Genomic DNA, 111581 nt, shown 5'->3' with positions numbered 1-111581 from the left:
CGGCAGTATACCCGCGGCCCGGCCGGCGGCCGCATCGGCTGCGCCCGTGCCGCCGGGGGCGGTGCGGCTATAATGTTGAGCCCTTTTCGGCACCCGCCCGACAGGGGCGAACGCCCGGGCGGCCACGCGCCGGGCGCCGCATCGCGGCTCAAGAAGGATTGCCTTGGAAACCCAGAACACTCTTCGCAAACCGATGGACGGCACCGGCACCTCGCCGGTCACGGTCCTCAAGCGCCTGTGGCCGTACATCCGGCCGCTCATCGGCATCGTGGTGCTCGCCGTGATGACGATGGGCGTCGTCGCGGCCACCGAAGCCGGTATCCCGGCGCTGCTCAAGCCGCTGCTCGACCACGGCTTCGGCTCGCACGGCAGCGACCGTGCGAAATGGTACGTGCCGATCGCGGTGATCGGCCTCGCGCTCGTGCGCGGCGTATCGCAGTACACGTCGAATTACCTGCTCAACTACGTATCGAACCGCATCCTGCTGCAACTGCGGCTCGAGATGTTCCAGCGGATGCTCCACACCGGCGCGTCGTTCTTTCAGCGCGAAACCGCGAGCACGGTGATCAATGCGATCGTGTTCGAGGTCAACCAGATCCTGTCGGTGCTGACCGGCGTGATGGTGACCCTCGTGCGCGATTCGCTGACGGTGATCTTCCTGCTCGGCTACCTGTTCTACCTGAACTGGCGGCTCACGCTGATCGTCGCGGTGATCCTGCCGGGCATCGGCTGGCTCGTCAGCAAGATCAACCGTCGCCTGCGCCGCCTGAACCGCGAGCACCAGACGCTGACCAACGAGCTGTCGTACATCGTCGAGGAGACGGTTGCCGGCTACAAGGTCGTCAAGGTGCACAACGGCGAAGCGTACGAGATGGACCGCTTCACGACGATGAGCAAGCGTCTGCGCGGCTACGCGATGCGCATGACGATCTCGGGCGGCCTCGCGCAGCCGCTCACGCAGTTCCTGGCATCGATCGCGCTCGCGGTCGTGATCACGATCGCGGTCATGCAGTCGTCGAACGACCAGACGACGGTCGGCGGCTTCGTCGCGTTCGTCACGTCGATGCTGCTCGTGATCTCGCCGCTCAAGCACCTGATCGACGTCAACCAGCCGCTGCAGCGCGGGATGACGGCCGCCGAGCTGATTTTCGGGCTGATCGACGAGCCGGCCGAGCCGCAGGGCGGCGGCCGGCCGCTCGAGCATGCGCGGGGCGAGATCGAATTCCGCAACGTGTCGTTCGACTACGGCGCGGCCGAGCGGCCGACGCTCGACCGCATCTCGTTCAAGGTCGCGCCGGGTGAAATGATCGCGCTGGCCGGCCCGTCCGGCAGCGGCAAGACGACGCTCGTGAACCTGCTGCCGCGTTTCTTCGACCAGACGGACGGCGCGATCCTGGTCGACGGCGTGCCGGTTTCCGACTACGACCTCCACGCGCTGCGCAGCCAGATGGCGATGGTCAGCCAGGACGTCGTGCTGTTCAACGACACGATCGCCGCAAACGTCGCGTACGGGCAGACGCCCGACCGCGCCCGCGTGCAGGCCGCGCTCGAGGCCGCGAACCTCGCCGATGCGGTCGCCGCGATGCCCGACGGGCTCGACACGCTGGTCGGCGGCAACGGGATGCGGCTGTCCGGCGGCCAGCGCCAGCGGCTCGCGATCGCGCGCGCGATCTACAAGGACGCGCCGATCCTGATCCTCGACGAAGCGACGTCGGCGCTCGACTCGGAATCGGAGCGCCACGTGCAGGCGGCGCTCGAGCGGCTGATGGAAGGCCGCACGACGCTCGTGATCGCGCACCGGCTGTCGACGATCGAGCGTGCGGACCGCATCCTCGTGCTCGAGGCCGGCAAGATTGTCGAAGAGGGCAGCCACGACGAATTGCTGCGCCACGGCGGACTCTACGCGCACCTGCACCGGATCCAGTACCAGCAGCAGGCGGCGTAACGGGTGGTCATGCGGCCGTGCGATGCCGTGTGCTAGTCTTCATTGGGCAGGCCCGGTCGTTTCTTGTTCGACGTGACAACACGGAGGGAAGGACAATGAAGAAGATGCACGGCATGATGCTGGCCGCCCTGATCGCAACCGGTTGCGCCGCGACCGCGGCGATGGCGCAGGATCACGGCAACTACGACAATCACGACAATCACGGCATGCAGCGTGGCCACGGCCCGCAGCGCACGCCGCCCGGCCAGATGCACCACGAGGACAACGTGCCGCCGCGCTGGGCCGACCAGCCGCACCGCGACTGGCACAAGGGCGATCGGCTGCCCGACGAGTTCCGCGATCGCCAGTACGTGGTCGACGACTGGCGCGGCTACCACCTGAGCGCGCCGCCGCGCGGCTATCACTGGGTCGGCATCGGCGGCGATTACCTGCTCGTGCAGATCGGCTCGGGCGTCGTGCTGCGGGTCGGTCCGTAACCGTCTCGCTGCTTTCCGGTCGTTCTTCCGGCTGCCGGGCGCGTTGCCCGGCGCCGCGTCACTTTGCTTCCGCGTGGCGGAACCAGCGCCGCTCGATTCTCGACATCACCCAGCACACCCCCAGCGCACATACGGTGCCGAGCGTCACTTCGCCGAGCCGTATCAGCGGAACGTCCCACAGCGGGCCATTGCCCGGAAACAGCAGCACGATCGTCGCGGTCACGCCGCCGAGCCGTGCCGCGCTGCCGATGTTCAGGCACCAGCAGCAGACGATCACGACCGCGACCGTGATCGCATACGCGACGAGACGGTCGCCGCCCAGCGCCGCACCGGCGAAGCCGAGTATGCCGCCGACCATCGCGCCGATGAACTGGTCGCGCGACAGCGACATCGTGTCCGAGTAGTTGTGCTGCGTGACGGCGATCGCGGTGATCGCCGCCCACACGGCCTGCTCGGTATGCATCGCGCGGCCGATCGCGTACGCGAGGCACGCGCCGCAGACGGCCTGGAGCGCCATCAGCCCGCCTTGCACAAGCCGTTCGCTGAATGACAGCCCCTTGAACAGATCGAAGATCGACTGCTGGATCTGCTGGCGGGCTTCGTTGAGTGTCCTGATCGTATCCATCGTGAGTCGGCCAAGAAGCGGGTCGCGGCGGCGCGCCGCCGTCAGTGCGCCTGTTCGGGCGAGGCGGCCGCCGGCTCGTCGGCCGCCGCATCGCCGTTGTCGACGCGGGTTTCGGGCATCACGAGCCAGACCAGCAGCACCGCGAGCGCACCTGCGGCCGCGAGCCCGAAGAAGCTGACCGCGTTGCCGAAGTGATCGGCGACGTAGCCGGCCACGGCCGTGCTGAGCGTCGCGCCGATTCCGGCCGCGAGCCCGAACAGCCCGATACACAGGTTGTAGCGGCCCTTGCCGCCCGCGACGTCGGCCGCGATCAGCGGCAGCATCACGCCGAACACGGCCGCGCTGATGCCGTCGAGCATCTGCACGGGCACGAGCAGGTACGGGCTGCTGACGCCGGCGAACAGCAGCGCGCGCACCGGCAGCGCGGAGAAGCCGAGCAGCAGGATCGGCCGCCGCCCCCAGCGCTGCGCGGAGCGGCCGACCCACGGCGACAGCATCGCGACGATCGCCTGCGGCACGATGATGCACGCGGCGATCACGAGCTGAACGTTCTCGCCCATCCCGGCCGTGACTTCGCCGGCCGCGAGGTTCAGCATGGCCGCGTTCGACAGGTGGAACAGCACGACGCATGCCGCGAAGATCAGCATCCGGCGGTCGCGCAGCAGTTCGAGCAGCGTTTCGCGCTCGCCGGCTTCGTCGTGGTGATCGTCGGGTTTCGACGACTGCGGAATCACTTCGTGCGTCGGCTGGATCATCGCGAGCGCGAACAGCGCGGGCAGCGCCAGCACGGCGGTCAGCCAGAACACCGCGCGCGCGGAGAAGTATTCGCCGGTGAGCCCCATCAGGCCCGCCGCGACCGCGCTGCCGATCGACGCCCAGCGCGCGTTGCGGCCGAGCCGGTCGCCCAGATCGGCCCGGCCGACGAGCGAGAACGAGATCGCGGCCATCGCCGGCACGAGCATGCAGCTGGCGAAACCGTGGAACACCTCGGCGGCGATCACCGGCACGATCGTCGGGCTCGACGCGAGCAGCACCGCGGACAGGATGATGGCCGCGATCGCCCACGCGGCCGCGCCTTTCTTGTTCTTCAGCGCATCGACGGCCGCGCCGCCCGGCACCTGGCTGACCATCGCGCTGATCGTGCCGATCGACAGCACCATGCCGATCTCGCCCTGCGTCCACTTGTGCGACGCGAGATAGGACGCGATGAACGGACCGAACCCGGTTTGAACGTTTGCAACGAAAAAGTTGAGCCAGTCGAGGGACCGCAGACTGCGTGCGGTGACGGAATGCTTGATCGTCATCGGGCGGCACTCGCAGACGAAGCCGGGGCCGGGGCAACGGGCGGGTAGACCGCGATGATCGGCTTGTCGGTCGCGTAGGGCGGCGCCGCCTTGATCTGTGCGTCGTTCAGGTCGAGCTGCGGGTGCAGCGCCTTGTCACGTGTGACGAAGCGCAGCGCGCCCCAGCTCGCGGCGATCGAGCGGCGGTCGGTATTGACGAGGCCGCCGAGGTCGAGCACGACAGCCTGCGGCTGCGCGGCGCGGTCGATCAGCACGTCGACGACGCGGCCGATCTTCGTGCCGTTCGGGCGCTCGACGTCGCTGTCGAGCAGCGGCAGCCGCGTCGCGGGCGAGGCCGCGGCCGAACCCGACAGCGGCACGGCCTTCGGCCGCGCGGCCGGCGGCAGGTCGCCCGACGGCACGTCGAGCACGATCGGCTCCTGTTTGCCGCCCGGCGTGAAGCGGAACACGCTCCACGGGAAGATGACCTTGCGGTCGCCGATGCCCATGAAGCCCTGCAGGTTGACGATCATCTCGCGCGGCTTGCCGCTCGCGTCGGTCACCATGTCGACCGCGCGGCCGATCACCTTGCCGTTGCGGCGCGCGACTTCGCTGTCGAGCAGCGCATGGATCTGGGTGCGGTCGAGCGGGCGCGTCGCGACGATCGGCGCGGGCGGCGGTGGCGGCGGCGTCGGTGTTTCGGGGCGCTGCACGGGTTTCGGCCGCGTCACTTCGCGGTGCGGCTTCTTCGGCGCTTCCGGCTCCTCCGGGTGCGTCGGCGCCGGCACGGGCGGCATCGTCAGCGGCTCGCCGGCGGTTTCCTCGATCGGTTCGACGAGCGCCTCGCTGATCGGCGCGGGCGGATTCTGGACCGGCAGCAGCCCGCAGCCGGACAGCAGTGTGGCGGCGGCGAGAATCAGGAAGACCGTCGACGACGGTAACGACTTGCGGGATGCGGGAAACGGAAGTCCGCCGCTCATTGACACTCACTCCATGGGTCGGGGGCGGCCCGAGGGCGCGCGGCTGGCGATGGATGGCGGGTGCGGGCGGCGCACCACGCGAGGTGGGATTTTAACGTGTCTTGCTTTCAGGACCGATTTCGATGGCCCGTTGCAGGCGGACTGTGGGGAAAAGGTAGGGATCGGGACGCGGGGCGCACTACGCGGGCGCCCGCCTGGCCCGCCGTCATGGCGGGCAGGCGCGGGCGCTTGAAACCGGGCAATCAGGCGTCCGGGTACCACGCGTCGGCGAATTCGCTGACCTCGACGTCCTTCAGTTCCGGACGGGCGGCCAGCCACCCGCGCACGAGCTCGCGATCGGCGTCGGTCGTCGTGCCGCGCGGTGCGCCGGAGATGACGTAGGCGCCGATGCCTTCGTCCGCGGACGCGACGGTCAGCAGCCCGTTCGCTTCGACGAAGTCGATGAACGCGTCGATCAGCTCGCCGCGCTCGAGGTCGGTCATTTCGTTGCGGTAATGCGCGGTGGCGTTGAACGAGAGTTCCTGGAACTCGCCGATGTGGAGTTTCTTGCGCTGGCGGCGGTTGTGGCCTTGGCTCATGGTGTGTGGTGAATGAATGAGAGGTGAGAAAGGATAGCGCGGCGGCTGGCGCGGACATCGTGTCGACGTGCCGCATGGCCGAGGCTGGCGGCGAAAGGGTAGCGCGTCGAGCCGTCGCGAAGTGTCGTTGTCGCGGGACTGGCCCGGAAACTGTTCCTAAACAATGGTTCGGTGCGCCTTTCACCGTGTGGCCTGGTCAAGCGGACCATTGCACGCATGACCGAATGATACAGGGGTGGCGCGCGCGTTCGGCTTTGCTACGGTCTGCGGCTATTCGAACAACGACGAGGGCCGTATGTCGGACGAGTCGCTATTCGTATGAGGGGCGTGTCGATCTCACGCCAGGGGATCTGTTCCGGAAGACAGGGTGCTCCGACATGACGGACACGACATGGGATCGGCTCGAAGCATTCGCCCGGGAGGAATCGGGGCGTCCGCTCTTGGGTGGTCCGCTGAAGCTGTCACGTGCAAGCCGGATGGAAGAAGACCTTCGCATCACGGGAATCGACGCGATCGAATTTATCGACAAGTGGGGCGAGACCTTCGGGATCGACGTCGAGCATATCCCGTATAAGCGTTACATCGGCCCGGAGACGCTGGATAGGGTCCGAGCGATCCTCGGTTTGTTCTCGTCGAAGTATCGTGACCAGGAACGCGTGCCGCTTACGCTCGGCATGCTGGAAGAAGCGATGCGCATTGGCCGATGGGATAGCGACACGATCGAGCGCTTCGCACCGGAAGCCGCCGGCGAGGAATAGCCGGTCGCGGATGCAAGCGCGTTGCGCGAAATCCGTGCCGCGCCGGGCAGGATTCGCGCAACCACAGAAGAACGCAGCGTTACATCAGCACGATGTCGTACTGCTCCTGGCTCAGATTCGACTCGACCTGCAGCGACACCGGCTTGCCGATGAAGTCGATCAGCATCGCGAGATGCTGCGACTCTTCGTCGAGGAACAGGTCGATCACCTGCTGCGCGGCGATCACGCGGAACTCGCGCGGGTTGAACTGACGCGACTCGCGCAGGATCTCCCGCAGGACGTCGTAGCACACGGTGCGCGACGTCTTCACCTGGCCCTTGCCCTGGCAGGTCGGGCACGGCTCGCACAGCACGTGCGCGAGCGATTCGCGCGTGCGCTTGCGCGTCATCTCGACGAGCCCGAGCTGCGAGAAGCCGTTGACCGTCACGCGCGTGCGGTCGCGCGACAGCGCCTTCTTCAGCTCCGACAGCACCGCGTCGCGATGCTCGGCGTTCTCCATGTCGATGAAGTCGATGATGATGATCCCGCCGAGGTTGCGCAGCCGCAGCTGCCGCGCGATCGTGTGCGCGGCCTCGAGGTTGGTCTTGAAGATCGTGTCGTCGAAGTTGCGCGCGCCGACGTAGCCGCCGGTGTTCACGTCGATCGTCGTCATCGCCTCGGTCTGGTCGATCATCAGGTAACCGCCCGACTTCAGGTCGACGCGACGCGACAGCGCGCGCTGGATCTCCGTCTCGATGTTGTACAGGTCGAACAGCGGCCGCTCGCCGGTGTAGTGGTGCAGCTTCGGGCTCACGGCCGGCGTGAACTCGCCCGCGAATTCCGAGAGGCGCTGGTACGTCTCGCGCGAATCGACCTGGATGCGCGTCGTGTCGTCGTTCGCGAAATCGCGCAGCACGCGCTGGGCGAGATCGAGGTCCTGGTACAGCAGGCTCGTCGCCGGCAGCCGCTGCGCCTGAGCGACGATCGTCGCCCACGTCTTGCGCAGGTACGTGACATCGCCGGCCAGCTCGTCGGAGGTCGCATCCTCGGCGATCGTACGCACGATGTAGCCGCCTTTCTCGTCCGGCGGGATCACGGCCGTCAGGCGTGCGCGCACGGCCTCGCGCTCGGCCTCGCTCTCGATCTTCTGCGAGATGCCGATATGCGGCTCCTGCGGCAGGTAGACGAGCGTGCGGCCCGCGATGCTGACCTGCGTCGACAGCCGCGCGCCTTTCGTGCCGATCGGATCCTTGATCACCTGGACCATCAGCGTCTGGCCCTCGAACACGATCTTCTCGATCGGCTGGTGCGGCGTGCCCGACTGCGGCTCGCCTGCGAGGCGCGGATGCCAGATGTCGGCGACGTGCAGGAACGCCGCGCGCTCGAGACCGATGTCGATGAATGCCGACTGCATGCCGGGCAGCACGCGTACGACCTTGCCGAGATAGATGTTGCCGACCCGCCCGCGCGACAGCGTGCGCTCGACGTGAAGCTCCTGCACCGCGCCTTGCTGGACGAGTGCGACCCGCGTTTCCTGCGGCGTGAGGTTGATCAGGATTTCTTCGTTCATGGTGGGATTCAGAAGGCGACGCGTGCGGTACGCAGCAGCGCGGCAGTCTCAAAAAGGGGCAGACCCATGATACCTGAATGGGAACCGTCGATTCGCTCGATGAATTCGGCCGCGCGCCCCTGGATCGCATAGGCACCGGCCTTGCCGAACGGCTCGCCGGTTTCGACGTAGCGCACGTAGGCGTCGCGCGACGCAGCCGCGAAGCGCACCGACGAGCGCGACAGCGCGGGCGGCAGCAGCTCGCCGCCGGCATCGATCACGGCGACGGCGGTCAGCACCGCGTGTTCGCGGCCCGCGAGGCGCGTGAGCATCGCGAGCGCGTCCTCGGCGTCGGCCGGCTTGCCGAGGATCGCGCCGTCGATCGTCACGGTGGTGTCGGCGACCAGCACCGGCGCGGCCGGCTTGCCGCTCGCGACGAGGCGTGCACGAGCGGCCTCGGCCTTCGCGACGGTCACGCGCCGAACGTACGCATCGGCGGCTTCGCCGGGGCGTTCGGCCTCGAGCGCCTCGGCGTCCTCGTCGGGGCGCGGCAGCAACAGTTCGAAGCGTACGCCGATCTGCTGCAGCAGCTCCTGGCGGCGCGGGCTTTGCGAAGCGAGGTAAAGGGTCGGGAAAAGCGCGGAGGGCGTGCTGGACGGCATGGTGTCGTTATCTCGTTGAGCGCGCGCGGCGCGCGTCCCGAGGACGACACGTCATGCGCGGTGGTAGGGGTGATTCTGCGTGATGCTCCACGCCCGGTAAAGCTGTTCGGCAAGCAGCACGCGCACCATCCCGTGCGGCAGCGTCATGCTCGAGATGCGCAGCAGCACGTCGGCGCGCGCTTTCAGGTCCGGATCGAGCCCGTCGGCGCCGCCGATCACGAACGCGACGTCGCGGCCGTCCTGCTGCCAGCCGGGCAGCGCCTGTGCGAGCTGCATCGTGGTCCAGTCGCGGCCGCGCTCGTCGAGCGCGACGAGGCGCGCGCCCTTCGGCAGCGCGGCCTCGATCTTCTGCCGCTCGGCCGCCATCACGCTTTCGGCGCTGCGGCCGCCGGAACGCAGTTCAGGCTTGATTTCGCGCAGCTCGATGCGCAGCTCGGGCGGCATCCGCTTCGTGTATTCGTCGAAGCCGGATGCGATCCAGCCCGGCATCTTGTGGCCGACGGCGAGGATGAAAAGCTTCATCGGGAGACGCGCGACGACTCAGCGGCGGCGGGCGGCCGTCTTGCGCGCCGGGCGTGCGGGCGCTTCCTCCTCTTCCTCGTCGCCTTCGCTGGCCGTGGCAAAGCCGTTGCCCTTGCCGCCGCCGAGCTTCATTCGCACGGGCTTGTCGCCCCAGATTTCCTCGAGGTTGTAGTACTGGCGCAGGGCCGGCTGGAGGATATGCACGACCGCGTCGCCGCAGTCGACCAGCACCCATTCGCCGGTGTCTTCGCCTTCGGAGCTGACGACGTCGCCGCCGGCTTCCTTGACCTTGTCGCGCACGTTCGACGCGAGGGCCTTGGTCTGGCGGTTGGAGGTGCCCGATGCGACGACCACGCGGTCGAACAGTTCGGTCAGGTGGCTGGTGTTGAACACCTTGATGTCTTGCGCCTTGACGTCTTCGAGGGCGTCGACGATCACGCGCTGCAGTTTGCGAATATCCATGGATTCAGGAATGGTAGAGGCGATGTTGAAGAATATAGGCCCATACGGCGGCCGGCACATGCTCGGCCGACGCATCGGGCATTTGCGCATGGCGCGCGATGCATTCGCGCAGGTGCGCGCGGATGTCGGTCGCGGCGATGTCGAACGATAGGGTCGTATCGATCAGCAGGCGGCCGGCCGGCGTGGCCTTCAGCACGTCGGCGCCGGCCTGCCGCGCGGCGATTTCCTGCGCCACGTCCGGCGGCGCCGCGCCCAGGTCGAAACCCGGGCGCGTCGACACGCAGATGTGTGCGCAGTCGAACAGCTTGCGCCAGTCGCGCCACGTATCGAGGCGCACGAGCTGGTCGGCACCGATCAGCAGCGACAGCGACGCATCCGGGCCGATCCGCTCGCGCCAGCGCGCGAGCGTCTCGACCGTGTAGGTCGGGCCGGTGTGCTCGATCTCGTCGGTGGCGACGGTCACGGTCACGCCAGGCACGGACAGCGAGCCGGCGGCCGCGCGCGTCATCGCGAGCCGGTGCTCGGCGGCCGACACGTCGCGCTTCTGGTACGGCTGCCCCGCGGGCAGCAGCACGAGTTCGGTCAGGTCGAGCAGCTCGGCGAACCGGCGCGCGAGCGCGAGATGGCCGTCGTGGATCGGGTCGAAAGTACCGCCCAGCAGGCCGATACGACGCGGCAGCGGGGCGGGGCGGGCGATGGTGTCCAGAAACGCGTCCTTTCCTTGGGGCAGCGGGGCGCGCGGGCTCAGACCCAGTCGCGCGGCACGATGAAGTCGCTGTACAGGCGCGCTTCCGGCGAACCCGGCTCGGGTTGCCAGTTGTAGCGCCAGTTCGCGACCGGCGGCATCGACATCAGGATCGACTCGGTCCGGCCGCCGCTTTGCAGGCCGAACAGCGTGCCGCGGTCGAACACGAGGTTGAATTCGACATAGCGGCCGCGGCGGTATGCCTGGAAGTCGCGTTCGCGCTCGCCGTACGGCAGCTCGGCGCGACGCTCGACGATCGGCAGGTACGCCTGCAGGAACGCATCGCCGACGCTTTGCATCATGTCAAACGAGCGTTCGAAACCGGGTTCGGAGAAATCGTCGAAGAAAATTCCGCCGATGCCGCGCATCTCGTTGCGGTGCTTCAGGAAGAAATACTCGTCGCACCACTTCTTGAAGCGCGGATAGAGCTCGATGCCGAACGGGTCGAGCGCATCCTTGCAGGTCTGGTGGAAATGCCGCGCGTCGTCCTCGAAACCGTAAACCGGTGTCAGATCCATGCCGCCGCCGAACCAGAACACGGGCTCCTCGCCCGGTTTCGTCGCGATCAGCATCCGCACGTTCATGTGCACGGTCGGGCAGTACGGATTGCGCGGGTGCAGCACGAGCGACACGCCGAGCGCCTCGAAGCCGCGGCCCGCGAGCTGCGGGCGCGCCGCGCTCGCCGACGGCGGCAGCGCGTCGCCCGCGACGTCGGAAAAGCCGATCCCCGCACGTTCGAACACGCGGCCGCCTTCGAGAATCCGCGTGCAGCCGCCGCCGCGCAGGCGTTCGGCCGGCCCGCGCTGCCACGTGTCGGTCGCGAGCGGCGTGCCGTCGAGCGCGCCAAGCGCGTCGGCGATGCGTGTCTGCAGGCCCTGGAGGTACGTGCGCACGCGCGCCACGTCGTAGGTCGAATCGGTCATGTCTGGACTGGGTGCCCCCGCCTGACGCGAGGGCCGTAAAAAAAGCATCTGCCGGGCATTCTATCGAACCCCGGCAGAGGAGCCGCCGCCGTGTGAGGGCGGAACGGCGATTGCGACGTTACGTGCTCTTGCGGTTGAGCGCGCGGAAGCCGATGTCGCGGCGGTACTGCATGCCTTCGAAATTGATCTGGTTGATCGTGTCGTACGCATGCTGCTGCGCTTCGCGGACCGAATCGGCGAGGCCGACCACGCACAGCACGCGGCCGCCGGATGTCACGAGCTTGTCGCCGTCGGCGAGCGTCGTGCCCGCATGGAACGTCACCGTCTGTTCGGTTTCGGCCGGGATCCCGTTGATGCGGTCGCCCTTGCGCGGCGCGTCCGGATAGCCGTGCGCGGCCAGCACGACGCCGAGCGCGGTGCGGCGGTCCCAGTCGAGCTCGACCGTGTCGAGCGTGCCCGCGATCGCCTGCTCGACGACCTTCGAGAAATCGCTCTTCAGGCGCGCCATGATCGGCTGCGTTTCCGGGTCGCCCATCCGGCAGTTGAACTCGAGCGTGCGCGGATTGCCGTCCTTGTCGATCATCAGGCCCGCATACAGGAAGCCCGTGAAGCGGATGCCGTCCTTCTCCATCCCGCGCACGGTCGGCATGATGATTTCGCGCATCACGCGTGCGTGCATCTGCGGCGTGACGATCGGCGCGGGTGAATAGGCGCCCATGCCGCCGGTGTTCGGGCCGCGGTCTTCGTCGAGCAGGCGCTTGTGGTCCTGGCTGGAAGCCAGTGCCAGCGCGTGCTTGCCGTCGACCATCACGATGAAGCTCGCTTCCTCGCCGTCGAGGAATTCCTCGATCACGACGCGCGCGCCGGCATCGCCGAGCTTGTTGCCCGACAGCATCATGTCGACGGCCGCATGCGCCTCTTCGAGCGTCATCGCGACGACGACACCCTTGCCGGCCGCGAGGCCGTCGGCCTTCACGACGATCGGCGCACCCTTCGCGTCGATGTACGCGTGGGCGGCGGCGACGTCGGAGAACGTTTCGTACTCGGCCGTCGGGATGCCGTGGCGCTTCATGAACGCCTTCGCGAAATCCTTCGAGCTTTCGAGCTGCGCGGCTTCGCGGGTCGGGCCGAACACTTTCAGGCCGCGCGCGCGGAACAGGTTGACGATGCCGGCCGCGAGCGGGGCTTCCGGCCCGACGAGCGTGAACGCGACGCCTTCGCTTTCCGCGAAATCGGCGAGTTCGTCGAGCGACGTGATATCGACGTTCTTCAGACGCTCGTCCTGCGCCGTGCCGCCATTGCCGGGCGCGACGTAGACCATCTGGACGCGCGGCGACTGCGCGAGCTTCCACGCCAGCGCATGTTCGCGGCCGCCGGAACCGACGACGAGTAGTTTCATGGGATTCCCCGCAGACTAGAAAACAGGGCGGCCGGCACGCTCAGGCGCGCCGGCCGCGGAATCGGTCGGGCCGCCGCCGCGACGGGCGCGCGGCGGCCGGCAGCTCATTCCTCGACGATGACGGCGTTCGTATACACGTCCTGCACGTCGTCGAGGTTCTCGAGCGCGTCCAGGAGTTTCTGCATCTTCGCCGCGTCGTCGCCGGTGAATTCGACTTCGTTCTGCGGCTTCATCGTCACTTCGGCGAGTTCGGCCTTGAAGCCGCCGGCTTCGAGCGCGTCCTTCACCTTCGAGAATTCCTGCCAGTCGCACAGCACTTCGATCGAGCCGTCGTCGTTCGTGTTCACGTCGTTCGCGCCGGCTTCGAGCGCGGCTTCCATCAGCGCGTCTTCCGACGTGCCGGGCGCGAACAGGAACTGGCCGACGTGATCGAACATGAACGCGACCGAGCCATCGGTGCCCATGTTGCCGCCGAACTTCGAGAACGCGTGGCGCACTTCCGCGACCGTACGCGTGCGGTTGTCGGTCAGCGTGTCGACGATGATCGCCGCGCCGCTGATGCCGTAGCCTTCGTAACGGATCTCTTCGTAGTTCGCGCCATCGGCACCGCCGACGCCGCGATCGATCGCGCGCTTGACGTTGTCCTTCGGCATGTTCGCGTCGGCTGCCTTGTCGACCGCGAGACGCAGGCGCGGGTTCGACGTGACGTCACCGCCGCCGAGGCGCGCCGCAACCTGGATTTCCTTGATCAGGCGGGTCCAGATCTTGCCGCGCTTCGCGTCGGCCGCTGCCTTCTTGTGCTTGATGTTGGCCCATTTCGAATGACCAGCCATACCTTTCTCCGTGCCCGGGCGCGCAGCGCGGGCGATTGTTTCAATGTGTCGTTGAATCGGCGGCCGTTTCGGCGGGCATGAAGCCGCGGGGCCGCGCGTGTCGAGTAGAACGTGATTTTATCACGCGGCGACCGCCGGTTCGGGGCCGCCGCACCTGGCCGAACGGCCGGGCAGGCCGCCGCGGACCGGGTTACGCGCCGCGCGACCGCGCCGGTGCTCAGTTCTTGGTGCCGAACAGGCGGTCGCCCGCGTCGCCGAGGCCCGGCACGATGTACGCATGCTCGTTCAGGTGCGAATCGAGCGACGCGACGAACAGCTTCACGTCGGGGTGCGCGTCCTGGAACACCTGCACGCCTTCCGGCGCGGCGACCAGCGCGACGAACATGATGTTCGCGGCCGGCACGTTGCGGCGCTTGAGCACGTCGACCGCGTGCACGGCCGAGTAGCCGGTCGCGACCATCGGGTCGCACAGGATGAAGATGCGGTCTTCCAGGTCCGGCAGGCGCACCAGGTATTCGACCGGGCGGTGGTCGTCGGCGCGGTATACGCCGATGTGGCCGACGCGCGCGGACGGCACCAGGTCGAGCAGGCCGTCCGACATCCCGATGCCCGCGCGCAGCACGGGCACGATCGCGAGCTTCTTGCCCGCGATCACGGGCGCGTCGACCGACACCAGCGGGGTTTCGACCCGCTTGGTCGTGATCGGCAGGTTGCGGGTGATCTCGTAGCCCATCAGCAGCGTGATCTCGCGCAGCAGCTCGCGGAACGTGCGCGTCGACGTGTCCTTGTCGCGCATGTGCGTGAGCTTGTGCTGGATCAGCGGGTGATCGGTGATGAAGAGGTTCGGGAAACGGCTGTCCTGTTTCATGACGGGGGCGCCTTGGCGGCAAAAGGGGATCGGGGCGGGGGCGGGCGCAAGCCGGCCGCCGCTTATGGCCGCAATTTTACCAAGGCGCGCCGCATGATCCGGATATTATCGACGTCTCACGACAATCCGCGTGCCGCGCACGCCCGTTCGCCCGCCCACCGGCGCGGCCGCGCGGGGCCGCGTCGGCGCGCGCGCCACCAGGGAATCGACGATGGATCTCGGCATTGAAGGAAGGACCGCGCTCGTGTGCGCGGCAAGCAAGGGCCTCGGGCGCGGCTGCGCGGAAGCGCTGGCCGCCGAGGGCGTGAACCTCGTGATCGTCGCGCGCACGCGCGACACGCTGGAGGAAACCGCGGAGGAGATCCGGGCCGGCGCGAACGTGTCGGTCACGGCGGTCGCCTGCGACATCACGACGCCGGACGGGCGCGCGGCCGCGCTCGCCGCCTGCCCGCAGCCGGACATTCTCGTGACGAATGCCGGCGGCCCGCCGCCCGGTGACTTCCGGGATTTCTCGCACGACGACTGGATCCGCGCGCTCGAGTCGAACATGCTGACGCCGATCGAGCTGATCCGCGCGACCGTCGACGGGATGATCGGGCGCGGCTTCGGCCGGATCGTCAACATCACCAGTTCGGCCGTGAAGGCGCCGATCGACGTGCTCGCGCTGTCGAACGGCGCGCGCTCGGGGCTGACCGGCTTCGTCGCGGGGCTGTCGCGCAAGGTCGCCGGCCAGGGCGTGACGATCAACAACCTGCTGCCGGGGCTGTTCGACACCGACCGGATCGCGACGACGCTCGCCGCGTCGGCGAAGGCGCAGGGCGTGACGGTCGACGAAATGCGCGCGCGGCGCGCGAAGGACATTCCGGCCGGCCGTCTCGGCACGCGCGCCGAATTCGGCGCCGCCTGCGCGTTCCTGTGCAGCGTGCATGCCGGCTACATCACCGGGCAGAACTGGCTGCTCGACGGCGGCGCGTACCCGGGCACGTTCTGACCCGCGCCTTTCGATTCACGACAACAACCGAACGACGAAGGAACTGGAGATGAGCAAACCCCGCATCGCACTGATTGCGCACGACGCGAAGAAGGACGAGATCGTCGCGCTCGCGGGCGAATACCGCGCGACGCTCGCGCAATGCCGGCTGGTCGGGACGGGCACGACGGGCGGGCGCATCGCGGACGCGCACGGGCTGGAGGTCGAGCGCAAGCTGTCCGGGCCGCTCGGCGGCGACCTGCAGATCGGCGCGGAACTGGCCGACGGGCGTGTCGACATCGTCGTGTTCCTGCGCGACCCGATGACCGCGCAGCCGCACGACCCCGACATCACCGCGCTCGTGCGCGCGTGCGACGTGCACGACGTGCCGGTCGCGACGAATGTCGCCACCGCGCGGATGCTGCTCGACGATCTGGCGCGCAACATGCAGGACGTTTGCTAGGCAACGGCCGCGCCGCCCGCTGCTCGAACGATCGCGACGGCGCTGTCGTCGGCGGTCGTTCGTGTGCTTTCAGGGTTGAATCGTCACAAGCGGATCAATTGGCCGTCTGGATCAGCAGGGTGGCCTGCCCGGTATTGTCGGAGCAGGCGTCGTCGGTGACGAAGCCCCACAGGGTGAGGGTGCTCGCGACCGGGGGTACGTCGACGACGATCGGCTGCTTCGTCACCGACACGCCCCATCGCGAAGTGCCCATGCCGCCCACCACATGCACGCTGTCGATCAGGCAACCGCTCCCGCCCGTGCAGCTCATGGCGTTCGTCGACAGCGACATGACGTAGCGGCCGGGGGCGAGCTGGAAGGCTGCCGAAGTGCCGTATGACGGGCCTGGCGTGATCGCGTTTTGAAGGCAGTTCTGCTTCGCGTCGATCATGACCGAAGTGGCGGCTTGCGCGGTGTAGGAGACCAGGGCAAGCAGGACAGATGCAACGACGGGAATGCGCATGACTCGGATCCTCGACTTGATTGTGATTGGAGTTGGACGGCACATCTGCACATCGGCGTGATCGGCCGATCTCTTTCTTTACGGCATACACGAACCTGTCTTTAGGCTTTCGCGTGGATTTGTCGAGCTGGCCTGTCTGATGGATCGCCGCCGGCCGCCTCGCCGCCTTCCCGAGGCGAGCAAGGAATTCGCCGACGCGCGACAATCATGCGTACCGTCGTCAGACGGCCGACTCTCCCTTGAATATCCAATCCAGGAGTACGACGCATGCCGAAAGCAATCCGATACGACCAGCCGGGCGGCCCGGACGTGATGAAGTGGGTCGATGTCGAGGTCGGCGAGCCGAAAGCCGGCGAGGTGCGCGTGAAGCAGCACGCGGTCGGGCTCAATTACATCGACGTGTATTTCCGCACGGGCCTCTATCCGCAGCCGCTGCCCGGCGGCCTCGGGATGGAGGCGGCGGGCGAGGTGACGGCCGTCGGCACCGGCGTGACGGCACTCAAGGCCGGCGACCGCGTCGCCTACGTCGGGCAGCCGCCCGGCGCGTATGCGCAGGAGCGCGTGATGCCGGCCGACCGGCTCGTGAAGCTGCCGGACGGCATCAGCTACGACGACGCGGCGTCGGTGATGCTGCAGGGCCTCACCGCGCACTACCTGCTGCGCCGCACGTACCCGGTGAAGGCCGGCGACACGATCCTGATCCACGCGGCGGCCGGCGGTGTCGGCCTGCTGGTGTGCCAGTGGGCGAAGGCGCTCGGTGCGACCGTGATCGGGACGGTCGGCTCCGACGAGAAGGCCGAGCTCGCGAAGGCGCACGGCTGCGATCACCCGATCGTCTACACGCGCGAGAACTTCACGCAGCGCGTGAAGGAGATCACGAACGGCGCGGGCGTGCCGGTCGTCTACGATTCGATCGGCAAGGACACCTACATCGGCTCGCTCGACTGCCTCGCGCCGCTCGGCTACTTCGTCAGCTTCGGCAATGCGTCGGGCCCGCTGCCGCCGATCGACTCGAAGGAGTTCTCGTCGCGCGGCTCGCTGTTCTTCACGCGGCCGACGCTGTTCTCGTACATCGCGAAGCGCGCCGATCTCGAGGCCGCGGCCGCCGAGCTGTTCGACGTGATCCTGTCGGGCAAGGTGAAGACCAGCATCAACCAGCGCTATCCGCTCGCGGAAGTCGGCCGCGCGCATGAAGAGCTCGAAGCGCGCAAGACCACGGGCTCGACGATCCTCGTTCCCTGATCCGCTTGACCACCGCCTGACCCTCCCACCGTGCCGGCGCCATGCCGGCACGCGCCTTCGCGGGCGGCGCTGCGGCGCCGTCCGTCCCGCCTCCCGGTTTGCTCCCGTCTGCGTGTTTACACGTTTTTTATATCCGCCCCGATACCTTTGACCCGTCCTTTACGTGCGTTCCCATAAGGTTCTACTCGTCTGATTTCGCTGACGGAGAACACAAAAATGGATGGGGTATTTATCGGCGCTCTGGTGCTCTTCACCGCGCTGATCCTCGGTTTGATTGCCGGTTGCGACAAGCTCGTGCAATACGGTCGCGGGGGGCGAGCATGACCTGGATGCTTTGGCTGGCGGGTGCCTCGACGGCCCTGCTGTTCGCGTATCTCGTCTTTGCGCTGCTGCGCGCGGAGGACATCGAATGAACGCGAACAATCTGTTCCAATCGCTGCTGTTCATCGTCGTGCTGCTGGCGGCGGCCGTTCCGGTCGCGCGCTACCTGTCGGCGGTGATGGACGGCAGCTCGCGCGTCGTGCGCGTGTTCGGGCCGCTCGAACGTGCGCTGTACCGTATCGCCGGCGTCGATGCCGGCAGCGAGATGAACTGGAAGCAGTACGCGATCGCGACGATCGCGTTCAACGCGCTCGGCGCGCTGTTCCTCTACGGCCTGCTGCGCCTGCAGGGTTTCCTGCCGGGCAACCCGCAGCAGTTCGGCGCGATGACGGTCGACGGTGCATTCAACACGGCCGTCAGCTTCGTCACCAACACGAACTGGCAGGACTACACGCCCGAGCAGACCGTCAGCTACCTGACGCAGATGCTCGGCCTGACCGTGCAGAACTTCCTGTCGGCAGCGACCGGCATCGTCGTCGTGATCGCGCTGATCCGCGGCTTTGCACGTCACACCGCGCAGACGATCGGCAACTTCTGGGTCGACCTCACGCGTGTGACGATGTACGTGCTCGTGCCGATGTCGGTGGTGATCGCCGGGCTGTTGATGAGCCAGGGCGTGATCCAGAACATGAAGGCGTACGAGGACGTGCCGGTGCTGCAGACGAGCACCTATGCGGCGCCGAAGCTCGACGCGCAGGGCAACCCGGTGAAGGACGACAAGGGCAACCCGGTCACGGTGCCGACCCCGCTCACGAAGCAGACGCTCGCGATGGGCCCGGTCGCGTCGCAGGAAGCGATCAAGATGCTCGGCACCAACGGTGGCGGCTTCTTCAACGCGAACTCCGCGCACCCGTACGAGAACCCGACGCCGTTCGCGAACTTCATCCAGATCTTTGCGATCCTGATCATTCCGGCCGCGCTGTGCCTCGTGTTCGGTCGCATGATCGGCGACCGCCGGCAGGGTATCGCGGTGCTCGCGGCAATGACGGTCGCGTTCGTGGTCGCGATCGGCATCGAGGTGAGTGCCGAGCAGGCCGGCAACCCGACGCTCACAGCGCTGCACGTCGACCAGTCGGCGAGCGCGCTGCAGCCGGGCGGCAACATGGAAGGCAAGGAAACGCGCTTCGGCATCGCGCAGACCGGCATCTTCACGGTCGCGACGACGGCAGCGTCGTGCGGCGCGGTCGACACGATGCACGATTCGCTGACGCCGCTGGGCGGCCTCGTACCGATGCTGCTGATGCAGCTGGGCGAAGTGATCTTCGGCGGGGTCGGTTCGGGCCTCTACGGGATGCTCGTGTTCGCGCTGCTCGCGGTGTTCGTCGCCGGCCTGATGATCGGCCGCACGCCGGAATACGTCGGCAAGAAGATCGAGTCGTACGAGATGAAGATGGTGTCGATCGTCGTGCTGCTCACGCCGCTGCTCGTGCTGGTCGGCACGTCGATCGCCGTGCTCGCCGATGCAGGCAAGGCCGGCATCGCGAACCCGGGCCCGCACGGCTTCTCGGAAATCCTCTACGCGTTCAGCTCGGCCGCGAACAACAACGGCAGCGCATTCGCGGGCCTGACGGTCGGCACGCCGTTCTACAACTGGATGACCGCGATCGCGATGTGGTTCGGCCGCTTCGGCACGATCGTGCCGGTGCTGGCGATCGCCGGTTCGCTTGCCGCGAAGAAGCGCATCGCGGTGACGAGCGGCACGCTGCCGACGCACGGTCCGCTGTTCGTCGTGCTGCTGCTCGGCACCGTGCTGCTGGTGGGCGCGCTGACCTACGTGCCGGCGCTTGCGCTCGGCCCGGGCGTCGAGCACCTGATGATGTGGCTGGGCGCGTAATGCGCGCCCGCATGGCGACACATTGAAAAGACTGAAGAGATTGAAGAGATCGCAATGACTCAACATTCCGCAACACGGTCCATGTTCGATCCGGCGCTACTGCGCCCGGCGATCGTGGACTCGTTCAAGAAACTCACGCCGCGCACGCAGTTCCGCAATCCGGTGATGTTCTGCGTGTACGTCGGCAGCATCCTGACCACGATCCTGTGGATCGCGGCGCTCGTCGGCCAGGCCGAGGCGCCCGCGGGCTTCATCCTCGCGATCGCGCTTTGGCTGTGGTTCACGGTGCTGTTCGCGAACTTCGCCGAAGCGCTCGCCGAAGGGCGCTCGAAGGCGCAGGCCGCATCGCTGCGCAGTGCGAAGAAGGACGTAACGGCGAAGAAGCTCAACGAGCCGCATCCGAAATCGCCGATCCGCATCACGACCGCGACCGAGCTGCGCCGTGGCGACGTCGTGCTCGTCGAGGCCGGCGACGTGATCCCGGCCGACGGCGAAGTCGTCGACGGCGTTGCATCGGTCGACGAATCGGCGATCACCGGCGAATCGGCGCCGGTGATCCGCGAATCCGGTGGTGACTTCTCGTCGGTGACGGGCGGCACGCGCGTGCTGTCCGACTGGATCGTCGTCAAGGTCACCGCGAACCCCGGCGAGGCGTTCCTCGACCGGATGATCGCGATGGTCGAAGGCGCGAAGCGCAAGAAGACGCCGAACGAGATCGCGCTGACGATCCTGCTCGTCGCGCTGACGATCGTGATGCTGCTGGCCACTGCCACACTGCTGCCGTTCTCGACGTTCGCGGTCGACGCGATGAAGGCCGGTCACGTGGTGACGATCACCGCGCTCGTCGCGCTGCTCGTGTGCCTGATCCCGACGACGATCGGCGGGCTGTTGTCCGCGATCGGCGTGGCCGGGATGAGCCGGATGATGCAGGCGAACGTGATCGCGACGTCGGGCCGCGCGGTGGAAGCGGCCGGCGACGTCGACGTGCTGCTGCTCGACAAGACCGGCACGATCACGCTCGGCAACCGCCAGGCATCGACGTTCGTGCCGGCGCCGGGCGTGACGGAGGAAGCGCTGGCCGATGCCGCGCAACTGTCGTCGCTCGCCGACGAGACGCCGGAAGGCCGCAGCATCGTCGTGCTCGCGAAGGAGCGCTTCAACATTCGCCAGCGCGACATGGCGCAACTGCAGGCGACGTTCATCGGCTTTTCCGCGCAGACGCGGATGAGCGGCGTCGACCTGCCGGGCCGTGAAATCCGCAAGGGCGCGGCCGACGCGATCCGCGGCTATGTCGAAGCGCACGGCAGCCGCTTCCCGGAAGAAGTACGCCGCGCGGTCGACGAGGTGGCGCGCCGCGGCAGCACACCGCTCGTCGTGGCCGACCTGCATGAAGGGGCGGCGCGCGTGCTCGGCGTGATCGAGCTGAAGGACATCGTGAAGGGCGGCATCAAGGAGCGCTTCGCGGAGCTGCGCAAGATGGGCATCAAGACCGTGATGGTGACGGGCGACAACCGGCTGACGGCCGCGGCGATTGCAGCGGAAGCGGGTGTCGACGATTTCCTCGCGGAAGCGACGCCGGAAACCAAGCTCGCGACGATCCGCGAACACCAGGCGGCCGGCCGTCTGGTCGCGATGACGGGCGACGGCACGAATGACGCGCCGGCGCTCGCGCAGGCCGACGTGGCCGTGGCGATGAACACGGGCACGCAGGCGGCGAAGGAAGCTGGCAACATGGTCGACCTCGACTCGAACCCGACGAAGCTGATCGAGATCGTCGAGATCGGCAAGCAGATGCTGATGACGCGCGGCTCGTTGACGACGTTCTCGATCGCGAACGACATCGCGAAGTACTTCGCGATCATCCCGGCCGCATTCGTGACGACGTACCCGCAACTGCGCGTGCTCGACATCATGCACCTGACGTCGCCGGCATCCGCGATCCTGTCGGCGGTGATCTTCAACGCGCTGATCATCGTCGCGCTGATCCCGCTCGCGCTGAAGGGCGTCACGTACCGGCCGCTCGGCGCCGCGTCGCTGCTGCGCCGCAACCTGCTGGTGTACGGCCTCGGCGGCGTGCTGCTGCCGTTCCCGTTCATCAAGCTGATCGACATGACGCTCGCCGCACTCGGCTGGGCCTGAGCCGGCCGCATTTGAAGGAAACATCATGAAAACGTTGATTCGCCCGCTCGTCGTGCTCTTTGTCGTCCTGACCGCCGTGACGGGCCTTGCTTACCCGGCCGTGATGACCGTGTTCGGCCAGGCCGTGTTCCCGTCGCAGGCGAACGGCAGCCTGATCGAGAAGGACGGCAAGGCGGTCGGCTCCGCGCTGATCGGCCAGCAGTTCGACGCGCCGAAGTACTTCTGGGGCCGGCTGTCGGCCACGTCGCCGATGCCGTACAACGCGACCGGCTCCGGCGGCTCGAACCTCGGCCCGCTGAACCCGTCGCTTGCGGACCAGGTGAAGGGGCGCATCGCCGCGCTGCACGATGCCGGCACCGACATGTCGAAGCCCGTGCCGGTCGACCTCGTGACGGCGTCGGCGAGCGGTCTCGATCCGGAGATCACGCCGGCCGCCGCGGCATACCAGGTCGAGCGCGTCGCGAAGGCGCGCAACCTGGCGCCGGACGCGGTCGCGCAGCTCGTCGCCGCGAATACGACGGGTCGCCAGTTCGGCGTGCTCGGCGAGCCGCGCGTGAACGTGCTGAAGCTGAACCTCGCGCTCGACGCCGCGCACTGAGCGCGCGTCCGGGCTTCCGGTGACAACCGGCGTCCGGTGCGGCACGATCCGCGCCGGACGCGCTTTTTTCCGACGGCGCATGCGCCGTCTTTGCCTTTTGCGGCGATTTGGAACAACAATGCTCGTACTCGCGCGCATCCGGGCGCTCCGCCTTCCTGACGCATGAACCGTCCCGATCCAGACCAACTCCTCGACAAGCTGCAGCGAGACGAAGAAAAGCAGCGCCGCGGCCAGCTCAAGATCTTCTTCGGCGCGTCGGCCGGCGTCGGCAAGACCTACGCGATGCTGCAGGCCGCGCGCCAGCGCCTGCAGGAAGGCGTCGACGTCGTCATCGGCATCGTCGAGACGCACGGCCGCAGCGAAACCGCCGCACTGCTCGACGGCCTCGACGTGCTGCCGCTCGCGCGCATCGACTATCGCGGCCGCACGCTCGCCGAATTCGACCTCGACGGCGCGCTCGCGCGGCAGCCGCAACTGATCCTCGTCGACGAGCTCGCGCATTCGAACGTGCAGGGCGCCCGGCACCTGAAGCGCTGGCAGGACGTCTACGAGCTGCTCGATGCGGGCATCGACGTGTATACGACCGTCAACGTCCAGCACCTCGAAAGCCTGAACGACGTGGTCGGCGCGATCACCGGCATCCGCGTGTGGGAGACCGTGCCCGACCGCGTGTTCGACGCGGCCGACGAAGTCACGCTCGTCGACCTGCCGGCCGAGGAGCTGCTCGAGCGGATGCGCGACGGCAAGGTCTATCTCGCGCAGCAGGCCGAGCGCGCGGTCCGCAACTTCTTCCGCAAGGGCAACCTGATCGCGCTGCGCGAGCTGGCGCTGCGGCGCACGGCCGACCGCGTCGATGCGCAGATGCGCGAATACCGTGCCGACCGTTCGATCCAGCGCATCTGGCAGGCGCGCGAGCGGCTGCTCGTGTGTGTCGGCCCGGGTGCCGAAGCGCCGACGCTCGTGCGCGCGGCCGCGCGGCTCGCCGCGAGCCTGAAGGCCGACTGGATCGCCGTGTATGTCGAGACGCCGCGCCTGCAGCGCTTGCCCGACGCGCAGCGACAGCGCACGCTCGACGCGCTGAAGCTCGCGGCCGAGCTCGGCGCGGAGACGGCCACGCTCGCCGGCGCCGACGCGGTGGCCGCGCTGATCGGCTATGCGAAGGTGCGCAACGTATCGAAGATCGTCGCGGGCGGCTCGCCGAAGGTCGGGCTCGTGCGCCGCTTCGCGCGGCCGTTCGGCGAGCAGCTCGCCGAACGCGCGGGCGACGTCGACCTGATGCTGATTCGCGCGTCCGCGAGCGACGAGGCGCGTACCGCGCCGCTCGATGCACGGGCACGCGACTGGCGCGATGCGTTCGCGCAGTTCGGCACGCACCGCTCGCCGCCGCGCCACTACGTGTATGCGGCCGCGATCTGCACGGCGATCACCGTCGTCGCGAGCCTCGTGTCCGAGCGGCTCGACCTGACGAACCTCGTGATGCTGTACCTGCTCGGCGTCGTGTTCTCGGCCGTGCGGCTCGGGCGCGGCCCGGGCGTGCTGCAGTCGTTCCTGTCGGTGGCCGCGTTCGATTACTTCTTCGTGCCGCCGCGCATGTCGTTCTCGGTCAGCGACACGCAATACCTGCTGACCTTCTTCGGGATGCTGCTGACGTCGCTCGTGATCAGCCACCTGACGTCGACGCTGACGCGCCAGGCGAGCGTCGCGCAGCGCCGCGAGCGCCGCACCGGCGCGATCTACGCGATGGCGCGCGAGCTCGGCGCGGCGCTGACGACCGAGCAGATCGTCGAGATCGGCAGCCGCCACGTCGGCGAGGTGTTCCGCGCGCGCGTCGCGTTCCTGCTGCCCGACAGCGTGGACAAGGTGCGGCAGAAGATCGAGGAGCCCGACGCGGCCGTCACGCTGACGGGCGCCGATCTCGACAGCGACGTCGGCCAGTGGGTGTACGACCAGCAGAAGCCGGCCGGCCGCGGCACCGACACGCTGCCCGCGACGGCCGCGCTGTACCTGCCGCTGAAGGCGCCGATGCGTACGCGCGGCGTGCTCGCGGTCGCGTCGCGCGAGCCGCGCGAACTCGAGGTGCCCGAGCAGCAGCGGATGCTCGACGCATTCGCCGCGCAGATCGCGCTCGCGCTCGAACGCGTGCACTACGTCGAGATCGCGCGCGACGCGCTCGTCAACATGGAATCCGAACGGCTGCGCAACTCGCTGCTGTCGGCGATCTCGCACGACCTGCGTACGCCGCTCACGACGATCGTCGGCTTTTCGTCGATGCTCGCGAACGGGCGTGCGGCCGCGCAGGGCGGCGACGCCGCGGCGGTCGAGCGGTTCGCGCAGCGCGAGGGCGAACTCGTCGATGCGATCCACGACGAAGCGCTGCGCATGACGGGCATCGTCACCAACCTGCTCGACATGGCGCGGCTGCAGGCCGGCAGCCTGCAGCTCAAGCGCCAGTGGTCGCTGCTCGAGGAAACCGTCGGCGCCGCGCTCGCCGCATGCAAGCGCGTGCTCGCGCGTCATCCGGCGCGCGTCGCGCTGCCGGCGGACCTGCCGCTGCTGCAGATGGACGCGGTGCTGATGGAGCGCCTGTTCACCAACCTGTTCGAGAACGCCGCGAAGTACACGCCGCCCGATACGCCGATCGACATCGGCGCGGAACGCGTGACCGACGACGGGCTGCCGTTCGTGCGCGTGCATGTCGACGATCACGGCCCCGGCCTGCCGGCCGGGATGGAAACGCGGATCTTCGACAAGTTCACGCGCGGCGAGAAGGAATCGGCGACGCCGGGCATCGGGCTCGGCCTCGCGATCTGCCGTGCGATCGTCGAGGCGCACGGCGGTAAAATCGGCGCGCTCAACCGCATTGCGCCCGACGGGCACGTGACGGGCGCGCGCTTCTGGTTCACGCTGCCGGTCGAGACGCCGCCGGCCGCGCCTGCCGTGCCCGACGACGAATCCGACCTGCCGGGCGCATCGTCCCCATCCGAGTCATTGCCAGACCATGAGTGAACCCAGCCTGACCGTCGTCCTGATCGAGGACGAAAAGCAGATCCGCCGTTTCGTGCGCGCCGCGCTCGAAGAGGAGGACATCGCGGTGTTCGAAGCCGAGACGGGCAAGCAGGGGCTGATCGACGCGGCGACGCGCAAGCCCGACCTCGTGATCGTCGACCTCGGCCTGCCCGACACCGACGGCCTCGACGTGATCCGCGAACTGCGCGGCTGGTCCGAGGTGCCGGTGATCGTGCTGTCCGCCCGCACGCAGGAGGAGGAGAAGGTCGCCGCGCTCGACGCGGGCGCCGACGACTACCTGACCAAGCCGTTCGGCGTGTCCGAACTGCGTGCGCGCATCCGTGCGCAACTGCGCCGGCGCAACCAGGGCGGCGCGAACGAGTCGCCGAAGGTGACCTTCGGCGCCGTGACCGTCGATCTCGCGCTGCGCCAGGTGTGGCGCGACAACGAGATCGTGCACCTGACGCCGCTCGAATACCGGCTGCTCGCGACGCTCGTGCGGCACGCGGGGCGCGTGCTCACGCACCGCCAGCTGCTGCGCGACGTGTGGGGGCCGTCGCACGTCGAGAGCCATCATTACCTGCGCATCTACATGGCGCACCTGCGCCAGAAGCTCGAACTCGACCCCGCGCAGCCCGAGTACATCGTCACCGAGACGGGCGTCGGCTACCGGCTCGTCGGCGCCGCGTGACACCGCGCGCCGGCAGGGTTGCGCCGGCGCGACAGTCTCGCAATGCGCGCCGGCCTTGCACACCGTTCGCTCATTCCCCGTTATCCTGACCATTCCGCGAACAAAAACGAGGAGCGTGCAATGTCCGTCCGTCTGGTCGTCATCTGTGCGCTGGCGCTGACTGCGCGCGGCGCGTTCGCCCAACCGCTGCCGCCGGGGCAGCAGCCGGCCGCCCAGGCGGCGCTGGCCAATCCCGCGTCGGTCAACTGCGAGAAGCTCGGCGGTCGCCACGTGATCCGCAGCCTGCCACGCGGGCAGGTCGGGATGTGCATGTTCAAGGATGGCCGCGTGTGCGAGGAATGGACGCTGTACCGCGACGACCGCTGCGTCGGCGGCGTCGCGCCGAAGCGCGTATCGAACTGATCGCGCAGCGCACGATCCCGCCCCCAGGCCGGCCACCGGCGTATCCGTAAGCAACTTGTTATACTCGGCGCCGCCCGGGGACGACCCCGGGTCATTCGCTTCAACGGGGACGGCCCCATCCGATACGGAGTACGTCGAGATGGCGTGGGTATGGTTGTTGATTGCCGGTTTGCTGGAAGTGGCCTGGGCGGCCGGCCTGAAATCGTCGGACGGCTTCACGAAGCTCGGTCCGTCGGTGTTTACGATCGTGACGGCGCTGGCCAGCTTCGGGCTGCTCGCCGTCGCGATGCGCCAGTTGCCGCTCGGCACCGCATACGCGGTGTGGACGGGCATCGGTGCGATCGGCGCGTTCGTGTTCGGCATCGTGATGCTGGGCGAGGCGCTGACCATCGCGCGCGTCGCGAGCGCCGCATTGATCGTCGCGGGGCTGATCGGCCTCAAGCTGTCGTCGGCCGCCTGACGCCGGCATCCGCGCGTCGGCACCCGGGCGCGCATGCGCCCGGGATGTCGCACTGCGGAATTGCGCCGGTCACCCGGATAGCCTGTCTATAATGGAACGCATTCGGGCCTGAATATCGTCGTGCTTCTCGCAGCACGCGATGCCGGTCGCCACGCGCCGCGCGGCCGGTTTGTCCGACCCGATCCGATCAATCGGCAAAACGCACGGAAAGTGCAAGGAGAGGGCGATGATCGAAGCCATTTCGCTCGGCGCGGGGCTCGCGTGGGCGAGCGGGCTGCGCCTGTACCTGACGGTGCTGATCGCCGGCGTGCTCGCGCGGGTCGGCTGGCTCCATCTGCCCGATACGCTGGCCGTCCTGATGTCGCCGTGGGTCATCGGCGCGGCGGCCGTGCTCACCCTCACCGAATTCCTGGCCGACAAGATCCCCGCGTTCGACTCGCTGTGGGATGCCGTGCATACCTTCATCCGCATCCCGGCCGGCGCCGTGCTGGCCGCCGGTGCGCTCGGCCATGCCGATCCGACCGTGCTCGCGGTCGCGGGGCTCGCCGGCGGCTCGCTCGCCGGCGCCGCGCACATCGCGAAGGCCGGCACGCGCGCGCTGATCAACCTGTCTCCCGAACCGATTTCGAACTGGGTCGCGTCGTCGACCGAGGACGGTCTCGTGGTCGGCGGGCTCGTCCTCGCCTTCTTCGTTCCGCTCGCGTTCCTCGTGCTGCTCGCCGCGTTCATCGCCGCGTCGGCGTGGGCGCTGCCGCGCCTGTGGCGCGGCGTGTCGGGCGGTTTTCGCGGGATGGCGAACCACATGGTGTCGCGGCTCAATTCGATCGGAGGGAAGCGCGATTGAAGGGGCCGCAACACGCGGCGCAGCCGCCGGCGGGGCAACCCGGCCCTGACGGGCATGCGCATGCGGGCCGCTTCGGCCTGCACGACCTGATTCGCCAGGCCGCCCGGATGACCGCACGCGACTGGCGCGCGGGCGAACTGACGCTGCTCGTCCTCGCGCTGGTGCTCGCGGTCGCGGCGCTGACGAGCGTCGGCTTTCTCGCCGACCGGTTGCGCCAGGGGCTCGAACGCGATGCCCGCCAGATGCTCGGCGCCGATTTCGTCGTGCGCGCCGATCGTCCCGTCGATCCGTCGTTCGACCGGCAGGCCCGTGCGCTCGGCCTGCGTACCGCGACGACCGCCATTTTCCCGAGCATGATCGCGGCCGCTGCGGGCGGGCAGGCCGCTGATGCCGCGCCGTCGCGTCTCGCGGCCGTGAAGGCCGTGTCGCCCGGGTATCCGCTGCGCGGCGCGGTGGACATCGTGCCGGCCGGCGCCTCCGCCGCGCAGAAGGCTGCCGCGATTCCCGCGCCCGGCACCGTGTGGGCCGATCCTGCGCTGCTCGATGCGCTGCACCTGAAGGCGGGCGATACGGTGCGCGTCGGGCTGCGCACGTTCATGGTTGCCGCATCGATCTCGCGCGAACTCGATCGCGGTTTTTCGTTCGTCAATTTTTCGCCGCGGCTGATGATGCGCGCGGACGACCTTGCCGCGACGGGGCTCACCGGTTACGGCAGCCGCGTCACTTACAGGCTGCTGGTCGCCGGCGACGCACCGGCCGTCGCACGCTTCGAGGCGTATGCGCACGAGCGCGTCGACGGCGGGAAACTGCGCGGCGTCGGGCTCGAGTCGTTGCAGGAAGGCCAGCCGCAGGTGCGGCAGACGCTGGATCGCGCGCGCCATTTCCTGACGCTCGTCGCTTTGCTGACCGCGCTGCTCGCGGCGGTCGCGATCGCGATGGCCGCGCAGCGCTACATGCGGCGCCATCTCGACGGTTGCGCGACGATGCGCTGCCTCGGCGTGAGCCGCCGCACGCTCGGCGCGCTGTTCGCGCTCGAATTCGCCGGTATCGGTATCGTGTCGGGCGCCGCGGGTGCGGTGCTCGGCTACGGCGGCCACTGGGCGTTGCTGGCCGCGCTCGGCAGCCTGATCGACGTCGTGCTGCCGCCGCCCACGCTGTGGCCGGCGCTGCTCGGCATGGGCGCCGCGCTCGTGCTGCTGCTCGGTTTCGCACTGCCGCCGCTCGTACCGCTCACGCGCGTGCCGCCGGTGCGCGTGCTGCGGCGCGAGTGGGGCGATGCGTCGCGTACCGCGTGGGCCGGCTATGCGATCGGCGTCGCGCTGTTCGCGGGGCTGCTGATCGTGGCTGCCGGCAACCTGAAGCTCGGCCTGATCGTCGCGGGCGGCTTTGCCGGCGCGCTGGTCGGGTTCACGCTGATCGCCCGGCTCGTGCTGTTCGCAGCCGCGCGTGCGGTGCGCAATGCGCGCGTGGCCGCAGGGGTCGGCTGGCGCTATGCGCTTGCGTCGCTGCACCGGCGCGGCACGGCCAGCGCGCTGCAGATCACGGCGCTCGCACTCGGCCTGATGTGCCTGCTGCTGATCGCGATCACGCGCAATGACCTCGTGGCGGGCTGGCGACAGTCGACGCCGCCCGATGCGCCGAACCAGTTCCTGATCGACATCCAGCCCGACCAGCGCGACGACGTCGCGGCCTATCTGGCCGCGCACGGCGTGCGCGACGCCGTGCCCGAGCCGATGGTGCGCGGCCGCCTCGTCGCGATCAACGGCAAGCCGGTGAATCCGGATGCCTACCCGTCCGAAGAGGCGCGCCGGCTCGTCGATCGTGAATTCAACCTGTCGTATACGACCGAGCTGCCGTCCGACAACCGGATCGTCGCCGGCAACTGGTTCGGCACCGCGGCCACGCCGCAGATCTCGATCGAAGCCGGCCTCGCGAAGACGCTGAACGTGAAGCCGGGCGACACGCTGCGCTTCGACGTGACGGGCCTGACGGTCGACGCGCCCGTCACGAGCGTGCGCAAGCTCGACTGGGGCTCGTTCCGTGTCAATTTCTTCGTGCTGATGCCGCCGCCGGTGCTGAAGGATTTCCCGGCCGTCTACCTGACGAGCTTCCATTTGCCTGCGTCGAACGCCGCGTTGCTCGATCCGCTGATCGCGCGCTATCCGAACCTGACCGCGATCGACGTCGCGCCGATCCTCGCGCAGTTGCAGCGGATGATGCTGCAGGTGGTCGGCGCGGTGCAGTTCCTGTTCCTGTTCACGCTCGCGGCAGGCGTGCTCGTGCTGTACACGGCGCTTGCCGGCTCGCGCGACGAGCGCGTACGCGAAGCCGCGCTGCTGCGTGCGCTCGGTGCGTCGCGTGCACAGGTCAACGCTGTGCAGCGCGCGGAATTCGTCGTGGTCGGCACGCTGGCCGGCGCGCTGGCGTCGGCGGGTGCGATCGCGGTCGGCTGGGTGCTCGCGTCGCGCGTGTTCGACTTCCAGCTCGCCGTCGATCCGTGGCTCGTGCCCGCCGGTATCGCGGCCGGCGTTGCTTGCGCCGGTGCGGCCGGCTGGCTGAGCCTGCATAATGTGTTGCGGCGCCCCGCGCTGCAGTCGCTGCGCGACGCATGAGCGTTGCCGGCGGCCCCGAAGATCCTGTTTTCCGACTATCCGTATGACCGATGTGAATGACGATGCGCCGTCGCAGCCGACGGCGTTCGAGCTTGTGGGCGGTGAAGCCCGCGTGCGCGAAATGGTGGACCGCTTCTACGACCTGATGGATCTCGAGCCCGAGTTCGCGGAGATTCGCGCGCTGCATCCGCAGTCGCTCGATGGTTCGCGCGACAAGCTGTTCTGGTTCCTGTGCGGCTGGCTCGGCGGCCCCGACCACTACATCAGCCGGTTCGGCCATCCGCGGCTGCGCGCGCGGCACCTGCCGTTCCCGATCGCGTCGGTCGAGCGCGACCAGTGGCTGCGCTGCATGGCGTGGGCGATGGAGGATGTCGGGTTGCCCGAGCCGCTGCGCGAGCGGCTGATGCATTCGTTCTACGACACGGCCGACTGGATGCGCAACCGGCCCGGTTGATCGACCGGTACACCGCTGCCCGCGCGCGGGACGATCTGCGTCTGGGCGCAAGTGCAGCCCGGCGCGACACTGGTCGCTTCCCCAATCGATACGAGGCTCGCCCGATGACGACACAAGCGCTGTTTCGCGAAGACGCGTACCTCACGCAATGCGACGCGGTCGTCGTGGCCGTCGGCGACGACGGCATCCGGCTCGATCGCACCGTGTTCTATCCGCTCGGCGGCGGCCAGGCCGGCGACACCGGCACGCTGACGCTGCCCGACGGCGGTACGATCGCGATCGCCGATACGCGCAAGGCGAAGTTCGACGGTGCGACGCCCGACGACGCCGTGCACGTGCCCGCCGCGGGCCAGGAGGCGAGCGTCGCGGCGCTCGCGCCCGGTACGCGCGTGGTCGCGGAGATCGACTGGCTGCGCCGCTACCGGCACATGCGCCTGCATACGGCCGCGCACCTGATGTGCGCGGTGCTCCCGTACGCGGTTGACGGCTGCAGCGTGACGGCCGACTACGTGCGGCTCGATTTCGCGACGTCCGATTCGATCGACCGCGACGACGTCGAGCGGCGCCTCGAAGGCCTGGTCGCCGGCGCGCATCCGGTCACGACCGAATGGATCACTGACGACGAGATGGCCGAGCGGCCGGAACTCGTGCGCACGATGAGCGTGAAGCCGCCGATGGGCCTCGGCCGCATACGGTTGTTGCGCATTGAACATGTCGACCTGCAGCCGTGTGGCGGCACGCATGTGCGCAACACGTCCGAAATCGGCGGGCTGCGGGTCGCGAAACTGGAAAAAAAGAGTGCGCGCACGCGACGCCTCGTACTGGAGTTTGCATGACGATCGACATCGGGAAGGCCGCAGCTGAGGCGCTGGATCCGCAAGCACGGGAAATTCTGGATTTCTGGTTCGGCGAGCCAGGCTCGGCCGAATTCGGGCAGGACCGCAAGGTCTGGTTCAACGGCGGCGCGGCGTTCGACGACGTGCTGCGCGCACGCTACGGCGCGCTGCTCGACGCGGCGTGCGATGGGGCCCGCGATCACTGGGCCGGGTCGCCGTCGGGTGCGCTGGCATTGATCGTCGTGCTCGACCAGTTCTCACGCAACATCCATCGCGGCACGCCGCGTGCGTTTGCCGCCGATCCGAAGGCGCTCGCGCTTGCACGCCGTGTCGTCGCGGCCGGCTGGGATGCACGGTTGCCGAGCGGGCATCACCGTGCGTTCGCGTATCTGCCGTTCGAGCACGACGAGGCGGTCGAGAGCCAGCGCGAGGCCGTGCGCCTGTGCGCGGGCATCCGCGACGAGGCCGGATGCGAGAGTTATCACCGCTTCGCGCTGCTGCATGCGGCCGTCGTCGAGCGCTTCGGCCGCTTTCCGCACCGGAACGCGATTCTCGGACGTGCGTCGACCGATGAGGAAACGGCGTTCCTGCGGGAGCCTGGCTCGTCGTTCTGACGATCAGGATGATTGCGTGACGAAAAAGGGCGGGGTGTTGGCCTGCTGATCCGGGCGGGCGTCGGGCCGGCCGGGGATCGCGCAAAGGCTGCGCACCGGTCAGGCGGGCACGCGCTGCCTTTGGCGAAGATGAAGGCAGGCGCGCCGACGCGCCGTGCCGTCCTGCGTTACTGCAGGTGCTGTTCGGGCGTGCGCACGTAGACGCGCAGCAGTTCCTCGTTGTCGCCCGGGCGGGCTCCCGTCCAGAACAGTTTCCATTCGTCGCCGGGCGCCGGATCGACGGCCCGCACGCCCTGGACGATCATCCACGTGCAGCGCGTTGCCTTCGCGTCGTCGATCGGCGTGTGCTGGATGCCGGAGAAGTAGTACAGCATCGGCGCTTCCGATTCGCCGAGCCCGTGCAGGCTCGCCATGCAATCGCCGTCGTTCCATTCGAGCGCGAGATGCGCGTTCAGGTCGTCGAACACCGAGCGGTAGCTCTTCGCGACGTCGAGCCACGGCAGCAGCAGGGTATAGATCAGCCCCCACGCGACGAGCGCACCGGCGCCCCACGACAGCGCGCCGCGCCACAGGCCCGTCGTACGCAGCTTCGGCAGCAGCGTCAGCCAGCCGACCGTCAGCACGAGCGCGCCGATCACGAGCGGGGCCTGGATCGGCATCGTCCAGTCGAGCGGCAGCCAGCGGCCGAGCAGCGCGAGATCCGTGCGCGACGCGGCCGGATCGGCCATGACCGCCCAGATTGCCCAGGCGAGTGCGACGACCGTGCCGAACAGGATGCGGCTCAGGTAATCCCATGCGAGATGGAGCCGGCGCGGCAGGCGTTCGATCGCCTGCGCGGCGACCAGCGCGAGCGGCGCGAAGAACGGCAGGATGTAGAGCTGGCGCGACGTCGCCGACACTTGCAGCACCACGAGCCCGATGCCGGCGAACAGTACGGGCAGCGCGATGCGCGGCGTGCGCCAGTCGCGCCATGCGCCGCGCGCGAGCGCGACGATCGCGAGCGGCGCGACCGGGAAGCCGACGAGCACGAACGCGCGCAGGATGAAGAACGGCTTGTCGTTTTCCGCGCCCAGCTCGGGGACGGAGAACCCGAAGAAGCGGCCGACGTTGTTGTCCCAGAACCACGTCATGAACAGCGGTTCCGAACGCAGGAACAGCGCGGTCGGCCAGATCAGCGCGAACGGCGCGAACACGAGCGCGGAGACGCCGAGTGCGCGTGCGAACGAGCGGGTGCGGCAGGCCGGGTAGAGCAGCAGGGTGCAGACGAGCGTGGCCGCGAACACCAGCGGCACGAACAGCCCCTTCGTCATCAGTGCGATACCGACGCCTGCGCCGAAGATCGGTGCGGCCCAGCGGCTCGACGGGCGAACCGGCAATCCGTGCCGCATCTGCTGCGCGCGCGCGACCTGCTGCATCACGAGTTCGAGCAGCCCGCAGAACCCCATCGCCGTGCCCGCGAACAACGCGACGTCCGTCATCATGTCGTGCACATGCTTGATGACGACGAGCGTGCCCGCGCTCAGCACGACCGGCCCGATCACGCGCAGGTCGAACCAGGTATCCGTGCGGCTGGCCACGCGCGCGGCGCGCGCGATGAAGCCGAATGCGAGCGCGGCGAACAACGCGCTCGCGAGACGCGCCGCATCGTGCAGCGGCATCACGCGCTGCAGCAGCCAGGCGAGACTGGTCGCGACCCACGCGTAAAGCGGCGGCTTTTCCATGAACGGCAGGCCGGCATTGGTCGGCACGACGAAGTCGCCGGTCTCGAGCATGTGCTGGATGATGCCGAACGTGTAGGTTTCGTCCTGTTTCCACGGGTCGTGGCCGAGCACGCCCGGCAGCGTGTACGCGCACACCAGGGCGGCGACGAACAGCCAGGCCCGCCAGCCGAGCAGGAGCGAGCGGTCGCGCGGGGTGCTGGTGGCGGTGGTCGACGCCACGACGGGCGTGCCGGCGGCGTCGAGCGTCGCGGTGACGTCTGCGTCAGCAGTCGAGCGGATGTGCGTCGCCGGAGCGGGCACAGACGTGCGTCGCCGGCTGGGCGCTGCGGTTCCAGGCATGGAAAAGATCTCGGGTCGAGTCGAGCGGGTCCGGCGACATGGGCAGGACCGATAGGGGCTACGTCAGAGGGCAATGCACAGGTGTTCACGACACCTGTCTGAATGCCCGCTAGTAGATCATGGAATTGTTACGGATGTTTACTGAATCTGTCACGGAATTGTGGAGATTTGTGGTTCCGTGGCGACGGATTGTTTACGGCGGTGGTTTTATTGCACCGCGCGTCAGGTTGGGGGCGGGTTAGCGGCCGCCGCCGACGTCGAGCAGGGCGCCCGTCGTGTAGGACGCCGCGTCGCCGAGCAGCCAGACGATTGCCTCGGCGATCTCCGGTGCCTCGCCGGCGCGGCCGAGCGGCGTCTGTGCGCCAAGGCGGGCTGCCCGGCCCGGCTGGCCGCCGCTCGCATGAATGTCGGTCTCGATCAGTCCGGGGCGCACCGCGTTGACGCGCACGCCGTGCGGGCCGAGCTCCTTCGCCAGCCCGATCGTCAGCGAGTCGACCGCGCCTTTCGAGCCCGCGTAGTCGACGTACTCGTTCGGCGAGCCGAGCCGGGACGCGATCGACGACACGTTGACGATCGCGCCGCCGTGGCCGCCGCGGTCGGTAGACAGCCGGCGTGCGGCTTCGCGTGCGCACAGGTACGCGCCGAGCACGTTGGTGTCGAACATCCGCCGCAGCCGGTCGACCGGCATCTCGGCGAGCGGCATCGACGGTGCGACGATGCCTGCGTTGTTGACGAGCGCGTCGAGGCGTCCGAACGCGGCCGCAACGGTATCGAACATCGCGACGACGTCCGCCTCGTTCGCGACATCGCCCGCGACGATGCATGCGCGTCCGCCCGCGTCGCGGACGGCCTGCGCGGTCAGTTCGGCCGCTGCCGCATCGCGTGCGTAGTTGATGCCGACGTCCCAGCCGCGTTCGGCCGCGAGCACGGCGGTTGCGCGACCGATGCCGCGGCTCGCGCCGGTGATGAGGACAGCCTTGCGGCCGGACGGTGCGGTCATCGAGGGCGGTTTCCGGTGAGGGTTACTTCGCTGCGTCGGGCGCCCACTTGTCGCGGGCAGGCGGCTGGTAGCGGCGCAGCCGCTCGATCAGTTCGACGGGTTCCGATTCGACGCACAGCGCGTCGAAATAGGCCGGTCGCATGAAGCCTTCGTCGACCGTATGGCGCAAGAGCGCGATCAGCGGATCGTAGAACGAATCGATGTTGTAGAGCGCGACCGGCTTGCGGTGATAGCCGAGCTGCGCCCACGTATAGACCTCGAACAGCTCTTCGAGCGTGCCGGCGCCGCCGGGCATCGCGACGAACGCGTCCGAGAGGTCGGCCATCATTTTCTTGCGATGGTGCATGTCGGGTACGACGTGCAGCTCCGACAGCCCCGTGTGACCGACTTCCTTGTCGACGAGCAACTCGGGGATCACGCCGACCGCACGGCCGCCGGCTGCCATCACTTCGTCGGCGATCACGCCCATCAGGCCGACGCGGCCGCCGCCGTAGACAAGCGTGAGGTCCGCGTCGACGAGCGCACGGCCGAATGCGCGTGCGGCGTCGGCATAGACGGGCCGCACGCCGGACGACGAGCCGCAGTAAACACAGACTGCCTTCATTGCTTGGAATCCTTGGCGGGGGCTTGCCCAGTGACGACCGGGCTGCCGGCCGGGCGCGGCGAACCGTCGCGCGGCGGCAGGTAGTCGGTGAACTGGCGCTTGGGCAGCTTGCCGGAGACCAGATCGTCGAACAGCTGGCGCGACCGGCCGCGCAGGTAGGGCGCCATCACGGAGATCACGTGCATGCTGACCTGGTGCAGTTCTTCGCGAATCGCGTCCTGGTCGTTGTATTTGCGCGGATGCATCACGTACTGATACGACAGCCAGTACGTCGAGATCACGGCCATGTTGGTGGCGATGACTTCGATCTCGGCAGGCGTCGCGACCATTTCGGCGTCGGACACGAGCAGTTCGCACATGTCGTGCGCGAAGCGCACCTTGTGGCTGATGATCTGCTTGAAGTGTGTTTCGAGCGTGCGGTTACGGGCGAGCAGGTCGTTGAGGTCGCGATACAGGAACCGGTAGGTCCACATGAAATCGGCCATGTACTGCAGGTATGACCAGGTTTCGTCGATCGTCGGACGATGATCTTCGGGAAAGCGCAACCGCCGTTCGATCTGTTGCTCGAACTGCGCGAAGATGCTGTTGATGATGTCGTCCTTGTTGCGGAAATGGTAGTACAGGTTGCCTGGACTGATTTCCATTTCCTCGGCGATCGTCGTGGTCGTGACGTTCGGCTCGCCGATCTCGTTGAAGAGTTTCAACGACAACTCGAGAATCCGTTCGCGGGTGCGGCGGGGAGGTTTCGCTTCCATGTCGTCCGGCCCTGTGTGTGCCGGACTGGCGGGCGCTGCAATCGATGCTGCGTGATTCGTCCGGCGCGGGTTGCTGTTCTATGTCTAGCGGACGATTATAAACCGGGGTTTCGCCACATCGGGGCATTTCGTGATCGCGGCCCCGCGCGGCGCATGGTGCAGCGCCGCACGCGGGTGACGCGAAAGGCGTTGCCGGAGCGTCGGCTAGAAGCCCAGCCAATGCGCGACGACCGGGCCGAGTACGAAGCCCCACGTCGTCACGCATGCGAACAGCGCGACCGTCACGGCCGCGCTGCCGAGGTCCTTCGCGCGTTTGGAGAGCTCGTGGCGCTCGAGCGAGATGCGGTCGATCGCGGCTTCGACGCTCGAGTTCAGCAACTCGACGATCAGCACGAGCAGTACGGAACCGATCAGCAGTGCGCGCGACGCGGCCGGCACCGGTGCGAATGCACCGATCGGGAGCATCAGCGCGGCGAGCGTGAGCTCCTGGCGAAATGCGCTTTCCTCCCGGATCGCGACACGAAAGCCGTTCATCGAATGCTTGAGGGCGAACCACGCGCGCGTGATGCCGCGGTGGCGCTTGTACGGGTTCGGCGGCAGCGGCGTCAGCCGGTCGTCGGGGCCGAGCGGCTCGTGCGGATGCACGTCCGCTTCGGCGTGCGGCTCTTCCTCGTCGAACGGGCGGTGCCGTTGCGGCGTGGCGTCGGGGGGCGGGTTCTTGTCGTTCAGGTCTCGTTTCAAACGGCGGCACCTTCTGCTGGCGAGTACGCGGTCTTCGGCAGCGGCTTCAGATGCGATGCGAACTGCTCGGATGCTGCGCGCCACGAGAAGCGTTCGGCCCACTCGCGCGCGGTCGTGCGTTCGATCTTCAGCGCCTCGAGGCAGGCTTCCTGCAGATCCTCGTGCATCGCGCCGGCATCGCCTCCGCCGAGCACGTCGATCGGGCCCGTGACCGGATATGCGGCCACCGGCGTGCCGCAGGCGAGTGCCTCGAGCAGCACGAGGCCGAACGTGTCGGTGCGACTCGGAAACACGAACACGTCGGCCGCAGCATACACCTTTGCAAGCTCGGCCTGTGACAGCACGCCGAGATAGTTTGCCTCCGGGTAGCGCGACTTCAGTTCCGCGAGTGCGGGGCCTTCGCCCGCGACCCACTTCGAGCCGGGCAGGTCGAGGCGCAGGAACGCCTCGACGTTCTTCTCGATCGCGACGCGGCCCACGTACAGGAAGATCGGCCGCGCGGTATTGAGCACCTTCGATTCGATCGGCCGGAAGACGTCGAGATCGACGCCGCGGGTCCACAGCACGACGTTCGTGAAGCCGAATTTTTCGAGGTCCTGCTTGACCACCGGCGTCGGTGCCATCACCGCGAGCGACGGGCCGTGGAACCAGTGCAGGAAGCGGTAGGTCGCGGCCAGCGGGATGCCGAAGCGCGCCTGCACGTATTCCGGGAAGCGCGTGTGGTACGCGGTCGTGTACGGCAGCTTGCGCGAGCGCGCGTAGCGCCGCGCGGCGAGGCCGAGCGGGCCTTCGGTCGCGATGTGCAGCGCGTCGGGGGCGAAGGCATCGATCCGCGCGCGCAGCTTGCGGTACGGCAGGATCGACAGGCGGATCTCGGGGTAGGTCGGGCACGGCACCGTGCGGAATTCCAGCGGCGTCAGCAGTTCGACGCGGTGGCCGAGCGCCGTGAGTTCGCGCGACGTGCTTTTCAGCGTGCGCACGACGCCGTTGACCTGCGGTTCCCACGCGTCGGTGACGATCATGATCTTCATCGCGGCTGTGTCCTGTAAGTAGGGTTGCGTCAGGCGGTGGCCTTGGCCTTGCGCGACGTGACTTCCGACGGTGCGGTGCGCATCACCGTCCAGTAGACGATCTTCAGTTCGCCTTCCATCGTTTCGACGAGCGCGGACAGGCTTTCGACCCAGTCGCCGTCGTTGCAGTACAGCACGCCGTCGATGTCGCGGATCTCCGCCTTGTGGATGTGGCCGCACACGACGCCGTCGCAGCCGCGGCGGCGCGCTTCGTCGGTCATCACGGTCTCGAACTGCGAGATGAAGTTGACCGCGTTCTTGACCTGGTGCTTCAGGTACTGCGACAGCGACCAGTACTGGAAGCCGAGCCGGCTGCGGATCCGGTTGAACCAGCGATTCAGTACGAGGATCAGCGTGTAGAGCGTGTCGCCGAGGTACGCGAGCCATTTCGCGTGCTGGATCACGCCGTCGAACAGGTCGCCGTGCACGATCCACAAACGTTTGCCCGCGAGCGTCGTGTGGAACGCCTCGCCGCGCACCTGGATGTCGCCGAACGCGAGATCGCAGAACTGCCGCGCGCCTTCGTCGTGGTTGCCGGGGATGTAGACGACCTGCGTGCCCTTGCGCGCCTTGCGCAGGATCTTCTGCACGACGTCGTTGTGCGCCTGCGGCCAGTACCAGCCCTTCTTCAGCTGCCAGCCGTCGATGATGTCGCCGACGAGATACAGGTATTCCGAATCGTTGTGGCGCAGGAAGTCGAGCAGGTACGGCGCCTGGCAGCCGCTCGAGCCGAGGTGGATGTCGGACAGCCAGATGGTGCGGTAGCGATGGGCGGGCGCGTCGGGGTCCTCGTGCTGCGTGGAGTGCGCGGCAGGCGGTTCTTGCGACGCCAGGCTATCGCTTGCAGCCGAGCCGGACAGGAAGGCAGTGGCGGCGCGGGCGCCGATGGGGTGACGGAACAGTGAGGTCGCGGACGTTTTCTGGCCCATGCATGACTCGCGCCGGTTGACATTACCGGCATTCCGCCATGCGGGCGTGACTGTGCCGTGACAGTCACGAGACGTTCTTATTACGACCGTTGCAGGGTGTTTAGCAGTGAATGGAAGGGCGTTGTGCGATCTGGCGCACGGAGCCGGAGAAGGTTGTCCGGTAAGGCTGTCGGGTCGGGCGGGCGGCTTTCGTCCGGTGAATGCGGTGCGTCAGCGCGGTATTGCGACGATGCGCGTGCGCGCGATTCGGTCGTGCGGGAACTGGCGGCCGGCGTGCAGCCGGGCGGCGCCGGCCCACGCGACGATCCAGGCGGCGGTGAGTGCGAGCGTGACGGGTACCGACAGGCCGAGGAGCGGATGCAGCGCCAGCGGCGGCAGGAACCACAGCCAGCCGAGCGCATAGCGGACGAGCGCATGGCCGGGGCCCAGCGGCCGGCCGCTCGACGATTCGAGCCGCAGCCGCCAGGTTTTCATCGGCAGCGTCTGGCCGCCGTGCGTCCAGAACCACATGAAATACGCACCGACGACGAGTGCGATCCATGCGGCAAGCAGGTTGTGATGGACGAGGCCGTTGCGTTGCTGCGTCGCGAGGCTGAAGGCGAGCCCGGCGAAGAACACGACGCCGAACAGCAGTACGCCTTCGTAGAGCAGTGCGGCGAGGCGCCGTCGCACGGACGGCGGAGGGGCCGGGGTCTCGGGTACGCGGGCGCTCGCCACGGCCGCTCAGGAACCCTTGAACAGCGACGGGGCGTCGGCGGGCGAGACCGGTGCGACGGCGGCCGGCGCGGACGCGGTGCCGGACGTCGACGACGCAGGCACCGGCTGCGCGGCGGCGCCGGCCGAGGCGGGCGCCGGGGCGGCGGCCGCGCCGCTTGCCGGGTGTTCGTGCGAATTGACGAGACGGCGGACGTCACGGTCGGCGACGGTCGGCGGTGCGCTGACGACGCTCGGCTTGCGGCGGCGCTCGGCGGCAGCGAGCCGTTCCTTCTGGTCCTCGGGGAGTTGCTGGTAGGCCTTCCACGCACGCTCGCGCGCCTGTGCGGACAGCTCCTTCGCGCTTTGGTAGTTCTCGCGGGCGACGCGGCGCTGCTCGGGCGTCATCTTCGCCCATTCGGCCATCCGCTCCTGCAGCCGTTTTTGATCATCGGTCGACAACTTCGCGAAACGCGATGCGATCTTCAGCCATTTTCGCTTGCGAGCGTCGCTGAAGCCGTCCCACTGGTCGGCGAACGGTGCGAGGGCCGCGTGCTGCGCGGGCGTGAGGCGCGCCCACGACAGCGGGCCGGTAGCGGCCGGCAGCGGCAGGGGCAGCGGGGGGAGTTCGGTGGTCAGCCCGGTCGCGGCCGAGGCGGGCGCGGCAGGGCTGCTGGCCGCGACGGTGGTCGTCGCGGGGGCCGGGTGGAATCGGGAATAGGTGGCGACGTAGGAAACGGCGATCGCGATCACGCATCCGAAAAATACGGCCAGGCCGCGCTTCTGACTCACCCGTGCGATCCCCTCGTTATTGTCTGTTAGTGAGCGCGCGACAGATACGCGTTGAACCCGTGGTCGAGGTACGCGTTGAGCGGCAGGTCGTCGCTGAGCATCGCCGCGTCGATATCGGCGAGTTCGGCGGTGCGCTGCATGTCTTCCCAGTAGGCGATGCCGACGAGCCCCGCGAGCAGCAACGCGAGCGGCCACGCGCGCAGCAGGCGGCGCGCGAGCGACCCCTGCGGACGGCTCACGGGCGCGCTGCCGTACGCACCGGCCGCGCCGGCGAAGGCCGGCACGAACACCGGCGCGGTCGCGGCTTCGGGCTTCTTGCGCGCGAGCGCAGCCCGGCGGGCGACGGCCAGACGGTCGGTGGTCGCGGCAGGCAGGGCGGTCGCGCGCTCGTCAAGCGCGCGGCGCACCTTCAGCGCGAATTCGTGTTCTCGGTTTGCGGGAGCGGAGCTCATAGCGTGATTCCTTTGGCCTTGAGCGCGTGTGCCAGGGTATGAGTGGCTCGTGAGCAGTGCGTCTTGACACTGCCTTCGGAGCACCCCATTGCGGCGGCAGTCTCGGCGACATCCATATCTTCCCAATAACGCATCAGGAACGCTTCCCGTTGACGCGCCGGAAGTTTCTGGATTTCTTCGTCGATCAGGGCCAGAACCTGCTCTCGTTCGAGGCGGTGCTCGCTGCTCTCGACGCCCGCGTTGTCGTCCGCGGATTCGAGCGTTTCGAGCGGGTCGAAGTCGTCGTCGTCGGTATTGTTCAGCGACGAGAAGAGCGTCACCCACGTGTTGCGGACTTTCTGCCGGCGGAACCAGTCGTGGATCGTGTTTTGCAGGATCCGCTGAAAAAGCAGCGGCAGCTCGGCCGCCGGCCGGTCGCCGTACTTCTCCGCAAGCTTGATCATCGCGTCCTGCACGATGTCGAGCGATGCATCGTCGTCACGGACGGCGTACGCAGCCTGCTTGAACGCGCGCCTTTCGACGCCCGCCAGAAAGTCGGCGAGTTCCTTGTCTGATGCCATTCCGTGAAGGTATGCGCTGCGGACCGCTGCGTGGTGTAAAAGGTCGAAAAATTTCGTAAAACCCGCGGATGCTATCAAATTTTCGTGCCGCTTGGCACCGGGTTCGGCACCGCACGTTGCGCGCGAGCCGCGGCGGCGGGCGCGGGGCGGCGCGCATGATGCGCTGCGGGATATTTTGCTTGACGGCCCAATCACGACCCGCTATCGTCAACGATTCGCAACATGAAGTGATGGTCTCATTTGAGGCTGGCCCAAGAAGCCCGCCCTTCAAACTGGACGCGCCGCTTGAACCCGAGCCACAAGCCCGGCAGAGAGCACCCGATCAATTTTTTGCCGAAAATTCGAAAGGTCAAAATGAACATGCCCAGCGCGGAATTCTCCACGTCGGAACCCCTTTCCCCTCCCGATAGCGACTCCATCGGCGGTACCGTGCTCATGAAGGCACTGGCCGACGAAAACGTCGAATTCATCTGGGGCTACCCCGGCGGCTCGGTTCTCTACATCTACGACGAGCTGTACAAGCAGGACAAGATTCAGCACGTGCTGGTGCGCCATGAACAGGCGGCCGTGCACGCAGCCGATGCGTATGCGCGTTCCACCGGCAATGTCGGCGTCTGTCTCGTGACGTCGGGCCCCGGTGTCACCAACGCGGTGACCGGCATCGCAACGGCCTACATGGATTCGATCCCGATGGTCGTGATCAGCGGCCAGGTGCCGACTGCCGCGATCGGCCAGGACGCTTTTCAGGAATGCGACACCGTCGGCATCACGCGTCCGTGCGTGAAGCACAACTTCCTCGTGAAGGACGTGCGCGACCTCGCGGAAACCGTCAAGAAGGCGTTCTACATCGCCCGCACCGGCCGTCCGGGCCCGGTGCTGATCGACATTCCGAAGGACATCTCGAAGACGCCGTGCCAGTACGAGCCGGTCAAGAGCGTGTCGCTGCGTTCGTACAACCCCGTCACGAAGGGCCATTCGGGCCAGATCCGCAAGGCCGTGTCGCTGCTGCTGACGGCGAAGCGCCCGTACATCTACACGGGTGGCGGCATCATCCTTGCCGACGCGTCGCGTGAACTGAACCAGTTCGCGGACCTGCTCGGCTACCCGGTCACGAACACGCTGATGGGCCTCGGCGGCTATCGCGCGTCGGACAAGAAATTCCTCGGCATGCTCGGCATGCACGGCACCTACGAAGCGAACATGGCGATGCAGCACTGCGACGTGCTGATCGCGATCGGTGCACGCTTCGACGACCGCGTGATCGGCGATCCGGCGCACTTCGCGTCGCGCCCGCGCAAGATCATCCACATCGACATCGACCCGTCGTCGATCTCGAAGCGGGTGAAGGTCGACATCCCGATCGTCGGCGACGTGAAGGAAGTGCTGAAGGAGCTGATCGAGCAGTTGCAGACGGCCGAGCATGGCCCCGACACCGAGGCGCTCGCGCAATGGTGGAAGGACATCGAGGGCTGGCGCTCGAAGGACTGCCTGAAGTTCGATCGCGAAAGCGAGATCATCAAGCCGCAGTACGTGGTCGAGAAGGCGTGGGAGCTGACGGACGGCAATGCGTTCGTGTGCTCGGACGTCGGCCAGCACCAGATGTGGGCTGCGCAGTTCTACCGATTCAACAAGCCGCGTCGCTGGATCAACTCCGGCGGCCTCGGCACGATGGGCTTCGGCCTGCCGGCAGCGATGGGCGTCAAGATGGCGCACCCGGACGACGACGTGCTGTGCATCACGGGCGAAGGCTCGATCCAGATGTGCATCCAGGAACTGTCGACCTGCCTGCAGTACGACACGCCCGTGAAGATCATTTCGCTGAACAACCGCTACCTCGGCATGGTCCGCCAGTGGCAGCAGATCGAATACAGCAAGCGCTATTCGCATTCGTACATGGATGCGCTGCCCGATTTCGTGAAGCTCGCCGAAGCGTACGGCCACGTCGGGATGCGGATCGAAAAGACCTCGGATGTGGAGCCGGCGCTGAAGGAAGCGCTGCGCCTGAAGGACCGCACCGTGTTTCTCGACTTCCAGACCGATCCGACCGAAAACGTCTGGCCGATGGTACAGGCCGGCAAGGGCATCACCGAGATGCTGCTCGGATCGGAAGATCTGTAACGGCGCGACGCGCGTCCGGCCGGATGCGGCCGCCTTCACGAAGGGCGGTGCGGCACGCGGCGGCGCGCGGCGCGAGTGAATCGACACGGACACATTCTGGAAGAAGCGAACATGAGACACATCATTTCCGTCCTGCTGGAGAACGAACCGGGCGCGCTGTCGCGCGTGGTCGGTCTGTTTTCCGCACGCGGCTACAACATCGAAACCTTGACGGTGGCGCCGACCGAAGACCAATCGCTGTCGCGGCTCACCATCGTTTCCATTGGCTCCGACGACGTGATCGAACAGATCACGAAGCATCTGAACCGCCTGATCGAGGTGGTGAAAGTGGTGGACCTGACCGACGGTGCACACATCGAACGCGAGCTGATGCTGATCAAGGTACGTGCAGTGGGCAAGGAGCGCGAAGAAATGAAGCGGATGTCGGACATTTTCCGCGGCCGCATCATCGACGTGACCGAAAAGACCTACACGATCGAATTGACGGGCGCGAGCGACAAGCTCGACGCATTCATCCAGGGGTTGGACGCGGGCGCGATCCTAGAGACCGTGCGCACCGGCAGCTCCGGCATCGGACGCGGCGAGCGCATCCTGAAGGTGTGATGCCCAAAGGCACGCCGGGTGCGCCGTCATGTCCCGGCCCGCAGTACTCCATCCGAACGAATTGTTGAATTTTTGAATTAGCGAAGGAACCATCATGAACGTTTTCTACGACAAAGACGCTGACCTCTCCCTCATCAAGGGCAAGCAAGTCACGATCATCGGCTACGGCTCGCAAGGCCATGCACACGCGCTGAACCTGAAGGAAAGCGGCGTGAACGTGACGGTCGGCCTGCGCAAGGGCGGCGCGTCGTGGAGCAAGGCCGAAAACGCAGGCCTGTCGGTCAAGGAAGTCGCGGAAGCGGTGAAGGGCGCGGACGTCGTCATGATGCTGCTGCCGGACGAGCAGATCGCCGACGTGTACGCGAAGGAAGTCCACGCGAACATCAAGCAGGGCGCAGCGCTGGCGTTCGCGCACGGCTTCAACGTCCACTACGGCGCGGTGATCCCGCGCGCCGACCTCGACGTGATCATGATCGCGCCGAAGGCACCGGGCCACACCGTGCGCGGCACGTACTCGCAAGGTGGCGGCGTGCCGCACCTGATCGCGGTTGCGCAGAACAAGTCGGGCGCGGCACGCGACATCGCGCTGTCGTACGCGGCAGCGAACGGCGGCGGCCGTGCCGGCATCATCGAGACGAACTTCCGTGAAGAGACCGAAACCGACCTGTTCGGCGAGCAGGCCGTGCTGTGCGGCGGTACCGTCGAGCTGATCAAGGCTGGCTTCGAAACGCTGGTCGAAGCAGGCTACGCGCCGGAAATGGCGTACTTCGAGTGCCTGCACGAACTGAAGCTGATCGTCGACCTGATCTACGAAGGCGGCATCGCGAACATGAACTACTCGATCTCGAACAACGCCGAGTACGGCGAGTACGTGACGGGCCCGCGCATCGTCACGGAAGAGACGAAGAAGGCGATGAAGCAGTGCCTGACCGACATCCAGACGGGCGAGTATGCGAAGAGCTTCATTCTCGAGAACAAGGCAGGCGCACCGACGCTGCAGTCGCGCCGTCGTCTGACGGCCGAGCACCAGATCGAACAGGTCGGTGCGAAGCTGCGTGCGATGATGCCGTGGATCGCGAAGAACAAGCTCGTCGACCAGACGAAGAACTAAGCTCCGCGTGCTGTTCCGGCCCTTCGAGTGGAGGGTCGGTATCAAAAAGCCGTCCGAAGGCAGCAGTGCCCCGGGCGGCTTTTGCTATCCTACGGGCTTTGCAATTCACCGAACACAGAACGAATCCATGAACTATCCTCATCCGATCATCGCGCGCGAAGGCTGGCCGTTCATCGCGATTGCTGCCGTCATCGCGCTGTTGATCCACGCCGTCGGGGGCTTCGGCTTCGCGTGGCCGTTCTGGCTGCTGCTCGCCTTCGTCGTCCAGTTCTTCCGCGACCCGCAGCGTCCGATCCCGGCGCAGCCGAACGCGGTGCTGTGCCCGGCCGACGGCCGCATCGTCGCGGTCGAGACCGCACAAGACCCGTACGCGAACCGCGAAGCGCTGAAGATCAGCGTGTTCATGAACGTATTCAACGTCCATTCGCAGCGTTCGCCGGTCGATGGCGCGATCAGCAAGGTCGAGTACTTCCCGGGCGCGTTCCTGAACGCGGCGATCGACAAGGCGTCGACCGAGAACGAGCGCAACGCGGTCGTGATCCAGACGGCGAGCGGCAAGACCGTCACCGCCGTGCAGATCGCGGGCCTCGTCGCCCGCCGGATCCTCTGCTACGTCCGTGCCGGCGAGCCGCTGTCGCGTGGCCAGCGCTACGGTTTCATCCGCTTCGGTTCGCGCGTCGACGTGTACCTGCCGCTCGGCAGCCGCGCGAAGGTGTCGATCGGCGAGAAGGTCTACGCGTCGTCGACGATCCTCGCCGAGCTCGAACAGTAAGCGGCGGGGCGCACGATGGCCGCATTCAAACCACGTCGGCCGCGCAACGGCTCCAACCAGACGCCGCGGCCGTTCCGCCGTAACAAGGTGATGGCGCCCGATCCGGCGCCGCTCGAGAGCCGCCGCGCCGCGCGCCAGCGGTTCCTGAAGACGCGCGGCATTTACCTGCTGCCGAACGCATTCACGACCGCCGCGCTGTTCTGCGGCTTCTTCGCGGTCGTGCAGGCGATGAACGTGCGCTTCGAGATCGCCGCGATCGCGATTTTCGTCGCGATGGTGCTCGACGGGATGGACGGGCGCGTCGCGCGCATGACGCATACGCAGAGCGCGTTCGGCGAGCAGTTCGACAGCCTGTCGGACATGGTGTCGTTCGGCGTTGCGCCCGCGCTCGTGATGTACGAGTGGGTGCTGAAGGATCTCGGCCGCTGGGGCTGGCTCGCCGCGTTCGTCTACTGCTCGGGCGCCGCGCTGCGCCTCGCGCGCTTCAACACGAATATCGGCGTGGTCGACAAGCGCTTCTTCCAGGGGCTGCCGAGCCCGGCCGCCGCGGCGCTGATCGCGGGCTTCGTGTGGCTCGCGACCGACAACCGCGTGCCGATGAAGCTCGGCTGGCTGCCGTGGGTCGCGTTCGTGCTGACGATCTACGCGGGTGTGACGATGGTGTCGAACGCACCGTTCTACAGCGGCAAGGCGCTCGACGTGCGGCACCGGGTGCCGTTCGCGGCGATCCTGCTGGTCGTTGTCGCGTTCGTGCTCGTGTCGTCCGACCCGCCGCTGATGCTGTTCTGCCTGTTCGTGCTGTACGGGCTGTCCGGCTACGTGTTCTGGGCCTACATGGCCATCCGCGGGCGCGCGAATCCGGCGCGCTCGTCGCAGCGCGATCACTGATCGCGCGATGGGTCCGGAAACGGCGGCCTCGGGGCCGCCGTTTTCATTTGTCCCTTTTGAAAGCCGGACGCCGGAATCACCGGGTGCCGTCCGATTGCGCACCCAACGGAATGCCGCTATAGTCTTCGGCATGACTGCATCGTCCCGCCTCTCCCTCCTTCTAGCCGGTGCGCCGCTACGCGCGCTAGCTTTGGCGCGCCTGCCGCGCTGACCGTTCTCGCCCCCCGTCTCAAGCCTCGTCTGTTGTTGAGCGTCGCCAGCGGTGGCGCGATCTCATTACGTTTGACTTCCGTATAAAGAGCCCTGGAGCCCCCCATGACAGACAAGCTGATCATTTTCGACACGACGTTGCGTGACGGCGAGCAATCGCCCGGTGCGTCGATGACGAAGGAAGAGAAAATCCGCATCGCGAAGCACCTCGAGCGGATGAAGGTCGACGTGATCGAGGCGGGCTTCGCGGCCAGCTCGAACGGCGATTTCGACGCGATCCACACGATCGCCGGTCTCGTGAAGGACAGCACGATCTGCTCGCTGGCGCGCGCCAACGACAAGGACATCCAGCGTGCGGCCGACGCGCTGAAGCCGGCCAACAGCTTCCGGATCCACACGTTCATCGCGACGTCGCCGCTGCACATGGAGAAGAAGCTGCGGATGACGCCCGACCAGGTGTTCGAGCAGGCGCGCCTCGCGGTGCGCTTCGCGCGCAAGTTCACCGACAACGTCGAATTCTCGCCGGAAGACGGCAGCCGCTCGGATCTCGACTTCCTGTGCCGCGTGCTGGAAGCCGTGATCGCCGAAGGCGCGACGACGATCAACATCGCCGACACGGTCGGCTACGGCGTGCCGGAACTCTACGGCAACCTCGTGAAGACGCTGCGCGAACGCATTCCGAACTCGGACAAGGCGATCTTCTCGGTGCACTGCCATAACGATCTCGGGATGGCGGTGGCGAACTCGCTCGCCGGCGTGAAGATCGGCGGTGCGCGTCAGATCGAGTGCACGATCAACGGTCTCGGCGAGCGCGCGGGCAACACGTCGCTCGAAGAAATCGTGATGGCCGTGAAGACGCGCAAGGACTACTTCGGTCTCGACGTCGGCATCGATACGTCGCAGATCGTGCCGACGTCGAAGCTCGTGTCGCAGATCACCGGTTTCGTCGTGCAGCCGAACAAGGCGGTGGTCGGCGCGAACGCATTCGCGCACGCATCGGGCATTCACCAGGACGGCGTGCTGAAGGCACGCGACACCTACGAGATCATGCGCGCGGAAGACGTGGGCTGGACCGCGAACAAGATCGTGCTCGGCAAGCTGTCGGGCCGCAACGCGTTCAAGCAGCGCCTGCAGGAGCTCGGCGTGTCGCTCGACAGCGAAGCCGAACTGAACGCCGCGTTCATGCGCTTCAAGGATCTGGCCGACCGCAAGGCCGAGATCTTCGACGAGGACATCATCGCGATCGTGTCCGAGGAATCGGCGCTCGCACACGAGCAGGAGCACTTCAAGTTCGTGTCGCTGTCGCAGCGTTCGGAAACGGGCGAGCAGCCGCAGGCGAAGGTCGTGTTCGCGGTCGAAGGCAAGGAAGTGACCGGCGAGGCGCGCGGCAACGGTCCGGTCGATGCGACGTTCAACGCGATCGAAGGCGAAGTCGGCAGCGGTTCCGAGCTGCTGCTGTACTCGGTGAACGCGATCACGACCGGCACGCAGGCGCAGGGTGAAGTGACCGTCCGGTTGTCGAAGAGCGGGCGGATCGTCAACGGCGTCGGCACCGATCCGGACATCGTCGCCGCTTCCGCGAAAGCGTACATCTCCGCGCTGAACAAGCTGCATTCGAAGGACGACAAGCTCAACCCGCAGCGCTCCTGAGCGCCGCGCGCTGCGCAGCACCACCGAAACGCCCCGTGCGGCCCAGCGCCGCCGGGGCGTTTTTTCATGCGTCGCTCATTCGGCGGCCGGGGCACGGAACAGCCAGCGGCGCGCAGCCGGGCGCGGCGCCGGGCTGCGCCGGCGGAACTCGACCGCGATCCCGCGCCGCGGCGCATCGGCGACGAACGCGTCGAGCAGTTCGAGTACGTCGTGATCGATGTAGTCGGCGCGCGTCGCGTCGATGATCACCGCTGCACGGTCCGGAATGTGTCGCAGGTGGTGCTTGACCTGCACCTTGCCGAGAAACGACACGTCCTTGCGGAACGACAGCAGGAAGTGATCGTCGTGCTGCGCGAGCGTGACGGGGCTCTTCAGGTTCGCGACGGCGACGGCCAGCACGCTGCACGCGAGGCCGAGCGCGATGCCGAACAGCAGGTCGACTGAAAGCACGCCGATGATGGTCGCGGCGAACGGCACGAATGCCGCAGGCCCTTGCTTCATCACCGAACGGAACAGCGCCGGTTTCGCCAGCTTGAAGCCCGTGTGGATCAGGATCGCGGCCAGGCTCGCGAGCGGGATCAGGTTGATCAGCCCGGTGAGCGCGAACACGCTCGCGAGCAGCAGCACCCCGTGCACGATAGCCGACATCCGGCTTTGTGCGCCTGCGTTGACGTTTACCGAGCTGCGCACGATCACCGACGTGATCGGCAGGCCGCCGACCGCACCCGCGACGAGGTTGCCCACGCCCTGGGCCTTCAACTCGCGGTCAGGTTGCACTGGCCGGCGCTTCGGATCGATCTGTTCGACCGCTTCGAGGCTCAGCAGTGTTTCGAGGCTCGCGACGACCGCGAGCGTGATCGCGACGCGCCATACGTCCGGATTGACGAGCTGCGCGAAATTCGGACCGAGCTCGGCATGCTTGAGCGATGCCGCGAGCGCGGCGAACGAGCCGAGTTCGGGCAGCGTGACGCGATGGGCGGCGCCCGGCGCGATTGCGGGCGCGACGAAGCCCAGCACGAGCGTCGCGCCGATGCCCAGCACGACGACCGCGAGCGGCGCGGGTACCGAGCGCACCAGCGCGAAGCGACGCAGCGCGGGCGTGTCCCAAGCGATCAGCAGCGCGAGCGAGGCGAGCGCGATGGCCGTGGCGGCCCATGCGACCGGCAGGCCCGGCCAATTCGCAAACGATTGCGCGGCCGGGCCGCCGATGCCGAATGCGAACGGAATCTGCTTCACGATCAGCAGCAGGCCGATCGCGGCAAGCATGCCCTTGATGACGGGCGACGGCACGTAGGCGGCGAAGCGGCCGGCGCGCAGCATGCCGAACCCGAACTGCAGCACGCCGGACAGCAGCACCGCGAGCAGGAAGGCGGAAAAGCTGCCGAGTTGCGCGATCCCTTCGACGACGATCACGACGAGGCCGGCGGCCGGCCCGCTGACCGACAGCGACGAGCCGCTCAACAGCGCGACGACGATGCCGCCGACGATGCCGGACACGAGCCCCGCGAACGGCTCGACACCGGATGCATTGGCGATGCCGAGACAGAGCGGCAGCGCGACAAGAAAAACGACGATGCCGGCGACGATGTCGCGCGGCAGGGTGGACAGGCGCTCGTTCAGTTTCATGGTTGGGGCGATTTCATTGGCGTTGGGGCGGGGGATGCATCAGCCGAGCGCGGCGGCGGTGGCGGTCAATTCGGGTTCGACGTCGGCGGCCGGTGCCGCATAACCGGAATCGAGTTCCAGCAGGCGGCCGTCGGCGAGCGAAAAGATCCAGCCGTGCACGAGCGGCGGCCGTTCTCGACCACGCACGATCGGCGACGCACGCAGCAGCCGCACCTGTTCGAGCACGTTCAGCTCGGCGAGGCGATCGGCGGCGGCTGTGTCGTCGAGCCCGTCGAGCGTGTCGCGATGTCGCCGCGCGAGCGCGCAGAGCGGTGCGATGCGGCGTGCGACATGCGGCAGGTCGGACGGCGGCGGCAACAGCGACGCGCGCACGCCGCCGCACCCGTAGTGTCCGCACACGATCACGTGATCGACCTTCAGCACCCGCACCGCGTATTCGAGCACGCTGGCGGAATTGTCGTCGTCGGGGTGGAACAGGTTCGCGATGTTGCGATGGACGAACAACTCGCCGGGCGCGCAGTGCGTGATGGTTTCTGCCGGCACGCGGCTGTCGGCGCAGCCGATCCACAGGACGCGCGGGTTCTGGCCGCGCGCGAGCGCGTCGAAGAAACCGGGCGTGTGTTCGCGCGTCTCGCGGGCCCAGGCAATGTTGGCAACCAGCATGCTCTTGGGGCGATTCATGAGGACTCCTTTATGACAAGGGCAAATAAATATCGACTGAAATGGCTCAATTGCATTCTTTCTAAATTGAAAGGTTGGATTTTGGTTGATATTAGGGGTATGCCCTAGCACGCTGGGGCGTTGAAACAAATTGTTTCAAATTGATTTGGCGTAGTGCATTGCGTGCACCAACCCGACGCATGACATGCATTGCGCATGCCTGATTCCGCGTAACGGCCGGCATGACGGGGCGTTCAGCGGGCTGCCATCGGCGTGTCATCAATTCGGAAAAGTTTTCCGGCTTGTTTCACGAGTTGAATAAATAAACGGAAAAAATGAAATGGCCATTCACGCAATGATTCGTGAATGGCCATCGTGAAAATTGCGCGTAAATACGCAATCGGTCAGAACAGGTTGCGGCGATCGGGATCGTGCAGCGGGTCGGGCGTCTTCTGCGTGATGCGCAGGATGCCCTGCGGATCGAAGTAGAAGCTGTACATCATGTACCAGACGTTGTCCTCGAGATACCGGTACGTCCACACCTCGCGCTTCATCAGCGGGAAGTAGGACGTCTCGACGGGGCGTCCGAAATTGACGAGTACGTCGGTCTTCGTCCACTTGCCGATCTCCGCGCGATAGAACTCGCTCGGCTGCAGCACCTGGCGCACGTTGACGATCTTGTGGGCCGCGTCGACGTCGGCTGCGACCGTGACCTCGCCCATCGGCTGGGTCGGCCACATCAGGCGCTTGCCGCCGCCGGGCAGGTCGTAGATCTCGCGCGGCGGGCCCATGCGCGCGACGATCGCCGACTCGTCCTGGCCGGCCTGGAATTGCTGCCACGGTTGCGCGCAACCGGCCAGCAGCGCGGCGGCGCAGGCGACCAGCACCGGCAGGCGCGCGGGAATGCGAATGCGCATGGGGATTCTCCAGAATACGGAAACAAGTCCCGTTTTATCACGGACGGCGCGCGACGGCGCATCGCGCGGAAAAAATCGGTGCGGATCGTCGGCGCGGCCAGGCTTGCGGGCGGTGGGCGCGCCGGCCTATGATCCGCGCTTCTCGGGCAGATTGAAGGGCAGGTGGCCGATGCAGGGGTGGAAGCGGTGCGCGCTCGCGTTGAGCGCTGGATGGATGCTGGTGTCGTCCGCGTTTGCCGGCGGCGAGCCGGTACGGATCGCGCTGATCGAAGGGATGTCGGGCCCGTTCGCGAATGCGGGCGCGGCCGTCGAGCGCAACCTGCGCTTCGGCGTCGAGCAGGTCAACGCGGCGGGCGGCGTGAAGTTGCGCGACGGTGCGCACCCCCTCGAACTCGTCGTGCTCGACAGCAAGGGGAGCCCGGAGGAGGCGCTCGTGCAACTGCGCGCGGCCGCGGACCGGCATATCGGCTTCGTCGCGCAGGGCAACAGCTCGGCCGTCGCGGCCGCGCTCGTCGCGGCGCTCGACAAGCTGAACGCGCGCGATCCCGACCACCGGATGCTGTTCCTGAACTATTCGGCCGACGATCCGGCACTGACCGGCGCACGCTGCAGTTTCTGGCATTTCCGTTTCGATGCGCACGCCGGCATGCGGATGGCCGCGCTCGCGGACGTGATGGCGCGCGACCGCGCGCTGCGCAAGGTCTATCTGCTGAACCAGGACTACAGCTTCGGGCATGACGTCAGCGCGCTCGCGCGTCAGGCGCTGGCCGCGCGGCGCCCGGACGTGACGATCGCCGGCGACGAATTCCACCCGATCGGCCGGATCAAGGATTTCTCGCCGTACATCGCGAAGATCCGCGCGAGCGGCGCGGACGCCGTCGTGACCGGCAACTGGGGCAACGACCTCACGCTGCTCGTGAAGGCGGCGCGCGAGCAGGGTTTGAACGCGAAGTTCTACACGTTCTACGGCAACAGCCTCGGCGCGCCGGCGGCCCTGGGCGATGCCGGTGTCGGGCGTGTCGTGGCCGTGGCCGACTGGCACCCGAACGCGGGCGGTGCAAAATCCGACGCGTTCTACCGCGCGTTCCGGACCCGTTTCCCGGCCGCGCAGGACGACTATCCGGTGCGACGGATGAGCCTGATGGTCGAGATGCTGGCCGCCGCGATGAACCGCGCGGGTTCGGCCGACCCCGTCGCGGTGGCGCGAGCGCTCGAGGGACTGTCGTTCGACGACGGCTTCCATGCATCGCGGATGCGTGCGCAGGATCATCAGTTGATCCAGCCCCTTTACGTGATGGAAATGGACAAGGTCGGCACGCCGGGCGTGCGCTTCGACAACGAAGGGTCGGGCTACGGCTTCCGGACGGTGCTGGCGGTGCCCGCGCAGCGTACGGAGATGCCGTCGACGTGTTCGATGACGCGCCCGTGACAGGGGGCGGTAAGAATGGTGTGGAGTTGTGCTACAATGCCCGCCGGTTGTAAGTCACGGCACGGCCATTCTTCCGTGTCCGCCTGTTCAGTTAGAAAGGAAATCACATGTCTGTTGCAGATATCAAGAAGTCGGAAGTCGTTGCTCAGTTCGCCCGCGCTACCAACGACACGGGGTCGCCCGAAGTCCAGGTCGCACTGCTGACCGCACGTATCGTCGAACTGACGGGTCACTTCAAGACCCACGCGAAGGATCACCACAGCCGCCGCGGCCTGCTGCGCATGGTGAGCCGTCGCCGCAAGCTGCTCGACTACCTCAAGGGCAAGGATGCCGACCGTTACCGCGCGCTGATCGAGAAGCTGGGTCTGCGTAAGTAATCGAGGCGATTGCCGCCAGCAAGATGCCTGTGTCAGTCCGCTGATACAGGCATTTTGTTTTTGCGCGGTGCGTAGCGTCACGCGCACCGCAGGCTGTCCGGCACGTTCGTGCGGGGCCGCCGCAACGACTGATACCGGGGCAGGATTTGTGTCATTCCAGCGCGTCGCTGCATGAGCGCCGCGCTGGAATGGCATAAAAAACACACCTTGCTCCGGGGGATTCGGTCGGGACGCCGCCGCGCGGGATGGCCGGCGCGGCGATTGAAATGCATGAATTCAAAGGAGCAACCATGTCCATGTTCAACAAGGTCGTGAAGGAATTCCAGTGGGGCCAGCACAAGGTGCGCCTCGAAACCGGTGAAGTCGCTCGCCAGGCGAGCGGTGCGGTGATCGTCGACGTCGAAGACACCGTCGTGCTGGCAACCGTCGTCGGTGCGAAGTCGGCGAAGCCGGGTCAGGACTTCTTCCCGCTGACCGTCGACTACCTCGAGAAGACCTACTCGGCCGGCAAGATCCCGGGTGGCTTCTTCCGCCGCGAAGGCCGTCCGTCGGAGCACGAGACGCTGACGTCGCGCCTGATCGACCGTCCGCTGCGCCCGCTGTTCCCGGAAGGTTTCTACAACGAAGTCCAGGTCGTGATTCACGTGCTGTCCGTGAACCCGGAAATCCCGGCGGACATCCCTGCGCTGATCGGCGCATCGGCTGCGCTCGCCGTGTCGGGCCTGCCGTTCAACGGCCCGGTCGGTGCCGCACGCGTGGCGTACATCGACAACGCATACGTGCTGAACCCGACGCGTGACCAGATCAAGGCATCGAGCCTCGACCTCGTCGTCGCGGGTACGGAGCGTGCCGTGCTGATGGTCGAATCGGAAGCGGACCAGCTGTCGGAAGACGTGATGCTGGGTGCCGTGGTGTTCGGTCACGAGCAGATGCAGATCGCGATCGACGCGATCCACGAACTCGTGCGCGAAGGCGGCAAGCCCGAGTGGGACTGGCAGCCGGCGCCGAAGAACGAGCCGCTGATCGCACGCGTGACCGAGCTGGCGCAGAACGACCTGCTCGCCGCTTACCAGCTGCGCGACAAGCAAGCCCGTTCGGCAAAGCTGAAGGAAGTCTATTCGGCAACCTCGGCGAAGCTCGAGGAAGACGCACAGGCGGCCGGTACGGTCGCGGCCGACAAGGCCAGCGTCGGCAACGTGCTGTTCGACATCGAGGCGAAGATCGTCCGTTCGCAGATCCTGAACGGCGAGCCGCGTATCGACGGCCGCGACACGCGCACCGTGCGCCCGATCGAAATCCGCACCGGCGTGCTGCCGCGTACCCACGGCTCGGCGCTGTTCACGCGCGGCGAGACGCAGGCGCTGGTCGTCGCGACGCTCGGTACGAAGGGTGACGAGCAGATCATCGACGCGCTCGAAGGCGAATACCGCGAGCGCTTCATGCTCCACTACAACATGCCCCCGTTCGCGACCGGCGAAACGGGCCGCGTCGGCTCGCCGAAGCGCCGCGAAATCGGCCACGGCCGCCTCGCGAAGCGCGCGCTGGTCAAGTGCCTGCCGAGCGCCGACGAATTCGGCTACTCGATCCGCGTCGTGTCGGAAATCACCGAATCGAACGGTTCGTCGTCGATGGCATCGGTGTGCGGCGGCTGCCTCGCGCTGATGGACGCCGGCGTGCCGATGAAGGCGCACGTCGCGGGTATCGCGATGGGCCTGATCCTCGAAGGCAACAAGTTCGCGGTGCTGACCGACATCCTCGGCGACGAAGATCACCTCGGCGACATGGACTTCAAGGTGGCCGGCACGGAGCAAGGCGTGACGGCGCTGCAGATGGACATCAAGATCCAGGGCATCACGAAGGAAATCATGCAGGTCGCGCTCGCGCAGGCGAAGGAAGGCCGCATGCACATCCTCGGCAAGATGACGTCGGCGGTCTCGGGTGCGAACACGCAGCTGTCGGAGTTCGCGCCGCGCATGATCACGATCAAGATCAACCCGGAAAAGATCCGCGACGTGATCGGCAAGGGCGGTTCGGTGATCCGCGCGCTGACGGAAGAAACGGGCACGACCATCGACATTTCCGATGACGGCGTCGTGACGATCGCCAGCACGAACAGCGACGGCATGGCCGAAGCGAAGAAGCGCATCGAGCAAATCACGGCCGAGATCGAAGTCGGTCAGGTGTATGAAGGCACGGTGCTCAAGCTGCTCGATTTCGGTGCGATCGTGAACCTGCTGCCGGGCAAGGACGGCCTGCTGCACATCTCGGAAATCGTCAACGAACGTGTGAAGGACATCAATGACTACCTGAAGGAAGGTCAGCAGGTTAAGGTCAAGGTCATTCAGACGGACGAGAAGGGCCGTGTGCGCCTGTCGGCCAAGGCGCTGCTGAACGAGGCAGCGCAGTCGGATACGCCGCCGCAGCAGTAAGCGGACAGGCGGATCAACGGCCGGCAGTGCGAAAGCGTGCCGGCCGTTTTTTCTGTAGCATCGTTGTGCGGCGCAGCAGCGCCGGCTACGCGCCTGTGCCGCGTGTACGGGCGTGCCATCCATCCGATTCCGATCCTGGAGCCTCCCTCACCATGAAAGCCATCGAAATCACCGAATTCGGCGCTCCTGACGTGCTGAAGCTTGCGGAGCGTCCGCGCCCCGATCCGAAGCGCGGCGAGGTGTTGATCAAGGTGGCGGCTTCCGGTGTGAACCGGCCCGACGTGTTCCAGCGCAAGGGCGCCTATGCGCCGCCGCCGGGGGCGTCGGATCTGCCGGGCCTCGAGGTGGCGGGCGAGATTGTCGGCGGCGATGTGTCCGATGCCGCGCTGAACCCGTTCGGCCTGAAGCTGGGCGATCGCGTGTGCGCGCTGCTCGCGGGCGGCGGCTACGCTGAATACGCCGTTGCGCCGCTGCTGCAGTGCCTGCCGGTGCCCGACGGACTCACCGATATCGAGGCCGCGTCGCTGCCCGAAACGTTTTTCACCGTGTGGAGCAACGTGTTCGACCGTGCGCAACTCGGCGCGGGCGAGGGTGGCGAGCAGGAGACGCTGCTTGTGCAGGGCGGCTCGAGCGGCATCGGCGTGACGGCGATCCAGATCGCGCATGCGCTCGGTTTCCGCGTGTTCGCGACGGCCGGCAACGCCGACAAGTGCCGTGCGTGCGAAGCGCTCGGCGCCGAGCGTGCGATCAACTACAAGACCGAGGATTTCGTCGAAGTCGTGAAGTCGCTGACGCACGATCGCGGCGTCGACGTGATTCTCGACATGGTGGCGGGCTCGTACGTGCCGCGCGAGTTGTCCGCGCTCGCGGACGGCGGCCGTCTCGTGCTGATCGCGCTGCTCGGCGGCGCGAAGGCCGACGTCAACCTGGGCGAGATCCTGCGCCGCCGGCTGACGATCACGGGCTCGACGCTGCGTCCGCGCCCGGTCGAGTTCAAGGCGCGCATCGCCGCGCAACTGAAGGCGCGTGTGTGGCCGCTGATCGCCGACGGCCGCATCAAGCCGGTGATCTATCGCGTGCTGCCGGCCGCGGACGCCGCACAGGCGCATGCGCTGATGGAAAGCAGCGAGCACACCGGCAAGATCGTCCTCGATTGGGGTACGAACGCCTGACGGCCCGTGGGGCCGGGCTTGACATGCGCGGTTTGACCGGTTCAAGCCGTGCGCAGTAAAATCGCGGGTTTGCTTCGCCAGATCAAACCTGACGGCCGGTTTCCGGCGCGTTATTGACCAAGCAACGACCAAGCGGTGACGAGACAGACACGATGTCGAAACAAAGAACTAAGCGGGTGATCGGCAACTGGAAGATGCACGGCCGGCTGGCCGGCAACCAGGCGTTGCTGAACGAAGTGGTGCAGGGCGCGGGCGCGGTGGCGGCCGAAACGTCGGTCGGCGTGTGCGTGCCGTTCCCGTATCTCGCGCAGGTTCGGGCGCAGCTCGACGGCGGCCGTGTCGCCTGGGGTGCGCAGGACGTATCCGCGCACGAGCAGGGCGCGTTCACCGGCGAAGTGGCGGCTGCGATGGTCGCGGAGTTCGGCGCACGCTATGCGATCGTCGGTCACTCGGAGCGTCGCGCGTATCACGGCGAAAGCAGCGACACGGTCGCGGCGAAGACGCAGCGCGCGCTCGCAGCCGGCCTCACGCCGGTCGTATGCGTCGGCGAAACGCTCGACGAGCGCGAGTCGGGTGCGACCGAGCAGGTCGTCGGTGCGCAGCTCGACACGGTGCTGGCCGTGCTGACGGCTGACGAGGCGGTGCGCATCGTCGTCGCGTACGAGCCGGTCTGGGCGATCGGCACGGGCAAGAGCGCGACGTCGGCGCAGGCACAGGACGTGCACGCGTTCCTGCGCACGCGTCTCGCGGCAAAGGGTGCGGCGGACGTATCCGTGCTGTACGGCGGCAGCGTGAAGCCGGACAACGCGGAAGAGCTGTTTGCGCAGTCGGACATCGATGGCGGCCTGATCGGCGGCGCGTCGCTGAAGGCGGAAGATTTCCTGGCGATCTGCCGGGCCGCGCGTTGAGCGGTCCGAGATCGAATTGAACCATGACGGCGGCCGGACGGTCCGGTCGCCCGATCCAATCGGGTGGGTGTGATGCTGTTATTCAAGACGCTGATTATTGTGGTGCAGGTGCTGTCTGCACTCGGTGTGATTGGTCTCGTGCTGCTGCAGCACGGCAAGGGTGCCGACATGGGCGCTGCGTTCGGCAGCGGCGCGTCGGGCAGCCTGTTCGGTGCGACGGGCTCGGCGAACTTCCTGTCGCGCACGACGGGCGTTCTCGCGACGATCTTCTTCGTCGCGACGCTCGCGCTGACGTACCTCGGTTCGTACAAGTCGGCGCCGTCGGCCGGCCTGCTCGGCGCGGCAGCGACCGCGCCGGCATCGGCGCCTGCAGCATCGGCGCCGGCCGTCGCGGCATCCGCGGCCGTTGCGGGTTCGGCTGCAAGCGCGCCGGGCCAGGACGTCCCGAAATAAAAAGTTAATTTTTTCGCGTTTGTGCGTTGAACAAATCTGGAACCCGGGTTACAATTTAATTCTTGAAGCGATTCGCGGGAAACAAGCAACACGACCCGAGTTGCATGCAGTGCCGACGTGGTGAAATTGGTAGACACGCTATCTTGAGGGGGTAGTGGCGAAAGCTGTGCGAGTTCGAGTCTCGCCGTCGGCACCAAAGTTACTCAATGCCAGCCGCTTCTAGTGGCTGGCATTTTTCATTTCTGGGGTGCGCTTGCGGTTGTCTTGCGATCGCATGCACTCCGAAATGATTCCTTCCGCCGGAAGTGGTATTCTCCGGACGCTCAGAACCAACCGATAGAGGATTGCCTTGAACCTCGCAGCCTATTACCCCGTCTTGTTGTTCCTCCTCGTGGGCACTGGTTTAGGTATAGCGCTGGTCAGCATCGGCAAGCTCCTTGGTCCCAACAAGCCGGACGTCGAGAAGAACGCACCGTACGAGTGCGGCTTCGAAGCCTTTGAAGACGCCCGGATGAAATTCGACGTACGGTATTACCTCGTCGCCATCCTGTTCATCATCTTCGATCTCGAAACCGCATTCCTGTTTCCGTGGGGCGTCGCGCTCCGGGACATCGGCTGGCCGGGTTTCATCGCAATGATGATTTTTCTGCTCGAATTCCTGCTGGGCTTTGCCTATATCTGGAAGAAAGGCGGGTTGGACTGGGAGTGATGGGTTAATCGCCGGTTTGCATGGGCGGCCACGCTCGGTCGCTCGTCTGGAGTGGAAAGCAAATGAGTATCGAAGGGGTCTTGAAGGAAGGGTTTGTCACCACGACGGCTGACAAGCTGATCAACTGGACGCGTACCGGCTCGCTGTGGCCGATGACGTTCGGGCTCGCGTGTTGCGCCGTCGAGATGATGCATGCGGGCGCGGCCCGTTACGATCTGGACCGGTTCGGCGTCGTGTTCCGTCCGAGCCCGCGTCAATCCGACGTGATGATCGTGGCCGGCACGCTGTGCAACAAGATGGCGCCTGCGCTGCGCCGTGTGTACGACCAGATGGCCGAGCCGCGCTGGGTGATCTCGATGGGATCGTGCGCGAACGGCGGTGGTTACTACCACTACTCGTACTCGGTGGTCCGCGGCTGCGACCGGATCGTGCCGGTCGACGTCTATGTGCCGGGCTGTCCGCCCACGGCCGAGGCGCTGGTCTACGGCGTGATCCAGCTTCAGGCGAAGATCCGCCGCACCAATACCATCGCCCGTCAATAAAGCCCCGAGCGTCCCCTCAATATGGCAAGCAAAATCGAGACCCTCAAGGCAAACCTCGAAGCCGCGCTCGGCGCGCGCGTGGTGAGCCTCACCGAAGCAGTCGGTGAACTGACGCTCGTCGTGAAGGCGAGCGATTACCTCGAAGTCGCAAAGACGCTGCGCGACGATCCGAAGCTCCGTTTCGAGCAGCTGCTCGACCTCTGCGGCGTCGACTACCAGACCTTCGGCGACGGCGCCTTCGACGGCCCGCGCTTCGCAGCCGTGTCGCACCTGCTGTCGGTCACGAACAACTGGCGTCTGCGCCTGCGTGCATTCGCGCCGGACGACGACCTGCCGATCGTGGCTTCGCTGGTCGACATCTGGACTTCCGCGAACTGGTACGAGCGCGAAGCGTTCGACCTGTACGGCATCGTGTTCGAAGGCCACCCCGACCTGCGCCGCATCCTCACCGACTACGGCTTCATCGGCCACCCGTTCCGCAAGGACTTCCCGGTGTCGGGCTACGTCGAAATGCGTTACGACCCGGAAGAGAAGCGGGTCGTGTACCAGCCGGTGACGATCGAGCCGCGCGAAATCACGCCGCGCGTGATCCGCGAGGATCGCTATGGCGGTCTGAAACATTAAGGGGGCGTCATGGCAGAAATCAAGAACTACACGCTCAACTTCGGCCCGCAGCACCCGGCAGCGCACGGCGTGCTGCGCCTCGTGCTCGAGCTCGACGGCGAAGTCATCCAGCGTGCCGATCCGCACATCGGCCTGCTGCATCGCGCGACGGAAAAGCTCGCGGAATCCAAGACCTTCATCCAGTCCGTGCCGTACATGGACCGTCTCGACTACGTGTCGATGATGGTCAACGAGCACGGCTACGTGCTCGCGATCGAGAAGCTGCTCGGCATCGAAGTGCCGGAGCGCGCGCAGTACATCCGCGTGCTGTTCGACGAGGTCACGCGCGTGCTGAACCACCTGATGTGGATCGGCGCACACGCACTCGACGTCGGCGCGATGGCGGTGTTCCTGTACGCATTCCGCGAACGCGAAGACCTGATGGACGTGTACGAAGCGGTGTCCGGCGCCCGGATGCACGCGGCGTACTACCGTCCGGGCGGCGTCTATCGCGATCTGCCTGACGCAATGCCGCAATACAAGGCGTCGAAGATTCGCAACGAGAAGGCGCTCGCGAAGATGAACGAAGCGCGCAGCGGCTCGGTGCTCGATTTCATCGACGACTTCTTCACGCGCTTCCCGAAGTGCATCGACGAATACGAAACGCTGCTGACCGACAACCGGATCTGGAAGCAGCGTCTGGTCGGGATCGGCGTGGTCAGCCCGGAACGTGCGCTGCAGATGGGCCTGACGGGCCCGATGCTGCGCGGTTCGGGCATCGCGTGGGATCTGCGCAAGAAGCAGCCGTACGAAGTGTACGATCGCATGGATTTCGACGTGCCGATTGGCGTGAACGGCGATTGCTACGACCGCTATCTGGTGCGCGTCGAAGAAATGCGCCAGTCGGTCCGCATCGCGAAACAGTGTATTGAGTGGCTCCGCAAGAATCAGGGCCCGGTGATGACGGACAATCACAAGGTTGCCCCGCCGTCGCGCGTCGGCATGAAGACCAACATGGAAGACTTGATTCACCATTTCAAGCTCTTCACCGAAGGTTTCCATGTGCCGGAAGGCGAAGCGTACGCGGCGGTCGAGCATCCGAAGGGTGAATTCGGCATCTACCTCGTGTCCGACGGTGCCAACAAGCCGTATCGCCTCAAGATCCGCGCACCGGGTTTCGCGCACCTGGCGTCGCTCGACGAAATGGCGCGCGGTCACATGATCGCCGACGCCGTTACGATCATCGGTACGCAGGACATCGTGTTCGGCGAAATCGACCGCTAATGGTTGCGCCGCCCGCGCGAGCGGACGGCGAGCAGCAAGTCACACGCGATGCGCGCTGAACCGGCGCGGCATCGCAAGCTGTCAACAGAGTGAGCGCCAGGTCTGCCGTCCATGCACCCCAGTGTGCGGCAGGTTGTTCGTTCGGTAGGAATTGAAAGAGTCGTGTCTGAAAATGATCTCAGCTGAAGGCCTGAAGGAAATCAATCGAGCGTTGACGAAGTATCCCGCCGATCAGAAACAGTCCGCCGTGATGTCGGCGTTGGCCGTTGCTCAGGAAGAGCACGGCTGGCTGTCGCCCGAACTGATGCAGTTCGTCGCGGACTATCTCGGCATGCCGGCCGTTGCCGTGCAGGAAGTCGCGACGTTCTACACGATGTACGAGCTCAACCCGGTCGGCAAGCACAAGATCACGCTCTGTACGAACCTGCCGTGCCAGCTCGGCCCGCACGGCGGCGCGGAAGCGACTGCCGACTACCTGAAACAGAAGCTCGGCATCGGCTTCGGCGAGACCACGCCTGACGGCAAGTTCACGCTGAAGGAAGGCGAATGCATGGGCTCGTGCGGCGATGCGCCGGTGCTGCTGGTGAACAATCACAGAATGTGCAGCTTCATGAGCCGCGAGAAGATCGACCAGCTGCTTGAGGAGCTCTCGAAATGACGTCCCTCCACGACCGTCACATCAAACCGCTGATCCTCGCTGGTCTGAACGGCGAGAACTGGCATCTCGAAGATTACGTTGCGCGCGGCGGCTACAAGCAGCTGCGCCGCATTCTCGAAGAAAAGATTCCGCCCGAGCAGGTGATCGCCGACGTGAAGGCGTCGGGCCTGCGTGGCCGTGGCGGTGCGGGCTTCCCGACCGGCCTGAAGTGGAGCTTCATGCCGCGCCAGTTCCCGGGGCAGAAGTACCTCGTCTGCAACTCGGACGAAGGCGAGCCGGGCACGTTCAAGGATCGCGACATCCTGCGCTGGAACCCGCATGCGCTGATCGAAGGCATGGCCATCGGCGCGTACGCGATGGGCATCACCGTCGGCTACAACTACATCCACGGCGAAATCTTCGAAGTGTATCGACGCTTCGAAGCCGCACTCGATGAAGCGCGTGCAGCCGGGTTCCTCGGCAACAACATCATGGGCTCGGAATTCTCGTTCGAGCTGCATGCGCACCACGGTTACGGCGCGTACATCTGCGGCGAGGAAACGGCGCTGCTCGAGTCGCTCGAAGGCAAGAAGGGCCAGCCGCGCTTCAAGCCGCCGTTCCCGGCGAGCTTCGGCGTGTACGGCAAGCCGACCACGATCAACAACACCGAGACGTTCGCCGCGGTGCCGTTCCTGCTGTCCATCGGGCCGCAGAATTACCTCGAGATCGGCAAGCCGAACAACGGCGGCACGAAGATTTTCTCGGTATCGGGCGACGTCGAGCGTCCGGGCAACTACGAAGTGCCGCTCGGCACGCCGTTCGCGACGCTGATGGAGCTCGCCGGCGGGATGCGCGGCGGCAGGAAGATCAAGGCCGTGATTCCGGGCGGTTCGTCGGCGCCGGTGATCCCGGGCGACGTCATGATGCAGACGGATCTCGACTACGATGCGATCGCGAAGGCGGGCTCGATGCTCGGTTCCGGCGCGGTGATCGTGATGGACGAGACGCGCTGCATGGTGCGCTCGCTGCTGCGCCTGTCGTACTTCTACTACGAGGAATCGTGCGGCCAGTGCACGCCGTGCCGTGAAGGCACCGGCTGGCTGTATCGCGTCGTGAATCGTATCGAGCACGGCGAAGGTCGCCAGGAAGATCTGGATCTGCTGAACTCGGTGGCCGAGAACATCATGGGTCGCACGATCTGTGCACTCGGCGATGCGGCGGCGATGCCGGTACGCGGGATGCTCAAGCACTACTGGGACGAATTCGCGTACCACGTCGAGCACAAGCACTGCATGGTCGGCGGCCACGCGCACGCGGCGGCAGCCTGAAGCGAACCCGGTTGCGGAATTTGAGCGCACGGTCGGGCCAAGGCGCGAACGGGCGGAAATAGGTTAAGGACCATTCACCATCATGGTTGAACTTGAAATAGACGGCAAGAAGGTCGAGGTGCCCGAAGGCAGCATGGTGATCCAGGCTGCGCACAAGGCGGATACGTACATTCCTCACTTCTGCTATCACAAGAAACTGTCGGTTGCGGCCAACTGCCGGATGTGTCTCGTCGAAGTCGAGAAGATGCCGAAGGCCGTGCCTGCCTGTGCGACCCCCGTGTCGGCCGGCATGATCGTCCGCACGCAGTCCGACAAGGCTGTGAAGGCGCAGCAGTCGGTGATGGAATTCCTCCTCATCAATCACCCGCTCGATTGCCCGATCTGCGATCAGGGCGGCGAATGCCAGCTGCAGGATCTGGCGGTCGGCTACGGCAAGTCGTCGTCGCGCTACTCGGAAGAAAAGCGCGTGGTGTTCCACAAGAACGTGGGCCCGCTGATCTCGATGGAAGAAATGTCGCGCTGCATCCACTGCACGCGCTGCGTCCGCTTCGGCCAGGAAATCGCCGGCGTGATGGAGTTCGGCATGCTGGGCCGCGGCGAGCACTCGGAAATCACGACGTTCGTCGGCAAGACGGTCGATTCCGAAATGTCGGGCAACATGATCGACCTGTGCCCGGTCGGCGCGCTGACCAGCAAGCCGTTCCGCTACAGCGCCCGTACGTGGGAACTGTCGCGCCGCAAGTCGGTGAGCCCGCACGATTCCGTCGGTGCGAACCTCGTCGTGCAGGTGAAGAACAACCGCGTGATGCGCGTGCTGCCGTTCGAGAACGAATCCGTCAACGAATGCTGGATCTCGGACAAGGACCGCTTCTCGTATGAAGGCCTCAACAGCGAAGAGCGCCTGACGAAGCCGATGCTGAAGCAGGGCGGCCAGTGGATCGAAACCGACTGGCAGACCGCGCTCGAATACGTGGCGAAGGGCCTGAAGGGCATCGCCGCGGATCACGGCGCGAACGCGCTGGCGATGCTCGCGAGCGCGCACAGCACGGCCGAAGAGCTGTTCCTCGTGAAGCAGCTCGCCAACGAACTGAAGACGCCGAACGTCGACTTCCGTCTGCGTCAGCAAGATTTCTCGGCGCCGGTCCAGGGCGCACCGTGGCTCGGCATGCCGATCGCCGACCTGTCGAACGTGGACGCCGCGTTCGTCGTGGGTTCGTTCCTGCGCCGCGACCACCCGCTGTTCGCGTCGCGCCTGCGCCAGGCTGCGAAGAACGGCGCGAAGCTGCACTTCCTGCACGCGACCGGTGACGACTCGCTGATCCGGACCGCGCAGCGCATCGTGGCTGCACCGTCCGCATGGCTCGACGAGCTGGCCGGCGTCGCCGCGGCCGTCGCGCAACTGCGCGGCGTCGCGCTGCCCGACACGCTGGCAGGTGTTGCTGCATCGCCGGCCGCGCAGGCTGTCGCACAGTCGCTCGCGAACGGCGAACGCCGCGCGGTGCTGCTCGGCAACGTCGCGGTCCGCCACCCGGAATTCGCGAAGCTGCATGCCGTTGCCAAGTGGATCGCCGACAACACCGGCGCCACGTTCGGCTTCCTGACGGAAGCGGCGAACACGGTCGGCGCGCACGCTGTCGGCGCACTGCCGGGCGAAGGCGGCCTGAACGCTCGCGAAGCGTTCGCGCAGCCGCGCAAGGGCTACGTGCTGCTGAACGTCGAACCGGAATTCGACACCGCCGATCCGGCGCAGGCGCTTGCCGCGCTGAACCAGGCGGAGATGGTCGTCGTGATGTCGCCGTTCAAGCACGGCCTCGACTACGCCGACGTGCTGCTGCCGGTTGCGCCGTTCACTGAAACGGCCGGTACGTACGTCAACGCGGAAGGCACCGTGCAGAGCTTCAACGGCGTCGTGCGCCCGCTCGGCGACACGCGTCCGGGCTGGAAGGTGCTGCGCGTGCTCGGCAGCCTGCTCGGCCTGCCGAACTTCGAATACGAGACGTCGGAAGAAGTGCGTCTCGCGGCGCTCGGCGATGCCGGCGTCGCGGGCCGCCTGTCGAACCAGACGTCGGTCGCACCGGCACGCGTCGCGGCGAATGCCGCGAACGGCGGCTTCGAGCGCCTGGCCGATGTGCCGATCTATCACGCCGACGCACTCGTGCGCCGCGCAGGTGCGCTGCACCTGACGGCCGCTGCGAAGGCGGCGAATGCCGCAGCCCTGCCGGCCGCGCTGTTCGACAAGCTGGGCTTGAAGGAAGGCGACGCGGTGCGCGTACGCCAGGGCGAGCGTGCGGTGCAGTTGCCGGCCGTGCGCGACGCGAATCTTGCGGAGACGGTCGTTCGCGTGTCGGCGGCGACGCCTGCCGGCGCAGCGCTCGGCAGCCTGTCCGGTGAACTGGTGGTGGAGAAGGCGTAAATGAGCTTGTTCGATACGATCAACGCGGGCGGCGCCGAGCTTCTCGGCTTCGCATGGCCGACGGTGTGGGCAGTCGTGCGCATCCTCGTCGTCTCCGTCGTCATCCTGCTGTGCGTCGCGTACCTGATTCTGTGGGAACGCAAGCTGATCGGCTGGATGCACGTGCGCCTCGGCCCGAACCGTGTCGGCCCCGGCGGCCTGCTGCAGCCGATCGCCGACGTGCTGAAGCTGCTGCTGAAGGAAGTCATTCAGCCGAGCGCCGCCAGCCGCTGGCTGTACCTGATCGCGCCGGTCATGACCGTCGTGCCGGCGTTCGCCGTGTGGGCGGTGATCCCGTTCCAGGCGGAAGCCGTTCTCGCGAACGTGAACGCGGGCCTGCTGTACGCGATGGCGATCTCGTCGATCGGCGTGTACGCGGTGATTCTCGCGGGCTGGGCATCGAACTCGAAGTACGCGTTCCTCGGCGCGATGCGCGCCGCGGCACAGATGGTGTCGTACGAAATCTCGATGGGCTTCGCGCTGGTGCTGGTGCTGATGACGGCCGGCAGCCTGAACCTGTCGGAAATCGTCGGTTCGCAACAGCACGGCTTCTTCGCGGGCCACGGCGTGAACTTCCTGTCGTGGAACTGGCTGCCGCTCCTGCCGGCGTTCGTCGTGTACTTCATCTCGGGCATTGCCGAAACGAACCGTCACCCGTTCGACGTGGTGGAAGGGGAGTCGGAGATCGTCGCGGGTCACATGATCGATTACTCGGGCATGGCGTTCGCGCTGTTCTTCCTCGCCGAGTACATCAACATGATCGTAATCTCGGCGCTGGCTGCGACGCTGTTCCTCGGCGGCTGGGATGCCCCGTTCGAATTCCTGTCGTTCATCCCGGGCATCTTCTGGCTGGTGCTGAAGGTCTTCGCACTGCTGTCGGTGTTCATCTGGGTCCGCGCGACGTTCCCGCGCTACCGTTACGACCAGATCATGCGCCTGGGCTGGAAGGTGTTCCTGCCCGTCACGGTGGTCTGGGTGATCGTGGTCGGCTTCTGGATGATGTCGCCGCTGAACATCTGGGTGAAGTAAGGACGAAATCATGACGGCTATCCAACACTTCTTTAAGACTTTCTTCCTGACCGAGCTGCTGAAGGGGCTCGCGCTGACCGGTCGTTACACGTTCAAGCGCAAGGTCACCGTGCAGTTCCCGGAAGAGAAGACCCCGATCTCGCCGCGTTTTCGCGGTCTGCATGCGCTGCGCCGCTATGAAAACGGCGAAGAGCGCTGCATCGCGTGCAAGCTGTGCGAGGCCGTGTGCCCCGCGCTGGCGATCACGATCGAATCGGAAACGCGCGCGGACAACACGCGCCGTACGACGCGCTACGACATCGACCTGACGAAGTGCATCTTCTGCGGTTTCTGCGAAGAGAGCTGCCCGGTCGATTCGATCGTCGAAACGCAGATTCTCGAGTATCACGGCGAAAAGCGCGGCGACCTGTATTTCACGAAGGATATGCTGCTCGCGGTGGGCGATCGCTACGAGAAGGACATCGCAGCGGCGAAGGCTGCCGACGCGCCGTATCGTTGATTGTGTTTGCAGTGCCGGCCCGAAGCACGGGCCGAGCCGCCGCGACGGGTGCGGCTCGCGAGAGCGTCCCGCAAGCCGCGCCTGACTATGGCCTAACGATGAACCGGTAATCATGGAATTCACGACCGTACTGTTCTACATCTTCGCGCTGCTCCTGGTGGTATCAGGGCTGAAGGTGATCACTTCGCGCAACCCGGTGGCGTCTGCGCTTTTCCTTGTGCTGGCGTTCTTCAACGCCGCCGCGATCTGGATGCTGCTGGAAGCGGAGTTCCTCGCGATCCTGCTGGTGCTGGTCTACGTGGGCGCCGTGATGGTGCTGTTCCTGTTCGTCGTGATGATGCTGGACATCAACATCGACTACCTGCGCCGCGACTTCAAGCGCTTCGTACCGATGGCGACGGTCGTCGGCGCGATCATCGTGATCGAGACCGCGCTGATCCTGTGGCGCGGCTACGGCGACACGCACACGGTGCACGCGATGGCGACGGGCGAGATGGCCAACTGGTCGAACACGCGCCTGATCGGCAAGGTCATCTACACCGACTACATCTTCGCGTTTGAAATCGCCGGCCTCGTGCTGCTGGTCGCGATCATTGCCGCGATCGGGCTGACCGAGCGCAAGGGCAAGGACAGCAAGCGCCAGCGCGTGTCGGATCAGGTCAAGGTGCGCCGCGAAGATCGCGTGCGCCTCGTGAAGATGGAAGCGGACAAGCCGCAGCCGGAAACGGCGCAGAGCGAAGCCGGTTCGGGCACCAACGGCTAAGCGGAGGAAAAGAAAATCATGCTGACTCTTGCTCACTACCTTGTGCTCGGCGCGATCCTGTTTGCGATCGCGATCGTCGGGATCTTCCTGAACCGTCGCAACATCATCATCATCCTGATGTCGATCGAACTGATGCTGCTGGCGGTGAATACCAACTTCGTCGCGTTTTCGCATTACCTCGGCGATGTGCACGGCCAGATCTTCGTGTTCTTCGTGCTGACGGTCGCCGCAGCGGAAGCCGCGATCGGCCTCGCGATTCTGGTGACCCTGTTCCGTAAGCTCGACACGATCAATGTCGAGGATCTCGATCAGCTCAAAGGTTAATTTCAGGCAACGCTGTTATGTCAACGACACTCAATGAAAACCTGCTGCTGGCGATTCCGCTCGCTCCGCTGGCCGGCTCGCTGATTGCGGGGCTGTTCGGGAACGCAGTCGGGCGCAAGGGCGCACACCGGATCACGATCCTCGGCGTAATGATCGCGTTCCTCCTGTCGGCGAAAGTCTTCTTCGACGTGCTGGGCGGCGCGAGTTTCAACGCGACCGTCTACGAATGGATGAACGTCGGTTCGCTGAAGCTCGAAATCGGCTTCCTCGTCGATTCGCTGACCGCGATGATGATGGTCGTCGTGACCTTCGTCTCGCTGATGGTGCACATCTACACGATCGGCTACATGGCGGAAGAAGACGGCTACCAGCGCTTCTTCTCGTACATCTCGCTGTTCACGTTCTCGATGCTGATGCTCGTGATGAGCAACAACTTCCTGCAGCTGTTCTTCGGCTGGGAAGCGGTGGGTCTGGTGTCGTACCTGCTGATCGGCTTCTACTTCACGCGTGAGAGCGCGATCTACGCGAACATGAAGGCGTTCCTCGTGAACCGCGTGGGCGACTTCGGCTTCCTGCTCGGCATCGGCCTGCTGCTCGCGTTCGCCGGCTCGATGAACTACGGCGACGTGTTCGCGAAGCGCGCGGAGCTCGCAAGCCTGCACTTCCCGGGCACCGACTGGGGCCTGCTGACCGTTGCCTGTATCTGCCTGTTCATCGGCGCGATGGGCAAGTCGGCGCAGTTCCCGCTGCACGTGTGGCTGCCGGACTCGATGGAAGGCCCGACCCCGATCTCGGCGCTGATTCACGCGGCGACGATGGTGACGGCCGGCATCTTCATGGTGACGCGCATGTCGCCGCTGTTCGAGCTGTCGGATACCGCGCTGTCGTTCATCACGGTGATCGGCGCGATCACGGCGCTCTTCATGGGCTTCCTCGGCATCATCCAGAACGACATCAAGCGCGTGGTCGCGTACTCGACGCTGTCGCAGCTCGGCTACATGACCGTCGCGCTCGGCGTGTCCGCTTACCCGGTCGCCGTGTTCCACCTGATGACGCACGCGTTCTTCAAGGCGCTGCTGTTCCTCGGCGCCGGCTCGGTCATCATGGGCATGCACCACGACCAGGACATGCGCAACATGGGCGGCCTGCGCAAGTACATGCCGATCACGTGGATCACGTCGCTCGTCGGTTCGCTCGCGCTGATCGGTACGCCGTTCTTCTCGGGCTTCTACTCGAAGGACTCGATCATCGACGCGGTGAAGCTGTCGCACCTGCCGGGTTCGGGCTTCGCGTACTTCGCGGTCGTCGCGAGCGTGTTCGTCACGGCGCTGTACTCGTTCCGCATGTACTTCATGGTGTTCCACGGCGAAGAGCGTTTCCGCCAGCCGAAGCATCCGGAATCGCCGATGGGCATGGCGGCCGCGCACGGCCACGACGATCACGGCCATGGCCACGGTCATGACGACCACGCGCACGAGCCGCACGAGACCCCGTGGGTCGTGTGGGTGCCGCTGGTCCTGCTGGCGATCCCGTCGGTGATCATCGGCGCGTTCGCGATCAGCCCGATGCTGTTCGGTGACTTCTTCCAGCACGGCGTCGCATTCGACAAGGTGATCTTCATCGGTGCCAACCATCCGGCGCTGGCCGAGATGGCCGAGGAGTTCCACGGTTGGGTGGGCATGGGCCTGCACTCGGTGTCGGGTCTGCCGGTCTGGCTGGCGCTCGCCGGTGTCGTCGTCGCGTGGTTCCTGTACCTGAAGCGTCCGGAGCTGCCGGCGTCGATCCGCCGCGCGTTCGGCCCGATCTACACGCTGCTGGACAACAAGTACTACATGGACAAGATCAACGAAGTGGTGTTCGCCCGTGGTTCGGTGGCGATCGGCCGTGGCCTGTGGAAGGAAGGTGACGTCGTGGTGATCGACGGCCTCGTCAACGGCAGCGCCCGGTTCATCGGCTGGTTCGCCGGCGTGATCCGCTTCCTCCAATCCGGTTACATCTATCACTACGCGTTCGCCATGATCATCGGCATGCTGGGGCTCCTGACCCTGTTTGTAACGCTCGGCGGCAAATAAGGCGGGGGACAACTTAATGCACGCTTTTCCGATTCTCAGTACCGCGATCTGGCTGCCGATCGTTTTCGGCCTCCTCGTGCTTGCGGTTGGTAACGACAAAAATCCGGGGACGGCCCGCTGGGTTGCGCTGATCGGCTCGCTGCTCGGTCTCGCGGTCACGATCCCGCTGATCACCGGCTTCGATTCGAGCACGGCTGCGCTGCAGTTCGTCGAGAAGTCGACCTGGATCGAACGCTTCGACATCGCGTATCACCTCGGCGTCGACGGCATCTCGATGTGGTTCGTCGTGCTGACCGCGCTGATCACGGTGATCGTCGTGATCGCCGCGTGGGAAGTGATCACCGAGAACGTCGCGCAGTACCTCGCGGCTTTCCTGATCCTGTCCGGGATCATGATCGGCGTGTTCTCGTCGGCTGACGGCCTGCTGTTCTACGTGTTCTTCGAAGCGACCCTGATCCCGATGTACATCATCATCGGCGTGTGGGGCGGCCCGAACCGCGTGTATGCGGCGTTCAAGTTCTTCCTGTACACGCTGGCCGGCTCGCTGCTGATGCTGGTCGCGCTGATCTACCTGTACACGGAAACGCACTCGTTCGACCTCGCGACGTGGCAGAACGCGAAGATCGCGATGACGCCACAGATACTGCTGTTCATCGCATTCTTCCTCGCGTTTGCGGTGAAGGTGCCGATGTGGCCGGTGCACACCTGGCTGCCGGACGCGCACGTGGAAGCGCCGACGGGCGGCTCGGTCGTGCTGGCCGCGATCATGCTGAAGCTCGGCGCATACGGTTTCCTGCGTTTCTCGCTGCCGATCACGCCTGACGCGAGCCACTTCCTGGCACCCGTCGTGATCACGCTGTCGCTGATCGCGGTGATCTACATCGGCCTCGTCGCGATGGTGCAGGCCGACATGAAGAAGCTGGTCGCGTATTCGTCGATCGCGCACATGGGCTTCGTCACGCTCGGCTTCTTCATCTTCAACCAGCTCGGCGTCGAAGGCGCGATCATCCAGATGATCTCGCACGGCTTCGTGTCGGGCGCGATGTTCCTGTGCATCGGCGTGCTGTACGATCGCGTGCATTCGCGCCAGATCGCCGATTACGGTGGCGTCGTCAACGTGATGCCGAAGTTCGCGGCATTCGCGATGCTGTTCTCGATGGCCAACTGCGGCCTTCCGGGCACGTCGGGTTTCGTCGGCGAGTTCATGGTGATTCTCGCGGCCGTCCAGTACAACTTCTGGATCGCCTTCGGTGCGGCATTCACGCTGATTCTCGGCGCGGCCTACACGCTGTGGATGTACAAGCGCGTGTACTTCGGCGCGGTCGCCAACGATCACGTTGCCAAGCTGAAGGACATCGGCCGTCGCGAATTCCTGATGCTGGCCGTGCTCGCCGCGTTCACGCTGCTGATGGGCCTGTATCCGAAGCCTTTCACCGACGTGATGCACGTTTCCGTGGAAAACCTCCTCTCCCACGTCGCGCAGTCGAAGCTGCCGCTGGCCCAGTAATCGCGAGCGGAGGAACTCAAGATCATGAACGCTCCTATGAATGTCCTGTTGCCTGACGCGCTGGTGATGGCTGCCATCGTCGTCGCATGGCTGAACGACACCTTTACCGGTGCTTCCGGCCGCCGCCTGACCTATCTGATCGCGGTTGTTTCGTCGGTCGTCGCCGGCGTGTGGTTCGCGGTCCAGGCGCTCGACCCGCAGCAGTACTACTTCTTCTCGAAGATGATCGTCGTCGACTCGTTCGCGAGCATGATGAAGGCGGTCGTGTCGTTCGGTTTCGCGGTCTCGCTCGTCTATTCGCGCAAGTACCTCGAAGATCGCGACATGTTCCGCGGCGACGTGTTCCTGCTCGGCATGTTCTCGCTGCTCGGTCAGCTGGTCATGGTGTCGGGCAACAACTTCCTGACGCTGTACCTCGGTCTCGAACTGATGTCGCTGTCGCTGTACGCGGTCATCGCGCTGCGCCAGGACGCCGCGCAGTCGAGCGAAGCCGCGATGAAGTACTACGTGCTGGGCGCGCTCGCGTCGGGCTTCGTGCTGTACGGCATCTCGATGCTCTACGGCGCGACCGGCTCGCTCGAACTGGGCGAGGTGTACAAGGCGGTCAGCGGCAACACCGACGCAGCCGTGCTGATGTTCGGCGTGATCTTCATCGTCGCCGGTATCGCGTTCAAGCTCGGCGCCGTGCCGTTCCACATGTGGGTGCCGGACGTCTACCAGGGCGCACCGACCGCGATGACGCTGTTCGTCGGCGGCGGCCCGAAGGTTGCCGCGTTCGCGTGGGGCCTGCGCTTCCTGGTGATGGGCCTGCTGCCGCTCGCACAGAACTGGCAGACCGCGCTCGTGATCCTCGCTGCGCTGTCGCTGATCGTCGGCAACATCACGGGTATCGTCCAGCGCAACATCAAGCGGATGCTCGCGTACTCGGCGATCTCGAACATGGGCTTCGTGCTGCTCGGCCTGCTCGCGGGCATCGTGAAGGGTGACGCGACGGCACCGGCGAATGCGTACAGCTCGGCGATGTTCTACGCGATCGTCTACCTGATCACGACGCTCGGCTCGTTCGGCGTGGTGATGCTGCTCGCACGCCGCGATTTCGAAGCGGAAACGATCGACGACTTCAAGGGCCTCAACAAGCGCAGCCCGGTGTTCGCGTTCGTGATGATGGTCATGATGTTCTCGCTGGCCGGCATCCCGCCGACCGTCGGCTTCTACGCGAAGCTGGCCGTGCTCGAGGCGACCGTCAACGCAGGCCTCACGTGGCTGGCCGTGCTGGCCGTGATCACGTCGCTGTTCGGCGCGTTCTACTACCTGCGCATCGTGAAGCTGATGTACTTCGATGCACCGCAGGATTCGACGCCGATCTCGGGTGATTTCTGCAAGCGCACGATCCTCGTGCTGAACGGCCTGGCGGTCGTCGTGCTCGGCCTGATCCCGAGCCCGCTGCTGACGGCCTGCCTGCAGGCAATTCGTCACACGTTGCCGCTGTAATGTCGGCAGCCGGCTGGTTTATCGTGCTGTTGGCGCTCGTATGCGCCAACCTGCCGTTCCTGAACCAACGCCTCTTCGCCGTCGTGCCGTTCGGCGCGGCGAAGAAGAGTGCGTGGGTGCGGATCGGCGAGCTGATCGTGCTGTACTTCGTCGTCGGCGCGCTCGGCTTCTGGCTCGAGTCGCGCGCCGGCAACCGCTTCGAACAGGGCTGGCAGTTTTACGCGATCACGTTCAGTCTCTTCGTCGTGTTCGCGTTTCCCGGCTTCACGTTCCAGTATCTCGTCAAACGACGCTGACGGCTCCGGCCGTCGCGCTCATTCAGGAGCCGCCGATGGCCGAACTTCCCAATCACGACGCCGCACTGACCGAAACCTGCCTCGAGAGCGAGGCGATCTTCGAAGGCGCGTTCCTCAAGCTCAAGCGCGACACCGTCCGTCTGCCGGACGGCAAGAAGGCCGTGCGCGAGTATGTCCAGCACCCGGGCGCGGTGATGGTGATCCCGCTGTTCGACGACGGCCGTGTGCTGATGGAAAGCCAGTTTCGCTATCCGATCGGCAAGGTGATGGCCGAATTCCCGGCCGGCAAGCTCGATCCGAACGAAGGCGCGCTCGCGTGTGCGGTGCGCGAACTGCGCGAGGAAACCGGCTATACGGCACGCGAATACGTGTTCCTGGCCCGGATTCATCCGATCATTTCCTACTCGACCGAATTCATCGACCTGTACCTCGCGCGCGGGCTCACGGCCGGCGAGCGCAAGCTCGACGAAGGCGAATTCCTCGAAACCTTCACCGCGACGCTGGCCGACCTGCAGGAATGGGTGCGCACGGGCCAGATTTCCGACGTGAAGACGATCATCGGCACGATGTGGCTCGACAAGGTGCTGTCGGGCGCGTGGCCGCTCGGGCCGGTCCTGACGCCCTGAGCACGGCGTCGGCGGCGGACGGGGCGCCGCGTTACAATCCGCTGGCGTGGCGCGCTCGCGCCGCGCGATCGGGATTTAGCACGATCGTTCACAAAACCGCAAATTGCGCTACACTCGTCACACGCCCTGATTCAGCATGAAGGTCCTCGATTTACAGTGCCCGCACGGTCATCGGTTCGAAGGCTGGTTCGCTTCCGCCGATGAATTCGAAGCGCAGTTGTCCCGCAAGCTGGTCGAATGTCCGGTGTGCGGGGCGACCGAGGTCAACCGTCTGCCGTCGGCGCCGCGCCTGAACCTGTCGGGTGCGACGCAGGCTCAGCCGGCCGATCCGCGAGCGTTGCAGGCGCAGGTGATGCGCGCACTGCGCGAGGTGCTGGAGAAGACCGAGAACGTGGGCGAGCGCTTCGCCGAGGAAGCGCGGCGCATCCATTACAACGAGGCGCCCGCACGCAGCATTCGTGGCGTCACGACGCCGGAAGATGCGCAATCCCTGGCCGAAGAAGGCATCGACGTGATGCCGCTGCCGATTCCTGCCGCGCTGAAAGAACCGCTGCAATGACGTATGCAGTGGGTCCTTGCCCGGCCGGACGGCCGCGGCGAGGAGACACTGCGCATGGATCTGGATTATTCCCCCGCCGACGACGCGTTCCGCGTTGACGTCCGCGCCTGGCTCGAGGCCAACCTGCCTCATGCACTGCGCGCCAAGGTACTCGATCACAAACGACTCGACCGCGAGGATTTCGCGAGCTGGCACCGGATTCTCGGCCAGCGCGGCTGGTCCGCGCCTGCATGGCCCGTCGAATACGGAGGGCCCGGCTGGAACGCGACGCAGCGGCACATCTGGGACGAGGAGTGCGCACGGATCGGCGCGCCGACCGTGTTGCCGTTCGGCGTGTCGATGGTTGCGCCGGTGCTGATGAAATACGGCAGCGAAGCGCAGAAGCGCCACTATCTGCCGCGCATTCTCGATGGGTCGGACTGGTGGTGCCAGGGTTATTCGGAGCCGGGTTCCGGCTCCGATCTCGCGTCGCTGCGCACGCGCGCCGAGCGCCAGGGCGACCACTACGTCGTCAACGGCCAGAAGACCTGGACCACGCTCGGCCAGTATGCCGACATGATGTTCTGCCTCGTGCGCACCGATCCGGCCGCGAAGAAGCAGGAGGGCATCTCGTTCCTGCTGATCGACATGAAGACGCCCGGCATCACGGTGCGCCCGATCGTGATGCTCGACGAGGACCACGAGGTCAACGAGGTGTTCTTCGAGGATGTGAAGGTGCCGGTCGAGAACCTCGTCGGCGACGAGAACCGCGGCTGGACCTACGCGAAATACCTGCTGGGCCATGAACGCACCGGCATCGCGCGCGTCGGTGCGTCGAAGCGCGAACTCGTGTTCCTGAAGCGCGTGGCGTCGAACCAGCGCAAGAACGGCAAGCCGTTGCTCGCCGATCCGGTGTTTGCGGCGAAGGTCGCGGCGCTCGAGGTCGAGCTGATGGCGCTCGAGGTGACGGTGCTGCGCGTCGTCAGCCGCGAGACGAGCGGCAAGGGGCCCGGCCCCGAAGCGTCGATGCTGAAGATCAAGGGCACCGAGGTGCAGCAGGCGCTCACCGAACTGATGGTCGAAGCGATCGGCCCGCTCGCCGCGCCGTTCGACGTGCCGTTCCTCGACGGCGAGCGCGAGCACAGCATCGCGGGCGACGACGATGCGGCGCCGCTTGCCGCGTACTACTTCAATTACAGGAAGACGTCGATCTACGGCGGCTCGAACGAGATCCAGAAAAACATCATCGCGCAGATGATTCTGGGGCTGTGATCAGGGAACGGAGACAACCATGGATTTCAGCTTTACCGATGAGCAGCAGCAGTTCGCCGACGCGCTGCGCCGGTATCTCGGCGAGCAATATGGCTTCGAAGCGCGCCAGGCGATCGTGTGCAGCGATGCGGGCGTGTCCGACACGCAGTGGAGCGCATTCGCCGAACTGGGGTTGACCGCGTTGCCCGTGCCCGACGCACAGGGCGGCTTCGGTGGCGGCCCGGTCGACATGCTGGTCGTGATGCAGGAGTTGGGCCGCGCGCTCGTGATCGAGCCGTACTGGGCCACGGCGGTCGGCATCGAGGCATTGCGCATCGCCGGCTCCGGCGCGGGCGAGGATGCCGCGTTGCTGGAGGCGGTCGCGCAGGGGCAGAAGCGTGTGGCGGTTGCGTTCCACGAACCGCATGCGCGCTACGACCTGTACGAACTCGACACGCACGCACGCGCGCAGGGCGGCACGTACCGGCTGACCGGCACCAAGTCGGTGGTTCAGCATGGCGCACAGGCGCACGCGTGGATCGTGCCGGCGCGTGTCGACGGTGGCGGCATCGGCCTCTTCGTCGTCGAACGCGATGCGGCGAACGCGAAGGTGGCCGACTACCGGACCATCGACGGCCAGCGTGCCGCGACGATCGCGTTCAACGACACGCCGGCCCGACTGCTGACGGGCGGTGCGCGCGATGAGGCGGCGCTCGAGCAGATTGCCGACTACGCGACATTCCTGCTGTGTGCGGAAGCGGTCGGCACGCTCGACGAACTGAATCGCGCGACGGTCGAATACACGAAGACGCGCGAGCAGTTCGGCGTGCCGATCGCGCGTTTCCAGGCGTTGCAGCACCGGATGGTCGACATGCTGATCCACGCCGAACAGGCGCGGTCGCTGACCTACCTCGCTGCGGTGCGCTACGCGAGCGGCGACGCCGATGCGCGGCGCAAGGCCGTGTCGGCCGCGAAGGCGCGTGTCGGTGCGGCCGCGCGCTTCGTCGGCCAGCAGGCCGTTCAACTGCACGGCGGCATGGGCGTGACCAACGAGGTGGCCGCCGCACATCTGTTCAAGCGGCTGACGATCATCGAGACGACGCTCGGCGATACCGATCATCATCTTGCCCGCATCGCGGCACTGCCCGGTTTCGCGCAGGCCGACGCGGCATGACGGCGACGCGCGAGCGCGCCAGACAAGGAGACTTGCAAGTGGGTATCAGTTACGAAGACCTGGTGGTCGGCAGTACCACCGAAGTGGGCCGCTACACGTTCGAGCCCGACGACATCAAGGCGTTCGCGCAACGCTATGACCCGCAGCCGTTTCATCTCGACGAGGAAGCCGGGAAGGCATCGCATTTCGGCGGGCTCGTCGCGAGCGGCTGGCATACGTGTTCGGTGTTCATGAGCCTGCTCATCAAGAGGCTCGGATCGGATTCGACCAGCATGGGCTCGCCGGGCATCGACTCGATCCGCTGGCTCAAGCCGGTGCGCGCAGGCGATACGATCACGATGTACCAGAAAGTCCACGACAAGCGCGTGTCCGAGAGCAAACCCGACCGCGGCATCGTGTCGACGGAGTGGGTCGGCGTGAACGAAGCCGGCGAGACGGTGATCACCGTGCACACCAAGGTGATCTTCGGGCTGCGTCATCCGGGAGGCACGAGCGCATGACCGACGTGACCTTGCCGCTGATCGCATCGGCGCAGGCGCTGCAGGCGCGGGTCGGCGCGGAGCCGCTCGCGAGCGGCTGGATCGAGATCGACCAGCCGCGCGTCGATGGCTTCGCCGATGCGACCGGCGATCATCAATGGATCCATGTCGATCCCGAACGCGCGCGGTGCGAGTCGCCTTTCGGCGGGCCGATCGCGCACGGATTCCTGACGTTGTCGCTGATCCCTGCGCTGATGACCGGTGCGATGCGCTTCGAGCAGAAGATGGGCGTGAACTACGGGCTGAACCGTGTGCGGTTCCTGAAGCCGGTGCCGGTCGGTGCGCGCGTGCGCGCGCTGTTCGAGGTGAAGGAAACCACCGAGGCCGCGCGGGGCGGTATCCAGGCGACGTGGTCGGTGTCGATGCAGGTCGAGCATCCCGACGCGCCGTTGCCTGTCTGTGCGGCAGAGTTCATCACGTTGCATTACTTCTGACGGTCGGGGCGGCATGCACGGATGCCGCCCCGACCGTCACGCGCGTATCAGTGCTTCGCGTATTGCGTGGCGCCGAACAGTATCTCGCGTGCCTTGTCGTCCTGCAGCGCCTTGCGCATCGACGCGAGCACCTCGACGCCGCGCTGCACGGCCGGCCGTGCGGCGATCGCCTCGTGCCAGCGCTTCACGTTCGGCAGTTCGTCGAGCACGATGCCCTGGTTCTGCCACGAGCGTGTCCACGGGAACGTCGCAATGTCTGCAATCGTGTACGTGTCGCCCGCGAGGTATTCGGATTCGCCGAGGCGCTTGTCCATCACGTTGTACAGGCGCTTCGCTTCGTTCGTGTAGCGGTTGACCGCGTATTCGATCTTCTCCGGCGCATACAGGCGGAAGTGGTGCGCCTGCCCGAGCATCGGGCCGACACCGCCCATCTGGAACATCAGCCATTCGAGCGTCGCATAGCGCGCGGCCGGATCGGTCGGCAGGAACTTGCCGGTCTTCTCCGCCAGGTAGATCAGGATCGCGCCCGATTCGAACAGCGAGATCGGCTGGCCGCCGGGGCCGTCCGGATCGACGATCGCGGGGATCTTGTTGTTCGGGCTGATCTTCAGGAACTCGGGCTGGAACTGGTCGCCTGCGCCGATATCGACCGGATGTGCACGATACGCGAGGCCCGTTTCCTCGAGCATGATGTGCACCTTGTGGCCGTTCGGGGTCGCCCAGCTATAGACGTCGATCATCGTCAACTCCTTTGTGGCATGCGCGAAAACGGCGCCGGCAGCGCCGCGACAGGCGGTCATTAGAGCATGGATCGACACGGGCTGCTGGCGACGGAAACGTGCGTGCCGACGGGCGTGTGCAGCCGCAGCGGGAGGTCGCCGTCGACGTTGCGCGCCGCATCGGCGAGATGCGGCGGGGTTGCGTCGTTGCGAAGGAAGGCGGGGAATCAGCGCTTGTAGCGCGGCTGGCGTTTCTCGAGAAAGGCGGTGATGCCTTCGAGTCCGTCCGTATGGTGCAGCGAAGCGACGAAATGATCGCGCTCGGTGCCGAGGTGCGCATCGAGCGGTTGTGCCGTCGCGTCGTCGAGCAGCGACTTGATGCGCGCGAGCGCATTCGGCGAGATGCCGGCGAGTGTGTCGGCCCACGCCAGCGCATCGGTCAGTGCCGCGCCGGGCACGGCGAGCCGGTTGACGACGCCGAGCGCATGCAGGCGTTCGGCCAGGACCGGTTTGCCTTCGAACAGGATCTCGGCCGCGATCGCGCGCGGCAGTGCGCGGGCGAGGAACCACGAGCCGCCGCCGTCGGGCGTGAGCCCCACGCGGGCATACGACATCACGAATTTCGCGTCGTGCGCGGCAACGATCAGGTCGCACGCGAGTGCGAGCGAGAAGCCCGCGCCGGCCGCGGCGCCTTCGACGGCTGCGATCACCGGCTTCGTCGACGCGCGGATCGCCGTGACCCATGCGGCAAGCTGATCGATGCTGTCGGCCTGGAAGGACGGATCCTTCGAGCGGTTCTCAAGCAGCCGGTTCAGGTTGCCGCCTGCGCAGAAGAAGCGATCGGCGCCCGTCAATACGACCGCGCGAATCGCGGGATCGCGATCGGCGGTGGCCAGCGCTTCGATGCCGGCCGCATACATGTCGGGATGCAGCGCGTTGCGCGCGCCGGGATTGGACAGCGTGAGGACGAGCGTCGATTCGCTCTCGGGCGGACGCGAGGCCAGCAGTTCAGCACTCATGCGAGCGTGTCTCCATCGGATGGCGGGGCTGCGGCGCCGCGTGTGTTGCGCAGGCAGGCGGAGCTGCCGCCGCAGCGGATGTAATGTTGTCGTGACGAACGCAAAACTTGCTTTAGACTAGCACGAACGTGCTTTTCAGCGCGATGAATCCCGATGCGGCCTGCCTCGTTGCGGCCGCGCTTCAGCAAGGAAGGAGACTCCGATGCTACAGCTGTGCGGTATTCCGTTGTCCAACTACTACAACAAGGTGAAGCTCGTCCTGCTCGAGCACGACATCCCGTTCGAGGAGTCGGTGTGCGGCCTGCCGATCAGCGATCCGGCGCAGCTCGCCGATTCGCCGCTCGGCAAGATTCCGTTCCTGAAGACCGAAGAAGGCGCGTTGTTCGAATCGCAGGCGATCATCGAGTACCTGGCGGCGCGCTATCCCGACAAAGGCATTTTTCCTGCGAGCCCGTTTGCGGCCGCGAAGGTGCGCGAACTGATCGAGACGCTCGAGCTGTATCTCGAATGGTTGACGCGCGAGGTCTATACGGAAGCGTTTTTCGGCGGCAAGGTCAGCGACGGGATGAAGGCGCACGTCGAGAAGCGCCTGCCGCGCGCGATCGATGCGTTCAAGCAGATGACGCAGTTCTCTCCGTATGTGCTCGGCGAGTCGTTCGGCCTCGCGGACATCGCCGCATGGGTTCATCTGCCTGTCATCGGCATGGCGACGAAGGCCATATTCGGACGCGATTTCCTGTTCGATGCAGGCATCGACTGGAAGGCGCATGCGAAGCAGGTGGGCGAACGTCCTGCCGCGCAGCGCGTGGCAGCCGAGCGCAAGGCGTATATCGACGCGACGAGCAGCGTGCGTTCTTGAGCGCGCTTCCCGCAGGGCGGCGTGCGGCCGCCCGTGCGGGTCTTACAGCCGGGCGAGCCGTTCGAGCGCGGATGCGAGCGTGCTTTCCTGCTTCGCGAAGCAGAAGCGTACGACGCCTGATTCGTGCGGCGCGTGATAGAACGCCGACACCGGAATCGCGGCCACGCCGATCTCCGACGTGAGCCACTTCGAGAATTCCGCTTCGGGAAGGTCGCTGATCGCCGAGTAGTCGACGCACTGGAAGTACGTGCCCGGGCACGGCAGCAGCTTGAAGCGCGTGCGCTCGAGGCCGGCCCGGAAGAAGTCGCGCTTCTTCTGGTAGAAGCCGGCCAGCGACAGGTACGGCGCCGGGTCGCGCAGGTAGTCGGCAAGCCCGATCTGCATCGGCGTGTTCACCGTGAACACGTTGAACTGGTGGACCTTGCGGAATTCCGCGGTCAGTGCGGCCGGCGCCGCGACGTAGCCGACCTTCCAGCCCGTCACGTGATACGTCTTGCCGAAGCTCGACACGATGAAGCTGCGTGCGGCGAGTTCCGGGTAGCGTGCAACGCTTTCGTGACGCGCGCCGTCGTAGACCATGTGCTCATAGACCTCGTCCGACAGGATCAGCACGTTGGTGCCGCGCACGATGTCCTCGAGCTTGCGCATGTCCGCCTCGCGCCACACGGTACCCGTCGGATTGTGCGGCGTGTTGATCAGGATCATCCGCGTTTTCGGCGTGATCGCGGCCGCGAGACGGTCGAACGGGATCGCGTAGTCGGGCGCTTCCAGCGTGACGAACACGGGCTTGCCGCCGGCGAGTTCGATCGACGGCAGGTAGCTGTCGTAGGTCGGTTCGACGACGATCACTTCATCGCCCGGAGTCACGGCACACAGGATCGCCGTCAACAGCGCCTGCGTCGCACCGGCCGTCACGGTGATTTCGGTGGCCGGGTCGTAGCGCCGGCCATAGACCTGCGCGATCTTGTCGGCGATCGCGTCGCGCAGCGGCGCGACGCCGGCCATCGGCGGATACTGGTTGTGCCCGTTGCGCATCGCAGTCGCGACCGCATCGACGATGCGCGGATCGCAATCGAAATCCGGGAAGCCCTGGCCGAGGTTCACCGCGCCTTTTTCGGCGGCAAGCGTGCTCATGACCGTGAAGATCGTCGTGCCGACGTTCGGCAGGCGCGAGGGGAAAACGGGAGTCGTTGGCATGTCTGAAGGAGCGTTCATCGATACGGTCGAAGTCGGGTGGTGTACGTCAGGCCGGCGTGCCGTCGAGCGCGCAGGCCTCGGCAAACGGCGCGGGTTGTGCGATCCGGAAGCCGAAGTCGCGTGCGGTGCGCTTCGCGAGCTTCAGCAGCGCGCGGTCTTTCGACACGAGCCACTCGGCCTGCGCGGCGCGGGCGAGTTCGAGAAACTTCTGGTCGTCGCGGTCCTTGCACTTCGGCAGCGGCGGCGCGTCGGCGTCGACGGGCGGCGGTTCGACGAGGCTCGCGAGGCGGGCGACGGTTGCGAGCGCGGCCGCCTTGTCGACGGCGCGCGACTGGAACTGCGGATAGTCGAGCACGTATTCGAGTTCGGTCAGGCAGCGGCTGTCGATCACGGCGGCAAGCGTGCCGCGCTCCAGCGCGGCGCGGATCGGGCGCGTGGCGGGGTCGTCGAATACGAGGATGTCGATCCAGACGTTCGAGTCGAGCACGACGCGGTATGCGGCGTGCGGGGCGAGAGAGCGGGTCATTCGTTACAATCGGTGGTTTTCGTCTGACCGCAAGGCACGGCGTGCCAGCGAGCCTCTATGATAATCGTTCTCTCTCCAGCCAAATCCCTCGACTACGATACGCCCGCGCACGTCCAGTCTTACACGAAGCCTGCATTCGTCGATGACGCGTCGGAGCTGATCGACGGCCTGCGCAAGCTTTCGCCGCAGGACATCGCGACGTTGATGGATATTTCCGATCCGCTCGCGCGGCTGAACTTCCAGCGCTACGCCGACTGGTCGCCGACCTTCACGCCGGCCAACGCGAAGCAGGCCGTGCTCGCGTTCAACGGCGACGTCTATGAGGGTTTCGACGCGAAATCGCTGTCGTCCACCGATCTCGACTATGCGCAGCAGCACGTGCGCGTGCTGTCGGGCCTGTACGGGCTGCTGCGTCCGCTCGACCTGCTGCAGCCGTACCGGCTCGAGATGGGTACGCGTTTCGCGAACGCGCGCGGCAAGGACCTGTACGCTTTCTGGGGCGACCGCATCACGCGGGCGCTGAACGAGCAGCTCGAGACGCGCAGCGGCGCGGCGCGCGTGCTGGTCAACTGCGCGTCGACCGAATACTTCAAGTCGGTCAAGCCGAAGCTGCTGGCCGCACCGGTCGTCACGCCGGTGTTCGAGGACTGGAAGGGCGGCCGCTACAAGATCATCAGCTTCCATGCGAAACGTGCGCGCGGCCTGATGGCGCGCTATATCGTCGAGAACCGTATTACCGACCCGAAGGCGCTGAAGGAATTCGCGACGGAAGGCTATGCGTTCGATGCGGCCGCGTCGAACGATTCGACTTACGTATATCGCCGGCGCGTCGGCGAGTGACCCTGCCGGCCGTTCACGAGACGGCCGGCGCATGCAAGAGACCGGACCGGCGGCACACCGCGCGATCCGGTCGACAGAGGAGAGACAGATGACCCTTTCGATCACCAGTAATTTCGACGCAGGCGCGATCGACGTCGTGTCGTGCGACAGTCCGGACGCGATCCGGCTGCGTGTCCGTGGCGATACGCGCTCGGAGTTCGCGCAATGGTTTTACTACCGCTTGACGGGTGCGCGCGGCGAGCGATGCGTGATGACGTTCGAGAACGCGGCCGAATGCGCGTATCCGTCGGGCTGGCGCAACTACCACGCGGTGGCGAGCTACGATCGGGTCGACTGGTTCCGTGTGCCGACGACGTTCGACGGCAAGACGATGACCATCGACCATACGCCGGAGTTCGACAGCATCTACTACGCGTATTTCGAACCGTATTCGGAGGAGCGCCATGCGGCGTTTCTCGGCGCGGTCCAGCAGTTGCCGCAGGCGAATGTTGTCGAGCTCGGCCGCACGGTCGAAGGCCGTCCGATGTCGCTGCTGACGCTCGGTACGCCGGAAGCCGATGATGCGCCGAAGAAGAAGGTGTGGATCATCGCGCGTCAGCATCCGGGCGAGTCGATGGCCGAATGGTTCGTCGAAGGGCTCGTCAAGCGGCTGGCCGGCTGGGGCGATTGGGCCGGCGATCCGGTCGCGCGCAAGCTCTACGATCGCGCGACGTTCCATATCGTCCCGAACATGAACCCGGACGGCAGTGTGCACGGCAACCTGCGCACCAATGCGGCAGGCGCGAACCTGAATCGCGAATGGATGGCGCCCGATGCCGAGCGCAGCCCCGAGGTGCTGGCCGTGCGCGATGCGATCCATGCGATCGGTTGCGACATATTCTTCGACATTCACGGTGACGAGGATCTGCCGTACGTGTTCGTCGCCGGTTCGGAGATGCTGCCGAGCTTTACCGAGCAGCAGGGCAAGGAGCAGACCGCGTTCATCGACGCATTCAAGGTCGCGAGCCCCGACTTCCAGACCGAGCATGGTTACGCGGCGAGCAAGTACAAGGAAGACGCGCTCAAGCTCGCGTCGAAGTACATCGGCCACCAGTTCGGCTGCCTGTCGCTGACGCTCGAAATGCCGTTCAAGGACAACGCGAACCTGCCGGACGAGCGCGTCGGCTGGAACGGCGAGCGCAGCGCGGCGCTCGGCGCGGCGATGCTGGCCGCGATCCTGGTGCACGTCGACACGTTCGCGTAAGCGCATCCGTCGACGCATGAAAAAAGCCGGAGCATCTCAGGATGCGCCGGCTTTTTTTGCAGCCGTCGTTACCGCTTCGTCGTATCAGGACTTCTTCACGGTTTTCTTCTTCACGGCTTTCTTCTGGCCGCTCGATTTCTTCGTGGCGACGGCTTTCTTGCCCGGGCGGCCCGATGCCTTCGCTTTGGCCTTGCCGTGGTGCGACCGGCCCTTGAACTTCTTCGTCGAAGACGACGAGCGCTCGACGCGCGGCTTCAGCGGCGGAACGGGATCGTTCCAGCTGAATGCGAGCATTTGCTGGCCGACATAGCCGCAACGGAATTTCAGCGGCGTCGGATCGCTGCCGTCGCTGTGAATGCCGAGCCCGTCGACCGTGACGATGTTGTCGACCTTCACGCGCTGCTTGCCCTGGTCGAACGAATCGTTCCATGGCGTGATCGTCGCGTTGCCGCTGTCGAATGCATTCGGCGCGAAGTCGACACGATCGAACGCCGTCGACGTGCTGGCGATGAAGCTGCCGTGCGCCGCACAATCGGCGGCGAGCGGATCGGCATGCATCTCGTTGACGAATTTGTTGATCAGTTCGGAACGCTGGTCGAGCAGGTCGGCGAATGCCGGTGTAGGAAGCGCAAGCGACAGGCCCGCGATACAGGCTGCCAGCTTGCCGAGCGCCCGGAAAATCCGGAGCGAGGCAGGTGAGCTGTCCATCTGGTTATTGGTGAGGAGCGAAGGAGACATCGGGCTCGTATAGATGCCCGATGGAGAACAGGAGTTCAATCTTAGCGTAAAAAAGTTGTGCGGCAGTAGATCGCGTATTCTGCCGCGCCGCGGAAGGTACCGAAGGGACACGCGCGGACGGTGCCCGATCCGGAGGAAATTCAGGCGCGCGGGCCACCGAGGCGATAGCGTCGGACGTCGAAAGTCGTGACCCAGGCAGGGCGATAGACGGCGATCAGTGCCGTCGCCATGCCGGTGAACCATGCTTCGCCGAGCGCGAGCAGTGCAGTGTTCAGCAGATAGCCGGCCGGAATCACGACGGGCACGCCATCCGCGAGTGCGAGCTGCACGCCGGCTGCGGCAGCGGCGACTGCGACGATCGCGAGGGCCGGCGACAGGAAGCCCTGGCCGATGATGAACGACGCGAGATTGTGCGGCAGCCATGCGAGCGCGGCGCGTTGCAGCAACGCCGACACGACGACAGGCAACGCACCGTAGATCAGATAGGTCAGGCCAATGCCTAGCCAGGGCGCGTCGAAGATGACCGCGGCAACCGCCGTGATGGCGCCCATCGCGACCAGTGCGAGCGTCCAGTCGAATAGCGTGACGAGCAGCGTTGCGCCGAGCAGATGCATGACGATGCCGTCTTCGAGCCATGCGTTCGAGGCCCAGAGGACCGCGATCGCAGTGACGAGCGCGAGCCACACGTGCTGGAGCGTCGCGTCTTGCAGGCGTACGAAGGGGCGATTCCAGATCGCGAGCGCGAGCAAGGCCACGGCGGCGATCCAGCCACCGATGCCAACCCAGAGCGGAAGCGGTGTGAAAAGAAAACCCATGCGTCCATATTACTCGTTGAGCATCAAAGGTGGGAATCCGCACATGCCGAACGTCGCAATATCGAGACTGTTTGCCTAACGTCCACGCCGGAACCGTGCTGGCGGCTCGGCGGCGAGCGGCAGGTCCTGCGTGCCGGCATTCGCCGTGGGCAATGGATACGGGCGATCGCTCCGTTGTGTACGCAGCGGAGCCGGGCCGTGTTCGCCGATGGCGGGCTTGCGTGTCCGGTTGCGGTTCGCCAGCAGTACCTCGAGGTGAGGGGACAGCCAGCCGTTGTAGATCGCGACTGCGGCGGCGCGGTTTGCGGCGCCAAGCTGCTGGAAGATGCTGGCGAGATGGATCTTCACGGTGCCTTCGCTGATCCCGAGCGTACGGGCGATCATCTTGTTCGTGCTGCCCATGTGGACGAATCGCATGATCTGCGCTTGCCGCGGCGACAGGAGGCCGCTTGGCGGCCGCCGGGGAAGCGTGTCGGCGAGCGTCTGGAAATGGGCGTCGTGTCGCGTCGCCACGGTGGAGGGCAGCAGGCTGAGGGCGATCGGCGGGATGTAGTGCCCGCCCAGCAGCACGATCTCGAGCGCACGCACGATCAGGTGCGGCCGCGTGGAGTGCGGAATCACGCCCGCGACGCCGTGGTGGAAGAAGCGCTGGATCGCTTCAGGCGAGACATCGTCGACCATGACGGCGACCGGTGTCGGCGAGCACGCGCTGCAGAGTGCCTGAAGCTCGCTGAGCCGGCCGACGTCCAGCCAGTCGATCGCGACGAGGTCGAAACGCTGGGTGCGCAACAGCCGACGCGCCTGGAAACTGTCCGGCGCATCGTTGATGCCGGCGTGCCGGTCGATCTGTCGCAGCAGGGCCTTCAGTCCGTCGCGCCGCTCGGCGTCTGAGTTAAGCACCAGGAACCGCATGGTCAACCTCCGTAAGGTGAGTCATTGATGTGCTGTCGGGTATGCGCTGGCCCCGATAATGACAAAGACCTTACACGATGTCTGCTTGGCTGAAAGGCTTAGGAAATGTTCGAAATTTTGGGCGACGGAGGATCGGACAAGAAAAAAAGCCGCTTCGGCAGGAACCGGAAGCGGCTTCGGGCGGGCAGGCTGTCCGGGCCTGCGATGCGGATCAGTGGAAGTGCGGTTGGGCGGGCGACGCGTCTTCCGGCATTTCCGCATGGACGATTTCGCCGAGCGGATCGGCGTAGAGCGGCACGCCGCAGTCGTCGCAGTATTCGGGCTCGAAGCGGCCCGCGTGCCGCCGGACGTCGGTTACGCCGCATTCCTTCAACAGGCTCACGATTTCCTCGAGCGGCCCTTCGATCGGCGCTTCACCCTCGAGCGTCGCGCTGTCGATCGACACGTCGCCGTTTTCACGGCCGTAGAGCGGCCACACGACACCGTAGATCACGTCGTTGCTGGCACGCCGCGTGAAGCCGACACGGTACTCGTCGATACGGCGTTCGCCAAAGCCGGCGACCACCGCACGCAGCTCTTGCGGCGCCGCACCAAGTGTGTCGAAAAGATAACGAATGGCGGTTCGAACGGTGTGCGGACGAATGCGCTCGTCCGCATCCCGGCATGCCGAGTAGTACGCGTCCGGAAGCAGGCATTCGAATTCGCAGCCGGGCAGCGCGATCGAGAGGTTCGGGCCGCCCTGCGCCGTCCATTGTTCGAGGCACTGGCCGCGCTCGATACGGCTGCCGTTCTCTTCTTCCTGCCAGCGGAACAGCGGCGCACCGGCGGGCGCGGCGACGACCGCGAGCAGGAAGCGCGGATCGGCAAGGATCGGCGACGTTTCCGGCAGGTCGCCGAAGCTCAGCTTCGGCGTGTGCTGGCTGATCGCCGCATGCGCGAGCTGCTGGGCGAGCCGATAGGTTTCCACGTGGTGCCGCGGCAACTGGTCGATGCTGTAGAGGAACGGTGCAAGCCCGACGAGGGTGCCGTTCGCCAGCACGTGGGCCTGCAGGTGTGCTCGCAGCGCGTCGGCCACGTCGCCCTTGAGCGGACCCGACGGGATCATGTAACGCGTCCAGGCAAGAACCGGGATGGCGACCAGCAGCGCATCGTGCGGTTGGCCGTCGTGCTCGATCACCATCGACTCGCTGTGCGTCTCGGCCATGTCGGCGAGCGCGCCATAGGCATCGGGATGATTCTGCTGAAGATGGTCGAGCGCTGCGTCGAGCGTGGTCTGGTTGCCGTTGCGGACAATCTTGGCGAGCAGCGCATCGAGCTTCGCTTCCCAGAAGCGATCCTCGATGCGGCTGCCCGACGCGAAGAGCGCAAGCGACAGACCGACCAGTTTGTCGGCATCGGGGGGGAGGCGTTTGGCGATTCGCTGGCGCATATTAAAGACGTATATAGAAAGAGGCGAAGAACCTCACATTCTAGTCCGTTCTTTGCACCATAAGCGGTCTCGTGCCGGGGCAGGGCCGGCCGGCCGAATTCAGGCATTCGTAAAAAAGTTGCTTCACACCCCTTGCGCGATTGCTGTCGGGTGCATAGAATCACGCCTCTTTCGCGCTAACGGAAACGCAGCGCGGGAGGAAAGGGAAGCAGTGCTGTTGAGACCTGGTGGTAACGGCCTCGGCGGTACGGAAGTTGAACCCCGCAGTCGCAACGATGTAGTGTAAAAAGTTGTTGACGAGCTGCGAAACACGGTTCATAATCTCGCTTCTCTGCTGCTGAAAACGCAGCGCTGCTGAGAAACACGAAGTTTCTCGCAGAAATGCTCTTTAAAAATTAACAGCCGATAAGTGTGGGCGCTTGATGGAAGCGAGCTGATCCTCGGATCAGATAGCGAAAGTATCAAGAGTCTCACACTAAAGTAAGTCAGGTTTATGAAGTGATTCATATTCCTGTCAGCTTTGAGTGAGCGACCGGTTCTTAACTGAACCGAAAACAGTAACAGGTTTAAACTGAAGAGTTTGATCCTGGCTCAGATTGAACGCTGGCGGCATGCCTTACACATGCAAGTCGAACGGCAGCACGGGTGCTTGCACCTGGTGGCGAGTGGCGAACGGGTGAGTAATACATCGGAACATGTCCTGTAGTGGGGGATAGCCCGGCGAAAGCCGGATTAATACCGCATACGATCTATGGATGAAAGCGGGGGACCTTCGGGCCTCGCGCTATAGGGTTGGCCGATGGCTGATTAGCTAGTTGGTGGGGTAAAGGCCTACCAAGGCGACGATCAGTAGCTGGTCTGAGAGGACGACCAGCCACACTGGGACTGAGACACGGCCCAGACTCCTACGGGAGGCAGCAGTGGGGAATTTTGGACAATGGGCGAAAGCCTGATCCAGCAATGCCGCGTGTGTGAAGAAGGCCTTCGGGTTGTAAAGCACTTTTGTCCGGAAAGAAATCCTTGGCCCTAATACGGTCGGGGGATGACGGTACCGGAAGAATAAGCACCGGCTAACTACGTGCCAGCAGCCGCGGTAATACGTAGGGTGCGAGCGTTAATCGGAATTACTGGGCGTAAAGCGTGCGCAGGCGGTTTGTTAAGACCGATGTGAAATCCCCGGGCTCAACCTGGGAACTGCATTGGTGACTGGCAAGCTAGAGTATGGCAGAGGGGGGTAGAATTCCACGTGTAGCAGTGAAATGCGTAGAGATGTGGAGGAATACCGATGGCGAAGGCAGCCCCCTGGGCCAATACTGACGCTCATGCACGAAAGCGTGGGGAGCAAACAGGATTAGATACCCTGGTAGTCCACGCCCTAAACGATGTCAACTAGTTGTTGGGGATTCATTTCCTTAGTAACGTAGCTAACGCGTGAAGTTGACCGCCTGGGGAGTACGGTCGCAAGATTAAAACTCAAAGGAATTGACGGGGACCCGCACAAGCGGTGGATGATGTGGATTAATTCGATGCAACGCGAAAAACCTTACCTACCCTTGACATGGTCGGAATTCCGCTGAGAGGTGGAAGTGCTCGAAAGAGAACCGATACACAGGTGCTGCATGGCTGTCGTCAGCTCGTGTCGTGAGATGTTGGGTTAAGTCCCGCAACGAGCGCAACCCTTGTCCTTAGTTGCTACGCAAGAGCACTCTAAGGAGACTGCCGGTGACAAACCGGAGGAAGGTGGGGATGACGTCAAGTCCTCATGGCCCTTATGGGTAGGGCTTCACACGTCATACAATGGTCGGAACAGAGGGTTGCCAACCCGCGAGGGGGAGCTAATCCCAGAAAACCGATCGTAGTCCGGATTGCACTCTGCAACTCGAGTGCATGAAGCTGGAATCGCTAGTAATCGCGGATCAGCATGCCGCGGTGAATACGTTCCCGGGTCTTGTACACACCGCCCGTCACACCATGGGAGTGGGTTTTACCAGAAGTGGCTAGTCTAACCGCAAGGAGGACGGTCACCACGGTAGGATTCATGACTGGGGTGAAGTCGTAACAAGGTAGCCGTATCGGAAGGTGCGGCTGGATCACCTCCTTTCTAGAGCTTCTCGCAAAGTTGAGCGCTCACGCTTATCGGCTGTAAATTAAAGACAGACTCAGGGGTCTGTAGCTCAGTCGGTTAGAGCACCGTCTTGATAAGGCGGGGGTCGTTGGTTCGAATCCAACCAGACCCACCATTGTCTGACGTGTTGGTGGTTGCGAGCGCCTTGGCGTTTGCGAGCATCCTGAACCGACAGGCTGGAATCCTGAGGAAACCTGTACATGGGGGCATAGCTCAGCTGGGAGAGCACCTGCTTTGCAAGCAGGGGGTCGTCGGTTCGATCCCGTCTGCCTCCACCAATCTTCAATGACAAGCGTTCGAACGAAGCGATGTTCGAGTCTTTGTCATTGGCGATTGAGCCAGTCAGAGTGATATGAGTAACACCATATCGGCTGTCGTTCTTTAACAATCTGGAAGAAGTAAGTAATTTGGATAGCGGAAGCGTCTATGAGATGGACGTGAAAACTATCCGGGTTGTGATTGTATCGATGTATCTCAAGATGATTCGGGTCTACTCCCTTCGGGAGTGGGGCCAGCGTAAGCGCTAAAGCGCTAACGCCGGACCGACATCAATTGGAATACGGCACAAATGCGAGAACTCAACCTGTAGCGACTGTAGCGTCGAAAGATGAGACAGACTCGTTATAGGGTCAAGCGAACAAGTGCATGTGGTGGATGCCTTGGCGATCACAGGCGATGAAGGACGCGGTAGCCTGCGAAAAGCTACGGGGAGCTGGCAAACAAGCTTTGATCCGTAGATGTCCGAATGGGGAAACCCACTCCTTTTGGAGTATCCATGGCTGAATACATAGGCCATGTGAAGCGAACGCGGTGAACTGAAACATCTAAGTAACCGCAGGAAAAGAAATCAACCGAGATTCCCAAAGTAGTGGCGAGCGAAATGGGATGAGCCTTGCACTCTTTATTTGTATTGTTAGCCGAACGCTCTGGAAAGTGCGGCCATAGCGGGTGATAGCCCCGTAGGCGAAAACAGTATGAAAGAACTAGGTGTGCGACAAGTAGGGCGGGACACGTGAAATCCTGTCTGAAGATGGGGGGACCATCCTCCAAGGCTAAATACTCGTGATCGACCGATAGTGAACCAGTACCGTGAGGGAAAGGTGAAAAGAACCCCGGGAGGGGAGTGAAATAGATCCTGAAACCGCATGCATACAAACAGTCGGAGCCTCGAAAGGGGTGACGGCGTACCTTTTGTATAATGGGTCAGCGACTTACGTTCAGTAGCAAGCTTAACCGTATAGGGCAGGCGTAGCGAAAGCGAGTCCGAATAGGGCGTTCAGTTGCTGGGCGTAGACCCGAAACCAAGTGATCTATCCATGGCCAGGATGAAGGTGCGGTAACACGTACTGGAGGTCCGAACCCACTAACGTTGAAAAGTTAGGGGATGAGCTGTGGATAGGGGTGAAAGGCTAAACAAACTTGGAAATAGCTGGTTCTCTCCGAAAACTATTTAGGTAGTGCCTCGTGTCTCACCTTCGGGGGTAGAGCACTGTCATGGTTGGGGGGTCTATTGCAGATTACCCCGCCATAGCAAACTCCGAATACCGAAGAGTGCAATCACGGGAGACAGACATCGGGTGCTAACGTCCGGTGTCAAGAGGGAAACAACCCAGACCGCCAGCTAAGGTCCCCAAATATAGCTAAGTGGGAAACGAAGTGGGAAGGCTAAAACAGTCAGGAGGTTGGCTTAGAAGCAGCCATCCTTTAAAGAAAGCGTAATAGCTCACTGATCGAGTCGTCCTGCGCGGAAGATGTAACGGGGCTAAGCTATATACCGAAGCTGCGGATGCGTGCTTTGCACGCATGGTAGGAGAGCGTTCCGTAAGCCTGCGAAGGTGCGTTGAAAAGCGTGCTGGAGGTATCGGAAGTGCGAATGCTGACATGAGTAGCGATAAAGGGGGTGAAAGGCCCCCTCGCCGTAAGCCCAAGGTTTCCTACGCAACGTTCATCGGCGTAGGGTGAGTCGGCCCCTAAGGCGAGGCAGAAATGCGTAGCTGATGGGAAGCAGGTCAATATTCCTGCACCATTGTTAAATGCGATGGGGGGACGGATCGCGGAAGGTTGTCCGGGTGTTGGAAGTCCCGGTCGCTGCATTGGAGAAGGCACTTAGGCAAATCCGGGTGCGGAATTCAAGGGTGTGGCGCGAGCTTCTTAGGAAGCGAAGCAATTGGAAGTGGTTCCAAGAAAAGCCTCTAAGCTTCAGTTTAACAATGACCGTACCGCAAACCGACACAGGTGGGCGAGATGAGTATTCTAAGGCGCTTGAGAGAACTCGGGAGAAGGAACTCGGCAAATTGGTACCGTAACTTCGGGATAAGGTACGCCCTTGTAGCTTGATGCCCCTGCGGGCAGAGGGTGAAGGGGTTGCAATAAACTGGTGGCTGCGACTGTTTAATAAAAACACAGCACTCTGCAAACACGAAAGTGGACGTATAGGGTGTGACGCCTGCCCGGTGCCGGAAGATTAAATGATGGGGTGCAAGCTCTTGATTGAAGTCCCGGTAAACGGCGGCCGTAACTATAACGGTCCTAAGGTAGCGAAATTCCTTGTCGGGTAAGTTCCGACCTGCACGAATGGCGTAACGATGGCCACACTGTCTCCTCCCGAGACTCAGCGAAGTTGAAGTGTTTGTGATGATGCAATCTACCCGCGGCTAGACGGAAAGACCCCATGAACCTTTACTGTAGCTTTGCATTGGACTTTGAACCGATCTGTGTAGGATAGGTGGGAGGCTATGAAACCGGAACGCTAGTTTCGGTGGAGCCGTCCTTGAAATACCACCCTGGTTTGTTTGAGGTTCTAACCTTGGCCCGTGATCCGGGTCGGGGACAGTGCATGGTAGGCAGTTTGACTGGGGCGGTCTCCTCCCAAAGCGTAACGGAGGAGTACGAAGGTACGCTAGGTACGGTCGGAAATCGTGCTGATAGTGCAATGGCATAAGCGTGCTTAACTGCGAGACCGACAAGTCGAGCAGGTGCGAAAGCAGGTCATAGTGATCCGGTGGTTCTGTATGGAAGGGCCATCGCTCAACGGATAAAAGGTACTCTGGGGATAACAGGCTGATACCGCCCAAGAGTTCATATCGACGGCGGTGTTTGGCACCTCGATGTCGGCTCATCTCATCCTGGGGCTGTAGCCGGTCCCAAGGGTATGGCTGTTCGCCATTTAAAGAGGTACGTGAGCTGGGTTTAAAACGTCGTGAGACAGTTTGGTCCCTATCTGCCGTGGGCGTTGGATATTTGAAGGGGGCTGCTCCTAGTACGAGAGGACCGGAGTGGACGAACCTCTGGTGTACCGGTTGTCACGCCAGTGGCATCGCCGGGTAGCTATGTTCGGAAGAGATAACCGCTGAAAGCATCTAAGCGGGAAACTCGCCTTAAGATGAGATATCCCTGGGGACTAGATCCCCTTGAAGGGTCGTTCGAGACCAGGACGTTGATAGGTCAGGTGTGTAAGCGCAGTAATGCGTTCAGCTAACTGATACTAATTGCCCGTAAGGCTTGATCCTATAACAAGTCTGTCTCGACAGTCGTTAGCGCTTCAGCGCTGTACGAATGTCGAGCATCGAGTGCAAGGCGCTCGATGTACTGCGGTTGAAGTACCGCATATGTGTGAGATACAACCTCACAACCCAACCAAATTACTGCTTCTTCCAAGATTGGTTGTGCTGCGAAGCCAGCACAACAACCCTCTTTGCCTGATGACCATAGCGAGTCGGTCCCACCCCTTCCCATCCCGAACAGGACCGTGAAACGACTCTACGCCGATGATAGTGCGGATTCCCGTGTGAAAGTAGGTAATCGTCAGGCTCCCTAAGCCAGAAACCCCCGCCCGAAAAGGCGGGGGTTTTTGCATTGGCGCGACGGAAATGCGTGTGGAGCGGCCAAGCATGCTCCATTCATCCCGATCTCTCGACGTGCCTGCCGGATCAGTCGGCGCCATCTTGCCGCCAGGCGTTACCCTGAACGAAACCACGCGATTTGATACGATCGAAGTATCGTCGGCAGGTGGCATTCGCCGACGTTCGTGTTCGAAACCAGGGCTTGAGGGAGAGGGCGGGGAATGAATATCGGCGATGCGTCGCGCGAATCCGGAGTCAGCGCAAAAATGATCCGGTACTACGAACAGGTCGGCCTTCTTGCACCGAGCAAGCGTACCGATGCGGGCTACCGGGTCTATGGCGCGGACGAAATCCATATCCTGCGCTTCATCCGCCAGGCGCGACGACTTGGCTTTCTCGTCGAAGACATACGCAAGCTGCTGATGCTCTGGCAGGATCGTTCGCGCGCCAGCGCCGAAGTGAAATCGATCGCCCTTGAGCACGTGGCCGAACTCGACAAACGCATCGTGGAATTGAGCGACATGCGCGACACGCTGGCCGACCTGGCCGCGCACTGTCATGGTGACGGACGCCCGGAATGCCCGATTTTGGCGCGCCTGGCCGACCCCATCGGTGAACCAAATTAGTGCGTGCCCTCGAGCCTCAAAATAGGCTTCAATTCAATATCGATAAGAATCAAGGGGTTACGACCTGGATGTGCGCCTTCATTCCGATTGGGAATGGCTCCCATGCAAGTATTTCACTAGCATCTTGGTGCGGCATCGCTATAATTCGGGATAACCCTATACGGGAAATCCCTGAATCTCGGTTCACCATTCACCAGGGATCCCTCTTCCTTGGAGAACGTCATGATCGCCTACATCGTCGAAAAGCTGAGCAACTGGTTCGAATCCGCAGAACGTGAGCGCCGTGAGGCTTACCTCGCCACGTCGTCGGACATCGTCCAACTCGAGAGCCGCATTCGCTCGCTCGAAACCAACGGCTACTCGCTGTAATCGGAGTCACCGTCAGGTGCCGAGTGGCACCGAACGATAAGCAAGCCCCGTATTGACGGGGCTTTGTTTTTTTGTGCGCCGGATCTGGCGGAATCGTCGGTGCAGCGCTATGGTATGGGCCTGCTTTTCCTTCTGAAGGACACGATCATGCGTCTGCGTCTCGATGTGCGTCGCAGTGCCCGCGCGCGTCTCGTTCTGGGCGCGGCCGTGCTTGTCCATGGCCTCGCGGCCGGTGCCGCGACGTCGTCCAAACCGCTGGTTCTCGATACGCAACGCGGTATCCAGGACGGCAAGGGCGGGCTGGTGCTGCAGACGGCACCGTTGTCGACGGCACCGATCGTCGAGCCGGCAGGTATGCGGGCTCCGGCCGGGCAAGCGCCGAACACGTCGGTCCCGCTGTTCGTCGCGCCGTATATCAATGTTCCCGCGTGGAACGGGCAGCCAGCCAATCAGCCTAGGCTCGCACCGAGACCGCAGCCGTAACGGCCGGGCACTCGATCAGTTGCCGCGGTGCTCGATCTGGTAGCGGGCACCGCTGTCCTGTCCCAGCATCTCGACCAGGTAGGGCAGTGCCTCTTTCATGCTCTGCGCGAGCGTATACGGCGGATTCAGGATGAACATTCCGCTGCCGTAGAGACCGAGTCCATCGGTCGGCGGATTCGATACCGTCAGCGTCAGGTGCAGCCAGTTGTTCGGCTGCAGGCGCTTCAGCTGTTCGGGAAAGCGCTGCGATTCCAGCCGAGTGACCTGCGGATACCAGATTGCATAGCAGCCGGTCGCGAAACGCTTCAGGCATTCCGTCACGCAGTTCACCGTGCGCGTGTAATCCTTCTTGTCCTCGTAGGACGGGTCGATCAGCACGAGTGCGCGTCGCGGCGGCGGCGGCAGCAGCGCCTTGACGCCTTCGAAGCCATCACCGGCGAAGATCATCGCGCGGCGCCCGGCGTCACGGAAATTGTGGCGCAGCACGTCGATTTCCGTCGTGTGCATTTCGAACAGGCGCATGCGATCCTGCTCGCGCATCGACCGCCATGCGATGTACGGCGAACCCGGATAGAAGCGCAACTCGCCATCGTCGTTCAGCGCGCGGACTTCGTCGACATACTCGCCGAGTGCTTCGGGCAGATTCTTTTCGTTCCACAGCCGGCCGATGCCCGTGTCGAATTCCGACGTTTTCGCTGCATAGCCATCGCGCAGCGAATACACACCGGCCCCGGCGTGCGTGTCGACGTACCAGTACGATTTGTCTTTCTTGTTCAGGTAGCGCAGCAGCTGGACGACGACGGCGTGCTTGAGCACATCCGCGTGGTTGCCTGCGTGAAAACCGTGACGATAACTGAGCATGGCTGGCTGCCTGAAACGAGAGGTGAATCGATGAAAGCGGTCGATCGTGCGCGGCCGTCAGGCCGGACGCCGATGCGGCCGCGTATTGTACGCGAGTGGCCGTGAGTCGCCTTATTCGTATGCGTCGCCGACCACCTCCTCGATGCGTTGCTTCACATCCTGCGTCAGCTTCGCGACAACGTCGAGCGCGCGCATGTTGTCGCCGATCTGGTCGATCCGCGATGCGCCGGTGATGACCGAACTCACGCGCGGATTGGCGAGTATCCACGCGATGGCGAGCTGGGCGGTGCTGCAGCCGAGTTCGCTGGCGATCCCGCCGAGCCGTTCGACGATGTCGTTGGCGGCACGGTCGGTCAGGCGTTCACGCATCCAGTCGTAACCCTGCAACTGCGCGCGGCTGCCGGTCGGTACGCCGTCGCGGTACTTGCCGGTGAGCAGGCCCGATGCCAGCGGGCTCCAGGTCGTGAGGCCGAGACCGTAGTCGTCGTAGAGCCGCGCATATTCCTGCTCGACTCGAGTGCGGTGGAACAGGTTGTACTGGGGCTGCTCGACGACCGGCTTGTGCAGATGATGCCGCTCGGCGATTTCGCATGCGGCGCGGATCTCGTCGGCGCTCCATTCCGATGTGCCCCAGTACAGCGCCTTGCCCCGCACGATCATGTCGCTCATTGCCCAGACGGTTTCCTCGATCGGCGTATTCGGATCGGGGCGATGGCAATAGACGAGGTCGACATAGTCGAGCTGCAGCCGGCGCAGCGAGCCGTCGATCGCGTTCAGCAGGTATTTCCGGTTCAGCGTGTGATACTGGTTCGGTGCCTCCGCGAGCCCCCAGAAAAACTTCGTGGACACGATATAGCTGACGCGCGGCCAGTCGAGCGACTTGAGCGCCTGACCCATGATTTCCTCGGATTGGCCGCCGGCGTAGACCTCGGCGTTGTCGAAGAAATTGACGCCCGCGTCGCGCGCCGCAGCGAGGCATTCGCGGGCGACCCGCTGGTCGACCTGGTTGCCGTATGTCACCCACGAACCGAGGGAAAGCGCGCTGATCTGCAGGCCGGAGCGGCCTAGCCGTCGATAGTGCATGCGAATCTCCTGCGTAACGGAACCGACCTTAAGCTTAGACGTTTTGCGCGCGAACGGCGGGGCCGATCGTGCACAATGACGGCTGGCCTGCTGCGACGGTCTCGCGATGAGCGCGGATGCGGCGGGTGCGTGTTTTATCGATCCGACAACGGGAGGAGACGGACATGGCAGCAGATCTGAGCGGCAAGACCGCAGTCGTCACGGGCGCCGCGAGCGGCATCGGCAAGGAAATCGCACTCGAGCTCGCGAAGGCGGGCGCGGCCGTCGCGATTGCCGACCTGAACCAGGACGGCGCAAATGCGGTCGCCGACGAGATCAACAAGGCAGGCGGCAAGGCGATCGGCGTCGCGATGGACGTGACGAGCGAGGACGCCGTGAACAGCGGCATCGACGAGGTCGCCGAAACGTTCGGCTCGATCGACATCCTCGTGTCGAACGCGGGTATCCAGATCGTCAACCCGATCGAGAACTACTCGTTCTCCGACTGGAAGAAGATGCAGGCGATCCACGTCGACGGCGCATTCCTGACGACGAAGGCCGCGCTCAAGCACATGTACAAGGACGATCGCGGCGGCGTCGTGATCTACATGGGTTCGGTGCACTCGCACGAAGCGTCGCCGTTGAAGTCGGCCTACGTGACGGCCAAGCACGGCCTGCTGGGCCTCGCCCGCGTGCTGGCGAAGGAGGGCGCGAAGCACAACGTGCGCTCGCACGTCGTGTGTCCGGGCTTCGTGCGCACGCCGCTGGTCGACAAGCAGATTCCGGAGCAGGCGAAGGAGCTTGGCATCAGCGAAGACGAAGTGATCAAGAAGGTGATGCTCGGCAACACGGTCGACGGCGTGTTCACGACGGTGCAGGACGTCGCGCAGACGGTGCTGTTCCTGTCGGCATTCCCGAGCGCCGCACTGACGGGCCAGTCGTTCGTCGTCAGCCACGGCTGGTTCATGCAGTAATGCAGGGGCGGCGGTGCAGACGCCCGCCGCGCCGGACGAAAAAAACGCGCTCCGTGGAGCGCGTTTTTCATGTCGGCTGGGCGGGGCCGTCATGGCGGCCGCCCGGTGTTGCCTTACTTCAGGACGGCTGCGACCGCGTTGGCAACCGCGTCGAGGTTGCGCGTGTTCAGCGCAGCGACGCAGATCCGGCCCGTGCCGACTGCATAGATGCCGAATTCGTCGCGCAGGCGATCGACTTGTGCCGAGGTCAGGCCCGAATACGAGAACATCCCGCGCTGCGCGTTGATGAAGCTGAAGTCGCGATCGACGCCGCTTGCCTTCAGGCGCTCGACGAGGCCGTTGCGCATCGCGCGGATGCGATCGCGCATTTCGCCGAGTTCCTGCACCCACGAAGCGTGCAGTTCCGGCGACGCGAGCACCGCTGCGACCACCGCGCCGCCATGGGTCGGCGGGTTCGAGTAGTTCGTACGGATCACGCGCTTCAGTTGCGACAGCACGCGCGTGGCTTCTTCCTTGCTCGACGTGATGATCGACAGCGCGCCGACGCGCTCGCCATACAGCGAGAACGACTTCGAGAACGACGACGACACGAATGCGTTCAGGTCGGCCGCGGCGAACAGGCGCACGGCGGCGGCATCGGCTTCGATGTTCTCGCCGAAGCCCTGGTATGCCATGTCGAGGAACGGCACGAGGTTGCGCGCCTTCACGACGTCGACGACCTGTTGCCATTGCGCCGCGGTCAGGTCCACGCCGGTCGGGTTGTGGCAGCACGCGTGCAGCACGACGACCGTGCCGGCGTCATAGCCGTTCAGCGCCGACAGCATGCCTTCGAAGTTCACGCCGTTGGTGGCCGCGTCGTAATACGGGTACGCGACGACTTCGAAGCCGGCTGCTTCGAACAGCGCGCGGTGGTTTTCCCAGCTCGGATCGCTGATCGCGACCTTCGCGTTCGGGTTCACGGTGCGCAGGAAATCGGCACCGATCTTCAGTGCGCCCGTGCCGCCCAGTGCCTGGGCCGTGACCACGCGGCCCGCCGAGATCAGCGGCGAGTCGTTGCCGAGCAGCAGCTTCTGCACGGCCGCATCGTAGGCGGCGATCCCGTCGATCGGCAGGTAACCGCGCGGCAGGCCGGCTTCGACACGCACCTTCTCCGCTTCGCGAACCGCGCGCAGCAGCGGAATCTTGCCTTCTTCGTTCGTGTACACGCCGACGCCGAGGTTGACCTTGGTCGGACGCGCATCGGCGTTGAAGGCTTCGTTCAGGCCCAGGATCGGGTCGCGGGGAGCAAGCTGGACAGCGGAGAAGAGCGACATGATGATTCGGCAGTAGTGAAAAGAGGGTCAGGCTTTCAGCCGGCGGGGCGGGCGCAGCGGACCGCGCGCCAACGGGCACGGCGCCGGAAAGCGCAGCAGCCTGATATTGTAGCGAATTCGCGCTGGCGGGGGCGGCGAATCCGTCGCGATTCGGCGGCAAATCGCGATTTCGGGCGGCCGTCGCGCGTCAGGAGCCGACAGCAGTTCGCGCGGCCGCGAAGCGCTAGAATGCTTTCTTTGCCCTTGCTCCGGCCGCATTCCATGTCCGAACATCATGCCGACGTCGGCGACGCGCTCGACGAATCCAAATTCGTCACCTTCGAAGGATCGCCGTTCCAGCTGTACCAGCCGTATCTGCCCGCGGGCGACCAGCCGACCGCGATCGAGACACTCGTCGAAGGCGTCGGCGACGGCCTTGCCTTCCAGACGCTGCTCGGCGTAACGGGGTCGGGCAAGACGTTCACGATGGCCAACACGATCGCGCGGCTCGGCCGCCCGGCCATCGTGTTCGCGCCGAACAAGACGCTCGCGGCCCAGCTTTATGCGGAGTTCCGCGAGTTCTTCCCGCGCAACGCGGTCGAGTACTTCGTCTCGTACTACGACTACTACCAGCCTGAGGCCTACGTGCCGCAGCGCGACCTGTTCATCGAGAAGGACTCGTCGATCAACGAGCACATCGAGCAGATGCGGCTGTCGGCGACGAAGAGCCTGATGGAGCGCCGCGACGTGGTGATCGTCGCGACGGTGTCGGCGATCTACGGTATCGGCAACCCGTCCGAATACCACCAGATGATCCTGACGCTGCGCACGGGCGACAAGCTTGGCCAGCGCGACGTGATCGCGCGCCTGATCGCGATGCAGTACACGCGCAACGAGCAGGATTTCCAGCGCGGCACGTTCCGCGTGCGCGGCGACACGATCGACATCTTCCCGGCCGAACACGCGGAAATGGCCGTGCGCGTCGAGCTGTTCGACGACGAGGTCGAGACGCTGCACCTGTTCGACCCGCTGACCGGGCGCGTGCGACAGAAGATTCCGCGCTTCACCGTGTATCCGTCGTCGCACTACGTGACGCCGCGCGACACCGTGATGCGCGCGGTCGAGACGATCAAGGACGAATTGCGCGAGCGCCTCGAATTCTTCCACCGCGACGGCAAGCTTGTCGAGGCGCAGCGCCTCGAGCAGCGCACGCGCTTCGATCTCGAGATGCTGCAGGAGCTCGGCTTCTGCAAGGGCATCGAGAACTACTCGCGGCATTTCTCGGGGGCGGAGCCCGGCGATCCGCCGCCGACGCTCGTCGACTACCTGCCGCCCGATGCGCTGATGCTGCTCGACGAATCGCACGTGCTGATCGGCCAGCTGAACGGCATGTACAACGGCGACCGTGCGCGCAAGGAAAACCTTGTCAATTACGGGTTCCGCCTGCCGTCGGCGCTCGACAACCGGCCGCTGAAGTTTCCCGAATTCGAGCGCAAGATGCGCCAGGTCGTGTTCGTGTCGGCCACGCCGGCCGACTACGAGAAGCGCGTGACGGGCCAGATCGCCGAGCAGGTCGTACGGCCGACGGGCCTCGTCGATCCGGAAATCGAGGTGCGCCCGGCGAGCTCGCAGGTCGACGATGTGCTGGCCGAGATCAACGTGCGCGTGAAGGCCGGCGAGCGTGTGCTGATCACGGTGCTGACGAAGCGCATGGCCGAGCAGCTCACCGAGTTCCTGGCCGACCATGGCGTCAAGGTGCGCTACCTGCACAGCGACATCGACACGGTCGAGCGCGTCGAGATCATCCGCGACCTGCGGCTCGGCACGTTCGACGTGCTGGTCGGGATCAACCTGCTGCGCGAGGGCCTCGACATTCCGGAAGTGTCGCTCGTCGCGATTCTCGACGCGGACAAGGAAGGCTTCCTGCGCGCCGAGCGCTCGCTGATCCAGACGATCGGCCGCGCCGCGCGGAACGTGAACGGCAAGGCGATCCTCTACGCCGACAACATGACCGATTCGATGACGCGCGCGATCGGCGAAACGGAGCGGCGCCGCGCGAAGCAGATCGCCCACAACGAAAAGATGGGGATCACGCCGCGTGGCGTCGTGAAGCGCATCAAGGACATCATCGACGGCGTCTACAACGCCGACGAGGCGCGCGCGGAGCTGAAGGAAGCACAGCAGCGCGCGAAATTCGAGGACATGTCGGAAAAGCAGCTCGCGAAGGAAATCAAGCGCCTCGAGAAGCAGATGGCCGACTACGCGAAGAACCTCGAATTCGAGAAGGCCGCCGCGACCCGCGACCAGCTTGCGGTGTTGCGCGAGCGTGTGTTCGGCGCGAACGTCGGCGACCACATCAGCGGCGGCCGGTAAATCTTTCCAAGCGTCACCGAAAGGGTGGGTACCGAGCCTGTAAGCCTTGTCGGATCAGGGGTTTACACGGCTCTCCGTTTGTTCCGAAGCGGGTTCGGTGCTAAACTTCGCAATTATTGAGAATAGTTCGCATTAACGTTCTTCATCGCGTTAGTGTTTCCAGCGGGCGCCCTCGGCGGCGGCCCGTGTGTCGTCAAGATAGTCAGACAAATAACAAGGAGTGTCCATGTTGGGTTCTTCGTTCATCCGCACGACGGTTGCGGTAGCGGCGGCGCTTGCCGCGATGTCGGCCTCGGCGGCCGAATATCCGATCGGCAAGCAGCAGATCCAGGGCGGCATGGAAATCGGCGCGGTGTACCTGCAGCCGATCACGATGGACCCGGAAGGGATGATGCGCAAGGCGTCGGATTCCGACATCCACCTCGAAGCCGACATCCACGCGGTCAAGAACAACCCGACGGGTTTCGCGGAAGGCGACTGGATGCCGTACCTGCAGGTCACGTACAAGCTGACGAAGCAGGGCGACACGAAGTGGAAGGCCGAAGGCGACCTGATGGGCATGGTGGCGAGCGACGGCCCGCACTACGGCGACAACGTGAAGCTGGCCGGCCCGGGCAAATACCACCTGACGATGACCGTCAAGCCGCCGATGCAGTCGGGCCACATGGCGTTCGGCCGTCACATCGACAAGGAAACCGGTGTGGGCCCGTGGTTCAAGCCCATCACGCTCGAGTACGACTTCCCGTTCGCCGGTATCGGCAAGAAGGGCGGTTACTGATCGGTGGCATCACGAACGGCGCGCTTCGGCGCGCCGTTGGCGTAGAGAACCCAGAATGAAAATTCCCCAGAAAATCGTTGCCGCAGCCGCTGCGCTGTGGCTTGCCGGTGCAGCGCATGCTGCCGACCTGCCGACGTTCAAGCTCGAGATGACGGACGGCAAGCTGAATCCCGCCCGCATCGAAGTGCCGGCCGGCCAGCGTTTCAAGATCGAGATCAAGAACACCGGCAAGGGTGCCGCCGAATTCGAGAGCGTGCAGCTGCGCAAGGAGAAGGTGCTCGCACCGGGCGCCGATTCGTTCGTGGTCGTCGCCCCGTTGTCGCCGGGCGAATACAAGTTTTTCGACGATTTTCACCAGCAGGCGCAGGGCGTGATCGTCGCGAAGTAACGCGTTTTATCTGCGCGCGGGCGCACACGTCCCTTGTCCCGCGCGTCAGGAGGTATCGATGGGTCAGATCTTGTTCATCGTCTGGCGGGAGAGCGTCGAAGCGCTGCTCGTCGTCGGCATTCTCTATGCATGGCTGAAGAACGGCGACGACGACGCGCGCCGCGGCCTGCCTTTCCTCTGGGCCGGCGTCGGCGCCGGCCTGCTGATGGCCGTCGGCCTCGGCGCCGCGCTGGTCGGGTTCACCGAAGTGTTGTCCGGCGACGCGCAGGACTACTTCCAGACAGCGATGGTGCTGATCGCCTGCGTGCTGATCGTGCAGATGGTGCTGTGGATGCGGCGGCACGGCCGAACGCTGAAGCGCGACATGGAGCAATCGCTGCAGGAAAGCACGCGCGATTCGAACTGGTGGGGCGTTGCCGTGCTGGTCGCGCTCGCGATCGCGCGCGAAGGCAGCGAGACGGTGATCTTCCTGTACGGCCTCGGTTTCGGCCAGTCGGGCCACGTCGGCGGCAGCCAGATGCTCGCGGTCGTGATCGGCCTCGGCCTGGCGTTCTTCACGTTCTATCTGCTGCAGCTCGGCGGCAAGTACTTCTCGTGGCGGCATTTCTTCCGCGTCACCGAAGTGATGCTGCTGTTCCTCGGCGCGGGCCTGTTCCAGACCGGTGTCGACAAGCTGATCGACAAGGAAATCCTGCCGCTCGGCATCTCGCAGGTGTGGGATACGTCCGCGATCCTCGATGATTCGAGCACGTTCGGCTCGCTCGTCGCGACGCTGACCGGCTATCGCGCGCACCCGGCGCTGACCAACCTGGTGGCCTATGCGGTGTACTGGGCGGTCGTCTGGCTGCTGATGAAGCGCGCGAGTCGCCGTCCGGCCGTTGCCGCGGGCCGCGCGGCATGAGCGTAGTCGCCGCAGCCAAGCCGGGCTGGCTTGCACAGGCCGGCCAGTGGATGCAGCGCCACGGTGCGCTGATCCGCGGTATCCAGTGGATCGTCGTCGCGGTCTACGCGTTCCTGATCATCGTACCGGCGGTGTTGCCGCTGCCGGACGATTCCGCGCATCTGTGGAACAACCTCACGCTCATCGCGCAGTTCGCGTTCTGGGGCATCTGGTGGCCGTTCGTGCTGCTGTCGATGGTGATGCTCGGCCGTGTCTGGTGCGGTGTGTTGTGCCCGGAAGGCGCGCTCACCGAATATGCGAGCAAGTTCGGTCGGGGCGGCCCGATTCCGCGCTGGATCCGGTGGGGCGGCTGGCCGTTCGTCGCGTTCGGGATCACGACGATCTACGGGCAGATGGTGAGTGTGTACCAGTACCCGCTCGCGGTGCTGTTCGTGCTCGGCGGCTCGACCGTCGGCGCGATCGTGATCGGCGTGCTGTACGGCCGCGAGAAGCGGGTGTGGTGCAAGTACCTGTGTCCGGTCAACGGCGTGTTCGGGCTGCTCGCGCGGCTCGCGCCGATGCGCTACAAGGTCGACGAGGATGCGTGGCGCCGCTCGTACAAGAACGGTGAACACGGCCATCGCGTGATTCCGATCAACTGCGCGCCGCTCGTGCCGTTGCGCAGCATGAAGGGCGCGGCGGAATGCCATATGTGCGGCCGCTGCAGCGGGCACCGCGACGCGATCTCGCTGTCGCTGCGTTCGCCGTCCGACGAAGTCGTGAACCTCGGCGCGCAGCAGGCCAACCCGTGGGACACCGCGCTGATCCTGTACGGCCTGCTCGGCGTTGCGATCGGCGCGTTCCACTGGACCGTCAGTCCGTGGTTCGTGCAGATCAAGCAGTGGCTCGCGGGCTGGCTGATCGACCGCGACATCACGTGGCCGCTCGAGACCAATGCACCGTGGTTCCTGCTCACGCATTATCCGGATCGCAACGACGTGTTCTCCTGGCTCGATGGCGGGCTGGTCGTCAGCTACATCGTCGGTACGGGGCTCGTATACGGCACGGCGCTGCTGGTGCTGCTGGCCGGCGCCACGCTGATGCTCGGCCGCTTCGATCGCGTTCGGTTGCACCACCTCGCGCAGGCACTGATCCCGATCGCGGGCGCGGGTGTGTTCCTCGGGCTGTCGGCCACGACGCTGTCGTTGCTGCGCGCCGAGCATGTGCCGCTCGGCTGGGCGACCGATGTGCGCGTTGCCATCCTGGTCGGCGCCAACGCATGGAGTGCGTGGCTCGCGTGGAAAGTGACGGGGCGCTACGCGGCGTGGCCACGCCGGCTCGCGGCATTCGCGTGTTTCGCCGCCGGGCTTGCCGTCGTCGACAGCGCGTGGTGGCTGATGTTCTGGGGGTTCTGAAGCGGCTTGCATGCGGCTTCGGCTGTCATGCATCGACGCGGTAACGCAAGCGGGCGGCATGCTTCACGCATCGGCCGCCCCCAAAAAAAAGCGGCACGTCCTTCGACGTGCCGCTTTTTTTCTACCTTGTGCGAGAACCAAAAAAAGTGGCTTGGCTTGCTGCAACGGCTGCTTGAGTGTGTTTGCACGAAGGGGTCTAGATCTCGCGTGCAAGCCGTTACGCTGGCTACTGCCCAACACCTCTCGAGGAGGTGGTCCCCACAATACTCTGTCTTACTTCGTCAGGATCAGCTTGCCGAGCCGTGTGGCACGCAACTGATACGTCTCTCCGTTATGCGCGATGCTGATGTGGCTGTGGCCTTGCAACAGCGCGTCGCTGTTCAGGACCCGCGTGACTGCTTCGCGGTTGCCGGCGGGTTTTGCCGGCGTGGTGACCGCTGCCGTTTTCTGGCGGCTGCTGGCTGCAGTGCCGGTCGTGCGGCGCAGGGTCAGCGTGGTCGGGCGCATGGTGTCGGTCATTCGGTTTGATCGGTGACTGTCGATACGATGGAATGAATTCTAAATGATAACTATTCCCATTTACAAAAACTCTTTATCGATCGAAATGCCTGACTTGATAGTTTGAGTCAAAGGGCGGCCCGCAGGCCGCCGCAGGGTTTCAGTGCAGCGGATCGGGAGCCTTGCGGCCCTGTGCGTATTCGCGGATCAGGCGGACCGTGTCGATATCCGACGTGCGGTACGCTTCCTTGACGATCCCGTGCGTCTGCCGCGCGTCTTCGCTGTCGTCCGTGACCGTCAGCGTCGTGCGGTACTCGAAACGCACGAACAGCTCGTGGTCGTCGCGCTCCTCGATCGTCATCGTCAGCGAGCCGCCGATCTCGCCATCGGCCGCAAGGATGTCGTAGCGGACCTGCTGGTTCGGCGTGAACGTGACATGATCGCGCACGGTCGCATGGCCATAGTGCAGTTCACGTTCGAGCGTCGTGTCCGTCCGTTCGAGGACGACGCAGCTGTCGAGGCCGAGCACGAACAGTTGCGGCTGTTCGGCGCGCAGCACGAGGCCTTCCCAGAGCTGGTCGCGGGTGAGGGCGGGCACGGCCGGATCGTCGGCGTTGATCTGGATCAGGTGTTCGAAGTTCAAGGGGGCGGATTCCTTCTGGTGGCGGGCGGCCACATGGTTCAAGAAGTCATTGTGACGCAAATCTACCTGCTTCGCGGCACCCGCCGTCCTTGAACGGGCGTCACGCTTCGATGCGGCCCATGCGGCCGCTCTGGTAGTCGACGACGGCCTGCCGGATCTCTTCCTCGGTGTTCATCACGAACGGGCCGTAGCGGACGATCGGCTCGTTGAGCGGCACACCGCCGATCAACAGCAGGTCGAGCGGCGTGTCGCCGGCGGCGAACGTGACGGTGTCGCCGTCGTCGCCGTAGACGACCATGTGCCGTGCGTCGACAGCCTGCCTGTCGGGCCCGTAGAAGCCCGCTCCGTCGATCGGATAGGCAAACACGCGATAACCGGCCGGCACGGGCTGCGTGACCGCTGCGCCGGGCTCCAGCGTGAAATGCTGGTAGAGGATCGGCGTACGCGTCTCGATCGCGGCCTGGACGCCGAATGCCTCCCCGGCGATCACGCGGACGCGCGCGCGGCCGTCCGGCGACGTCGCGGTCGGGATGCGTTCGGTCGGGATCTCCTGATAGCGCGGCGCGATCATCTTGTCGCGGCGCGGCAGGTTGACCCACAGCTGGAAGCCGTGCGACCGGCCGCCCGTTTGCGCGAATGCCGGATCGGGCATCTCGCTGTGCACGACACCGGCGCCGGCCGTCATCCACTGCACGTCGCCGGGGCCGAGCGTGCCGGCATGGCCGGACGAGTCGCGATGGCGGAAGCGTCCGTCGAGTGCGTAGGTCACGGTCTCGAAGCCGCGGTGCGGATGGTCGGGCGCGCCCACGGCTTCGCCGGGGGCGTAGTCGACCGGGCCCATTTCATCGAGCAGCAGGAACGGATCGAAATCCATCAGCAGCCGCGTCGGGAACGGGCGGTGGACCACGAAGCCGCCGCCTTCGGTGGTGCGAAGCGCGGGGTAGATGCGGTCAAGCGAGCGAGCAGTCGTCATGAGGAAGCCCTCGGAATCATCGGAATAGCGTTATTTTTGAAACATAGCGCTATTATATTGGGCGTTTTACCGTTCGATTGGCGGCGGAACGCAATGGATTGTTCTGAAATTGGAACGATGAGATGAATATCGATGCACATAACCTGAACGACCTGATGTACTTTTCGCAGGTCGTCGAACATGGCGGCTTCTCGGCCGCGGAGCGCGTGCTGGGCATCTCGAAATCGCGCTTGTCGCGGCGCCTGACCGAGCTCGAGGCAGCGCTTGGCGTACGTCTGCTGCAGCGCTCGACGCGCAAGCTTGCGCTGACCGAGGCCGGGGAGCTGTTCTACCAGCACTGCCAGGCGATGCTTGCCGAAGCGCAGGCCGCGATGAACGCGGTGCAGCAGTTGCGCTCGTCGCCGCGCGGCTCGGTGCGGGTCAGTGTGCCTGTCACGCTGTCGCAGACGATGCTGTCGCGCATCCTGCCCGAATTCCTGCGCCGCTTTCCCGAGGTGAAGGTGCACGTCCGCGTGACGAATCGCGTGATCGACCTGTTCGATGATTCGATCGACGTCGCGTTGCGCGTGCGCTCGGAGCCGCCGCAGAACGCCAACATCGTCGTGCGGCCGCTGTGGCGCACCGAGCAGATGCTGGTCGGCGCGCCGAGCCTGCTGAGCCAGAATGCGCCGCCGCTGGTGCCGGATGACCTGACCGGCTTCGAGACGCTCGATACGCCGAGCGTCGACGGTCGGCACGTGTTCAACCTGATTGCCCCGGACGGGACGCGTCATGTGCACGAGCATGATCCGCGACTCGTGACGGCCGACCTGATGACGATTCGCGAGGCCGTGCTCGACGGCCTCGGCATCGCGGCGCTGCCGGAGATGATGTACGGCAACGCGCTGCGTGCGGGGCAACTGTCGCCCGTGATGCCGGGCTGGACGTTGCCGGTGCCGCAGCTGTACGCGGTGTTCGTGTCGCGGCAGGGGATGCCGCCCGCGGTGCGCGCGTTCGTCGACTACCTGGTCGAGAAGCTCGATCACGGCGCGTACAAGGAGCCCGGTTGCCCCGAGCGCGCGAAGAAGGAAGCGGCGGCCGATGTTTCGGCGACCTGAACACGTCGCGCACGACGACGCAAATTTGTTTTGTCATTGAAGCGTCGCCTGCAATCGCAAGTTTCAATCGCCGGAACCTTGAATGCGTGCGCGGGCGGGCCTATATTGAAATCCCATTTCGTGAAGGAAGTTCTGAGCGAAATCAGGTGGCCGCATATATTGTGAGCCAGATAGGGCAGAACGCGCAGTCCGTGCAGACCACGGCAGAGTCGCATTTGCGTTGCTCGAGGCGTAACCGATACCGCCAAAGAGCCCGCCGCCCGAAGGCGCCCGCGTGCGCATGAAAAAAGGCCTTCATCTGGCGATGAAGGCCTTTTACTTTGTGCGTGGCCGGCTAGGTCGGCCGGCGAGGCGTTACCGCAAGACGTGCGCGCGTTACTTCGCTTTCGCGCCCGGCTCCGTCACGAAGCCGAGCTTCGTCAAGCCGCCTGCCTGTGCATCCGACATCACTTCCGCGACGTGCTCGTAGGCAACCTTGCGATCCGCGCGCAGGTGCAACTCGGGCTGCGGCGTGCGTTTCGCGGCTTCCGCGATACGCGCCTGCAACTGCTCGCGCGTGACCGTGTGGTCGTCCCACAGGATCGTGCCGTCGCCCTGGATCGCGACGTCGACCGTCTGCGGTTTTTCGTCGACGGGCTGGCTGCTGGCGTGCGGCAGGTCGATCTTCACCGCATGCTGCATCGCCGGGATCGTCACGAGGAAAATGATCAGGAGTACGAGCATGACGTCGACGAGCGGTGTCATGTTGATCTCGCTCATCACTGCATCGTCGTCATCGTCGCTGAAACCGGTGTTCATGGCCATGGTTCACCTCGTCTCAGCTGGCGCGCGTCGCGAGACGCAGGCCGTCGCGCGTCGACGACGACGCGAGGCTCGCGCCCGTCACGAAGTAT

At 65.2% G+C, this 111581-nt stretch carries 109 protein-coding genes, 3 tRNA genes and 3 rRNA genes (1 of these 115 cut by a window edge); 71 read left to right on the top strand and 44 right to left on the bottom strand.

Translation table 11 applies throughout. The features are described from left to right. The first annotated feature begins 193 nt into the window (after positions 1-193). Complete coding sequence (msbA, locus tag AC5LXK_RS12400) at positions 194-1945, top strand: lipid A export permease/ATP-binding protein MsbA (protein ID WP_493389078.1); 1752 nt, start codon at positions 194-196, stop codon at positions 1943-1945. 95 nt (positions 1946-2040) lie between these two features. Further along, positions 2041-2421 carry an RcnB family protein gene (locus AC5LXK_RS12395; protein WP_493389077.1) on the top strand — a complete coding sequence of 127 codons (381 nt, stop codon included), beginning with the start codon at positions 2041-2043 and terminating at the stop codon, positions 2419-2421. A gap of 58 nt (positions 2422-2479) precedes the next feature. Here AC5LXK_RS12395 and AC5LXK_RS12390 read toward each other — a convergent pair whose 3' ends face one another. The 4 genes from AC5LXK_RS12390 to AC5LXK_RS12375 all read right to left on the bottom strand — a co-directional run bounded on the left by AC5LXK_RS12390 (position 2480) and on the right by AC5LXK_RS12375 (position 5887). Then, positions 2480-3046, bottom strand: coding sequence for an FUSC family protein (locus AC5LXK_RS12390; RefSeq protein WP_493389076.1), 567 nt, complete (start codon positions 3044-3046; stop codon positions 2480-2482). A 41-nt stretch (positions 3047-3087) separates the two neighbouring features. Then, on the bottom strand, positions 3088-4350 hold the full coding sequence (locus tag AC5LXK_RS12385; RefSeq protein WP_493389075.1) for an MFS transporter: 1263 nt from the start codon (positions 4348-4350) through the stop codon (positions 3088-3090). Continuing rightward, positions 4347-5309: a PRC-barrel domain containing protein gene (locus AC5LXK_RS12380; protein WP_493389074.1), complete on the bottom strand. Its 963-nt coding sequence runs from the start codon at positions 5307-5309 to the stop codon at positions 4347-4349. Before AC5LXK_RS12380 ends, AC5LXK_RS12385 begins: the two co-directional genes overlap by 4 nt. 242 nt (positions 5310-5551) lie before the next feature. Further along, complete coding sequence (locus AC5LXK_RS12375; protein WP_493382435.1) at positions 5552-5887, bottom strand: YggL 50S ribosome-binding family protein; 336 nt, start codon at positions 5885-5887, stop codon at positions 5552-5554. A gap of 377 nt (positions 5888-6264) precedes the next feature. On the opposite strand from AC5LXK_RS12375, the gene AC5LXK_RS12370 reads away from it, so the two are divergent. After that, positions 6265-6645 carry a DUF1493 family protein gene (locus AC5LXK_RS12370; protein ID WP_493389073.1) on the top strand — a complete coding sequence of 127 codons (381 nt, stop codon included), beginning with the start codon at positions 6265-6267 and terminating at the stop codon, positions 6643-6645. Between the two features lie 79 nt (positions 6646-6724). On the opposite strand, the gene rng is transcribed toward AC5LXK_RS12370, so the two are convergent. From rng to upp, 9 genes are all read right to left on the bottom strand, one after another. After that, positions 6725-8194 (bottom strand): ribonuclease G, encoded by a 1470-nt coding sequence (gene rng / locus AC5LXK_RS12365; protein ID WP_493389072.1) that lies wholly within the window; start codon positions 8192-8194, stop codon positions 6725-6727. Between the two features lie 8 nt (positions 8195-8202). Beyond that, positions 8203-8835, bottom strand: a complete 633-nt coding sequence (locus AC5LXK_RS12360) for a Maf family protein (RefSeq protein WP_493389071.1) — start codon at positions 8833-8835, stop codon at positions 8203-8205. Positions 8836-8886: 51 nt separating this feature from the next. Then, positions 8887-9357 carry a 23S rRNA (pseudouridine(1915)-N(3))-methyltransferase RlmH gene (gene rlmH, locus AC5LXK_RS12355; protein ID WP_006478222.1) on the bottom strand — a complete coding sequence of 157 codons (471 nt, stop codon included), beginning with the start codon at positions 9355-9357 and terminating at the stop codon, positions 8887-8889. 18 nt (positions 9358-9375) lie between these two features. Next, positions 9376-9819, bottom strand: a complete 444-nt coding sequence (gene rsfS / locus AC5LXK_RS12350; RefSeq protein WP_493389070.1) for a ribosome silencing factor — start codon at positions 9817-9819, stop codon at positions 9376-9378. A 4-nt stretch (positions 9820-9823) separates the two neighbouring features. After that, a complete protein-coding gene (locus tag AC5LXK_RS12345; RefSeq protein WP_493391220.1) occupies positions 9824-10573 on the bottom strand; it encodes a nicotinate-nucleotide adenylyltransferase in 750 nt (249 codons plus the stop codon). Next, positions 10564-11487, bottom strand: coding sequence for an oxygen-dependent coproporphyrinogen oxidase (gene hemF, locus AC5LXK_RS12340; RefSeq protein ID WP_493389069.1), 924 nt, complete (start codon positions 11485-11487; stop codon positions 10564-10566). The genes AC5LXK_RS12345 and hemF overlap by 10 nt, the downstream gene beginning before the upstream one ends. Before the next feature lie 118 nt (positions 11488-11605). Beyond that, positions 11606-12886, bottom strand: a complete 1281-nt coding sequence (purD, locus tag AC5LXK_RS12335) for a phosphoribosylamine--glycine ligase (protein WP_493389068.1) — start codon at positions 12884-12886, stop codon at positions 11606-11608. Positions 12887-12990: 104 nt separating this feature from the next. After that, on the bottom strand, positions 12991-13719 hold the full coding sequence (locus tag AC5LXK_RS12330) for a YebC/PmpR family DNA-binding transcriptional regulator (protein WP_069257220.1): 729 nt from the start codon (positions 13717-13719) through the stop codon (positions 12991-12993). A gap of 217 nt (positions 13720-13936) precedes the next feature. Next, positions 13937-14587 carry a uracil phosphoribosyltransferase gene (upp, locus tag AC5LXK_RS12325; RefSeq protein WP_175846376.1) on the bottom strand — a complete coding sequence of 217 codons (651 nt, stop codon included), beginning with the start codon at positions 14585-14587 and terminating at the stop codon, positions 13937-13939. A 211-nt stretch (positions 14588-14798) separates the two neighbouring features. Between upp and AC5LXK_RS12320 the strand changes: the two genes are divergently transcribed. After that, the gene (locus AC5LXK_RS12320) at positions 14799-15578 is read left to right on the top strand and encodes an SDR family oxidoreductase (protein WP_493389067.1); all 780 of its coding nucleotides are present in this window, start codon (positions 14799-14801) and stop codon (positions 15576-15578) included. A gap of 49 nt (positions 15579-15627) precedes the next feature. Beyond that, complete coding sequence (locus AC5LXK_RS12315; protein WP_493389066.1) at positions 15628-16020, top strand: methylglyoxal synthase; 393 nt, start codon at positions 15628-15630, stop codon at positions 16018-16020. Positions 16021-16114: 94 nt separating this feature from the next. Here the strand turns inward: AC5LXK_RS12315 and AC5LXK_RS12310 are convergent, their stop codons facing one another. Beyond that, positions 16115-16522 carry a hypothetical protein gene (locus AC5LXK_RS12310; RefSeq protein ID WP_493389065.1) on the bottom strand — a complete coding sequence of 136 codons (408 nt, stop codon included), beginning with the start codon at positions 16520-16522 and terminating at the stop codon, positions 16115-16117. A 267-nt stretch (positions 16523-16789) separates the two neighbouring features. On the opposite strand from AC5LXK_RS12310, the gene AC5LXK_RS12305 reads away from it, so the two are divergent. The 14 genes from AC5LXK_RS12305 to AC5LXK_RS12240 all read left to right on the top strand — a co-directional run bounded on the left by AC5LXK_RS12305 (position 16790) and on the right by AC5LXK_RS12240 (position 32635). Beyond that, entirely contained in the window at positions 16790-17764 is a 975-nt protein-coding gene (locus AC5LXK_RS12305) for a quinone oxidoreductase family protein (RefSeq protein ID WP_493389064.1), read from the top strand. Between the two features lie 320 nt (positions 17765-18084). Continuing rightward, the gene (gene kdpF, locus AC5LXK_RS12300; RefSeq protein WP_006752209.1) at positions 18085-18177 is read left to right on the top strand and encodes a K(+)-transporting ATPase subunit F; all 93 of its coding nucleotides are present in this window, start codon (positions 18085-18087) and stop codon (positions 18175-18177) included. After that, entirely contained in the window at positions 18174-19979 is a 1806-nt protein-coding gene (kdpA, locus tag AC5LXK_RS12295; RefSeq protein WP_493389063.1) for a potassium-transporting ATPase subunit KdpA, read from the top strand. The genes kdpF and kdpA overlap by 4 nt, the downstream gene beginning before the upstream one ends. Positions 19980-20033: 54 nt before the next feature. Further along, entirely contained in the window at positions 20034-22118 is a 2085-nt protein-coding gene (kdpB, locus tag AC5LXK_RS12290; protein WP_493389062.1) for a potassium-transporting ATPase subunit KdpB, read from the top strand. A gap of 25 nt (positions 22119-22143) precedes the next feature. Next, positions 22144-22716 carry a potassium-transporting ATPase subunit KdpC gene (gene kdpC / locus AC5LXK_RS12285; protein ID WP_493389061.1) on the top strand — a complete coding sequence of 191 codons (573 nt, stop codon included), beginning with the start codon at positions 22144-22146 and terminating at the stop codon, positions 22714-22716. Positions 22717-22878: 162 nt separating this feature from the next. Further along, positions 22879-25722 (top strand): DUF4118 domain-containing protein, encoded by a 2844-nt coding sequence (locus AC5LXK_RS12280; protein WP_493389060.1) that lies wholly within the window; start codon positions 22879-22881, stop codon positions 25720-25722. Continuing rightward, positions 25715-26413, top strand: a complete 699-nt coding sequence (kdpE, locus tag AC5LXK_RS12275; RefSeq protein ID WP_493389059.1) for a two-component system response regulator KdpE — start codon at positions 25715-25717, stop codon at positions 26411-26413. The genes AC5LXK_RS12280 and kdpE overlap by 8 nt, the downstream gene beginning before the upstream one ends. 120 nt (positions 26414-26533) lie before the next feature. Beyond that, positions 26534-26815, top strand: a complete 282-nt coding sequence (locus AC5LXK_RS12270; protein ID WP_493389058.1) for a DUF333 domain-containing protein — start codon at positions 26534-26536, stop codon at positions 26813-26815. Positions 26816-26954: 139 nt separating this feature from the next. Continuing rightward, positions 26955-27275 carry a quaternary ammonium compound efflux SMR transporter SugE gene (sugE, locus tag AC5LXK_RS12265; RefSeq protein ID WP_493389057.1) on the top strand — a complete coding sequence of 107 codons (321 nt, stop codon included), beginning with the start codon at positions 26955-26957 and terminating at the stop codon, positions 27273-27275. Between the two features lie 226 nt (positions 27276-27501). After that, complete coding sequence (locus tag AC5LXK_RS12260) at positions 27502-28119, top strand: DUF4126 domain-containing protein (protein WP_493389056.1); 618 nt, start codon at positions 27502-27504, stop codon at positions 28117-28119. Beyond that, a complete protein-coding gene (locus AC5LXK_RS12255; protein WP_493389055.1) occupies positions 28116-30731 on the top strand; it encodes an ABC transporter permease in 2616 nt (871 codons plus the stop codon). Before AC5LXK_RS12260 ends, AC5LXK_RS12255 begins: the two co-directional genes overlap by 4 nt. A 43-nt stretch (positions 30732-30774) precedes the next feature. Beyond that, complete coding sequence (locus tag AC5LXK_RS12250; RefSeq protein WP_174993815.1) at positions 30775-31185, top strand: group II truncated hemoglobin; 411 nt, start codon at positions 30775-30777, stop codon at positions 31183-31185. Between the two features lie 104 nt (positions 31186-31289). Beyond that, positions 31290-32021 carry an alanyl-tRNA editing protein gene (locus tag AC5LXK_RS12245; RefSeq protein WP_493389054.1) on the top strand — a complete coding sequence of 244 codons (732 nt, stop codon included), beginning with the start codon at positions 31290-31292 and terminating at the stop codon, positions 32019-32021. Continuing rightward, the gene (locus AC5LXK_RS12240; RefSeq protein WP_493389053.1) at positions 32018-32635 is read left to right on the top strand and encodes a DUF924 family protein; all 618 of its coding nucleotides are present in this window, start codon (positions 32018-32020) and stop codon (positions 32633-32635) included. Before AC5LXK_RS12245 ends, AC5LXK_RS12240 begins: the two co-directional genes overlap by 4 nt. A gap of 167 nt (positions 32636-32802) precedes the next feature. Here the strand turns inward: AC5LXK_RS12240 and AC5LXK_RS12235 are convergent, their stop codons facing one another. From AC5LXK_RS12235 to AC5LXK_RS12185, 11 genes are all read right to left on the bottom strand, one after another. Continuing rightward, on the bottom strand, positions 32803-34695 hold the full coding sequence (locus tag AC5LXK_RS12235; protein WP_493389052.1) for an ArnT family glycosyltransferase: 1893 nt from the start codon (positions 34693-34695) through the stop codon (positions 32803-32805). A gap of 238 nt (positions 34696-34933) precedes the next feature. After that, entirely contained in the window at positions 34934-35695 is a 762-nt protein-coding gene (locus tag AC5LXK_RS12230; RefSeq protein WP_493389051.1) for an SDR family oxidoreductase, read from the bottom strand. Positions 35696-35717: 22 nt separating this feature from the next. Continuing rightward, positions 35718-36299 (bottom strand): LOG family protein, encoded by a 582-nt coding sequence (locus AC5LXK_RS12225; protein WP_175951124.1) that lies wholly within the window; start codon positions 36297-36299, stop codon positions 35718-35720. Continuing rightward, complete coding sequence (locus AC5LXK_RS12220) at positions 36296-37054, bottom strand: TetR/AcrR family transcriptional regulator (protein ID WP_174951381.1); 759 nt, start codon at positions 37052-37054, stop codon at positions 36296-36298. Before AC5LXK_RS12220 ends, AC5LXK_RS12225 begins: the two co-directional genes overlap by 4 nt. Positions 37055-37258: 204 nt before the next feature. Next, a complete protein-coding gene (locus AC5LXK_RS12215; protein ID WP_493389050.1) occupies positions 37259-37795 on the bottom strand; it encodes a diacylglycerol kinase in 537 nt (178 codons plus the stop codon). Further along, positions 37792-38826 (bottom strand): glycosyltransferase family 4 protein, encoded by a 1035-nt coding sequence (locus tag AC5LXK_RS12210; protein WP_493389049.1) that lies wholly within the window; start codon positions 38824-38826, stop codon positions 37792-37794. Before AC5LXK_RS12210 ends, AC5LXK_RS12215 begins: the two co-directional genes overlap by 4 nt. A gap of 29 nt (positions 38827-38855) precedes the next feature. Next, positions 38856-39794, bottom strand: coding sequence for a UDP-2,3-diacylglucosamine diphosphatase (locus AC5LXK_RS12205; protein WP_493389048.1), 939 nt, complete (start codon positions 39792-39794; stop codon positions 38856-38858). 210 nt (positions 39795-40004) lie between these two features. Further along, positions 40005-40511: an RDD family protein gene (locus AC5LXK_RS12200; protein WP_493389047.1), complete on the bottom strand. Its 507-nt coding sequence runs from the start codon at positions 40509-40511 to the stop codon at positions 40005-40007. 6 nt (positions 40512-40517) lie between these two features. Then, the gene (locus tag AC5LXK_RS12195; protein ID WP_493389046.1) at positions 40518-41279 is read right to left on the bottom strand and encodes a DUF3106 domain-containing protein; all 762 of its coding nucleotides are present in this window, start codon (positions 41277-41279) and stop codon (positions 40518-40520) included. Between the two features lie 26 nt (positions 41280-41305). Then, complete coding sequence (locus AC5LXK_RS12190) at positions 41306-41731, bottom strand: DUF3619 family protein (RefSeq protein WP_493389045.1); 426 nt, start codon at positions 41729-41731, stop codon at positions 41306-41308. Then, positions 41728-42291, bottom strand: coding sequence for an RNA polymerase sigma factor (locus AC5LXK_RS12185; RefSeq protein WP_128844254.1), 564 nt, complete (start codon positions 42289-42291; stop codon positions 41728-41730). Before AC5LXK_RS12185 ends, AC5LXK_RS12190 begins: the two co-directional genes overlap by 4 nt. Positions 42292-42645: 354 nt before the next feature. Here AC5LXK_RS12185 and AC5LXK_RS12180 point away from each other — a divergent pair, with 354 nt between their 5' ends. From AC5LXK_RS12180 to AC5LXK_RS12155, 6 genes are all read left to right on the top strand, one after another. Beyond that, positions 42646-44409: an acetolactate synthase 3 catalytic subunit gene (locus AC5LXK_RS12180; protein WP_059233593.1), complete on the top strand. Its 1764-nt coding sequence runs from the start codon at positions 42646-42648 to the stop codon at positions 44407-44409. A 111-nt stretch (positions 44410-44520) separates the two neighbouring features. Next, positions 44521-45012: an acetolactate synthase small subunit gene (ilvN, locus tag AC5LXK_RS12175; RefSeq protein ID WP_006398781.1), complete on the top strand. Its 492-nt coding sequence runs from the start codon at positions 44521-44523 to the stop codon at positions 45010-45012. Between the two features lie 94 nt (positions 45013-45106). Next, a complete protein-coding gene (ilvC, locus tag AC5LXK_RS12170) occupies positions 45107-46123 on the top strand; it encodes a ketol-acid reductoisomerase (protein WP_493389044.1) in 1017 nt (338 codons plus the stop codon). A 127-nt stretch (positions 46124-46250) separates the two neighbouring features. Further along, positions 46251-46895, top strand: a complete 645-nt coding sequence (locus AC5LXK_RS12165; RefSeq protein ID WP_027784995.1) for a phosphatidylserine decarboxylase — start codon at positions 46251-46253, stop codon at positions 46893-46895. Positions 46896-46910: 15 nt separating this feature from the next. Continuing rightward, the gene (gene pssA, locus AC5LXK_RS12160) at positions 46911-47783 is read left to right on the top strand and encodes a CDP-diacylglycerol--serine O-phosphatidyltransferase (RefSeq protein WP_493389043.1); all 873 of its coding nucleotides are present in this window, start codon (positions 46911-46913) and stop codon (positions 47781-47783) included. Between the two features lie 315 nt (positions 47784-48098). Further along, positions 48099-49643 carry a 2-isopropylmalate synthase gene (locus AC5LXK_RS12155; RefSeq protein ID WP_493389042.1) on the top strand — a complete coding sequence of 515 codons (1545 nt, stop codon included), beginning with the start codon at positions 48099-48101 and terminating at the stop codon, positions 49641-49643. Positions 49644-49718: 75 nt separating this feature from the next. Here AC5LXK_RS12155 and AC5LXK_RS12150 read toward each other — a convergent pair whose 3' ends face one another. From AC5LXK_RS12150 to AC5LXK_RS12140, 3 genes are all read right to left on the bottom strand, one after another. Further along, positions 49719-51269, bottom strand: a complete 1551-nt coding sequence (locus tag AC5LXK_RS12150) for a SulP family inorganic anion transporter (RefSeq protein ID WP_493389041.1) — start codon at positions 51267-51269, stop codon at positions 49719-49721. 39 nt (positions 51270-51308) lie between these two features. Further along, a complete protein-coding gene (locus tag AC5LXK_RS12145) occupies positions 51309-51950 on the bottom strand; it encodes a carbonic anhydrase (RefSeq protein ID WP_493389040.1) in 642 nt (213 codons plus the stop codon). A gap of 383 nt (positions 51951-52333) precedes the next feature. Further along, the gene (locus tag AC5LXK_RS12140; RefSeq protein ID WP_493389039.1) at positions 52334-52846 is read right to left on the bottom strand and encodes a hypothetical protein; all 513 of its coding nucleotides are present in this window, start codon (positions 52844-52846) and stop codon (positions 52334-52336) included. A 169-nt stretch (positions 52847-53015) separates the two neighbouring features. Here AC5LXK_RS12140 and AC5LXK_RS12135 point away from each other — a divergent pair, with 169 nt between their 5' ends. The 28 genes from AC5LXK_RS12135 to AC5LXK_RS12000 all read left to right on the top strand — a co-directional run bounded on the left by AC5LXK_RS12135 (position 53016) and on the right by AC5LXK_RS12000 (position 79712). After that, positions 53016-54275 (top strand): branched-chain amino acid ABC transporter substrate-binding protein, encoded by a 1260-nt coding sequence (locus AC5LXK_RS12135; protein WP_493389038.1) that lies wholly within the window; start codon positions 53016-53018, stop codon positions 54273-54275. 107 nt (positions 54276-54382) lie between these two features. Then, positions 54383-54652, top strand: coding sequence for a 30S ribosomal protein S15 (gene rpsO / locus AC5LXK_RS12130; RefSeq protein WP_043188860.1), 270 nt, complete (start codon positions 54383-54385; stop codon positions 54650-54652). 290 nt (positions 54653-54942) lie between these two features. After that, positions 54943-57081, top strand: coding sequence for a polyribonucleotide nucleotidyltransferase (pnp, locus tag AC5LXK_RS12125; protein WP_493389037.1), 2139 nt, complete (start codon positions 54943-54945; stop codon positions 57079-57081). Positions 57082-57233: 152 nt separating this feature from the next. Then, the gene (locus AC5LXK_RS12120) at positions 57234-58253 is read left to right on the top strand and encodes an NAD(P)H-quinone oxidoreductase (protein ID WP_493389036.1); all 1020 of its coding nucleotides are present in this window, start codon (positions 57234-57236) and stop codon (positions 58251-58253) included. Between the two features lie 152 nt (positions 58254-58405). After that, a complete protein-coding gene (tpiA, locus tag AC5LXK_RS12115; RefSeq protein ID WP_493389035.1) occupies positions 58406-59161 on the top strand; it encodes a triose-phosphate isomerase in 756 nt (251 codons plus the stop codon). Positions 59162-59233: 72 nt separating this feature from the next. Continuing rightward, positions 59234-59614 carry a preprotein translocase subunit SecG gene (gene secG, locus AC5LXK_RS12110; protein WP_493389034.1) on the top strand — a complete coding sequence of 127 codons (381 nt, stop codon included), beginning with the start codon at positions 59234-59236 and terminating at the stop codon, positions 59612-59614. 111 nt (positions 59615-59725) lie between these two features. After that, a tRNA-Leu gene (locus tag AC5LXK_RS12105) sits at positions 59726-59810 on the top strand. A 153-nt stretch (positions 59811-59963) separates the two neighbouring features. Next, positions 59964-60323 (top strand): NADH-quinone oxidoreductase subunit A, encoded by a 360-nt coding sequence (locus tag AC5LXK_RS12100; RefSeq protein WP_006398798.1) that lies wholly within the window; start codon positions 59964-59966, stop codon positions 60321-60323. A 62-nt stretch (positions 60324-60385) separates the two neighbouring features. After that, complete coding sequence (locus AC5LXK_RS12095; protein ID WP_006398799.1) at positions 60386-60865, top strand: NuoB/complex I 20 kDa subunit family protein; 480 nt, start codon at positions 60386-60388, stop codon at positions 60863-60865. 21 nt (positions 60866-60886) lie between these two features. Next, positions 60887-61489: an NADH-quinone oxidoreductase subunit C gene (locus tag AC5LXK_RS12090; protein WP_493389033.1), complete on the top strand. Its 603-nt coding sequence runs from the start codon at positions 60887-60889 to the stop codon at positions 61487-61489. 9 nt (positions 61490-61498) lie between these two features. Continuing rightward, complete coding sequence (locus AC5LXK_RS12085; protein WP_493389032.1) at positions 61499-62752, top strand: NADH-quinone oxidoreductase subunit D; 1254 nt, start codon at positions 61499-61501, stop codon at positions 62750-62752. Positions 62753-62924: 172 nt separating this feature from the next. Beyond that, the gene (gene nuoE / locus AC5LXK_RS12080) at positions 62925-63410 is read left to right on the top strand and encodes an NADH-quinone oxidoreductase subunit NuoE (RefSeq protein ID WP_493389031.1); all 486 of its coding nucleotides are present in this window, start codon (positions 62925-62927) and stop codon (positions 63408-63410) included. Further along, positions 63407-64717, top strand: coding sequence for an NADH-quinone oxidoreductase subunit NuoF (gene nuoF, locus AC5LXK_RS12075; protein ID WP_493389030.1), 1311 nt, complete (start codon positions 63407-63409; stop codon positions 64715-64717). The genes nuoE and nuoF overlap by 4 nt, the downstream gene beginning before the upstream one ends. Before the next feature lie 82 nt (positions 64718-64799). Further along, positions 64800-67130, top strand: coding sequence for an NADH-quinone oxidoreductase subunit NuoG (gene nuoG / locus AC5LXK_RS12070; protein ID WP_493389029.1), 2331 nt, complete (start codon positions 64800-64802; stop codon positions 67128-67130). Then, a complete protein-coding gene (gene nuoH / locus AC5LXK_RS12065) occupies positions 67131-68198 on the top strand; it encodes an NADH-quinone oxidoreductase subunit NuoH (RefSeq protein WP_006478269.1) in 1068 nt (355 codons plus the stop codon). 10 nt (positions 68199-68208) lie between these two features. Further along, positions 68209-68697, top strand: coding sequence for an NADH-quinone oxidoreductase subunit NuoI (nuoI, locus tag AC5LXK_RS12060; RefSeq protein WP_493389028.1), 489 nt, complete (start codon positions 68209-68211; stop codon positions 68695-68697). Between the two features lie 112 nt (positions 68698-68809). After that, positions 68810-69460, top strand: coding sequence for an NADH-quinone oxidoreductase subunit J (locus AC5LXK_RS12055; protein WP_493389027.1), 651 nt, complete (start codon positions 68810-68812; stop codon positions 69458-69460). Positions 69461-69478: 18 nt separating this feature from the next. Next, on the top strand, positions 69479-69784 hold the full coding sequence (nuoK, locus tag AC5LXK_RS12050) for an NADH-quinone oxidoreductase subunit NuoK (protein WP_059233607.1): 306 nt from the start codon (positions 69479-69481) through the stop codon (positions 69782-69784). 17 nt (positions 69785-69801) lie between these two features. Beyond that, positions 69802-71856 (top strand): NADH-quinone oxidoreductase subunit L, encoded by a 2055-nt coding sequence (gene nuoL / locus AC5LXK_RS12045; RefSeq protein ID WP_493389026.1) that lies wholly within the window; start codon positions 69802-69804, stop codon positions 71854-71856. A 16-nt stretch (positions 71857-71872) separates the two neighbouring features. Next, complete coding sequence (locus tag AC5LXK_RS12040; protein ID WP_069747468.1) at positions 71873-73363, top strand: NADH-quinone oxidoreductase subunit M; 1491 nt, start codon at positions 71873-71875, stop codon at positions 73361-73363. A 36-nt stretch (positions 73364-73399) separates the two neighbouring features. Continuing rightward, positions 73400-74854 carry an NADH-quinone oxidoreductase subunit NuoN gene (nuoN, locus tag AC5LXK_RS12035; RefSeq protein WP_493391219.1) on the top strand — a complete coding sequence of 485 codons (1455 nt, stop codon included), beginning with the start codon at positions 73400-73402 and terminating at the stop codon, positions 74852-74854. Next, entirely contained in the window at positions 74854-75150 is a 297-nt protein-coding gene (locus AC5LXK_RS12030) for a DUF2818 family protein (protein ID WP_493389025.1), read from the top strand. The genes nuoN and AC5LXK_RS12030 overlap by 1 nt, the downstream gene beginning before the upstream one ends. 35 nt (positions 75151-75185) lie before the next feature. Continuing rightward, a complete protein-coding gene (locus tag AC5LXK_RS12025; protein WP_493389024.1) occupies positions 75186-75776 on the top strand; it encodes an NUDIX domain-containing protein in 591 nt (196 codons plus the stop codon). A 136-nt stretch (positions 75777-75912) separates the two neighbouring features. After that, a complete protein-coding gene (locus AC5LXK_RS12020; protein WP_493389023.1) occupies positions 75913-76335 on the top strand; it encodes a DUF1178 family protein in 423 nt (140 codons plus the stop codon). A 54-nt stretch (positions 76336-76389) separates the two neighbouring features. Next, positions 76390-77586, top strand: a complete 1197-nt coding sequence (locus tag AC5LXK_RS12015; protein WP_493389022.1) for an acyl-CoA dehydrogenase family protein — start codon at positions 76390-76392, stop codon at positions 77584-77586. Positions 77587-77605: 19 nt separating this feature from the next. After that, positions 77606-78739, top strand: coding sequence for an acyl-CoA dehydrogenase family protein (locus AC5LXK_RS12010; RefSeq protein WP_493389021.1), 1134 nt, complete (start codon positions 77606-77608; stop codon positions 78737-78739). A gap of 38 nt (positions 78740-78777) precedes the next feature. Continuing rightward, positions 78778-79239: a MaoC family dehydratase gene (locus tag AC5LXK_RS12005; RefSeq protein ID WP_493389020.1), complete on the top strand. Its 462-nt coding sequence runs from the start codon at positions 78778-78780 to the stop codon at positions 79237-79239. Beyond that, the gene (locus AC5LXK_RS12000) at positions 79236-79712 is read left to right on the top strand and encodes a MaoC family dehydratase (RefSeq protein ID WP_493389019.1); all 477 of its coding nucleotides are present in this window, start codon (positions 79236-79238) and stop codon (positions 79710-79712) included. The genes AC5LXK_RS12005 and AC5LXK_RS12000 overlap by 4 nt, the downstream gene beginning before the upstream one ends. Positions 79713-79759: 47 nt before the next feature. Here AC5LXK_RS12000 and AC5LXK_RS11995 read toward each other — a convergent pair whose 3' ends face one another. After that, positions 79760-80452: a glutathione binding-like protein gene (locus tag AC5LXK_RS11995; protein WP_493389018.1), complete on the bottom strand. Its 693-nt coding sequence runs from the start codon at positions 80450-80452 to the stop codon at positions 79760-79762. 206 nt (positions 80453-80658) lie between these two features. Next, positions 80659-81450 (bottom strand): oxepin-CoA hydrolase, alternative type, encoded by a 792-nt coding sequence (locus tag AC5LXK_RS11990; RefSeq protein ID WP_493389017.1) that lies wholly within the window; start codon positions 81448-81450, stop codon positions 80659-80661. A 202-nt stretch (positions 81451-81652) separates the two neighbouring features. On the opposite strand from AC5LXK_RS11990, the gene AC5LXK_RS11985 reads away from it, so the two are divergent. Next, on the top strand, positions 81653-82309 hold the full coding sequence (locus AC5LXK_RS11985) for a glutathione S-transferase family protein (RefSeq protein ID WP_493389016.1): 657 nt from the start codon (positions 81653-81655) through the stop codon (positions 82307-82309). A 42-nt stretch (positions 82310-82351) separates the two neighbouring features. Here the strand turns inward: AC5LXK_RS11985 and AC5LXK_RS11980 are convergent, their stop codons facing one another. Together AC5LXK_RS11980 and AC5LXK_RS11975 are read right to left on the bottom strand one after the other, a co-directional pair. Next, positions 82352-83524: a pyridoxal phosphate-dependent aminotransferase gene (locus tag AC5LXK_RS11980; protein ID WP_493389015.1), complete on the bottom strand. Its 1173-nt coding sequence runs from the start codon at positions 83522-83524 to the stop codon at positions 82352-82354. A 28-nt stretch (positions 83525-83552) separates the two neighbouring features. Further along, positions 83553-84032 (bottom strand): putative toxin-antitoxin system toxin component, PIN family, encoded by a 480-nt coding sequence (locus tag AC5LXK_RS11975; protein WP_493389014.1) that lies wholly within the window; start codon positions 84030-84032, stop codon positions 83553-83555. Between the two features lie 57 nt (positions 84033-84089). On the opposite strand from AC5LXK_RS11975, the gene yaaA reads away from it, so the two are divergent. Both yaaA and AC5LXK_RS11965 read left to right on the top strand, forming a co-directional pair. After that, positions 84090-84872 (top strand): peroxide stress protein YaaA, encoded by a 783-nt coding sequence (gene yaaA / locus AC5LXK_RS11970; RefSeq protein WP_493389013.1) that lies wholly within the window; start codon positions 84090-84092, stop codon positions 84870-84872. A gap of 88 nt (positions 84873-84960) precedes the next feature. Next, positions 84961-86115, top strand: coding sequence for a M14 family metallopeptidase (locus tag AC5LXK_RS11965; protein ID WP_493389012.1), 1155 nt, complete (start codon positions 84961-84963; stop codon positions 86113-86115). A gap of 84 nt (positions 86116-86199) precedes the next feature. On the opposite strand, the gene AC5LXK_RS11960 is transcribed toward AC5LXK_RS11965, so the two are convergent. The 4 genes from AC5LXK_RS11960 to AC5LXK_RS11945 form a co-directional block, all read right to left on the bottom strand. After that, positions 86200-86853: a BspC domain-containing protein gene (locus tag AC5LXK_RS11960; RefSeq protein ID WP_493389011.1), complete on the bottom strand. Its 654-nt coding sequence runs from the start codon at positions 86851-86853 to the stop codon at positions 86200-86202. Positions 86854-86993: 140 nt separating this feature from the next. Then, on the bottom strand, positions 86994-87668 hold the full coding sequence (locus tag AC5LXK_RS11955; RefSeq protein ID WP_493389010.1) for an energy-coupling factor ABC transporter permease: 675 nt from the start codon (positions 87666-87668) through the stop codon (positions 86994-86996). Positions 87669-87743: 75 nt separating this feature from the next. Then, the gene (locus AC5LXK_RS11950; RefSeq protein ID WP_493389009.1) at positions 87744-88580 is read right to left on the bottom strand and encodes a LuxR C-terminal-related transcriptional regulator; all 837 of its coding nucleotides are present in this window, start codon (positions 88578-88580) and stop codon (positions 87744-87746) included. 211 nt (positions 88581-88791) lie between these two features. After that, positions 88792-90009 (bottom strand): DUF2863 family protein, encoded by a 1218-nt coding sequence (locus AC5LXK_RS11945; protein WP_493389008.1) that lies wholly within the window; start codon positions 90007-90009, stop codon positions 88792-88794. Positions 90010-90577: 568 nt separating this feature from the next. Between AC5LXK_RS11945 and AC5LXK_RS11940 the strand changes: the two genes are divergently transcribed. The 8 genes from AC5LXK_RS11940 to AC5LXK_RS11905 all read left to right on the top strand — a co-directional run bounded on the left by AC5LXK_RS11940 (position 90578) and on the right by AC5LXK_RS11905 (position 97454). Beyond that, positions 90578-92110 (top strand): 16S ribosomal RNA (locus AC5LXK_RS11940). A gap of 62 nt (positions 92111-92172) precedes the next feature. Further along, positions 92173-92249, top strand: a tRNA-Ile gene (locus tag AC5LXK_RS11935). Between the two features lie 87 nt (positions 92250-92336). Further along, positions 92337-92412, top strand: a tRNA-Ala gene (locus AC5LXK_RS11930). 349 nt (positions 92413-92761) lie between these two features. Continuing rightward, positions 92762-95643, top strand: a 23S ribosomal RNA gene (locus tag AC5LXK_RS11925). Between the two features lie 188 nt (positions 95644-95831). Continuing rightward, positions 95832-95944 (top strand): 5S ribosomal RNA (gene rrf, locus AC5LXK_RS11920). Together the 16S, 23S and 5S rRNA genes with 2 tRNA genes alongside form the textbook arrangement of a ribosomal RNA operon. Before the next feature lie 253 nt (positions 95945-96197). Continuing rightward, the gene (gene cueR, locus AC5LXK_RS11915) at positions 96198-96602 is read left to right on the top strand and encodes a Cu(I)-responsive transcriptional regulator (protein ID WP_493389007.1); all 405 of its coding nucleotides are present in this window, start codon (positions 96198-96200) and stop codon (positions 96600-96602) included. A gap of 222 nt (positions 96603-96824) precedes the next feature. After that, a complete protein-coding gene (locus tag AC5LXK_RS11910) occupies positions 96825-96971 on the top strand; it encodes a DUF3563 family protein (RefSeq protein WP_006478295.1) in 147 nt (48 codons plus the stop codon). Between the two features lie 114 nt (positions 96972-97085). Continuing rightward, positions 97086-97454, top strand: a complete 369-nt coding sequence (locus AC5LXK_RS11905) for a hypothetical protein (RefSeq protein ID WP_493391218.1) — start codon at positions 97086-97088, stop codon at positions 97452-97454. A gap of 15 nt (positions 97455-97469) precedes the next feature. Here AC5LXK_RS11905 and AC5LXK_RS11900 read toward each other — a convergent pair whose 3' ends face one another. Together AC5LXK_RS11900 and AC5LXK_RS11895 are read right to left on the bottom strand one after the other, a co-directional pair. Then, positions 97470-98315, bottom strand: a complete 846-nt coding sequence (locus AC5LXK_RS11900) for a 23S rRNA (adenine(2030)-N(6))-methyltransferase RlmJ (protein ID WP_493389006.1) — start codon at positions 98313-98315, stop codon at positions 97470-97472. A gap of 111 nt (positions 98316-98426) precedes the next feature. Beyond that, complete coding sequence (locus AC5LXK_RS11895; RefSeq protein WP_493389005.1) at positions 98427-99398, bottom strand: potassium channel beta subunit family protein; 972 nt, start codon at positions 99396-99398, stop codon at positions 98427-98429. Between the two features lie 164 nt (positions 99399-99562). On the opposite strand from AC5LXK_RS11895, the gene AC5LXK_RS11890 reads away from it, so the two are divergent. Beyond that, the gene (locus AC5LXK_RS11890) at positions 99563-100351 is read left to right on the top strand and encodes a 3-hydroxybutyrate dehydrogenase (protein ID WP_493389004.1); all 789 of its coding nucleotides are present in this window, start codon (positions 99563-99565) and stop codon (positions 100349-100351) included. 113 nt (positions 100352-100464) lie between these two features. On the opposite strand, the gene AC5LXK_RS11885 is transcribed toward AC5LXK_RS11890, so the two are convergent. After that, complete coding sequence (locus AC5LXK_RS11885; protein WP_493389003.1) at positions 100465-101664, bottom strand: amino acid aminotransferase; 1200 nt, start codon at positions 101662-101664, stop codon at positions 100465-100467. A 261-nt stretch (positions 101665-101925) separates the two neighbouring features. On the opposite strand from AC5LXK_RS11885, the gene uvrB reads away from it, so the two are divergent. The 5 genes from uvrB (at position 101926) to AC5LXK_RS11860 (ending at position 107477) form a co-directional block, all read left to right on the top strand. Then, a complete protein-coding gene (uvrB, locus tag AC5LXK_RS11880; RefSeq protein ID WP_493389002.1) occupies positions 101926-104016 on the top strand; it encodes an excinuclease ABC subunit UvrB in 2091 nt (696 codons plus the stop codon). Between the two features lie 226 nt (positions 104017-104242). Beyond that, complete coding sequence (locus AC5LXK_RS11875) at positions 104243-104794, top strand: iron transporter (protein ID WP_493389001.1); 552 nt, start codon at positions 104243-104245, stop codon at positions 104792-104794. A 55-nt stretch (positions 104795-104849) separates the two neighbouring features. Then, positions 104850-105182 (top strand): cupredoxin domain-containing protein, encoded by a 333-nt coding sequence (locus tag AC5LXK_RS11870; RefSeq protein ID WP_034190351.1) that lies wholly within the window; start codon positions 104850-104852, stop codon positions 105180-105182. Positions 105183-105240: 58 nt separating this feature from the next. Further along, a complete protein-coding gene (locus AC5LXK_RS11865) occupies positions 105241-106083 on the top strand; it encodes an FTR1 family iron permease (protein WP_493389000.1) in 843 nt (280 codons plus the stop codon). After that, on the top strand, positions 106080-107477 hold the full coding sequence (locus AC5LXK_RS11860) for a 4Fe-4S binding protein (RefSeq protein ID WP_493388999.1): 1398 nt from the start codon (positions 106080-106082) through the stop codon (positions 107475-107477). Before AC5LXK_RS11865 ends, AC5LXK_RS11860 begins: the two co-directional genes overlap by 4 nt. A gap of 273 nt (positions 107478-107750) precedes the next feature. On the opposite strand, the gene hemP is transcribed toward AC5LXK_RS11860, so the two are convergent. The 3 genes from hemP to AC5LXK_RS11845 form a co-directional block, all read right to left on the bottom strand. Further along, positions 107751-107996: a hemin uptake protein HemP gene (gene hemP, locus AC5LXK_RS11855; protein ID WP_493388998.1), complete on the bottom strand. Its 246-nt coding sequence runs from the start codon at positions 107994-107996 to the stop codon at positions 107751-107753. 139 nt (positions 107997-108135) lie between these two features. After that, complete coding sequence (locus AC5LXK_RS11850; protein WP_493388997.1) at positions 108136-108618, bottom strand: SRPBCC family protein; 483 nt, start codon at positions 108616-108618, stop codon at positions 108136-108138. A gap of 100 nt (positions 108619-108718) precedes the next feature. Further along, positions 108719-109591 (bottom strand): pirin family protein, encoded by an 873-nt coding sequence (locus AC5LXK_RS11845; RefSeq protein ID WP_493388996.1) that lies wholly within the window; start codon positions 109589-109591, stop codon positions 108719-108721. A gap of 122 nt (positions 109592-109713) precedes the next feature. On the opposite strand from AC5LXK_RS11845, the gene AC5LXK_RS11840 reads away from it, so the two are divergent. Then, positions 109714-110688, top strand: coding sequence for a LysR family transcriptional regulator (locus AC5LXK_RS11840; RefSeq protein WP_493388995.1), 975 nt, complete (start codon positions 109714-109716; stop codon positions 110686-110688). Positions 110689-111063: 375 nt separating this feature from the next. Here the strand turns inward: AC5LXK_RS11840 and AC5LXK_RS11835 are convergent, their stop codons facing one another. Next, positions 111064-111492, bottom strand: coding sequence for an ExbD/TolR family protein (locus tag AC5LXK_RS11835; protein WP_006478310.1), 429 nt, complete (start codon positions 111490-111492; stop codon positions 111064-111066). A 13-nt stretch (positions 111493-111505) separates the two neighbouring features. After that, positions 111506-111581, bottom strand: the 3' portion of a protein-coding gene (locus AC5LXK_RS11830; RefSeq protein ID WP_493388994.1) for a MotA/TolQ/ExbB proton channel family protein. The gene runs 656 nt beyond the window's last position; the window shows 76 of its 732 coding nt (coding positions 657-732); its start codon lies off the right edge, out of view; the stop codon is at positions 111506-111508.

Source organism: Burkholderia pulmonis (assembly GCF_984667975.1).
This window is presented reverse-complemented; position numbering and strand designations above follow the sequence as displayed.

Bases quoted from the DNA above. Each gene is read 5' to 3' on its own strand.
- AC5LXK_RS12025 (WP_493389024.1), top strand. From the start codon at position 75,186: ATGGCCGAACTTCCCAATCACGACGCCGCACTGACCGAAACCTGCCTC.
- AC5LXK_RS11875 (WP_493389001.1), top strand. From the start codon at position 104,243: ATGTTGGGTTCTTCGTTCATCCGCACGACGGTTGCGGTAGCGGCGGCG.
- nuoK (WP_059233607.1), top strand. From the start codon at position 69,479: ATGCTGACTCTTGCTCACTACCTTGTGCTCGGCGCGATCCTGTTTGCG.
- AC5LXK_RS12260 (WP_493389056.1), top strand. From the start codon at position 27,502: ATGATCGAAGCCATTTCGCTCGGCGCGGGGCTCGCGTGGGCGAGCGGG.
- AC5LXK_RS12240 (WP_493389053.1), top strand. From the start codon at position 32,018: ATGACGATCGACATCGGGAAGGCCGCAGCTGAGGCGCTGGATCCGCAA.
- AC5LXK_RS12220 (WP_174951381.1), bottom strand. From the start codon at position 37,054: ATGGAAGCGAAACCTCCCCGCCGCACCCGCGAACGGATTCTCGAGTTG.
- ilvN (WP_006398781.1), top strand. From the start codon at position 44,521: ATGAGACACATCATTTCCGTCCTGCTGGAGAACGAACCGGGCGCGCTG.
- AC5LXK_RS12150 (WP_493389041.1), bottom strand. From the start codon at position 51,269: ATGAAACTGAACGAGCGCCTGTCCACCCTGCCGCGCGACATCGTCGCC.
- AC5LXK_RS11860 (WP_493388999.1), top strand. From the start codon at position 106,080: ATGAGCGTAGTCGCCGCAGCCAAGCCGGGCTGGCTTGCACAGGCCGGC.
- AC5LXK_RS11945 (WP_493389008.1), bottom strand. From the start codon at position 90,009: ATGCGCCAGCGAATCGCCAAACGCCTCCCCCCCGATGCCGACAAACTG.
- cueR (WP_493389007.1), top strand. From the start codon at position 96,198: ATGAATATCGGCGATGCGTCGCGCGAATCCGGAGTCAGCGCAAAAATG.
- AC5LXK_RS12280 (WP_493389060.1), top strand. From the start codon at position 22,879: ATGAACCGTCCCGATCCAGACCAACTCCTCGACAAGCTGCAGCGAGAC.
- AC5LXK_RS12090 (WP_493389033.1), top strand. From the start codon at position 60,887: ATGGCAAGCAAAATCGAGACCCTCAAGGCAAACCTCGAAGCCGCGCTC.
- AC5LXK_RS11960 (WP_493389011.1), bottom strand. From the start codon at position 86,853: ATGTCTCCTTCGCTCCTCACCAATAACCAGATGGACAGCTCACCTGCC.
- AC5LXK_RS12230 (WP_493389051.1), bottom strand. From the start codon at position 35,695: ATGACCGCACCGTCCGGCCGCAAGGCTGTCCTCATCACCGGCGCGAGC.
- nuoL (WP_493389026.1), top strand. From the start codon at position 69,802: ATGTCAACGACACTCAATGAAAACCTGCTGCTGGCGATTCCGCTCGCT.
- uvrB (WP_493389002.1), top strand. From the start codon at position 101,926: ATGTCCGAACATCATGCCGACGTCGGCGACGCGCTCGACGAATCCAAA.
- AC5LXK_RS11995 (WP_493389018.1), bottom strand. From the start codon at position 80,452: ATGATCGACGTCTATAGCTGGGCGACCCCGAACGGCCACAAGGTGCAC.
- nuoF (WP_493389030.1), top strand. From the start codon at position 63,407: ATGACGTCCCTCCACGACCGTCACATCAAACCGCTGATCCTCGCTGGT.
- AC5LXK_RS12245 (WP_493389054.1), top strand. From the start codon at position 31,290: ATGACGACACAAGCGCTGTTTCGCGAAGACGCGTACCTCACGCAATGC.
- AC5LXK_RS11950 (WP_493389009.1), bottom strand. From the start codon at position 88,580: ATGCGGTTCCTGGTGCTTAACTCAGACGCCGAGCGGCGCGACGGACTG.
- AC5LXK_RS12095 (WP_006398799.1), top strand. From the start codon at position 60,386: ATGAGTATCGAAGGGGTCTTGAAGGAAGGGTTTGTCACCACGACGGCT.
- AC5LXK_RS11990 (WP_493389017.1), bottom strand. From the start codon at position 81,450: ATGAGTGCTGAACTGCTGGCCTCGCGTCCGCCCGAGAGCGAATCGACG.
- AC5LXK_RS12225 (WP_175951124.1), bottom strand. From the start codon at position 36,299: ATGAAGGCAGTCTGTGTTTACTGCGGCTCGTCGTCCGGCGTGCGGCCC.
- nuoE (WP_493389031.1), top strand. From the start codon at position 62,925: ATGATCTCAGCTGAAGGCCTGAAGGAAATCAATCGAGCGTTGACGAAG.
- kdpC (WP_493389061.1), top strand. From the start codon at position 22,144: ATGAAAACGTTGATTCGCCCGCTCGTCGTGCTCTTTGTCGTCCTGACC.
- kdpF (WP_006752209.1), top strand. From the start codon at position 18,085: ATGACCTGGATGCTTTGGCTGGCGGGTGCCTCGACGGCCCTGCTGTTC.
- hemP (WP_493388998.1), bottom strand. From the start codon at position 107,996: ATGACCGACACCATGCGCCCGACCACGCTGACCCTGCGCCGCACGACC.
- nuoH (WP_006478269.1), top strand. From the start codon at position 67,131: ATGAGCTTGTTCGATACGATCAACGCGGGCGGCGCCGAGCTTCTCGGC.
- rsfS (WP_493389070.1), bottom strand. From the start codon at position 9,819: ATGGATATTCGCAAACTGCAGCGCGTGATCGTCGACGCCCTCGAAGAC.
- AC5LXK_RS11895 (WP_493389005.1), bottom strand. From the start codon at position 99,398: ATGCACTATCGACGGCTAGGCCGCTCCGGCCTGCAGATCAGCGCGCTT.
- nuoI (WP_493389028.1), top strand. From the start codon at position 68,209: ATGACGGCTATCCAACACTTCTTTAAGACTTTCTTCCTGACCGAGCTG.
- nuoG (WP_493389029.1), top strand. From the start codon at position 64,800: ATGGTTGAACTTGAAATAGACGGCAAGAAGGTCGAGGTGCCCGAAGGC.
- ilvC (WP_493389044.1), top strand. From the start codon at position 45,107: ATGAACGTTTTCTACGACAAAGACGCTGACCTCTCCCTCATCAAGGGC.
- AC5LXK_RS11900 (WP_493389006.1), bottom strand. From the start codon at position 98,315: ATGCTCAGTTATCGTCACGGTTTTCACGCAGGCAACCACGCGGATGTG.
- AC5LXK_RS11910 (WP_006478295.1), top strand. From the start codon at position 96,825: ATGATCGCCTACATCGTCGAAAAGCTGAGCAACTGGTTCGAATCCGCA.
- AC5LXK_RS12235 (WP_493389052.1), bottom strand. From the start codon at position 34,695: ATGCCTGGAACCGCAGCGCCCAGCCGGCGACGCACGTCTGTGCCCGCT.
- nuoN (WP_493391219.1), top strand. From the start codon at position 73,400: ATGAATGTCCTGTTGCCTGACGCGCTGGTGATGGCTGCCATCGTCGTC.
- AC5LXK_RS11885 (WP_493389003.1), bottom strand. From the start codon at position 101,664: ATGTCGCTCTTCTCCGCTGTCCAGCTTGCTCCCCGCGACCCGATCCTG.
- sugE (WP_493389057.1), top strand. From the start codon at position 26,955: ATGGCGTGGGTATGGTTGTTGATTGCCGGTTTGCTGGAAGTGGCCTGG.
- AC5LXK_RS12370 (WP_493389073.1), top strand. From the start codon at position 6,265: ATGACGGACACGACATGGGATCGGCTCGAAGCATTCGCCCGGGAGGAA.
- AC5LXK_RS11955 (WP_493389010.1), bottom strand. From the start codon at position 87,668: ATGGGTTTTCTTTTCACACCGCTTCCGCTCTGGGTTGGCATCGGTGGC.
- AC5LXK_RS12390 (WP_493389076.1), bottom strand. From the start codon at position 3,046: ATGGATACGATCAGGACACTCAACGAAGCCCGCCAGCAGATCCAGCAG.
- AC5LXK_RS12010 (WP_493389021.1), top strand. From the start codon at position 77,606: ATGGATTTCAGCTTTACCGATGAGCAGCAGCAGTTCGCCGACGCGCTG.
- AC5LXK_RS12155 (WP_493389042.1), top strand. From the start codon at position 48,099: ATGACAGACAAGCTGATCATTTTCGACACGACGTTGCGTGACGGCGAG.
- AC5LXK_RS12375 (WP_493382435.1), bottom strand. From the start codon at position 5,887: ATGAGCCAAGGCCACAACCGCCGCCAGCGCAAGAAACTCCACATCGGC.
- AC5LXK_RS11985 (WP_493389016.1), top strand. From the start codon at position 81,653: ATGCTACAGCTGTGCGGTATTCCGTTGTCCAACTACTACAACAAGGTG.
- AC5LXK_RS12000 (WP_493389019.1), top strand. From the start codon at position 79,236: ATGACCGACGTGACCTTGCCGCTGATCGCATCGGCGCAGGCGCTGCAG.
- AC5LXK_RS12030 (WP_493389025.1), top strand. From the start codon at position 74,854: ATGTCGGCAGCCGGCTGGTTTATCGTGCTGTTGGCGCTCGTATGCGCC.
- AC5LXK_RS11845 (WP_493388996.1), bottom strand. From the start codon at position 109,591: ATGACGACTGCTCGCTCGCTTGACCGCATCTACCCCGCGCTTCGCACC.
- AC5LXK_RS12205 (WP_493389048.1), bottom strand. From the start codon at position 39,794: ATGGGCCAGAAAACGTCCGCGACCTCACTGTTCCGTCACCCCATCGGC.
- msbA (WP_493389078.1), top strand. From the start codon at position 194: ATGGACGGCACCGGCACCTCGCCGGTCACGGTCCTCAAGCGCCTGTGG.
- AC5LXK_RS12315 (WP_493389066.1), top strand. From the start codon at position 15,628: ATGAGCAAACCCCGCATCGCACTGATTGCGCACGACGCGAAGAAGGAC.
- AC5LXK_RS12180 (WP_059233593.1), top strand. From the start codon at position 42,646: ATGAACATGCCCAGCGCGGAATTCTCCACGTCGGAACCCCTTTCCCCT.
- rpsO (WP_043188860.1), top strand. From the start codon at position 54,383: ATGTCTGTTGCAGATATCAAGAAGTCGGAAGTCGTTGCTCAGTTCGCC.
- AC5LXK_RS12250 (WP_174993815.1), top strand. From the start codon at position 30,775: ATGACCGATGTGAATGACGATGCGCCGTCGCAGCCGACGGCGTTCGAG.
- pnp (WP_493389037.1), top strand. From the start codon at position 54,943: ATGTCCATGTTCAACAAGGTCGTGAAGGAATTCCAGTGGGGCCAGCAC.
- AC5LXK_RS11965 (WP_493389012.1), top strand. From the start codon at position 84,961: ATGACCCTTTCGATCACCAGTAATTTCGACGCAGGCGCGATCGACGTC.
- AC5LXK_RS12020 (WP_493389023.1), top strand. From the start codon at position 75,913: ATGAAGGTCCTCGATTTACAGTGCCCGCACGGTCATCGGTTCGAAGGC.
- AC5LXK_RS11890 (WP_493389004.1), top strand. From the start codon at position 99,563: ATGGCAGCAGATCTGAGCGGCAAGACCGCAGTCGTCACGGGCGCCGCG.
- AC5LXK_RS11870 (WP_034190351.1), top strand. From the start codon at position 104,850: ATGAAAATTCCCCAGAAAATCGTTGCCGCAGCCGCTGCGCTGTGGCTT.
- AC5LXK_RS12190 (WP_493389045.1), bottom strand. From the start codon at position 41,731: ATGAGCTCCGCTCCCGCAAACCGAGAACACGAATTCGCGCTGAAGGTG.
- AC5LXK_RS11840 (WP_493388995.1), top strand. From the start codon at position 109,714: ATGAATATCGATGCACATAACCTGAACGACCTGATGTACTTTTCGCAG.
- AC5LXK_RS11975 (WP_493389014.1), bottom strand. From the start codon at position 84,032: ATGACCCGCTCTCTCGCCCCGCACGCCGCATACCGCGTCGTGCTCGAC.
- hemF (WP_493389069.1), bottom strand. From the start codon at position 11,487: ATGACCGATTCGACCTACGACGTGGCGCGCGTGCGCACGTACCTCCAG.
- upp (WP_175846376.1), bottom strand. From the start codon at position 14,587: ATGAAACAGGACAGCCGTTTCCCGAACCTCTTCATCACCGATCACCCG.
- tpiA (WP_493389035.1), top strand. From the start codon at position 58,406: ATGTCGAAACAAAGAACTAAGCGGGTGATCGGCAACTGGAAGATGCAC.
- AC5LXK_RS12395 (WP_493389077.1), top strand. From the start codon at position 2,041: ATGAAGAAGATGCACGGCATGATGCTGGCCGCCCTGATCGCAACCGGT.
- AC5LXK_RS12310 (WP_493389065.1), bottom strand. From the start codon at position 16,522: ATGCGCATTCCCGTCGTTGCATCTGTCCTGCTTGCCCTGGTCTCCTAC.
- AC5LXK_RS12040 (WP_069747468.1), top strand. From the start codon at position 71,873: ATGCACGCTTTTCCGATTCTCAGTACCGCGATCTGGCTGCCGATCGTT.
- AC5LXK_RS12270 (WP_493389058.1), top strand. From the start codon at position 26,534: ATGTCCGTCCGTCTGGTCGTCATCTGTGCGCTGGCGCTGACTGCGCGC.
- AC5LXK_RS12210 (WP_493389049.1), bottom strand. From the start codon at position 38,826: ATGAAGATCATGATCGTCACCGACGCGTGGGAACCGCAGGTCAACGGC.
- AC5LXK_RS12185 (WP_128844254.1), bottom strand. From the start codon at position 42,291: ATGGCATCAGACAAGGAACTCGCCGACTTTCTGGCGGGCGTCGAAAGG.
- kdpE (WP_493389059.1), top strand. From the start codon at position 25,715: ATGAGTGAACCCAGCCTGACCGTCGTCCTGATCGAGGACGAAAAGCAG.
- AC5LXK_RS11980 (WP_493389015.1), bottom strand. From the start codon at position 83,524: ATGAACGCTCCTTCAGACATGCCAACGACTCCCGTTTTCCCCTCGCGC.
- AC5LXK_RS12015 (WP_493389022.1), top strand. From the start codon at position 76,390: ATGGATCTGGATTATTCCCCCGCCGACGACGCGTTCCGCGTTGACGTC.
- AC5LXK_RS12320 (WP_493389067.1), top strand. From the start codon at position 14,799: ATGGATCTCGGCATTGAAGGAAGGACCGCGCTCGTGTGCGCGGCAAGC.
- AC5LXK_RS12380 (WP_493389074.1), bottom strand. From the start codon at position 5,309: ATGAGCGGCGGACTTCCGTTTCCCGCATCCCGCAAGTCGTTACCGTCG.
- AC5LXK_RS12385 (WP_493389075.1), bottom strand. From the start codon at position 4,350: ATGACGATCAAGCATTCCGTCACCGCACGCAGTCTGCGGTCCCTCGAC.
- AC5LXK_RS12055 (WP_493389027.1), top strand. From the start codon at position 68,810: ATGGAATTCACGACCGTACTGTTCTACATCTTCGCGCTGCTCCTGGTG.
- AC5LXK_RS12165 (WP_027784995.1), top strand. From the start codon at position 46,251: ATGAACTATCCTCATCCGATCATCGCGCGCGAAGGCTGGCCGTTCATC.
- AC5LXK_RS12145 (WP_493389040.1), bottom strand. From the start codon at position 51,950: ATGAATCGCCCCAAGAGCATGCTGGTTGCCAACATTGCCTGGGCCCGC.
- AC5LXK_RS12140 (WP_493389039.1), bottom strand. From the start codon at position 52,846: ATGCGCATTCGCATTCCCGCGCGCCTGCCGGTGCTGGTCGCCTGCGCC.
- kdpB (WP_493389062.1), top strand. From the start codon at position 20,034: ATGACTCAACATTCCGCAACACGGTCCATGTTCGATCCGGCGCTACTG.
- AC5LXK_RS12360 (WP_493389071.1), bottom strand. From the start codon at position 8,835: ATGCCGTCCAGCACGCCCTCCGCGCTTTTCCCGACCCTTTACCTCGCT.
- pssA (WP_493389043.1), top strand. From the start codon at position 46,911: ATGGCCGCATTCAAACCACGTCGGCCGCGCAACGGCTCCAACCAGACG.
- AC5LXK_RS11865 (WP_493389000.1), top strand. From the start codon at position 105,241: ATGGGTCAGATCTTGTTCATCGTCTGGCGGGAGAGCGTCGAAGCGCTG.
- AC5LXK_RS12085 (WP_493389032.1), top strand. From the start codon at position 61,499: ATGGCAGAAATCAAGAACTACACGCTCAACTTCGGCCCGCAGCACCCG.
- AC5LXK_RS12330 (WP_069257220.1), bottom strand. From the start codon at position 13,719: ATGGCTGGTCATTCGAAATGGGCCAACATCAAGCACAAGAAGGCAGCG.
- rlmH (WP_006478222.1), bottom strand. From the start codon at position 9,357: ATGAAGCTTTTCATCCTCGCCGTCGGCCACAAGATGCCGGGCTGGATC.
- purD (WP_493389068.1), bottom strand. From the start codon at position 12,886: ATGAAACTACTCGTCGTCGGTTCCGGCGGCCGCGAACATGCGCTGGCG.
- AC5LXK_RS12120 (WP_493389036.1), top strand. From the start codon at position 57,234: ATGAAAGCCATCGAAATCACCGAATTCGGCGCTCCTGACGTGCTGAAG.
- AC5LXK_RS12135 (WP_493389038.1), top strand. From the start codon at position 53,016: ATGCAGGGGTGGAAGCGGTGCGCGCTCGCGTTGAGCGCTGGATGGATG.
- secG (WP_493389034.1), top strand. From the start codon at position 59,234: ATGCTGTTATTCAAGACGCTGATTATTGTGGTGCAGGTGCTGTCTGCA.
- AC5LXK_RS12305 (WP_493389064.1), top strand. From the start codon at position 16,790: ATGCCGAAAGCAATCCGATACGACCAGCCGGGCGGCCCGGACGTGATG.
- rng (WP_493389072.1), bottom strand. From the start codon at position 8,194: ATGAACGAAGAAATCCTGATCAACCTCACGCCGCAGGAAACGCGGGTC.
- yaaA (WP_493389013.1), top strand. From the start codon at position 84,090: ATGATAATCGTTCTCTCTCCAGCCAAATCCCTCGACTACGATACGCCC.
- AC5LXK_RS11905 (WP_493391218.1), top strand. From the start codon at position 97,086: ATGGGCCTGCTTTTCCTTCTGAAGGACACGATCATGCGTCTGCGTCTC.
- AC5LXK_RS11835 (WP_006478310.1), bottom strand. From the start codon at position 111,492: ATGGCCATGAACACCGGTTTCAGCGACGATGACGACGATGCAGTGATG.
- kdpA (WP_493389063.1), top strand. From the start codon at position 18,174: ATGAACGCGAACAATCTGTTCCAATCGCTGCTGTTCATCGTCGTGCTG.